Origin of the sequence: Mycobacterium paragordonae (genome assembly GCF_003614435.1) — a bacterium.
Classification (GTDB): Bacteria; Actinomycetota; Actinomycetes; order Mycobacteriales; family Mycobacteriaceae; genus Mycobacterium; species Mycobacterium paragordonae.
The window spans coordinates 804,452-916,649 of the sequence record NZ_CP025546.1 but is presented as its reverse complement, the minus strand read 5'-3'; the positions used below and the strand labels follow the sequence as shown (position 1 = coordinate 916,649).

The following is a 112,198-nucleotide window of genomic DNA, read 5'->3' as shown; positions in this document are numbered from 1 at the left end:
ATGACGGTGCTGTCCATCTGCGCCGGCCTCACTTCGATCAAGTTCGCGCTCGACCACAAGCCGATCCCCGCGATGGCACTGATCGCGGTGGCCGCCATCCTCGACGCCCTGGACGGCCGGGTGGCCCGCATCCTGGACGCGCAGTCCCGGATGGGCGCCGAAATCGACTCGCTGGCCGACTCGGTGAACTTCGGCGTGACTCCGGCGCTGGTGGTGTACGTGACGCTGCTGTCCAAGTGGCCGGTCGGCTGGGCCGTCGTGTTGCTGTACGCGGTGTGCGTCGTCCTGCGACTGGCCCGCTACAACGCCCAACAGGACGACGGGACGCTGCCGCCCTATGCCAAGGAGTACTTCGTCGGCATGCCGGCGCCGGCGGGTGCCGTGTCGATGATCGGGACCATCGGTCTCAAACTGCAGTTCGGTGAGGGCTGGTGGACCTCGGTCTGGGCCCTGAGCCTCTGGATCACCGGCACATCGCTGCTGATGGTCAGCGCCATTCCGATGAAGAAATTCCACACCCTGGCCGTGCCGCCGAACTGGGCCGCCCCGCTGCTGGCGGTGCTGGCGATCGCCGCGGCGGCCGCGGTGCTGGAGCCCTTCATCCTGATCTGGGTCATCATCATCTCCTACGTCTGCCACATCCCGTTCGCGGTGCGCAGCAAGCGCTGGCTGGCCAAGCACCCCGAGGCGTGGGAAGACGACAACAAGCAACGACGCGCCGCCCGGCGCGCGACCCGACGGGCCCAGCCGCACCGACGGTCGATGGCGCGGCTCGGGTTGCGCAAGCCGGGCAGGTGACGTGGCCCGGACCAATCAGCTCGCCCTCACCGCCCGGCTGAACACCTCTGCCGTCGATTCGCGCCGCGGCGTGGTACGGCTGCATCCGAGCACCATCGTCGCGCTGGGCATCCGGGAGTGGGATGCCGTGTCGCTCACCGGATCCCGCACCACCGCGGCGGTGGCGGGCATGGCCACCGGTGACATCCCGATCGGCATCGTGCTGCTCGACGACGTCACGCTGTCCAACGCGGGACTGCGGGAAGGCACCGAGGTGATCGTCAGCGCGGTCACCGTCTACGGGGCCCGCACGGTGACGCTGAGCGGTTCGACGCTGGCCACCCAGTCGCTGTCGCCGGCCACCCTGCGCCAGGCGCTGCTCGGCAAGGTGATGACGGTCGGGGACGCGGTATCGCTGCTGCCGCGCGATCTGGGACCGGGCACGTCGACGTCCGCCGCCACCCGCGCGCTGACGGCCTCGGTCGGGATCAGCTGGACCTCCGAGCTGTTGGCGGTCACCGGCGTGGACCCCCAGGGACCGGTCAGCGTCCAGCCGAACACCCTGGTCAGCTGGGGCACCGCGGTGCCCGACTCGTCGCGCGTCATTCCCGCCGTCGACGTCTCGACACCGGAGATGCAGGTCGAAGAACTAAAGGGGGCGCAGCCCCAGGCGGCCAAGCTCACCGAGTGGCTCAAGCTTGCCCTCGACGAACCGCATCTGCTGAAGACGTTGGGCGCCGGCACCAACCTCGGTGTCCTGGTGTCCGGGCCGGCCGGTGTCGGGAAGGTGACCCTGGTGCGGGCGGTGTGCGCCGGACGCAGGCTGGTGCAGCTGGACGGTCCGGCGGTCGGCGCGCTGGCCGCCGAAGACCGGCTGCGCGCGGTGTCGACGTCGGTCACCAAGGTCAGTGACGGCGGTGGGGTGCTGCTGATCACCGACGTCGATGCCCTGCTACCGGAAACACCCGAACCCGTGGCCGCGCTCATCCTCACCGAGTTGCGCAAGGCCGTGGCCACCGACGGCGTCGCGTTGATCGCCACGTCGGCGCGGCCGGACCAGATCGATGCCCGGCTACGCTCGCCTGAGTTGTGCGACCGCGAGCTCGGGGTGCCGCTGCCCGATGCCGGAACCCGCAAAGCGCTGTTGGAGGCGCTGCTGAAGAAGGTGCCCACCACCGACCTGGACCTCGACGCAATCGCCGCCAGAACACCGGGTTTCGTCGTCGCCGACCTGGCGGCGCTGATGCGCGAGGCCGCGTTGCGCGCGGCATCGCGGGCCAGCACCGACGGCCAGCCACCCAAGCTCAACCAGGACGACCTGATCGGCGCGCTGTCGGTGATCAGGCCGCTGTCGCGGTCGGCCAGCGAAGAGGTCGCCGTCGGCAGCGTCACCCTGGCCGACGTCGGCGACATGGTCGAGGCCAAGCAGGCGCTGACCGAGGCGGTGCTGTGGCCGCTGCAGCACCCGGACACTTTCTCCCGTCTCGGGGTGGACCCGCCGCGCGGGGTACTGCTCTACGGCCCGCCGGGCTGCGGCAAGACCTTTGTGGTCCGCGCGCTGGCCAGTACCGGGCAGTTGAGCGTGCACGCCGTCAAAGGCTCCGAACTGATGGACAAGTGGGTCGGGTCCTCGGAGAAGGCTGTGCGTGAATTATTTAGGCGCGCAAGGGATTCGGCTCCATCGCTGGTGTTCCTCGACGAGGTGGACGCGCTGGCTCCCCGACGCGGACAGAGCTTCGACTCGGGTGTGACCGACCGGGTGGTGGCCGCGCTGCTGACCGAACTCGACGGCATCGACCCGCTCCGGGACGTCGTCGTGCTCGGCGCCACCAACCGACCGGATCTGATCGACCCGGCCCTGCTGCGCCCCGGCCGGCTGGAACGGCTGGTGTTCGTCGAACCGCCCGACGCCGATGCCCGTCGCGAAATCCTGCGCACCGCAGGCAAATCCATCCCACTCAGCTCCGACGTCGACCTGGACGCGGTGGCCGCCGGTCTGGACGGGTACAGCGCGGCAGACTGCGTGGCGCTGCTGCGCGAGGCCGCACTGACGGCGATGCGACGCTCCATCGACGCCGCCGACGTGACTGCGGCGGACCTGGCCGCCGCCCGGGAAAAAGTGCGTCCGTCCCTGGACCCGCTGCAGATCGAGTCGCTGCGCCAATTCGCCAAGGCCTGAACGGCGTTTGCCCCGGACCCGCCGTAGAGCGCCGGGGCTTCGCTTTCGGGATTTTCTGCCATATATTTAGCCGTTCGATTCGCCCCAATGATGGGAGCCGCTGATGTCGACGTTTCTGATCGCTGCGCCGGAAGCTTTGGCCGCCGCATCGGCCGATGTAAGCGGAATCGGAGAGGCGATCAGGAGGGCGACGGCGTCGTGGGCGCCGGCCACCACGACGGTTGCGGCCGCCGCCGCTGACGAAGTCTCCGCGGCGATCGCGCGACTGTTCGGCAACTACGCACAGGGCTTTGTGGCGCTGGACGCGCAGGTGGCGGCCTTCGAGCAGCAACTGGCGCAGACATTGAGCGCGAGCGCTGGTGCGTATGCCGGCGCGGAGGCCGTGAACCTGTCGGCATTGCAGAACGTCGATCTGCATGCGCTGGGCGAGCAGCTTCTGGGTCCGATCAATGGGCCGGTATTGGCGTTGACGGGGCGCCCGCTGATCGGCAACGGCGCCAACGGCGCGCCGGGCACTGGCGCGGCCGGCGCCGCCGGGGGCTGGTTGCTCGGCAATGGTGGGGCCGGCGGTTCGGGCGCGGCGAGTTCTACCGGTGGAACCGGTGGGGCGGCCGGTTTGATCGGCCTCGGGGGTGCCGGCGGGGCCGGTGGCACCGGGGGCGGCACCGGCGGGGCCGGTGGGCCCGGCGGTTGGCTGCTGGGCAGCGGCGGGGCCGGTGGCACCGGCGGGTTCGTGTTGAACGGGGTCGGCGGCACCGGGGGTGCCGGCGGGGCCGGTGGCTTGTTCGGCGCCGGCGGCGCCGGCGGAACAGGCGGGTTGGCGTCGACCGGCACCGGCGGAGTCGGCGGCGCTGGCGGGACCGGTGGTCTGCTCGGTGGGCTGGTCGGCGCCGGCGGCGGAGTCGGTGGCGTGGGCGGTGCGGGAACCGTGGGCGGCGCGGGCGGGACCGGCGGCGTCGGTGGTCTGTTGGCCGGGGCGGGCGGGGCCGGTGGCACCGGCGGATTGGGTTTGGCCGGCGCCGGCGGTGCCGGCGGTAGCGGCGGGGCCGCGGGCCCCTTGTTCGGTAACGGCGGCGTCGGCGGGACCGGCGGCACCAGCTTGCTCGGCGACGGTGGGGCCGGCGGGGCGGGCGGGCACGCCGGCTGGCTGGGCTCGGCCGGTGCCGGCGGGGCCGGCGGCAACACCTTCGGCGGCGGCGACGGTGGCCACGGCGGGGCCGGTGGGGACGCGGGTCTGTTCGGGTTCGGCGGGACCGGCGGCGTCGGCGGGTTCGCGGTCGGCGGGGCCGGCGGGGCCGGCGGCAACGGCGGCGCCGGGGCGCTGCTGGTGGGCAGCGGCGGGGCCGGCGGGGCCGGCGCCCAGGGCTCTCCTCTGGCTGCCGGCGGAGCCGGCGGGGCCGGCGGCAAGGCCGCATTGCTGGGGTTGGGCGGAACCGGTGGGGTCGGCGGACTCGGCGCCCCGGCGGGTGCCAACGGCGTGACCGGCGCCAATGGGGTGTTGCTGCCGGCAGCGGCGCTGAACGTGATCAACGCGCCCAGCGTGTTGCTGACCGGGCGCCCGCTGATCGGTAACGGCGCTCCGGGCGCGGCCGGCAGTGGCGCCGCGGGCGGTCCGGGCGGGTGGCTGCTCGGCGACGGCGGGGCCGGTGGGTCCGGTGCCAACGGCATACCTGGTGGGCCTGGCGGGGCCGCGGGATTGTTGGGCAGCGGCGGCACTGGGGGTGCCGGCGGGTTCGGCGCGGCCGGTGTCGGGCGCGCCGGCGGCCAGGGCGGCAACGGCGGTCTGTTCTTCGGCAACGGCGGCGGCGGCGGCGCCGGCGGGGTCGGTGCGCCCGCAGGGGTCAACGCCAACGGCGGCGGCGGCGGGGCCGGCGGAACCGGCGGGATCTTCGGCGCGGGTGGGGGCGGCGGCACCGGCGGCATGGCCGGTGCGACCACCGCTGGTCTGCGCGGCGGAGGCGGCGGCGCCGGCGGCGCCAGTGGAGCCCTGAGCGGACTGGTCGGCGCCGTCGGCGGGGGCGGCGGGGTCGGCGGAGCCGGGGATATCGGCGGTGTCGGCGGCCTCGGCGGGGCATCCGGCATCAGCGGTTCGATATTCGGCGGCGGAGCCGGCACCATCGGCGGCTCGCTGATCGGTGCCGGGGGCGTCGGCGGTGACGGCGGTGTGGGCCTCACCGGCGCCGGTGGGGTCGGCGGACAAGGCGGGACGGGCGGCCAGTTCGCCGGCACCGGCGGCTCCGGCGGCGCCGGCGGATCCAGCCAGACCGGCGCCGGCGGCGTCGGCGGCACCGGCGGCCTGGCCGGCGCGTTGGGTTCCGGCGGCGCGGGTGGCGTCGGCGGGTCCGCCGGCGGGTCCGGCGGTGCGGGCGGGCTCGGCGGCGCTGCGGGCCTGATCGGAGGCGGCGGGGCCGGGGGAACCGGCGGATACGCCGCCGCAGGCCCGGGTGGGGCCGGCGGCCACGGCGGGGTCGGCGGTTCATTCCTGGGCAACGGTGGCTCCGGCGGCTCCGGTGCAGAAGCCGCCGCCGGCAAAGCCGGCGGCCACGGCGGTATCGGCGGCAGCTCGGTGCTGATCGGCAACGGCGGCAACGGCGGCAACGGCGGCTACTCCACCTCGGTCAACCTGCTCGGCTTGCCCGGCACCGTCGGCACCGGCGGCTGGCTGGCCGGACACAACGGCATCCCAGGCCTGCCCATGAGCCCCAACCTGCTGGTCAACGGCAGCTTCGAGTTCGCCAGCCCCTCCACGACGGGCTTCAGCTCGGTGACCATCCCGGGCTGGACGGTCACCGGTACCCCGACCATCGTCCCCTACGGCACGCCGCTCACGTATCCCTCGCCGACCTCGACTCCGTTCCCGACGGTGCCGAACTTCCTCGGCTTGGGCTTCCCCGGCAACCCTGCCCCAGGCGCGGGAAACAACTTCGCCGGCGGCGGTCCAGTGGCCACGTCGTCGATCAGCCAGACCGTCAATCTGGCCGCCGCAACCGCCAACATCAACACCGGCACCGTCCCTTACACGCTGAGCGGACTACTTGGCGGCTACCTACTCGACCCGTCCTCGACCGCTGTCCAGGTCACCTTCCTCAACGCCAGTGGCGCCACTCTGGGTACCGGCTCGATCGGGCCGGTGTCGACGATCGACCGCCTGGGAATGACGGGATTCCAAGCCCGCGACATCTCCGGCACCATCCCCGTCGGCACCACCTCCGCGGTCGTCACGGCAACCTTTACCGACCGCAACCCGATCCTGGGCAATTACAACGGCTCCTTCGCCGACAACCTGTCGTTCACCGTCGGCGACCCCACCCTGACCGCGCCGGCACTCACTGTCCCGGCGTCAAATGTGAAACAGCTCGACCACGTCTTCTTGATCTATATGGAGAACAAGGGCGCGGCCGACATCCTGGGCAGCGTGAACGCCCCGTACCTCAACAGCCTGATCAATACCTACGGCTACGCGAACAACTACTACGCGCTGGGCCACCCAAGCGACCCGAACTACTTCCGGATTATGGGCGGATCGGACTTCGGCCTGATCTACAACCCCGCCTCGCCCTCCATCAATGCGCCGAACCTCATGCAGGCCATGGACACCGCCGGCATCAGCTGGGTGGGCTATGCGCAGGGAATGCCGTATCCGGGTGCCATCGTGTCCTCCGGGGATTACGCCGTCGACGCTCTACCCTTCGCCCAGTTCACCTCCGTCTACAACAACACCCCCACCTACCTGCAGACGCATCTGCAACCCCTCACCCAGCTGAGCATCGACCTGCAGACCACCGGGACCACTCCGAGATTCTCCTGGATCGCCGCCGATGGCTCCTACAACATGGAAGGTCCGGTCGATTTCCCGGGCGGTGCGGCGAATTGGTTGGCCAGCCAGCTCACCAACCACCAGTACAACGTCGCCGCCGGAGACCAGTTCCTGCAGCAGACCATCTCGACGATCCAGAACTCGCCGTCATGGAACACCGCGGGCCAGAAAGACGCGATCATCATCACGTTCGACGAGGACTACAACAACCTGTCTCTGGGCATCGGCAACCAAGGCAACCTGATCAACACCATCGTCATCCCGAACGATGGCGCGGTGACGTTCGGCGGCATGCAGGCCGGTCACTTTGTGACCAACACCCGCTACGACCACTACAGCCTGATGTCGACACTCGAGTACGCCTTGAGTCCCACCGCGGGAACTCCGCTGACCACGCTGACCTTCAACGACAAGTACGCCATCCCCATGAACGACTTCTGGAAGCCGTGACGGCCAGGCCCGCCAGGTCACTCCGACAACTGAAACTCCACCACCGCGGCAACCGAGTCCACCGCATCGAGCAACGCGGCCAACCGATCCGCGGCGGACGGCGCCGACAGCACGGCGTAACGGTCGGCCGGCCCCATCGGGACCCGAGATGCCAACGCGTACAACAGCTTTGACAGGTCGGCGCCTTCTTCGTAGTCGAACACCAGGTCGCGACTGGGCAGTTCGGCGTCCTGCACCTCGGCGATCCGCTCGAACAGCGCCCAGACCCGGTCCTCGGCGTCGAGGAACGCAGCGGCAGTCACCGGCGGTCCCGGCTCGTCGGGCCACACCTGCACCCGGGCCCGCGGGTAGGGGTCGTCGGGCAGCCACTGCAGCACCTTGATGCGATCGCCCATCCGGCACTGCAACACGTACCGCCCCCCGCCGGCGTCCACGTAGTCTTCGATCGTCGCCAGGGTCCCGACGTCAGAGCGCGCGTCACCGCCGCCGACCTCGCGGCCACGGGAGATGAGCACCACGCCGAAGCGGGGGTCGGGGCTGTCCAGGCAATCCCGCACGAGCGCGGTGTAGCGCGGTTCGAAGATGCGCAGCGGCAGATCCTCATCCGGCAGCAGCGCCGATTCGAGTGGAAACATCGCCACGTCAATTGATTCCATCCGCCTCGTCCCCTTTCTCCCCATAACTATGCAGCAGCGCCCGCACGGCAGCCGAGACATCGGCCTCCAGCCAGCCCGGTAACGGATCGTCGTGGGCGTGGCGCCGCACGACGGCGTACGGCAGATCCGTAACGGCGCGGTACACGGCGTCGAGTGCCCGCGGTTCGGCGGTGCCGTAGAGCTGCAGCGTCAACTCGCGCATCCGCTGCGTCAGCGGCGCGTTCATCGCGGCCAGCGTCTCCGTGAAGTCGGTGTCGGATTGGCTGTCGACCAGGTCCGCAGGCCGAATGGTCAGCAACAGCCGGGCGTCGTCGGGAAGCTCGCGGGCAAAGCCGACGGCCGCGACGGCCATTGCCGCGGCATGGGCGACCGGGGTACTGCCGGTGGCCGCCAGCGCGCGCTGCTGGAACCGGTCCAAGGCGCGCAGCCAGGCGGCGATCACCACGCCGTCCCGGTTCCCGAAGCGGTGATACAGCGTGCCGGCCGGGGCGCCGCTGGCCTTGGCTATCGCCGCGACGCTGGCCGCCCGCGGGCCGGCCGTGAGCACCAGCGCCCGGGTTGCATCCAGAATCACATCGGTTTCATGCTTCCGCGGAGGTGCCACGATCTAGTATGGTCCTTCTATATGGAACGATTACCCTATATCGATGGGCATGCTATCGCGATCCACGCCACACCGGAGCAAGTCTGGGCGGCACTGCTGGCCAAGACGTGTCGCGACCCCGCCGACCCGAGTACGGTTCCGCTGGGCTTCACCCTCGAGGAAGCCACGCCGCCGCGCCGACTGGCACTCAAGGGCCGTCACCCATTCGCGGCCTACCGCCTGGTCTACGAGCTGGATCCCGACGGCGACGGGGTTCGGTTGCGCGCCTTGACATTCGCGGCATTTCCCGGGTTGCACGGAAAGCTGTATCGGGCGCTGGTCATCGGCAGTGGAGGACACCGAATCGTGGTGCGCCACCTGCTTCGGCGCGTCGCCGCCCGCGCCGACGGCAGTCGAGTGTGCGTCTAGCGTTTCGACGGTGCAGCCACAGCGGGATACTCGCCCTGGGTTCAAGGAATCTCGACGGTGTGAGCACACTCGAACCCGCGCGCCTCAGATATCCAGCTCGGCCACCAGCGCGTCGACGACCGAGCGCAGGTCGCCGTCGTGCTCCTCGGCCACCCGCCGCTGCCGTTGGTAGGACCCGCCCCGGCGCGGGATGTCCGCCACCGCCGCCAGTTCGTCAGAACACTTGAGCGACTTGGCAATCGGCTCCAAGCGGTTCAGCACGTCGTCGAGGTCCTCGGTGACCAGCCGCTCGTTGCTGTCGGCATCCAGGATGATCACGGCGTCCAGCCCATAGCGGGCCGCGCGCCACTTGTTCTCCTGCACGTGCCACGGCGGCATGGTCGGCAGCGGCTGGTCGGCCTCCAGCCGGCGGTCCAGGTCGACGATCAGACAGTGCGTCAACGCGACCAGCGCACCCAGCTCCCGCAGATTGGACACCCCGTCGCAGATCCGCACCTCGAGCGTGCCCAGATGGGGGGAAGGCCTTACGTCCCAACGGACTTCGTCGACGTGGTCGATGATGCCGGTCTTCTTCTGGTCGTAGACGAAGCCCTCGAACTCCGACCACTTCTGGAACTGGAACGGCAGCCCGGCGGTGGGCAGCTGCTGAAACATCATCGACCGGTTGCTCGCATACCCGGTGTCCTCGCCGCCCCACCACGGCGACGACGCCGACAGCGCCAGCAGGTGCGGGTACTGGTTGAGCAGCGACGACATGATGGGCATGACCTTGTTGGCCGACGAGATCCCGACATGCACATGCACGCCCCAGATCAGCATCTGCCGGCCCCACCACTGGGTGCGCTTGATCAGTTCGGCGTACCGCGGCGCGTCGGTGAGCTTCTGGTTGGACCACTGCGCAAAGGGATGGGTGCCGGCGCAGAACAACTCCATGCCGCGGTCGCGCACGATCCGGCGGGCGGGGCCCAGGGTGTCGCGCAGGTCGGCCATCGCCTCGGCGGCGTTCTCGCAGATGCCGCTGACGACTTCGACGGTGTTGCGCAGCAATTCCTTGTGCACACGCGGGTTTTCGCCGATTTCGGCGATCACCGCGGTGGCCTCGTTGCTCAGGTCGCGGGTCTCGGCATCGACGAGGGCGAACTCCCACTCCACGCCGACGGTTGGTCGCGGCGAACGAGCGAAGTCGATGTGGCTACGCGCCCGGCTGGACGGCAGGCTGCCCGGACCCTTACCCAGATCCAATGACACCGCACGCCACCCGCTTGCCGGCGTCACCGGTTGTCATCGTCGTCTCGTCGGGACCCGGTGTCCCGTCGTTCTGCTTGTAGCGGTCCGCCGGAATGTTGGCGAAGTTGTCCGCGCCCGCGTGGATGATGATCGCGGTCTTGGCGCCCGAGGTCAGGTCGTCCATCGTGAAGGCGTCCGTGGTGGTCACCAGCGTCCCAGAGCCGTCCTTGCGCACCTGCAACGGCGGCAGGTCGCCGCTGGCGTGGCCGCTGGCGCCGGGCAGCATGAGATGCCCTCCGGCGGACAGGAAGTCGCCGGGCGCGCCGCCATTGGGCGCGACGGAGTTGGGCTCACACTTGCCCACCTTGTGCAGGTGCATGCCGTGGAAACCGGGCGAGAGCGCGCCGGTGCCGGTCGTCGCGACCGTCACGGTGGCGTAGCCGTTGGCGAACTCGAACTTCGCGGTGGCGATCTCTTTGCCGTCGGGACCCTTGATGACGGTCATCAGCATCTGCGCCGCCGCCCCCGCCTGCGGACTCGGCGTCGCCTCCTGGTGACCCGAGGTCGACGGCGCCGGAGATCCCGTCCACACCGACGGGGTGGTGCCCGGAGTCGACGTGGCGTGCTGGGGCGACGAGCATGCGCTCACCAGAGCGACAAACGTTACGGCTGCGACTTTCAGACCGGCAGGCTTAGGCATAGCCGAGAGCCTAGCGTGACGACGATGCGGGTTGAAACAACCCGCTGAGGAGTCGCGCAATTCGGGCCCCAGCGTGACGACGATGCGGAAACAGCGTCAACCCATGACCAAAACGATGACGCCGGGCGGTTGGTCGGAAAGTGCTGAGATCCGCTTTTCCACCGGCGCTCCCAGCTTCTTGCCCACCGCGTCCGCGGTGGCCTTTTCGCCCTCTTCGCCGTAATAGACGGTGGTGGCGGTGACGTCGGCTACCGACAGGTTGGTCACCTCGGTCACCTTGAATCCGGCCGCTTTGAGCTCGTCGGCGGTGGTCTTGGCGATGCCTTCCTTCGACGATATGTTGTACACCCGCACCTCGGCCTCGTTCGCCGCGGCCGGCTTGGCGCTGGTCGACGAGGACGGCGTCGCGGGGGCCGAGACCGTGGTCACCGGCGACGCATCGTCGTCGGACTTGCCCGAGGAGTCCAGGGCCTGCCAGCCGAGCAGCAGGAATATGACGCCCAGGAACAACAGCACCATCACCATGGCCCGCAGGGGAAGCCCGGAAGAGTCGGGTACGCGCTCGTTCATCGAGCCCACTGTAGCCCGGGGGCGCCTCAGGTCACCTCGAAGCCGAGCCGGCGTGCGGCGCGGGCCTTCTGACGGCTGGCACGCAGCCGCCGCAGGCGCTTCACCAGCATCGGATCGGCCGCCAACGCCTCCGGCCGGTCGACGAGCGCATTGAGCACTTGGTAATAACGCGTCGCCGACATCGAAAACAGCTCCTTGATCGCGTCTTCCTTCACCCCGGCAAATTTCCACCACTGACGTTCGAAGGCCAGGATGTCGTGTTCGCGACGGGTCAGCCCATCGGCGATCTCAGCGTTGTCCCCCGATCGATTTGCCCGCGCCATGGCGCTGTCCATATCGCTTCCCCTGGACCCTTCCGGCGAAAACTCGATTGACTCGAATGACCTGACCTAGATCGGGGGCATTCTCCGGCGATTATTGAAACACGCCGCCATCTGCTGAGCCGGAAACCGGACCCGCGAGTCGGCCGAGTTGCTGTGGAATACGCCGCGTCCGCGCCCGGCAGGATGCCTGGCAGACGGCTTGCCGCCCCGGCCCCCCGTCGGTTTGATCACACTTGCCGCCCGCCCGCGCAGGGCCGTGCACAAACTCGTCGGCCGCCACGCCCCACCCAATCGCCCGCCTCTCCCCCGCAAGCGGGGAGGTGCCCCACCTCGGCCCGTTACGGGCCGCACCGTCGGTGGGCCCTAAGCTAGCCGACCATGGCCGTCGTACCCATCCGCATCGTGGGCGATCCCGTCCTGCACACTCCGACGACGCCGATCCCGGTCGGCGCCGACGGATCGCTCCCGGCCGACCTGCCCGCGCTGATCAAGGACATGTACGACACGATGGACGCCGCCCACGGCGTCGGCCTGGCCGCCAACCAGATCGGCTTCGGGTTGCGGGTCTTCGTCTACGACTGCTCCGACGACCGCGGACTGACCAACCGCCGCCGCGGAGTCGTCGTCAACCCCGTGCTGGAGACCTCCGAGATCCCCGAGACCATGCCGTCGGCCGGACACGACGACGACGAAGGATGCCTGTCGGTTCCGGGCGAGTCCTTCCCCACCGGACGTGCCGACTGGGCGCGGGTCACCGGACTGGACGGCGAGGGGAAGCCGGTCTCCATCGAGGGCACCGGCCTGTTCGCCCGCATGCTGCAGCACGAGACCGGGCACCTGGACGGATTCCTCTACGTCGACTGTCTGATCGGCCGGCACGCCCGGGCCGCGAAGCGGGCCATCAAATCGCACGGCTGGGGCGTTCCCGGACTGTCCTGGTTGCCGGGCGAGGGACCCGACCCGTTCGGTCACTGATGATCTCGTGGCCGGCCCTCGGCACGCGGGTGACGCTGCGCTACCGCCGGCCCCCCGGGTCAGTCCCGCCGCTGACGGACGCGGTGGGCCACCTGCTGGCCATCGACCCGACGGTGCGGGTGCAGACGAAGTCCGGAGTGGTGGTCGAGGTGGCGCCGGCGGATGTGACGGCGCTGCGCATCCTGACCCACGCACCGGTGCGCACCGCCGACATCCGCAGGCTCGAATACGCGGCCGCCGCGGACTCACCAGGCACCGAACAACTTTGGCTGGACGGCTGGCTGCTCCGCGCCCACGGGCCCACCTTGGCAGCTAATTCAGCTGTGCCCCTTGATATTTCGGCCAACGCCGCGCGCATCCCGACGATTTTCGATTGGTACACCGAGCGCGGCCTCAAACCGCGACTGGCGATCCCGGACCGCCTGCTGTCGCCGCCGGCCGACCTGGAATGCGAGCTCGTCGAACAGCTGCTGGTGCGCGAAACAGCCGCAGCGGAACCGGAATACGTGGTCCTCCCGGACACCGCCTCGACCACTGCGGCGGAGCAGCAGGGCTTCCGGCTGCACCATCGCCGCCGCTACCTCTACCGCCCCTGACTCTCGCCACCGATAGGAGACCACCCATGCCCGAGCTGTTGCGGCTGGCCACCTGGAATGTCAACTCGATCCGCACCCGGCTGGATCGGGTCGTGGACTGGCTCGACCGCGCCGAGGTCGACGTGCTGGCCATGCAGGAGACCAAGTGCTCGGACACCCAATTCCCCGCGCTGCCACTGATCGAGCGCGGCTACGAGGTGGCACATGTCGGGTTCAATCAGTGGAACGGCGTGGCGATCGCGTCCCGCGTCGGCCTGGAGGACGTGCAGGTCGGATTCGAGGGTCAGCCCACCTGGAGCGGCAAGCCCGATGTGGCCGCCGCGTCCGAAGCCCGTGCCGTGGGCGCGACGTGCGGCGGCGTGCGGGTGTGGAGCCTGTACGTGCCCAACGGCCGCTCGCTCGACGACCCGCACTACAGCTACAAGCTGGATTGGCTGGCAGCGCTTCGTAATACGGCCGAAGGCTGGTTGCGCGCCGATCCTTCCGCACCCATCGCGCTGGTCGGGGACTGGAACATCGCGCCCACCGACGAGGACGTCTGGAGCACCGAGTTCTACCAGGGCTGCACGCACGTCTCCGAACCGGAGCGACAGGCTTTCAACGCGATCGTCGACGCCCAATTCAGAGACGTGGTAAGGCCTTTCACACCGGGACCGGGGGTGTACACGTACTGGGACTACACCCAGTTGCGCTTCCCGAAGAGGCAGGGAATGCGGATCGACTTCATCCTGGGCTCGCCGGCGCTGGCTGCCCGGGTGGTGGACGCGCAGATCGTCCGGGAGGAGCGCAAAGGCAAAGCGCCCAGCGACCACGCACCGGTCCTGGTGGACCTGCGTAGCACCTGAGAATCTCTGGTCATGTCGGCGGTAGGGGGGTATACAAACAGGAGAAACCGAGGCCAGGGAGGCATCATGGGTGTCGTCGATCAAGCGGTGCGGGGCGTGGGACGAACGGTGAGTCGTGCCGCGACGGCGACGACGTCCGCCGCGGGCGCCGTCGGAGGCGCGGCCGTCAACGGCATCGTCGGCGGTGTCAAGGGCGCCGCAGAGGGGATCCAGCAGGGGCTCAGCACCGGCAGCAAGTCGACACCGGCCGCGGCCCTGGCCATCGGCGCGATCGGCGCGGCGGGTTTGGTGGAGTGGCCGATCCTGTTGGCCGTCGGCGGGGGCGCGCTGTTGCTGCGCAGGCTGAGCCATTCACCCGAGCCGCCGGCGCAGGCCGTGCAGCCGGCCAAGGCCAAACTCGCGCCGGTACCCGACGAGCCGCCGGCCAAGAAAGCTCCCGCGAAGACGGCGGCCAAGAAAACTACGGGCCGCCGGGCCGGCACCGGCGACCTGCGCAGCACGAACTGACGAGGCGTCGATTCAGAAAATCAACCAGTTGCTCGGCGGTACTCCACCGCAGCGGACCGGGTGGCGACCGACCGCCGATGGCACCGCTCGGTGGTCACAACCTCCAGCACGCCAACACGCCACAGCAGCGCATAAAGTTCGGTTAGAGGCCCCCTCAGCAACACGGCGAACGACGCCGCTAACGGGTCGGTCGGGTGTTCTGTCGTCGTCATATCTCCGACGGTGACCGCATCAACCGGCAGGACGGCAAATCCGACGTTACCGAAAGGCAAATGATGGCGGAAAAGAAAGAACGCCGGCACACCCCCCAGCGGGAGGCCGTGGACCGGATACGTGCAGGACACACCTTCGCGGTGAACCTGCCGATCGTGGGGAAGGTGACCGTTCCCCCACCCGAGCAGCTGGCCTATTTCGGCGGGCTGATCGCCCTGACCGCCTTCGAACTCATCGACTGGCCGGTAGCCCTGGTGATCGGCACCGGACATCTACTGGCCAGCAATCACCACAACCAGATCCTGGAAGAGATCGGCGAGGCCCTGGAAGAAGCCGATTAACCTGCGCTGTTGAAGCTCAGCGTCACCCGGGTCCCGCCGGACGTGCGAACGGTCTCGACCTGGTCCGCCAGGCCGCTGATCAGGGTCAGCCCGCGGCCCCGCCGGCGACTGCGCCGGCTGGCCGATGAATCGCCCACCCACCGACCGGAGTCACTGACGCTGATCGACACCGCGTCGCGCCGTAGAAAAGCCTCGATCGACACCGTCTTGCGGGCCTCGCAGCCGCTCCCGTGCTCGATGGCGTTGGTGACGGCTTCGCTCACCGCCAGCAGGATTTCCTCTTCTCTAACTACGTCGTTGGCGACCAGCCACTCCCGCAGTCGGGTGCGTGCGGCGGGGACGTGCGCGGAGGTGGCCGGCACCACCATGGCGAAACTGCGGCTCCCCGCGTGGCGGGGACGCGCAGCGAGTACCACCACGTCGTCGCGGTAGCCGCCCGGCGGCGTCATCCGGTGCAGCACCTCGGCACACACGGATTCGACGGGCAGGCCGGCGCATTCGGCGGCCACGGCCCTGAGCCGGTCGAATCCGTTGTCGAGCGTCTCGCCGGCCCGTTCGATCAGTCCGTCGGTGTACAGCAGGACCAGGCTGCCCGGCGGCAGATCAGCCGTCGCGGTCACCGACGCGTCCGGGGATGCGTTGGTCGCCACCGGCGGCCGGCGACCCTCTTCCAGGTAGACCGGATCCTGTTCCGGTGACACCAGCAGCGGATACGGATGCCCGGCACAGAGATAGCTGATGCGTGCCGGTTCCGTGCTGGTGTCGATGGCGGCGTAGGCGACGGTCGCGCACCGGGCGCCGGCCACCGTCAGCGCATACCGGTCCAGGGCGCCCAGCACGCTGGCCGGATCATGCGCGGTCAGCGCCGACACGGTGACCGCGGCGCGCAACCTGCTCATCACGATCGCCGCCGGCAGACCGTGGCCCACCACGTCGCCCACCGATACGCCTATCCGGTCGGGGTGATCGAGTCCGGTGGCCGAGAACCAGTCCCCGCCCACCCTGATCGCATCACCCGCCGGCTGGTAGACGGCCGCGACCACCGCGGCGGTCGACCCGCGATCGAGGTCCAGCAGGTGTTCCTGGAAGTCAACGGCGATGCGGTGCTCCCGCGCGGCCAACCGGATTCGGTCCAGAGCCGACGCGGTGATGTCGGCGGTCCGGGCGAACAACTCGAGTTCGGAGTCGGTGAAGCGGCGCGTGTGCGGCCACAGCAGCGTCAGGACGCCGACGACGCGGCCGCTGCCGGCGCGCAGCGGGTGTGCCACGCAGGCCCGGACGCTGCTTGCGGTGTCGTTCACGGCGTGGCTGTACCGCTCGGGCAGGTCCAAGGTATCGGGGATGACCATCCCCTGACCGCTCGCGATGACGTCGACGCCCACCAGCGGGCTGTCCAGCCTGGCGACGTGGTAGCGGTCGCGCAATTCGGCCGGCAAGGTCCCGGCGAATTCGAACTGGACGTGATCCTCACCGTCGACGACGACGCCGATCGCCGCGGCGGGGGCATCGCCGCTGGCGAACGGGGAACGCAGTACCGCATCGAGGAGACCGGCGATCGAGTCCGCCGCCTGGACGGCCGCGTCCAGCTGCAGCAGGCCCGCGGATTGCTCAGCACGCTGCCGCGCTGCCGGGCCTGCTGAATCGGCGAGACCGGTGACGGCGGCCGTGACCGCACTGACCGCTCCGTCACTGCCCAGCACCGGGTTCACCGCGAAGGTGAAGTTCCGCGGAGCCGACTCCCGCACGACCGGCAGCATCAGCCCGTGCGACCAGGTCGCGACCCCGGTCGACATGACCCCGGTGAGCAGTGGGCCGATCTGATCCCAGTCCTCCCACCACAGCTCCCGGGCCGTCCGGCCGAGAGCGCCCGGGTTCTTCTCCTCCAGCAGGGACAGGTAAGCGTCGTTGTGCCAGACGAACAGCTCCGGTGCCCGCAGAAATACGATCGTGGGAGACCGCGACGTGAGGGTGTTGGCTACCGTCGTCCGGATCTCGGCCGCCCAGTCCCGCGGCGGGCCGAGCGGATGAGCCGCCCAGTCGAAGTCGGCGAACTTCCGGCCCATCTCGCCACCGAGCTTGACCGCAGTCGTGAGGTCAGCCGGTAGCGGAGGGAAGTTCATCGTTGCAACGCGTCAGACACTGTCGGATAGATCTCGAAGATCCGGTCGAGCTCGGTCACCCTGATCGGCTGCAGCACCTGCGGGTGGTCGGCCACCAGACGCACTACCGTCCCGGCGGACCCCCCTGCCTCGTGGCAGTCGAGCACCGCGTTCAACCCGGCGCTGCCGAAGAAGTTCACCGCCTGCAGGTCAACGACCACCAGACGCCTCGGGTGGGTGGTGGCGACGTCGAGTGCGGCGGCCAACTGATCGCTCAGATAGTCCGCGGTGCTGGAGTCGACGTCGCCCTTGACGAGCACGATTACCGCCTCCTCGCCCGACTCACACGCGACCTCCAGCAAATCCATTACGTACCCGCCTAAATGTGTCAAATTTCGGCCGGTGGCTAGGGTGCGGATGCCCGAATCCGCTACCTTTCCCGTCCCAGATATGTGGAGCTTAACCCCAGCTCAGCGTCCTGATTCCGCAGGGATGCGCTCGTGCACCGTCAGCAACAGGTGATCGAACTGGCTCTGAGCGACGGTGGACGGGTGATCCAGCGAGCTGACCTCGTCCAGTAGCTGCTTTGCCAGACCGCGCAGTTTGGTGTTCGTCTCCTGCGACCGCCACTGCAGCACGCGGAACGCCTGCTCGGAGCTCACCCGGTACACGTACATCAACACACCCTTGGCCTGCTCGATCGCGGCCCGGTTCTCGAACAGGTCCGGCAGGGCGTCATCGAGCACCTCCTGGCGCGCCTCGTCGAAGCTGTTGGTGAGGTCGATGTAGTGGCCGGCGGTGCCCAGCACGGCGCCGTTCTCGTCCAGCATGCGGTCGGCCACCACGATCGCGTCGTGCTCGGTGCCCGCGGTGTCGATGAACCGGTGCCGACTCGAGAACGGCTCCCCCGACTGCAACGCATAGTCCAGCAGATCCTGGACGTGGGCGCGGTCTTCCGGATGCTTGTGCGACATCAGCAGCTTTGTCGTGGGTTCCACGGAACCGGGCTCGTAACCGTGCATCCGGGCCACCTCGTCCGACCATTCCCAGCGCTGTCCGACGAACCAGAATCGGAAGCTGCCGACGTTCAGGTAGGGCCGGGCTCCGGCCGGCAGCACAGGACTGGCCGACTGCTCACGACCATCGTTCTGCACGCACCCATCCTCCCATCACGCTCCGGCGAGGGCCACTTCGCCTTCTGACTTTTCTCTTCTCGCGGCGGCCTGACCAGCGCGTTCAACGATTATGCAGGAAGTGCGCAACACCTGTTGGAGACAGTCTCTTCATGTCGTATGTGATCGCAGCCCCCGACCTGGTGGCGGCGGCGGCAACGGACCTGGCGAACGTTGCCGCCGCCGTCAGCAGTGCCAACACCGCAGCTTCGGCCGGGACCAGGACCGTCCTGGCCGCCGGAGCCGACGAGATATCGGTGGCCATCGCCGCCCTGTTCGACACCCATGCGCAGGCCTACCAGGCGGTCAGCATTCAGGCCGCCGCGTTCCACGCCCAGTTCGTGCAGGCCCTCAATGCCGGTGCCGGCGCCTACGCGAGCGCGGAATCCGCCAACGTCGGCCAGGTCGTGCTTGATGCGATCAATGCTCCCAGCCGGATGCTGGTGGGCCGGCCGCTGATCGGCGACGGCGCCAGCGCGACGACCCCGGGCGGCAGCGGCGAAGCGGGCGGCATCCTGTTCGGCAACGGCGGCAACGGTGCGGCGGGTGCGCCCGGCGAGAGCGGCGGCAACGGGGGCGCTGCCGGATTGATCGGCAACGGGGGCGCGGGCGGGGCCGGCGGGGTCGGGACCACGGGTACGGCGACCAGCCCGGCTGGGTTCGGCGGCACCGGTGGCAGCGGCGGTGCGGGCGGCATGTTGTTCGGGCAAGGTGGCGTCGGCGGGACCGGCGGGGTCGGCGGCGCCGGGTCGGCCGGCGTCGGCGGTGGCGGCGGCTTCGGCGGCTCCGGCGGGCCCGGCGGGCCCGGCGGCCTGCTGTACGGCAACGGTGGCGCCGGCGGCGCCGGCGGAGCGGGCGGGGATGGCGGCGCGACACAACTGGCCGGAGTGGGCGGGGGCGGCGGCCACGGGGGTTCGGCCCAGATCTTCGGCAGCGGCGGCGCCGGCGGCGCCGGCGGAACCGGTGGCGGCGGGCCCACCACCGGCGGCACCGGCGGAACCGGCGGCGAAGCCGGCCGCGGTGGATGGCTCCTCGGCGACGGCGGGGCCGGTGGGGCAGGCGGAGACGGCGGAGCCGGAACCGCGGGCGGGGGCGGCACCGGCGGGCAGGGCGGCAACGGCGGGTTGAGTGGACAGATCGGTAACGGCGGGGCGGGCGGCGCCGGCGGCAACGGCACGAGCGCCACACTCGGCGCGCGCAATGGCGGGTCCGGCGGCACCGGGGGCTTCGGCGGCGACTCCTCACTGCTGGGCAACGGCGGCCTAGGCGGCGCCGGCGGGTTCGCCGGGGACGGCGGCTCGATAGGCGTCGGCGGCACCGGCGGTGGTGGCGGCAATGGCGGGCACAGTGCACTGTTGGGCAGCGGCGGCGCCGGCGGAATCGGCAGGCCGGGTCGCAGGGGCCTGTTCGGCGGCGTCGGTGGCAACGGCGGCGACGGCGGCGACTCCGTCGGCCTGATCGGGGACGGCGGCAACGGCGGCGCGGCCGGCGCCGGGGGTGTGAGCTTCAGCCCGGTCGGTAACGACGGTCCCGACGGCACTGGCGGCAACGGCGGCATCAAAGGGGTACTTTTCGGCACCCCCGGCGCGCACGGCTGAGTTCTGGCGGCCGGCCAAAACCGTTCGGCATGTCCGGCGCGACAGGCCCACCCGGCTGAGCCCCTGCCCATCCGCTCCGCGCTGCGCTAGCGTGGGAGGAGCCCGGCGAGCTGGGCGAGCCCAATAAATCACGCGGGAGCGCAACCCTCATGCGCTGAGAGGACGGCTGGGGCCGTCGACCGTACGAACCTGACCGGGTAATGCCGGCGTAGGGAGATAGCGATGACCGTGACTGTCAAACCATCAGCACCGTCCGTGACCACCGGCCCGATTGCGGGAAGCAGCAAGGTCTACCGCGAGCTGGACGGCATGCGCGTCCCGTTCCGGCGCGTGCACCTGTCCACCGGTGACCATTTCGACCTGTACGACACGTCCGGGCCCTACACCGACTCGGACGCCGTCATCGACCTGGCCGCCGGCCTGCCGCCGCGCCCCGGCGTGGTCCGGGACCGCGGCACCCAGCTGCAGCGCGCGCGGGCCGGAGAGATCACCGCGGAGATGGCGTTCATCGCCGCCCGCGAAGGCATGCCCGCCGAACTGGTGCGCGACGAGGTCGCGCTGGGCCGTGCGATCATCCCGGCCAACCACAACCACCCCGAGATCGAGCCGATGATCATCGGCAAGGCGTTCGCGGTCAAAGTCAACGCCAACATCGGCAACTCGGCCGTCACGTCCTCGATCGCCGAGGAGGTCGACAAGATGGTGTGGGCCACCCGATGGGGCGCCGACACCATCATGGACCTGTCCACCGGCAAGAACATTCACGAGACCCGCGAGTGGATCCTGCGCAACTCCCCCGTGCCGGTCGGCACCGTGCCCATCTACCAGGCGCTGGAGAAGGTCAACGGTGACCCCACCGAGCTGACCTGGGAGTTGTACCGGGACACCGTGATCGAGCAGTGCGAGCAGGGCGTGGACTACATGACCGTGCACGCCGGCGTGCTGCTGCGCTATGTCCCGCTGACCGCCAAGCGGGTCACCGGCATCGTGTCCCGCGGCGGCTCCATCATGGCCGCCTGGTGCCTGGCGCATCACCGAGAGTCGTTCCTGTACACCAACTTCGAGGAACTCTGCGACATCCTGGCTCAGTACGACGTCACCTTCTCCCTGGGCGACGGGCTGCGGCCGGGCTCGATCGCCGACGCCAATGACGCCGCGCAGTTCGCCGAGCTGCGCACCCTGGGCGAGCTGACCAAGATCGCGAAAGCCCATGGCGTACAGGTGATGATCGAGGGACCCGGGCACGTTCCGATGCACAAGATCGTCGAGAACGTGCGGCTGGAGGAGGAACTCTGCGAGGAGGCCCCCTTCTACACCCTCGGACCGCTGGCCACCGACATCGCGCCGGCCTACGACCACATCACCTCGGCGATCGGCGCGGCCATCATCGCCCAGGCGGGCACCGCGATGCTGTGCTACGTCACCCCCAAGGAGCACCTCGGCCTGCCGGACCGCAAGGACGTCAAGGACGGCGTGATCGCCTACAAGATCGCCGCCCACGCGGGCGACCTCGCCAAGGGTCACCCGCACGCACAGGACCGCGACAATGCGTTGTCGCAGGCGCGTTTCGAGTTCCGCTGGAACGACCAGTTCGCGCTGTCGCTGGACCCCGACACGGCGCGGGCGTACCACGACGAGACGCTGCCCGCCGAGCCGGCCAAGACCGCACACTTCTGCTCGATGTGCGGACCGAAGTTCTGCTCGATGCGCATCACCCAGGATGTGCGGGACTTCGCCGCCAAGCACGGGCTGGAGACCGAGGAGGACGTCGAGGCGATGCTGGCCAGTGGCATGGCCGAGAAGTCGCGGGAGTTCGCCGAGCACGGCAACCGGGTGTATCTCCCTCTCACCCAGTGAGTTTCCTCCCCCTGGCCCAGCCGGGATCAACGCCGCTGCGGGTGCTGACCATCGCCGGATCGGACTCCGGCGGCGGCGCCGGCATCCAGGCCGACATGCGCACCATCGCGCTGCTCGGCGTGCATGCCTGCGTCGCCGTCACCGCGGTCACGGTGCAGAACACGCTGGGCGTCAAGAGCTTTCACGAAGTGCCCGACGACGTGGTGGCCGGGCAGATCGAAGCGGTGGTCACCGACATCGGCGTCCAGGCCGCCAAGACCGGGATGCTGGCGTCGTCGTCCATCATCGAGGCGGTGGCACGCACGTGGCGTGAACTCGACCTGACCGTGCCCCTGGTGGTCGACCCGGTGTGCGCGTCCATGCACGGCGACCCGCTGCTGGCCGCCTCAGCACTGGATTCACTTCGCAGCCAACTGTTTCCGATCGCCACCCTGGTGACACCCAACCTGGACGAAGTGAAGCTGCTGGTCGATATCGACGTCGTCGACCCGGAGTCCCAACGCGCCGCTGCCGAAGCGCTGCACGGTCTGGGTCCGCGCTGGGCGCTGGTCAAGGGCGGACACCTGCGCTCGTCGCAGCGCAGCAGCGACCTGCTCTATGACGGCGAGGAATTCTACGAGTTCGACGCCGAGCGACTGCCCACCGGCAACGACCATGGCGGCGGCGACACACTGGCGGCGGCGACGGCGTGCGCGCTGGCGCACGGATATCAGATGCCCGACGCGGTCGCATTCGGAAAGCGATGGGTCACCGAATGTCTGCGCGCCGCATATCCACTGGGCGGCGGGCACGGCCCGGTGTCCCCGTTGTTCCGGCTCGGCTCATGAATCTCGGCTCATGAATCTCGACGACATCGCCGGCATCGCCCACGAACCCGCCGACACACCGCAGGGCGTGGCGGTACTGACCCACGGCGCCGGAGGAAATCGCGATTCCCCTCTGCTGCAACGGATTTGCGACGAGTGGGCGCGCCAGGGCTGGCTCGCGGTGCGCTACAACCTGCCCTACCGGCGACGGCGCCCTAAGGGTCCGCCGTCCAACTCCGCCATCGCCGACCAGGCGGGCGTCGTCGAGGCGATCGAACTGTGCCGCACCCTGGCCGACGGACCACTGATCGTCGGCGGGCATTCCTACGGCGGCCGGCAGACCTCGATGGTGGTGGCCGCCCTGGAGGTGCCCGTGGACGAGTTGACGCTGTTCTCCTACCCGGTCCATCCGCCGGGCAAGCCGGAGCGCCGCCGCACCGAACATCTGCCCCGCATCAGCGTGCCGACGGTCTTCACCCACGGCACCTCCGACCCGTTCGGGACCATCGTCGAATTGCGGGAGGCCGCGGCGCTGATTCCCGCGCGAACCGAGATCGTCGAAATCACCGGCGCGCGGCACGATCTGGGATCGAAGACCCTCGACGTGCCCGCCCTGGCGGTCGATGCGGCGCTTCGCCTGTTTCGGTCTCCGGGCCAAACAGCGTGACATCCATCAGCTTTCGCACGCACGCCTGCAGGTAGGCCGACTCCCCCATCCGGCCCAAGTCGACCACCAGGGCCATCGCTGCGTGCACCAGGAACCGAGCCGGGACAGGCGTGAGCGACGGCCGCGCCGCGGTCAGCAGCCGAACCCAGGAATCAATGGTCGACAGCTGCACGTTGTGCAGCAGCATCTGGTCGGCGGGCGTCAGGTTGGTCCGCTCGGTGTAGTAGACGGCGCCGAGTTCGGGGTTGGCGAACGACGTTGCCACATAGGCCTCGATCAGCAGCGCCAGCGCCTGCCGCGGTTCGGTCAGGGCCCCGACCACCGGCGACAGTTGCCCGGAGACCCGGTCGGCGGCCCGGCGCAAACCGGTCGCCAGGATCTCGCACTTGCCGGAGAAGTAGCGATAGATCCCCGACACCGGCACCCCGGCGGCCTTCGCGATCTGAGCCATGCTCGTCTCGGCGTAGCCACGTTCTTTGAACAACATCATCGAGGCGTGCAGCAGCGCCTCGTAGACGCCGGCGTCCTCGGTGAACAGTCGCCACGATGCCGGCCGCGGGAAGACATCTTCCGGCTGTGGGAGTTCCGCGGCGAGAATCCCGGACGCCGCCGCACCGAACAGCGCCCGGATCTGATCGGCCGGCAGCCGCCCGGAATGGTCGACGATGCTGCCGATCACGCTCAACACGCCCGCCGACAGCAGCCACCGCTGTTCGGACCGCAGTCCCGGCCGAATCTCGTTCAGCGGCTTCTGAATTCGGCGATTGATCAACTTCAGCTGGTCAGCCAGCTCGGCCTGGTCCCCGGCCCGCAGATAACGCGCCTGCCAGCGATACAGGCCGCCGGAGGCACGGTTTTCCAGGGCCGCGTCAATGAGCCCGGCAATGATCCCGTCCCGGACCTGTCCGGGGTCGGTACCGACGTCTTCGAGATCCGTGGCTTCGACGAGCTGGCGGCTCAGCGTCAGCACCGCGTCACGGAACAGGTCGTACTTGCCCGCGTAGTGCCGATACAGCGCGGGAGCCGACACCCCGACCTTGGCCGCGATGGTTTCCATGCTCACTGCGTGATAACCCTGCGCGCTGAAAGCCTCGGCCGAGGCGCGGGCGATCTGCGCCTTGCGGTCTTTGGGGCGCCTTCGAGGCGGTGGCGGCACCACCGGTAGGGCGCTCGGACCGGACGCGCTGGACACTGCCCCACTGTAGCCGGAATAACACCGCCCCGAACCCGCGAAAGCTACCGAGGAGGGGGAATCTCCATTAACATATGTAGCCATTGAGGGGTGGTCCGATGGTTGGTACAGCTGCTGGCCATCGGGCTTACAAATAACGATCCAGCCATCGTGGCGAACCCCTCATTAACATGCTGGGGGGAAAATGTGAGCCACCGTCAGCTGTTCATCGGAGCGGCGGGCCTGATACTCGGAGTCATCGGGTTGGCGGCGCTGTGGTTTCCGGTTTATCTCGACCAGTTCGACCACTACGGCATGCAGATCAGTTGCGGCGACGGCCTCGGCTTCCACCTGGCTATGGCCCACGCTGACAGCGCCGCGGCACAGTGCGGCACCGCCATGCTGGTCCGGCGGGTTTGGGCGATCCCGACCGTTGCGATCGGCGGCGTGATGGTCACCTGGTTCGTGATGAAGTGGGCCCAGACTGAGCGGGAGCCCGCCTGACCCGCGTGATCAGCCGGGGTAGCGGGAGTAGCACCCGTCCATCTCGCCGCCCACCCCGGATCGGAATGCCGCGATCCGGGTGAACCCGGCCGGGACGCTGATGCCGTCGGCGTCACTGGCGACCATGTGGTTGGTGAGTAGTCCCGCGACAGCTTCGTCGAGGTCACCGGCCGTCAGCACCAGGGAGTTGCCGGACGGCAATTCGATGTTCTCGGCCATCTTGCGGTGTGCGACGCCGGTGAGGCACGCGGTGCGCAACGCGGTCCACGGGCTCTGCATCGCCAGCCCCCGCTCGTGCTGCACCGCCAGCGCGTACCGCGACATCACGATCGACAGCGCGGTGTCGTCGCCCTGCGGCAGGCTGTGTTCCTTCTCGCCGGCGACCTTGCCCATGGTCGCCAGTGCGGGCAGGTCGACGTTGATCGTGTTGGTGGCCGGGCAGTAGGACGCGGGCGGGCTGGGCTTGGCATCCGAGCAGCCGCCGGCCTTCAGGACCAGCGTGGGCGGGCTCTTCGGCGAGAAGATCTTGCCCATCAACTCCATCAGCGTCTTCAGAGTGTCTTCGGTGATCTGCACTTCGCCCGTCTCCGGGTCCCCGCCGGTGTCGACCCGCAGCGCGGTCGGCAGATCGCCACGACGCTGCTCCACCTCTGCCTTGTTGATCCCCGCGCACGCGGAGGTGCCGGTGATGAAACCCATCTGGAAAGCGCTGACCCGGTCCAGAGCCGAGCCGTGCTCGTCGTCGTTCTGGGAGTCCGCGTCCATCACCGGGTCGCGCGTCGTGATGATCCCTGCCAGCACGTGGTCAAGCCCGTCGGCGGTGCTGATGTCGAAGCGCGGCGACTTACCGGAGGCCACGTGGTACATGTAAACCCCGGCGAAGCAGTCGGCCTGCTGCTCGCGGACGATGGTCGGGTCTTTTCTGGTGACCAGCTTGGCCATGGTCTGCAGCGCGTGACCGAATTCGTGCGCCAGCACGCCGTTTACCGACATGTCGCCGAAGTACTTCTGCGCGACCGCCATGAATACGCCACGGTCCCAGGCGATCATGTTGCACCGTGAGGTGAAGAAGGCGTTGACCAGATCGTAGGTCTCGTTGTGGCAGACGATCGGACTGTTCGGGTCGTTGGAGTCATACGACACCAGCTTGTCGACGGGTTTGAAGGACCCCTGCAAGGGTGCGGTGTAGTTGTTCTTCCAGAATTCCTCGATGTCGTTGACCGACAGCAGCGACAACTTGTCGATGGGCCCGTTGTTGGTGTTGAGCACGGTGCCGGTCGGTGCCGGCCCATTCGGTTTCGCGCCGCTGGGCCCGTCGGTGGCCGGCAGCCCGCCCACCCGGAACGGATCGTTGAGAACCGACACCGCGCGTCCGGTGACCATGGTGGTACAGCCCGCCACCACGAGCACCGCAGCCAGACAAGCCGTCACGGCGCGTGACGACGCGACCACCCTGCGCGAGCGCAACTTCATCTGATCAACCCCGTCCACCGCCTGCACCGAAGGAACATCATTCTAAGGGGGCCGCAACCCAATACTCAGCACTTAGTGCTGCGGGACCCTCAGGCCGCGGCACCGTGCGAAAACGCCTGCTGCCCAAAAAGGATCAGGCCGGCGTCCGCGTGTGAGCTGCCCATCTCGGCGGCCGCGCCGATCATCACGAGAATCAGGTACAGCACCATGAAGGCGATCCCGATCCCGCCGATGATGATGCCGGCCAGCGCCAGGCCCCGGCCCCCTTGACCGTTCTGCTTGATCTGATTCAGCGCGATGATGCCGAACACCACGCCGAGGATCGGCCCGATGCCGCAGATCCAGCCCACCAGCGCCGACACCAGAGAGGCGATGGCCATCGGGTTGGTGCTGCTCCACGGCGGTGGCGGATACCCGTAGCCCGGAGCCGGCGGCGGATACCCGTAGCCGGGCGGCGGCTGGGAAGGCTGGTAACCGTATCCACCCGCGGGCGGTGGGTAGTCACCCGGCGGCGGCGGGTAGCCCGGCGGTTGATCCGTCACAGGGAACCTCCTATGGGAAACGACGATCTCGTCGGCGGTGAGCCGGCCCTAGCTCGCAGCACACTTTACTCAGGAAACCCGCGTCCGATGGCGTTTGTCGTGCGGTGTGACCCCGTTGACGCCGCCGATCGAATCCGCATAGGTGCCGACCGCAAAGGCCACCCCGGACCCCATCACCGCCAGCGCGTCGCGATTGATCTCGTCGACGGTGTCGCGGGGACCCTGATAATTCGGGTCGAAGGCGGCGCCGGGTTGCCCACCCCAGAGTCGCGCCTGCACAGTCGTTTTCGTCTGTGAGGCACCGGTGTTCATGCCACCCACCGGCACACCGGCGACCAGGAACGGGTGGTAGTCGGTCCTGGTGTTCACCGGCATGTCGGCCGGGCGTTTGCCGGCCAGGTTCAGGTAGCCGGCCAGGGTGCGCTCGATCCCGGCCGACCCCTCCGGAATGTCCGATGCCGCCACACCGGGCCCGGCCGGGCCGGACTGATCTCCGTCGTCGGTGAAGAAGCCGGGGTTGGGGGATCCGAGCATGTCGAAGTTGAGGTAGAGAGCGATGTCGTTGAGCGCGTTGTTGTCCAGGCTGAACACGTAATCCATGGACCCGTTGAGCCCGTTCTCCGCAGCACCCCAGAAGGCGAACCGCACCGCGTTGGCCACCGGCGGCAGCGGGCCCAGCTGCAGAGCGGTCTCCAGCACCGCCGCCACCCCGGAACCGGCATTGTTGATGCCCGGACTTTCAGCCGGGCTGTCCAGATGGGTGCCGACCATCACCACCTCATTGGCCGACCCGGTCTTGGTCTGCGCCAGCACATTTCGCGACACCACCCGCACGTTCTCGGCGTCCAGTACCAGCCGCACCGAAGCGGTGGACCCCTTCAGCGCGGCCGCTCCATTGGCCCCCACCACCGCGACCGGCACCGTCAGCTGGTTGTAGTAGCCCGGGTTGAACAGCGTCGGGGGCGCCCCCTGACCGCTGGGCTGGCTGATCACGATCACCGCCGCGGCGCCCCTGCCCACCGCGGCGTTCTGTTTGTCGACCACCGAGCAGCGGCTGTCGTCGACCACGGCGATCGCCCCCTTGGGCAGCGCGGCCGCATAGTCCCCCGCACCGCAGCCGGCGGCTTGGGTCGGCCGCACCACCTGACCGGTCAAGCCACCCGGCGGCGTCCGCACCAGAAGCGAAGCCTGGTCCACCGGGAAGCTGCGGCCGCCGACCGTCAGGGTGGGCTTGCCCTCGGACACGTTCCGCATCCGCTCGAACTGCGGTGTCGAAACGTCGAACCCCTTGCCGCGCAGGGCTTTCACCACGTAGTCGACACTGGCGTCATAACCCGGGGTGCCGGTCGTCCGGTTGCCCTTGTTGGCGTTGGCGATCTCCTGCAGCGCGCGCAGGTGGACGAACATGCCGTCCGCGGTCACCTTCGCGGCCAGCGAACGGCCCGGGTCGGGTGCGGCGGCCGGTTGCCGGGCCGGCGGGTGGGTCGTCGCGCAGGCCGCGATCAGCAGCGTCAGCAGGAGGACGGCGAGCGGCCGCGTCATGGCTTGGCGAGCACGTGCCGGACGCGGTCCTCCATCACCGGAACACCGTTGTGCCCGCCGAGATCCTGGGCGTAGAGCGCTACCGCGTAGGCGACACCGCCGCCCTGGATGCCCAGCGACGTCCGGTCGATGTGCTCGAGATTGTCGCCCTTCTGGTGGTAGTTGGGGTCGAACGGCTCGTCTGCCTTGCCGCCCCACAGCTTGGCCTGGTCCTGGGACATCTTGACCTCGGCGCCGGAGAACAGCCCGCCCGACGGGATACCCGCCAGCGTGAATCCGTCGTAGTCGGAGCGACCATCGAAAGAGGTGTCCTGGGCCGTCTTTCCGGCCTGCTTCAGGTAGGCGACCAGGGTCCGCTCGATGCCGGCCGACCCCTCGGGCACCACCGGCTGGCCACGCGCGTCCATCGGCAGCGACTGGTCGCCGTCGTAGGTGAAGTAACCGGGATTCGGCGATGCCAGCATGTCGAAGTTCAGGTACAGCGCGATGTTCTTCAGGCCCTCGGCGTCCAGCGACTCGACGTAGTTGCGGGAACCGATCAGGCCGAGTTCCTCGGCGCCCCAGAAGGCGAACCGCACCGCGTTGCGTACCTGCGGCGAATTACCCAGCTGCACAGCGGTTTCCAGGATCGCTGCCACCCCGGAGCCGTTGTCGTTGATGCCCGGGCCCTCCGGCACGCTGTCCAGATGGGCACCGGCCATCACCACGTCGGTCGGCGATCCGGTCTTGGTCTGCGCGATGACGTTACGGGCCTTGAAACTCTGGGTGTTCGCGGCCAGTTTGATGGTCGCCGGACCCGACTTGGAGCGCAGCTGGAAGCCAACGGATTTGGTGATACTGACCACCGGAATCTTCACTTCGGTGTTTGCTCCGAGCGTGCCGCCCATCGATTGCTCGTCCACGTTGTCGACGACGATCAGCGCCGCCGCACCGCGCTGGGCGGCCGCGTCCTCCTTCTGCGCGAATTGGCAACCGCCGCGGTCGACGACCACCACCGCGCCCTGCGCCGGCAGCTTGTCGTAGTCGGCCGGCGCACACCCGGGGCTGTCTCCGGTGGGCGCGAACAGCAGCGGCCCCGTCACGCCGCCTTCGGGTGTGCCGAGGCTGTATTCCAGCGCACGCGCGTCTGCGGTCAGGCCGCCGGCCTCGACCGAACCCTTTTCCGAGTGGAAGACCCGGGCCGAGAACTCGGGTGTCTGAACGTCAAAACCGCTTTTGCGCAACGTCTCGACGACGTAGTCGACGCTGGCTTCATAGCCCGGAGTGCCGACCGCGCGAGTGCCGTTGTTGGCGTTGGCGATGTCCTGCAGCTTGGTCAGGTGCGACATCATCGCGTCGGTGGTGACCTTGTTGCGGATCGTGTTCGCGAACTCGCCCGCCGCTTGGCCGCTGCCGCTGGACCCGGTCTGGTTGGACCCGCGCCCGCAGCCCACCCCCAGGAAAGCGACGATCGCGATAACGGCCAGCACCGCCGGAATCATCTTCGATTTGTGCACCATTGCGCCCACGTTAGACCAGATGCGAGAGCGGCACTTTCAGACGTACAGCATCAGACGTACAGCCCGCTGAATGGGGCAAAGGGCAGATTTCGCACCACGAACCAGACCACCACCAGCGACAGAGTCACCATGGCGGCCCAGCGGTTGTGCTGCCAACCCCGGATCCGCCGACCGGTCACCCGGCCGTACGTCCAGGCCAGGTAGGCCCAGACCAGGAGCCCGACAGCGACCAGACCGAGCGCGTTAAATCTGGCGGCGGCCAACAGATCACCGTGCATCAGGCTGTACAGCATCCGCATGCTGCCGCAGCCGGGACAATCGATGCCCAGTAACGCTTTGGTGGGGCAGGTCGGCAACGGGCCGTTCGGGGTCGTCGGGTCACCCAGCCAAATGCCGGCGCATGCCACAGCCGAGGCTGCGGCCACGAACACTGGGGCGCTCAATCGCGCACCCAGCTTCGCGGACACCGACCCTTGGCGGGTCACCATCGGATCAGCCCAGGCTCAGTGCGTCGACCATCATCATGGCCGCCGAGCTGGTGTCGGTGTTCATCGCGCCCAGCGCGATGATGACGCCGTAGATGATCGCCCCGACCACGCCGGCGATCACGGAGTACTTCACGAACTTCTTGGCGCTGTCCGCCGCCGCTTGTGCCTCGGCGTACTGACCCTGCGCCCACAAACCACTGACCTGCGTGGACTTGACGATCGCCACGATCCCCAGAGGAAGACAGCAGAACAGCGTCGCCAGGATCGACCAGACCAGGTAATTGTCGGGCTGCTGACCTGCCGGCGGCTGCTGCGGCGGGTAACCGGGAGGGGGTGGTTGTGTCATGGATTCTCCAGTCGAAAGAGTTAGCTGGCGTGAAGCGAGGCTTACCATACCGGAGAGCAGTCTCGACGGCATCACCAATCTGAAATTGCTTGTTGGACACCTCCACCGCTTTCGTGGCGGTCTTGGCGTCCGCACCCGGCCGGCGCCCCGGCCAGGCACCAGATCCATTGACACCGAATGGATTTCGGTGCGTTCCAGTGCCGCGATCGATGCCCAGACAGACAATTGCCGACGGAATGTGTTGGACCGCTCCGGCGTAGCTCTACGATGCCAATTGCCATGTAAGCCCTGTTCTACGGCGAGTTTGAGAAATACACTCACCGATATCAACGCAGCCGCATATGTCGGTCGGCCGACTTTTAAGGAGCCAGGAGTTGTTTCACCTCAACACGGTGCTGCGAGCCGCGACGGCGGCGGCGCTCACGGGTGGCCTCATGAGTGGCTTTGCCTGCCTGGGCACCGCTACGGCGAACGCCGACCCGAATGACACGCTGGCGGCTTCGCTGTCGAAGGGCTATTCGTTGAGCAACTGCACACCCAAAGAGCCTCCGGCGGGGGTGGCGGCCGCGATCAACTGCGGACAGAACGCCGACGCCGCCGGCCCTGTCAAAGCGACGTACCTGCTCTACAACAACACCGGCGACCTCAACGGCGGATTTACCGCCAGTATCAAGGATGAGAGCCTCACCGCATGCGGTGACAGCGGCCAGTCACCGACCACGTGGCACACCGGCAGTGCCGGCGCCACCGCGGGACAGGTCGCCTGCGGTACCTACCAGGGCGCCGCGGAGGTCATCTGGACCACTGAGGCCAAGAATGTGCTGAGCTACATCCGCGGATCCACCACCGACGTCCAGGCGCTCTACCAGTGGTGGCGCACCAACGGCTGATATTTCGTTCGGCCGCAGGGACTTTGTGCCTGCGGAGCACTTCCCACAACAACCAAGGAGATGAAATGACCTACCTGAAGAACGCGCTGCGGGGCATCACGACCGCTGCGCTCGTCGGGGGCTTCGCCTGCACGGGCGTCGCCACCGCATCCGCGGACCCCACCGACGCGTTCGCCGGCTCGCTGTCGAAGGGTTACTCCTCGAGCAACTGCGGCTCACAGGCGGTTTCGGAGGTACAGTCCGCATTCCCGTCGGTGCAGGCCGTGCTCGCCTGTGGCCAGAACGCCGACAGCAGCGGACCCGCCTCGGCGAAGTACTTCCAGTTCCCCAACAGCGCGGACCTGGCCAGTGCGTTCACCAAACTCATTGGCAGCGACCAGCTTACAAACTGTGGGGACGCCAAGTCGCCGACCGTCTGGCACCAGGGCAGCTCCACCGACTCGGCCGGACAGGTGGCCTGCGGGACCGATGACGGCAAGGCCGAGGTCATCTGGACCGTCGACGCCAAGAACGTGCTGGCTTTCGTCCGGGCATCGGGTGGCGACACCTCCTCGCTCTACCAGTGGTGGCGCACCAACGGCTGAGCTGAATTACAACCGGCTCACAATCAGGTCAGCGACCGCCCGCATCCCCGCTTCGTTGGGATGCAACGGAGCCGGACGACCAGGTAGCGGCACAACGACTTTCACCGTCCAGGGGTGCCGCGACCACGCATGATGATCGCGGCTGGCCGCCGCGGCGGACACGACTTCACAGTCGGTCGCCGCGGCGGCCTTCGCCGTTAGTTGCTCGAGCGTGATAGCCACGTGCCGGCCCAGGTCCGCGTGCTCGCCGGACAGCGGCGGCGCCTTCTGACCCGACGGCGGCAGCAGCGTCAGGTAGTCGACGAACAGCACCCGGGCCTGCGGCGCACGCCGGCGGATGGACCTGCCCACCTCGCACAGCGAATCGAACACCCGGCTCAGTGCCAGCTCGCGCGCCTCGCGGTCCAGCAGTTCGGCGATGCGGCCACCGACCAGCGGCAGCCGTCGGGTGATGGACGGCAACGAGGCCGCCATCAGCAGCGGGACATAGCCGACGTCGTTGCCGCCGATGGTGACCGTCACCAGCGTCTCCGACCCGTTCAGTGCCGTGAGTTGCGGCGGTGCGCCGTTCTGCCGTTCGGCCAGCACATGTGCGGTGGTGGCCCCGGAGTAGGTGACGTCGACCAAATCCAGGCCGGCGCGCTCGGCGACCAGATGCGGGTAGTTGCGGGCCGACCGGCCCGACCGCCACGGCGCGCCCTCGGCGCGCGGGCTGATCCCCGGGCCGGACGCCATCGAACTGCCCAGTGCGACATACCGTTTCATTTATCCGGGCTCGATGCCTGAGCCCAGAAGCGCTTCGGGATCCGGCCGGCGCGGCGCGCCAGGAACCCGGCGGTGACCCCGGCGGCCATCGCCGCGGCCATGGCCGCCGGGTCGGCGGCGCGGGTCACCGCGGTGGCCAACAGCACGGCGTCGCAACCCAACTCCATCGCCAGTGCGGCGTCGCTGGCGGTTCCGATGCCCGCATCAAGCACGACGGGAACACCCGCGCGCGCGACGATCATCTCGATGTTGTGCGGATTGGTGATGCCGAGTCCGGTCCCGATCGGTGAACCCAGCGGCATCACCGCCGCGCAACCGGTGTCCTCCAGCCGTCGGGCCAGCGCCGGGTCGTCATTGGTGTACGGCAGCACCACGAAGCCATCGTCTACCAATTGCTCTGCGGCCCTGACCAACTCGACCGCGTCGGGCAGTAGCGTGCGCTCGTCGGCGATCACCTCGAGCTTGACCCAGTTGGTGTCCAGCGCCTCACGCGCAAGCTGGGCGGTCAGCACGGCCTCGGCGGCGCCGCGGCAGCCGGCGGTGTTGGGCAGCGGTGTGATGCCGAGCCGGTTGAGTAGATCGAGCAGCCCCGTGCCGCCTTCAGCGTCGACCCGGCGAATGGCCACCGTGGTCAGTTCGGTTCCGGAAGCGACCAGCGCCTCCTCCAATACCGAAAGGCTCGTCGCACCGCCGGTGCCCATGATCAGCCGGGATGAGAAGCTGCGATCCGCGATCGTCAGCTTATGGTCAGCCACCTTGCACCGCCGTCACCACCTCGAGTCGCGCACCGTCGAAAAGCCTGGTGGCCCAATCGGACCGGGGCAGCACCGCGTCGCCCATCGCGACCGCCACGCCGCGGTCGGGGAAGCCCAGCGAGGCCAGCAGCGCGCCCACCGTGGTGCGTTCGTCGACCTCGAGCCGTTGCTCGTTGACCACCACGATCATCACTGGACTCCCACCGGAACGAGTTCGCAGACAACCCTTTCGGCGGTCCACGGCGCCAGCAGAAAACCCGACCGGCCGTGGCCGGCGGCCACCACGGTCCGCTCGTCGAGTCGTCGCACAATGGGCAGGTTATCGGGCGTCATCGGGCGCAGGCCAGCCGCGCATTCGGCGAATTCGTACTCCCCGAGCGCCGGCATCACCGCGCAGGCGTCCTCGAGCAGGTCACGGATGCCCGACACCACCGGCGCGGTGTCCCTGCCGTGTTCGTACTGGGTCGCACCCACCACCACGCCGTCCGCCCGCGGCACCAGATACACCTGGCGTCCGTGCACGCGGGCCCGAACCACCCTGCGCAGCAACGGCATACAGCCCTTGCGCCAGCGCAGCCGCAGTACCTCGCCCTTCACCGGCCGCACCGGCAGGCCGGGCCACAACGTCGGCGCGTCGATCCCGTTGGCGATCACCACCGTGTCGCCGTCGGCGGCGCTGCGCTCGGCCACCGGCGCCGCCCAGCGCACGCCGAGCCGCTCGCAGTCCCGGGCCAGCGCGTCCACGACGCCGCGGTTGTCCACCGCCAACTCGGTGGGCGCCCGAAAACCGTGCCGAATGCCCTGTGCCAGCAGCGGTTCGACGTCGCGCGCACTCGACTCCCAGACCACCGGGTGGCCCTGCCGGGACAGCCAGTCCGCGACGGTGCGCAGGTCGGCGACATCGGCCCGGTCGACGGCGACCACCAGGGACTCGCGCGCGGTGACCACCGCCGGATCCAGTCCGTCCAGGAACCCCTCGTGCCACAACCGCAGCGACTCCAGACCCAGCCGCAGCAGTCGTTCCTCACCAGGCCAGCCTTCGCTGTGCGGGGCGAGCATGCCGCCGGCGACCCAGGAGGCGCCGCGTTCCTGAGTGCGGTGCACCGTCACCGCCAACCCGGCCTGCGCCGCGCGGCGCGCCACCGACAGCCCGATGACGCCGCCGCCGATCACGGCGACCGAACCTGACATCCTGTGCTCCCTTCGCCGGCATGACCCGGATCAGGTGTGACGGTAAGGACAGGTCCAGGTAGCTGGCAGTGCCCACTCTCAGCCCCGCTGGTGCCCGGGACTCCCGTGTGTTCTTCAGGCTCCACGCTAGCGCGCTAACGTCGCGGTGTGCAGGACCCCCGTACCCGGCTGAGCGAATCCCGTCTGTACCTGTGCACCGACGCGCGCCGCGAGCGCGGCGACCTGGCCGAGTTCGCCGACGCCGCGCTGGCCGGCGGGGTCGACATCATCCAGCTGCGCGACAAGGGTTCCCCCGGTGAGCGGCAGTTCGGCCCGCTGGAGGCGCTCGACGAGCTGGCGGCCTGCGAGATCCTGGCCGATGCGGCCCGCCGGCACGGTGCGCTGTTCGCGGTCAACGACCGCGCCGACGTCGCCCGCGCGGCCGGAGCCGACGTGCTGCACCTCGGCCAGCGCGACCTGCCCCTGGACATCGCCCGAGACATCGTCGGACCCGGCACCCTGATCGGCCGGTCCAGCCACGACGCCGGCGAGGCAGCGGCGGCGGCCGCTTCCGCTGTCGACTATTTCTGCGTGGGGCCGTGTTGGCCCACGCCCACCAAACCGGGCCGTCCGGCACCGGGTCTGGACCTGGTCCGCACCGCCGCCACCCTGGACACCGAGATGCCCTGGTTCGCCATCGGCGGTATCGACCTGCAACGGCTGCCTGACGTGCTTGCGGCCGGCGCTCGCCGCGTCGTCGTGGTGCGGGCCATCACCGCCGCCGCCGATCCGCGGGCAGCGGCCGAACAGCTGAAGAGGGCACTGACCACCCCCCGAGTGTGAATCGCACGACGCACCAGCGGCGTGTCGTGTCGCCAGGGGCACTCTCGACGCGGTGGAGCGAGCGGCTCAGCGCGCCGGAGGCAGAGTTGCCAGCACACTGCGAAGTCGGTCCCAGCTGGCGGCGAAGCCCGGATGCAGCGGCAGCCCGGCCACCTCGTCCTCGCCGACCCAGCGCAACTCGGCGCTCTCCCGGTTGGGCACGGTCTGCAGCAGCTCACCGGCGTCGGCGACCACGGTCGTGTAGCTCCACAGCGTCCCGCCCATGCCCGGGACTTCCGCCGTCACCACCGCCGCCCGCACCGTCAGCCACTCGGCGACCAGACCCGCCTCCTCCTGGGCCTCGCGCACCGCGGTCTCCTCCGGAGTCTCGTGACTGTCGCGGGCGCCACCCGGCAGGCCCCAGGTACCACCCTGATGGCTCCACACCGCCCGGTGCTGCAACAGGACCGCGGGGGTCCCGTCCGGTCGCGGAGCACGCAGCAACAGGCCGGCCGCGCCGTACCTCCCCCAGTAATGGGCGCCGCGCTCGGAGATCACCCACCCGTCACCGTCGCCCTGCACGGATTCAGGATATGCACGCAACCCCGGTTAGGTAATTGGTCACGCCTCCCCCCATCCGCAGCGAGATGCTCTTAGAATTCGCTTATACGGGTTCGTAATATGGCCGAGATGAGGTCCGAGCAGACGTGACGGTTGAGCTGGCGCACCCGTCGACCGAGCCGATGGGGTCGCGCTCGCCCGCAGAACCGGCTCATCCCCGCTGGTGGTTCATCTCGACCACGCCGGGGCGCATCCTGACCATCGGTATCGTGCTGGCGGCCCTGGGTGTGTCGAGTGCGTTCGCCACCTCGACCACCATCAACCACCGCCAGCAGGTGCTGACCACCGTCCTCGACCACACCGAGCCGCTGTCGTTCGCCGCCGGACGGCTCTACACCACGCTGTCGGTGGCCGACGCCGCCGCCGCGACCGCGTTCATCGCCCAGACCGAGCCGCGCGCCGTCCGGCTGCGCTACGAGCAGGCCATCACCGACGCCGCGGTGGCAGTGACCCGGGCATCCAGCGGGCTGACGGACGAACCCCTGGTACAGCTGCTGGGCAGGATCAACGCCGAACTGGCGGTCTATACCGGGCTGGTCGAGATCGCCCGCACCAACAACCGGGCGGGCAACCCGGTCGGCTCGTCGTACCTGTCCGAGGCCTCCGGACTGATGCAGTCGCGGATCCTGCCGGATGCCCAGCAGCTGTACCAGGCGACATCGGCGCGGGTGGACAGCGAGACCACGGCCTCCACGCAGATCCCGGCTCCGGTGATCCTGGTCGTGACCACCACCGTCGCATTCGGTGCGTTCGCCCACCGCTGGCTGGCCCGGCGCACGCGGCGACGGGTCAATCCGGGTCTGGTGGTCGGCGGGCTCGGTATTCTCATCATGGTGGTCTGGGTGGGCACGGCTCTGACAATCTCGACGACGGCCAGCCGCAGCGCCAAGGACACCGCGGCCGAGTCGTTGCGGACCGTCACCAACCTGGCCATCACCGCCCAGCAGGCCCGCGCCGACGAGACCTTGTCGCTGATCCGGCGTGGCGACGAAGAGGTCCGCAAGCAGGCCTTCTACCAGCGCATCGACGCCATGCACCACCAACTCGACGCGTACATGACGCGCCGCGACGCCGTCGACAAGCCCGACCTGCAGGGCGCGGACCAGCTGCTGGTGCGCTGGCAGCAGGCCAACGACCGGATCAACGCCTACATCTCGGTCGGAAACTACCGGGCCGCCACCCAGGTCGCGCTCGGCAAAGGCGAAGACGACTCCACCCCCGCCTTCGACAAGCTCGATGAGGCCCTGACCAAGGCGATGGCGCAGAGCCGCAACCACCTGCGCAACGACGTCCTGAACGCCAAGCGCGGCCTGGCCGGGGCGCAGGTCGGCGCGGTGGTGCTCAGCCTGGGTGCGGCCATCGCCGTCGCGCTGGGCCTGTGGCCCCGGCTGAAGGAGTACCGGTGATCGCGCGGCGGATCGCGGCGCTGCTAGCCGCCTCGATCCTGCTGGCCGGCTGCGGACATCCCGAGACACTGAAGGTGGAGGTGACGCCGACGCTGCCGCTGCCGACGCCCGTCGGCATGCAGGAACTGCCGATGGAAGCCGCGCTGCCGCCGGACAACACCAGCCAGGACTGCAATCCGACCGCCAGCCTGCGCCCGTTCCCCAATAAGGCCGACGCCGACGCCGCGGTGGCCAACATCCGCACCCGGGGCCGGCTGATCGTCGGCCTGGACATCGGCAGCAACCTGTTCAGCTTCCGCGACCCGATCACCGGCGAGATCACCGGCTTCGACGTCGATATCGCCGGCGAGGTGGCGCGCGACATCTTCGGCGGACCCTCGCACGTCGAGTACCGCATCCTGTCGGCCGATGAACGCATCACCGCGCTGCAGCGCTCGCAGGTCGACGTGGTCGTCAAGACCATGACGATCACCTGCGAGCGACGCAAGCTGGTCAACTTCTCCACCGTGTACCTGGATGCGAACCAGCGCATCCTGGCCCCGCGGGACTCGCCGATCGCCAAGGTGTCCGATCTGTCCGGCAAGCGGGTCTGCGTGGCCCGGGGCACCACCTCGTTGCGCCGCATCCGCGAGATCACGCCGCCGGCGGTGATCGTGTCGGTGGTGAACTGGGCCGACTGCCTGGTGGCGATGCAGCAGCGCCAGATCGACGCCGTCAGCACCGACGACTCGATCCTGGCCGGGCTGGTGGAGGAGGACCCCTACCTGCACATCGTCGGCCCGAACATGGCCACCCAGCCCTACGGCATCGGCATCAACCTGGACAACACCGGACTGGTCCGCTTCGTCAACGGCACCCTGGAGCGGATTCGCACCGACGGCACCTGGAACACGCTGTACCGCAAGTGGTTGACGGTGCTGGGTCCGGCTCCACTGCCACCGCAGCCGAGGTACGTGGACTGATGGGCAAGCCGACGCACGAGGAGCAGGAAGACCAGGTCGACGGGGACCCCGGCACCCAGGCGGCGGCCCAGCCGGAGGAAGCCCAGACGGGTGCGACCGCGACGACCGGCCGGCCGCAGGCCACCCAGGCCCTGTTCCGGCCGGATTTCGACGACGACGATGACGACGACTTCCAGATCTCGCTGGGCAGCCTCGACACCCAGCCGCAGGACCGGATGTCGGTCGCGACCCGGGCGCTGCCGCCGGTCCGTCAGCTCGGCGGCGGCCTGGTGGAGATCCCGCGCACCCCCGACATCGATCCGCTCAAGGCGTTGATGAAGAACCCGGTGGTCCCGGAATCGAAGCGGTTCTGCTGGAACTGCGGACGGCCGGTCGGACGGACGGCCCTGAGCAAGAGCACGGACAAGGGCACCGAAGGATCCAAGGAGGGCTGGTGCCCCTATTGCGGCAGCCCCTATTCTTTTCTGCCGCAACTGAATCCGGGCGACACCATCGCAGGCCAGTACGAGGTCAAGGGTTGCATCGCGCACGGCGGCCTGGGCTGGGTCTACCTGGCGCTGGACCACAACGTCAACGACCGCCCGGTGGTGCTCAAGGGCCTGGTGCATTCCGGTGATGCCGAAGCCCAGGCGATCGCGATGGCCGAACGCCAGTTCCTGGCCGAAGTGGTGCACCCGTCGATCGTGCAGATCTTCAACTTCGTCGAACACAGCGACAAGCACGGCGATCCGGTCGGCTACATCGTCATGGAGTACATCGGCGGGCAGTCGCTCAAGCGGGGCCGCGGCGAGAACCTGCCGGTCGCCGAGGCCATCGCCTACATCCTGGAAATCCTTCCCGCACTGAGCTATCTGCACTCCATCGGCCTGGTCTACAACGACCTCAAGCCGGAGAACATCATGCTCACCGAGGAGCAGCTCAAGCTGATCGACCTCGGTGCGGTGTCGCGGATCAACTCCTTCGGATACCTCTACGGAACCCCCGGCTACCAGGCCCCTGAGATCGTGCGCACCGGGCCGACCATCGCCACCGACATCTACACCGTGGGCCGCACCCTGGCGGCGCTGACCATGAGCCTGCGCACCCGCAACGGCCGCTACGTCGACGGCCTGCCCGACGATGACCCGGTGCTGGCCCAGTACGAGTCGTTCGCGCGCCTGTTGCGCCGCGCCATCGACCCCGACCCGCGGCGACGCTTCACCAGCGCCGAGGAGATGTCCGGGCAGTTAATGGGCGTGCTGCGCGAGGTGGTGGCCCAGGACACCGGGGTGCCGCGCCCCGGGTTGTCGACGATCTTCAGCCCCAGCCGGTCGACGTTCGGGGTGGACCTGTTGGTCGCGCACACCGACGTGTACTTGGACGGTCAGGTGCATTCGGAGAAGCTGACGGCCAAGGAGATCGTCACCGCGCTGTCGGTGCCGCTGGTGGACCCCACGGATGTCGCCGCTCCGGTGCTGCAGGCGACGGTGCTCTCGCAGCCGGTGCAGACGCTGGACTCGTTGCGCGCGGCGCGGCACGGCTCGCTGGACGCCGAGGGGCTGGACCTCAGCGAGTCGGTGGAGTTGCCGCTCATGGAGGTGCGGGCCCTGCTGGATCTGGGGGACGTCAGCAAGGCTTCCCGCAAACTCGAGGATCTCGCCGAACGGGTCGGCTGGCAGTGGCGGCTGGTCTGGTACCGCGGGGTGGCCGGGCTGCTCACCGGCGACTACGAGTCGGCGATCAAGCATTTCACCGAGGTGCTCGACACCTTCCCCGGCGAGCTGGCGCCCAAGCTCGCACTGGCCGCCACCTACGAACTGGCCGGCGAGCCGGACGAGCACAAGTACTACCAGACGGTGTGGGGTACCAACGACGGCGTGATCTCGGCCGCGTTCGGATTGGCCAGGGCACGTTCGGCTTTGGGCGATCGTCGGGGCGCGGTGCAGACATTGGACGAAGTACCCCCCACCTCAAGGCATTTCACCACCGCGCGACTGACCAGCGCGGTGACCCTGCTGTCCGGAAGGTCGCAGAGCGAGATCACCGAGGAGCAGATCCGCGACGCCGCCCGGCGGGTGGAAGCCCTGCCGCCCACCGAACCCCGGGTGTTGCAAATCCGCGCGCTGGTGCTCGGCGGCGCGATGGACTGGCTGCAGGACAACGGAGCGAACAATCAAGCCAGCACCAACCACATCCTGGGGTTCCCGTTCACCGACCACGGGCTGCGGCTGGGCGTGGAGGCGTCGCTGCGCAGTCTCGCGCGGGTGGCCCCCACGCAGCGACACCGGTACACCCTGGTCGACATGGCCAACCAGGTGCGGCCAACCAGCACATTCTGACCGGTAGCCCACGGGCACAACGCTATTGAGAAAAAATTCGGTTCCGGATCTTGCATTCGCGCGGCCTCGATGGTAAATCAAATGTATGCCTCACGGCATACATTTACTTCGGCTGTAACACCACATTGAGAGTTGGAGGTGGCGACGATGCTGATGCGAACCGATCCGTTCCGTGACTTCGACCGCTTCACCCGGCCGATGTCGGGGACGGCGTCCCGTCCGTCGGTGATGCCGATGGACGCGTGGCGAGACGGCACATCATTTGTCGTGGAATTCGATCTGCCCGGCATCGATGCGGACTCGTTGGACCTGGACATCGAGCGCAACGTGGTCACGGTGCGTGCGGAGCGCCCCGAAATCGATCCCGGCCGGGAGATGCTGGCCAGCGAACGCCCCCGTGGGGTGTTCAGCCGCCAGTTGGTGCTGGGCGACAATCTCGACACCGAGAAGATCGAGGCGTCCTACGACACGGGAGTGCTGACGCTGCGAATCCCGGTGGCCGAGAAGGCGAAACCGCGCAAGATCACGATCGGGCGGAGCAACGGACACCAGGTCATCAACGCCTGATCGGCCGCGAGATGACCAGCCTGTTGACTCCCGCTGAGCTGGACCTGGACGCCCTGGATGCTGACGTCGCCGAGTTGTTCGCCGAGGTGGACGCCATCCTGTGCGCGGCGGTTGCCGCCGCCCGCAGGCCGCCCGCGCGCCCGGTGACGACCTACGCCCCACTCAGGGCCTGGAGCGGACCGGCACACCCGGTGCGGGCCGTCCAGCGCAGCCCTCCGGCTTCCCCGCACACATGGTCACTACTGAGCAGTGAAAGGCAGGTGATGACATCACAAATGACCTAGCCGAGCGGCCCGCACCCCGGCCAAACGAGTGAGCGTGCTCTTCCCTCAAGCACACCAAAGCCTATTCAGGCACTGAAGGCCGGGCCGGGCGCCGGCCGCGCTTTACCGCTTTCCCTGTCCATCGAGTGTGCGGCTACCGTCGAGATCCGCCAGGATTTCGACGGTAGCCGCACTGTCAAAGCAGCAGGTGCACAGTCAAACTCGCGAACGTGCCGCTGCCGCCTCCAGAGCGGCACGGACCCGCCGCACAATTGCGGCGGGATGGTTCTCCGCGACCACCCGGACGACGATCCAGCCCATCCACTTACCTCGATCCAGAGCCACACTCAGCGAAAACATAGGTTTGCGCGCGACAGTGGTTCACTATGGCCGGGCAGTCCCCACGGTGGATCATGACGGCCCGCGTCCTGCGCCGGTGCGGGTTCGGGGCCACGGGCGCCGAGGTCGACGCGGTGGTGGGCCAGAACTGGCCGACCTACGTCGACGCCGCCCTGGCCGCCGATCCCGACGCCGACCGGGGGGCGCTCGCCACCCCGATGCCATCACTCCCGCCCCCACAGCCGCCCGCCAGAGGCGCCACGAAGGCGGCGCGCGCCCAGTATCGGCGTCAGCTCTCCGAACAGAACGACGAACTGACCCGATGGTGGCTGAGCCGCATGCTCGCCGTCGAGCTGCCGCTGCACGAGAAGCTGACGTTGTTGTGGCACAACCACTTCGCCACTTCCGCGCAGAAGGTGCGGATCGCGGCGTACATGGCGGCGCAGAACCAGAAGCTGCGCACCTTGAAGCTGGGCGACTTCCGGACTCTGGCGTACACGATGCTCACCGACGCCGCGATGCTGCGCTGGCTGGACGGACAGCTCAACACCGCCAAAGCTCCCAATGAGAACCTGGCCCGCGAATTCATGGAGCTGTTCACCCTCGGCCACAACAACGGGTACACCGAGGACGACGTGCGCGCCGGCGCCCGCGCCCTGACCGGATGGACGATCGGCGATGGCCAGCCGGTGTTGGTGGCCCGCCGCCGCGACCCCGGACTCAAAACCCTGTTCGGCGTCACGCGGGACTTCGATGCCGCCGGGTTCTGCGACGCGGTCCTGGCCCGGCCCGGTTCGGCCGCGCACGTCGCCGGGCACCTGTGGCAGCAGTTGGTGTCCGACGAACCGCCGTCCGGGCCGGCACTCGAGCGCATCGTCGCCGCGTACGGCCCCCGGCGTGACCTCAAGGCGCTGACCCGGGCCGTCCTCACCGACGACGAGTTCACCGGCGGCCGTGCGACCGTCGTCAACACTCCCGTCGAGTGGCTGGTCGGCGTGATCCGTGCGCTCCGGCCTGCCGAGCAGCACGACAAGCTGGTCGAGACCACCCTCAAGGTGCTGGGCCAGCGCCCGTTCTTCCCCACCGACGTCAACGGCTGGCCGCGCGGCCAGGTCTGGTTGTCCACCGCGTCGGCCACCACGAGGCTGCGCACCGCCGCCAAGTTCGCCCGGTCAGCGGACTTGTCGACGATCGACAGCACCGCGCCTGGCCAGCGGATCGACGCGGTCGGATACCTGATCGGCGTGGGCGCGTGGACAGACCGCACGGTCGAAGCCCTGCAACCCCTGGTGCGCCAGCCCGAGCGCCTGGTGACCGCCGCCGTCAACACACCGGAGTACCTGACCTCATGAACCGCCGCAAGTTCCTGATCGCCGGCGCCGGGGTGGGTGCGGCCGGCCTCTTGTCCGGCGCGTTGGCGGTCGACTGGGACGACCTGCTGCGGGCCGCGCAGGACCGTCCGCTGGCCGCGGGCGACGGGGTGCTGGTGATCGTCACCCTGTACGGCGGCAACGACGGCATCAACACGCTGATTCCCTACGCGGACAACGCTTATCACGACGCCCGCCCGGAACTGGCCTACGCTCCCGAAGACGTCCTGCACCTCGACGATCAGCTCGGCCTGAACCCCGCGATGCGCGGCCTGGCGCAATTGTGGAACGAGCGGCGTCTCGCCATCGTGCGCGGCGCTGGCTATCCCAAACCCGACCACAGCCACTTCCGGTCCATGGACATCTGGCAGACCGCGTCGCCGGACGCCCCCGTTGCCACCGGTTGGATCGGCCGGTGGCTCGACGCTACCGGTGACGACCCGCTGCGCGCGGTCAACGTCGGCAGTGTGCTGCCGCTGCTCGCGGTCGGCGAAAAGCAAACAGCGGCAGCGCTTTCGACATCTGGTGACGGTGGCAAGTCCGACAGGTTCGACGCGACCATGCAGGCGCTCTCGGCCGACGATCCCGGCGACACCCCTGCCATGGCTGCGGTCGCCAAGTCCTACCGCGCCGCTCGCACCACCAACGCGAGATTTGAATCCGTCCAAGGGGCGGAGTCGCAGAACGCACTGGCGGCCCGGCTCAGTCTGGTGGCCGCCGCCATCAAGGCCCGGGTTCCGACTCGGGTCTACCTGGCGCACCTCGGCGGCTTCGACACCCACGCCAACGAACGCGGCACCCAGCAGCGACTGCTGCAGAGCTTCGACGAAGCCGTCACCGGGTTCCTGCAGCAGGTGGCCGGCGCCAACGTCGTGGTGCTGGCCTACTCGGAGTTCGGTCGCCGCGTTGCGGCGAATGCGTCCCAGGGCACCGACCACGGCACCGCCGGACCGGTGTTCGTCGCGGGCGCGCCGGTCAAGGGCGGGTTCTACGGCGACGAGCCGAGCCTGACCGACCTCGACCACGGAGACCTCAAGTACACCACTGACTTTCGCGACGTCTACCACGAGCTGCTGGTCGGGACGCTGCGCACCGACCCCACCCCGTCGGTCGGTGCCGGCCGCACCAACCTGGGATTTCTATAGCAGGCTGACGCAGTCGCGGGCGATGGCCAGTTCCTCGTTCGTCGGCACCACCAGCACGGCGACGGACGAGCGGTCGCTCGAGATCCGGCGGGCGCCGGAGCCCGTCGCGGCATTGCGTTCCTCGTCGAGCTCGATCCCGAGCTCGCCCAGTCCTGCCAACGCATCTCGGCGCACGGCCGCGTCGTGCTCGCCGATTCCGGCTGTGAAACTGATCACGTCGGTGTGTCCCAGCACCGCCAGGTACGCGCCGATGTATTTGCGCAGCCGGTGGATGAACACGTCGTACGCCAATTTCGCTGCGGTGTCACCGGATTCGATCATCGCGCGCAACCGGCGGAAATCGCGCTCGCCCGCCAGGCCCAGCACCCCGGACCGCTTGTTCAGCATTGACTCGATCTCGTCGACATCCATGTTCGCGGTCCGCCACAGGTAGCTGAAGACACCCGCGTCGATGTCACCGCTGCGGGTGCCCATCACCAGACCTTCCAACGGTGTCAGGCCCATAGACGTCTCGACCGGACGCCCGCCTGCGACCGCGGACGCCGACGCCCCGTTACCCAGATGCAGCACGATCTGATTCAGCTCGCCGGCCGGCCGGCCCAGGAATGTCGCCGCCTGGCCGCTGACGTACTCGTGTGAGGTGCCGTGGAATCCGTACCGGCGGATCTGCCATTTCTCGGCGAGTTCCCGGTCGATGGCGTAGGTGGCGGCGGCCGCCGGCAGGTGGTGGAAGAACGCCGTATCGAACACCGCGATGTGCGGCACTCCGGGCAGCAGCTTGCGCGCCACCTCGATGCCCTGCACAGCGGGCGGGTTGTGCAGCGGGGCCAGCGGCGCGAGCTTCTCGAGTTCGCGGACCACCGCGTCGTCCAGCAGCGTGGGACGGTGAAAGTGGTTGCCGCCGTGGACCACCCGGTGCCCCACCGCGGCCAGTCCGCAGCGCTGCAGGTCGATGCCGTCGTCGTTCAGCATCTCGAACGCGCGACGGAGCGCCGCGTCGTGGTCAGCGATGGGCGACGACGGCTCCCCGATCTGTTCGACCGTGCCACCCGCCCGTGACGCTCCGGAATCCGGATCGACGAGCTGGAATTTCAGCGACGACGATCCGGAGTTGATCACCAGCACCAGACGATCACTCATCGCAGCCCTGCGCCTGAATCGCGGTTATGGCAACGGTATTCACGATGTCTTCGACCAGCGCGCCCCTAGACAGGTCGTTGACCGGTTTGCGCAGACCCTGCAGCACCGGCCCGATCGCGATGGCGCCCGCGGACCGCTGCACCGCCTTATAGGTGTTGTTGCCGGTGTTGAGGTCGGGGAAGATCAGCACGGTGGCGCGGCCGGCCACCGGGGAGTCGCGCATCTTGGTCGCCGCGACCGACGGGTCGACCGCGGCGTCGTACTGGATCGGCCCCTCGACCAGCAGTTGTGGATCCCGGGAACGCACCAGTTCGGTTGCCTTCCTGACCTTTTCGACATCGGCACCCGAACCGGAGTCCCCCGTCGAGTAGGACAGCATGGCCACCCGCGGCTCGATACCGAACTGAGCGGCCGTGCGCGCCGAAGAGATCGCGATGTCGGCAAGCTGTTCGGTAGTCGGGTTGGGGATGATCGCGCAGTCACCGTAGGCCAGCACCCGGTCCGGCAGACACATCAGGAAGATGCTGGACACCGTGGACACGTCCGGCACCGTGCGGATGATCTCCAGCGCCGGGCGCACGGTGTGCGCGGTGGTGTGCACGGCACCGGACACCATCCCGTCGACCTTGCCGTTGTACACCAGCATGGTGCCGAAATACGTTGCGTCGTTCATGATCTCGCGGGCGTGCTCGAGCGTGACGCCCTTAGCCTTGCGCAGTTCGGCGTATTGCTGCGCAAAGTGTTCGTGCAGTTCGCTGGTGCGCGGGTCGATCACCGTCGCATCGTCCAGGCTCACACCGAGTTCGGCTGCGCGGGAACGCACTTGGGTTTCGTCGCCCAGAATCGTCAAGTCGGCGACGGAGCGCTGCAGCAGACGGCCGGCCGAGCGCAGGATCCGGTCGTCCTCGCCCTCGGGCAACACGATGTGCCGGCGGTCCGCCCGGGCTCGCTCCTGCAGCTGGTGGGTGAACATCTGCGGCGTGGTGACCGTCGGGATCGGGATGGTGAGCTGCTCGAGCAGATCATCGATGTCGACGTGCCGGTCCATCAGTTGCAACGCCGTGTCGATCTTGCGTTGCGAGGAAGCGGTGACGCGGCCGCGGGCCGTGGCCGCCGCGCTGGCCGTGTCGTAGGTGCCCAGCGTGGTGGCGATGATCGGCAACCGCAGCCGCAGCCCGGCAACCAGGGCGGCGATCGACGGGTGCAGGTCGAAGCCGCCGTTGAGCACCAGACACGACAACGACGGAAACCCTTCTGCCGCATGGGCACTGGCAACCGCGAGTACCACGTCTGAGCGGTCGCCCGGGGTGATCACGGCCATGCCGTCGCGCAGCCGCTCGAGGCAGTGGTCGGCGGTCATGCCGGCGACCATCACGCCCATCACCTCGCGCTGGGCCAGTTGTTCGTCACCGCGAATCGGTGTCCCGTTGACCGCGGTGGTCAGTTCGGCCACCGTCGGCGCGGCCAGCAGTGGCTCCTCGGGCAGCACGTAGGCGCGCGGGGTGAACTTGCGCAGCGCATCCGCGACGGCAGGCATCTCGGCTGGTTCACACCGGTTGGCGACGACAGCCGCGGTATGTGCCCGCTGCGCGGACAGCTCGGCCAGACACACCTCCACGACACTGGCGACCTCGTCGGGCGTGCGGTCCTTGCCGCGAACCGTGAGCAGGACCGGTGCGCCCAGGTTCACCGCGATCCGCGCGTTCACCGAAAGCTCGGCCGGACTGGTCACGTCGGTGTAGTCGCTGCCGACGATCACCACCGCGTCGCAGTGCTCGGCCACCGCGTGGTACGCGTCGACGATCCCGGCTATCGCGGCGTCGCCGTCGTCGTGCAGTTGTTGGTACGTCACCCCGACGCACTGTTCATACGTCAGGCCCGCGGTGGACTGCTCGAGCAGCAATTCCAGGATGTAGTCGCGGCCCTTCTCATGACGCGTAATCGGCCGGAAGACACCGACTTTCGCGGCCGTGGCCGCCAGCCGGTGCATCAGCCCCAGCGCGATCGTCGACTTGCCGGTCTCCGATTCGGGCGCCGCGATGTAGATGCTGGAGGCGGGCACGGCTGGCGTGTCAGCCAAGTCTGCGGAGTCGCGGCGCCAAGTCCTTCTCGAACAACTCCAGGAACCGTCGCTGGTCGTGCCCGGGTGCGTGGAACACCAGGTGGTTGAGGCCCCAGGTCACGTACTGGCCGACCTTTTCCACGGCTTCGTCGGGGTCGGACGCGACGATCCAGCGCTTGGCGATCTGCTCGATCGGCAGGGCGTCGGCGGCCTTCTCCATCTCGATCGGGTCGTCGATGCTGTGCTTCTGCTCGGCGCTCAGCGACAGCGGTGCCCAGAACCGGGTGTTCTCCAGCGCCAGGTCCGGGTCGGTGTCGTAGGAGATCTTGATCTCGATCATCTTGTCGATGTCATCGATGTTGCGCTCGTTGATGGCGGCGCCTTCTTTGACGGCCGGGATCAGCTTCTCGGTATACAGCTCCTCGCCCTTGCCGGAGGTGCAGATGAAGCCGTCACCGGCGCGGCCGGCGTACTTGGCCACCGCGGGACCGCCGGCGGCGATGTAGACCGGCACACCGCCCTCGGGGACGTCGTAGATCGAGGCGCCCTTGGTGCGGTAGTACTCGCCGTCGAAGTCGACGCGGTCACCGCGCCACAGTTCGCGCATCAGCCGCACCGACTCGCGCAGCCGGGCGAAGCGTTCTTTGAAGTCCGGCCAGTCGCCTTCGTATCCGGTGGCGATCTCGTTCAGTGCCTCGCCGGTGCCGACGCCCAGGAAGATTCGGCCCGGGTACAGGCAGGACATGGTGGCGAAGGCCTGGGCGATGACGGCGGGGTTGTACCGGAAGGTCGGGGTGAGCACTGAGGTACCCAATTGCAACCGTTCGGTGCGCTCCCCCACGGCGGTCATCCAGGCCAGCGAGAACGGGGCGTGCCCGCCCTTGTGCCGCCAGGGCTGGAAGTGGTCGCTCACGGTGGCGCTGTCCATGCCGTGTCCTTCGGCGAGGACGGCCAGTTCGACGAGTTCACGCGGTGCGAATTGTTCAGCGGACGCTTTGTATCCAAGCTTCAGTTCAGCCACTAGTCTTTTCTACTCCTAGCGGCTCCCGGCCTCACGGTCGCGACCCGCTTCGCCCGGCTTCGCCGCGCTTGCGATCGCTCCTAGACTTTCCCGCATGTCCGGCCAGACGCAACTTATTCAGATCACCGACACGGTTCACCTCGCCCAGGGCCCCGCGGTCAATTGGACCCTGGTCACCGACGACACCGGCGTCATGCTGATCGATGCCGGCTATCCCGGCGACCGCGAAGAGGTGCTGGGCTCGCTGCGCAAACTGGGATACGGCCCCGGCGACGTGCGCGCGATCCTGCTCACCCATGCCCATATCGACCATCTGGGCACCGCGATCTGGTTCGCCGCCGAGCACGGCACGCCGGTGTACTGCCACGCCGACGAGGTGGGCCACGCCAAGCGTGAATATCTGGAACAAGTGGCGATTCACGATCTGGCACTGCGCCTCTGGCGCCCGCGCTGGGCGGTGTGGACCGTGCACGTGGTGCGCAGCGGCGGCCTGATCCGCGATGGGATCCCGACCGCCCGGCCGCTGACCCCGGACGTCGCTGCCGGGCTGCCCGGCCGGCCGCAGCCGGTGTTCAGCCCCGGCCACACCAACGGCCACTGCTCGTATCTGGTCGACGGGGTCCTGGCCAGTGGCGACGCGCTGATCACCGGCCATCCGCTGATCCGCCATGACGGGCCCCAGCTGTTGCCAGCCATTTTCAGCTACAGCCAGCAGGACTGCATCCGGACCCTGTCGGTCCTGGCTGAGGTGGAAACCGAGATCCTCGCCCCCGGGCACGGCCCGCTGTGGCGCGGCCCGATCCGCGAAGCCACCGACGCGGCTCTGCGCAAGGCGGGGGCTTTGTGACGGTCATGTCGCGGTGATCAGGTACGTGCCGCGCTCAGGAGGCTAAGCCGAGGTTCTCCCGCAACGTCTCACCCGGGTACTCGGACCGAAAAGCACCACGCTCCTGCAGCAGCGGGACCACCCGGTCGACGAACTCGTCGAGACCGTGCGGTGTCAGGTGCGGCACCAGGATGAACCCGTCACACGCGTCGGCCTGCACGTAGCGGTCGATCTCGTCGGCGATGTGAGCGGCGGTGCCGACGAACTGCTCCCGGCTGGTCACCTCGATCACCAAATCGCGGATCGACAGGTTCTCCGCCTGAGCCCGCTCCCGCCAACGCCGTGCCAGCGCAACCGGATCACCATGACGCACCCGCCCCTGCGTGATATCGCTGTCGACGACCGGTTCGATCTCGGGCAGCGGACCGTCCGGGTCGTAGTCGGAAAGCTCAAGCCCCCAAACCTGTTCCAGCATTCCGATGGCGGTGGCGCCGCTGACCTGCTGGCGGCGGACGTGGCGCGCCTTGTCCTCAGCTTCGTCGGGGGTGTCCCCGATGACGAAGGTGGCCGCCGGAAAAACCTTGAGCTGATTGGGATCCCGGCCATAGGACTGCGCCCGGCCCTTGACGTCGGCGTAATAGCGCTGGCCGTCCTCGAGCGAACCGTGCAGGGTGAACAGCGCATCGGCATATCGGGCGCCGAAAGACCGGCCCTCGTCGGAATCGCCCGCCTGCAACAAGATCGGATGGCCCTGTGGGCCGGCCGGCAGCGTCGCAAAGCCCGTCACGTCGAAGTGCGAACCGGTGTACTGGACGCGGCGGATCCCCGCGGGATCAACGTAGACGCCGTCCTTGAGGACCACCGCATCCGGCGCCCAGCTGTCCCAGAATTCCCGCGCCACGGTGACGAACTCCTCGGCGCGCCGGTAGCGGTCGGCATGGGCGAGAAAGCCGCCCCTGCGGAAGTTGGCGCCGGTGAACGCATCCGACGATGTGACGATGTTCCAGCCGGCGCGACCGTCCGAAAGGTGATCGAGCGTCGCGAATTGTCTTGCCACTTCGAAGGGTTCGTTGAAGGTGGTGTTGATGGTGCCGGTCAGGCCGATGCGGTCGGTGGCGCCGGCCAGTGCCGCCAGCACGGTGAAGGTATCCGGCCGGCCCACCACGTCCAGGTCGTGAATGTGGCCACGGTGCTCACGCAGGCGCAATCCTTCGGCCAGGAAGAAGAAGTCGAACAATCCGCGTTCGGCGGTCCGCGCCAGATGAACGAACGACTCGAACTCGATCTGGCTGCCGGCGGTCGGGTCGGTCCACACCGTGGTGTTGTTGACGCCCGGAAAGTGCACCGCGAGATGAACGGGCTTGCGGCTCATGGGGTCAGGCCCCAATTCTGCGCGATCAACTCGTGCGAGCGCAACCGGTCGGAGTGACTGTGGGTGACGGACGTGACGACCAGTTCGTCGGCTCCGCTCACCCGCTGGAGCGCTCGCAATCGTTCCGCGACCTCGTCCGGGTTGCCGACGAATTGTGTTGCGAGCCGGTCCTTCACCAGCTCGTACTGTTCGTCGGTGAGCGGCCCGCACTCGCCCGGCGCCGGATAGGGCATGGCGCCCACGCCGGTCCGGATCGAGTAGACCCAGTGACCGTAGCCGGCGGCCAACCGCTGCGCGGTCTCGGTGTCGTCGGCGACCACGATGTCCGCCGACACCACCACGTACGGCTCCTTGAGGGCAGCGGACGGCACGAACGTGTCGCGGTAGGCCTCGATGGCCTCCAGTGCGGTGGCCGGCGTGATGTGATAGCTGGCGACGAACGGCAATCCCAACGTCCCGGCCACCCGCGCACTCTGGCCTCGGGTGCTGCCAAAGATCCACGGCCGCAAACCACTTCCCTCGCCGGGCACCGCGTGCACGTCGAAACCGCCGGCGTGATAGCTGCCGTCCAGCAGGGCGAGGATGTCGTTTACCTGCTCGGCGAAGTCGGGCGACACGGCCTCCGGTTGCTGCAGGATCTCCATGGTGGCCGCCAGCCGTTCCAGATCGAGCATCCCTCGTAGGTCGAACGGTGTCGGAACCACCACGCCGTCGACCTCGTGCCATACGCGTGGCGGCCGGGGCGGGCGCGGCTTCTTCGGTTTGCCCTCCTCGGAGCGCCGCTGCCCGGACCGGCCGATACCAAGGTCGATGCGCCCGGGGTAGAACGCATCGAGCATGCCGAAGTTCTCAACGACTGCGACCGCCGTCGTGTACCCCAGTTGGACCGCTGCCGCACCGACGCGAATCGTGTTGGTAGCGGCCGCGATCTGACCGATAAGCACGGCTGGCGACGAGCTGGCGACGCCGACGAAGTGATGTTCGGCGATCCAGTAGCGGCGGTAGCCCCAGCGTTCGGCGTGCTGCGCCAGGTCGATGGTGTTGTGCAGCGCGGTGGTCGCGGTGCCGCCGGCACTGATCGGCGCCAGGTCCAGGATCGACAACGGAATCATCGCTGCACCGCCGTGTACCGGTTGACCGCGACCGGCAGGCCGAGTCGCTCGCGCAGCGTTTCGCCGTCGCGGTACTCGGAGCGGAACTCGCCGGCGCGCTGCAACAGTGGCACCACCGCGTCGACGATCACCGGGAGGTCGGTGGCGTGCACCGCGGGACGCAGCCGAACACCGTCGGCGCCCGCGCGTTGCCACGCCAGCAGCAGGTCTGCAAGTTCGTCCGGGCTACCGCCCCAAACCAACGTGTCGGACCGGAAGTCGGTTTCCCCGTGGAACGAAACCACAATGTCAGCAAAGACTTTCAGATGTTCACCGATCCCGCGTACCTCGTTCAGCAGGGTGTCCAGGGACGTATCTGAAGGCGTGACGAAGACGACGTCGGCGGTCTCGGCCGCGAACTCGTACACCGGTGTGGCGTGGGCCAGCACCGCGATCACCGGCTGACCCTGCGGCGGCCGGGGTGTGATCGACGGCCCTTTGACGGAGAAGAACGGTCCGGTGAAATCGATGTAATGCAGCTTGTTCCGGTCGATGTAGCGGCCGGTGGCGACATCACGGATGACCGCGTCGTCCTCCCAGCTGTCCCACAACCTGCGCACCACCTCGACATAGTCGCGGGCTTCGGGAAACAAATCCTCGGGTCGCACGGTCCGCCTGCCGAACAGCGCCGCCTCGTGCGTGGTGACGCTGACCCGAGGCTGCCAGCCGGCCCGGCCGTGCGAGACATAGTCAAGGGTGGCAATGGCTTTGGAGATATGGAACGGCTCGGTGTGGGTGACGGTGGCCACCGGGATCAGGCCGATATGCCGGGTGGCCGGGGCGACGCGAGCGGCAGCCAGCACGGCGTCGCCGCGTCCGGCCAGGCGGTGCGGATCGATGCGCTCGCGGCGTCCGGGCTGCGGCATGAGCGAGTCGTCGATGGTCAGGAAGTCCAGTAGGCCGCGCTCGGCCGTCATCGCGAGCTCGGCCCAGTACTTTCCGCTGAGTACAGAGCGGTTTTCCTGCGCCAGCGCCCAGGCCTGCGTGTGCCAGCCGTAGCCGTCCAGTGCGACCCCGAGATTCATGCGAGCGCCTTCAGGAAAGCGATCGGGAACACCGGCCCCTGTGACGGCAGAGGTTCGGACAGCCGGGTGTATCCGGTCGCTTCGTAAAGCTCTTCGGCCTCAGGCTGACGGTCACCGGTGATGAGGTACACCCTGGTGTAACCGCGGCGGGCGATCTCCGATTCCAAGGCGGCCAGTAGTGACCTGGCATAGCCGCGGCGGCGGTGGTCGTGGTGTGTCCAGACGCGTTTGAGTTCGGCGGTCTCGGCGTCGAACCGGCAGAACGCGCCGCCGGTCACCGGCTGGCCGTCCAGCACGCCGATCAGCATCCCGCCGTCCGGAGGCGCGAACTCACCCGCCGGGCCGTCGACGAGCCACTCGGCGATCCGTTGCGGGTCCGCGTCGTAGCGTTGCGCGTACTCGTCGGCCAGTTCGGTCAGCAGCGGTTGGGCCAGCGGGTCGTCCAGGGCGGCCGGCACGAAGCGCAGCTGCCCCGTCACCGGTCACCCATCATCGCCGTCACGTAGCGGGGCGTGATCGCCAAGTCGTGCCGGCTGACCCGCCGGCGGCCCGCGAGACCGACGGTGGACAGCAACTCGACCAGCGTCCTGTCATTGGTCCGCCAGCCGTGAGCCTCGAGATTCTCAGGGAGCGAACCGAATTCGGCGGAGTAGGTCAACTTGGCCAGATCGATGTCCAGGCCCTCCTGGCGCCAGCCATCGATGAAGGCCCGGCCCTCCTGGAGCTGCGCCTCGGTCCACGGCATGTGGTCGGCGGCAAACCGGCTGCCGGCCGCGCTGGATGCGCTGAGCTGATGCAGCAGCCGATCCTGCGCATCCGGCGGCAGGTAACCGATCAACAGGTTCTCGGCTATCCAGACCGTCGGTTGCGCTGGATCGAATCCGACCCGCCGCAGCGCCGTCAGCCAGTCGTCACGAAGGTCGACTCCCACGGCGCAGCGATGGGTGGTCAGCTTCCCCCCGAGGCCGCGCAGCACCTGCGCCTTGAAATCCATCACCCCCGGCTGGTCGCACTCGTACACCGTGGTTCCAGGCGGCCACCACAATCGGTAGGCCCTGGTGTCCAGCCCACAGCCGAGATTGACCGCTTGGCGGATGCCCGCTCGCGCGGCTCTGGTCAGGTACTCGTCCAGGAACCGGCCGTGCACGGCAAGAATGTTGAGCATCCCGTACATGACGGGGTCACCGCCGCCGTCGGCCGCATACTGCTCGTCCTCGATCACCCGGATGAAGTACTCCACCCCCGCGGCGCGCACCAGAGGCTCGGCGAACGGATCGTTGATCAAACCCTTGTTGGTCCCCACCGCCCTGGCCACCGCACCGAACGTCGCCGTCATGCCGACACCGGTGGCCGGGTCCCAGGTGTCGCCGTCGGTGCGTACCACTGATCGGGCCGTCAGCCGTCCGAACCGTGCCGGCCCGCGCGTGCTGAGAGGGCTGTGATGGCGGCCCGCCAGCCGAGCAGGAATACGGCGGTCACCGTCGAGGCCACCACCACGAACGCCCCCGCCACACTGGCTGAACTGGCTTTACGCAGCAGCATGCCGACCACCACGGTCGATATCCAGACGATCACTCCGGTGGGCGCCACGGCCGTCGGCCGCCGCCATCCGCGGGACAGTAGCCAGCCCAGAGCCGTCCCGCTCAGGAACGGCCAGGCGGTGGTCGCCAACCCGCTGACATTGATGCCTTCGTCGTGGCTGCGCCGCCCGAGGGCACAGAAAACCAGCACGGCCACCACGTCCATCCCGAGCCACGCCAGCCCCCGCCGCGTTGCATGCAGCGAGACTACCGGGCGGGGGCAGGATTGACCCATGAGCACCGACCAGACTGCACCGTCATTCGACCCCTTCGACCCGCTCGGGCTGGACGCGTCGCTGTCCAGCGACGAGATCGCCGTGCGTGACACGGTGCGCGCGTTCTGCGCCGAGCAGGTGCTTCCGCACGTCAGCCAGTGGTTCGAGGACGGCGACCTGCCGGTGGCACGCGAATTGGCCAAGCAGTTCGGCGAACTGGGTCTGCTGGGCATGCATCTGCAGGGCTACGGGTGCGGCGGCGCGTCCGCGGTCCATTACGGCCTGGCCTGTCTGGAGTTGGAGGCCGCCGACTCCGGCATCCGGTCGCTGGTGTCGGTGCAGGGGTCGCTGGCGATGTTCGCGATCTGGAACAACGGCTCGGAAGAACAGAAGCAGCGGTGGTTGCCGGGGATGGCGGCCGGTGAGCTGATCGGATGCTTCGGGTTGACCGAACCCGATGCCGGGTCCGACCCGGCCGCGATGAAGACGCGGGCACGCCGCGACGGGTCGGACTGGGTGCTGAACGGGCGCAAGATGTGGATCACCAACGGGTCGATCGCCGACGTCGCGGTGGTGTGGGCCGCGACCGACGAAGGGGTTCGCGGCTTCATCGTCCCGACCGACACACCGGGGTTCTCCGCCAACACCATTCACCACAAGCTGTCGTTGCGGGCGTCGATAACCAGTGAGTTGGTGCTCGACGACGTCCGGTTGCCAGACGAGGCGTTGTTGCCTGGCGCCACGGGTCTCAAAGGGCCGCTGGCCTGTCTGTCGGAGGCGCGCTACGGCATTGTCTGGGGTTCCATGGGTGCGGCGCGCTCGGCCTGGCAGTCTGCCCTGGAGTACGCGAGTCAGCGCACCCAGTTCGGTCGCCCGATCGCGGCGTTCCAGCTGACCCAGGCCAAGTTGGTGGACATGGCGGTCGAACTGCACAAGGGACAGTTGCTGTCGCTGCATCTGGGCCGCCTCAAGGACAGCGTGGGGCTGCGCCCGGACCAGGTGAGCTTCGGCAAGCTCAACAACACCCGGGAGGCGATCGAGATCTGCCGGACCGCACGAACCATATTGGGCGGCAACGGGATATCGCTGGAGTACCCGGTGATCCGGCACATGGTCAACCTGGAGTCGGTACTGACCTACGAAGGCACCCCGGAAATGCATCAGCTGGTCCTCGGCCAGGCATTCACCGGCATAGCCGCGTTCCGGTGATGCGGCGGCGCCTCGCCGGCGTGGCCGCCCTGGTGTTGCTGGCCGGTTGCGCGGTGCAGCGGGTGGTGCCTCCGGCACCGCCGAGCGTTGCCGCGGCGCAGGCCGACGCGGTGATGCGGATCGTCCGTGACTTCATGGGGCAGGCCCACCTGCGCGCGGCGATCGTGCGGGTGACGGTCGATGGCCGGGAGGTTGTGACGCAGGCCGCCGGCGAGTCGATGACCGGTGTGCCGGCCGGTGCGAACATGCACTTTCGCAATGGCGCGGTGGCCATTTCGTATGTGGCGACGTTGCTGCTGAAGCTGGTCGACGAGAAGAAGGTCAGCCTGGAAGACAAGTTGTCCAAGTGGTTGCCCGACTTCCCGCACGCCGACCGCGTCACACTGGCCCAGCTCGCCCAGATGACTTCGGGCTACCCCGACTACGTCATCGGCAATGATGCGTTCAACAACGCGCTGTACGGTAATCCGTTCCGGCAGTGGACCACTGCGGATATTCTGGCCCAGATCTCTTCGCGGCCACTGCTGTACGAACCGGGGACGAACTGGAATTACTCGCACACCAACTACGTACTGTTGGGGATGGCGCTGGAGAAGGCGACCGGCCACGACATGCCGTCGCTGTTGCAGTCCAAAGTGCTTGCGCCGCTGGGCCTGACGCAGACCGCAAACTCGGATACCCCCGTGATTCCAGACCCGGCCCTGCACGCGTTCAGCTCGGAGCGCCGGGAGTTTCTGAAGATACCCGCTGGGGTGCCGTTCTACGAGGAGTCCACGTTCTGGAACCCGTCCTGGACGATCACCCACGGCGCAATCCAGACCACCAACATCTACGACATGGAAGCCACCGCGGCCGGCATCGGGTCGGGCAGGTTCTTGTCCGCCGAGTCGTACAAGAAGATGGTGTCGACAGACTTGCGCGGCAAGACGCGACCCCAGCCGGGTTGCCCGACGTGCTTCGATCAAAGTGACGAATACACCTATGGTCTCGGGATCGTGATCTCCGGAAAGTGGCTGTTGCAAAACCCGATGTTCTCCGGGGAGGCCGCCGTGGAGGCGTACCTGCCGTCGCAGAAGGTGGCGATAGCCGTCGCGGTGACCTATGCGCCTGAAGCCTTCGATGATCAGGGCAACTACACCAATCAGGCGGACATCCTGTTTCGCAAGATCGGCGCCGAGTTGGCGCCCAATGACGCCCCACCCATGCCACCCGGGAGATAGCCGTGAAAGTCCTTGCACGCCTTGGTGCGATCGTTGTCCTGTCGCTGGCTCTGGCGCCGGCGGCAGCGGCCGACCCCGCCGGTGGGTTGCCGCCGATGACCTCAACCGGCAGCGGACCCGTCATCGGCGGAGGCGGTAGTGCGAGTGCGATCTCGCAGCAGCTGTTCAGCTTCCACGATCCGAACGTGCAGGAGGTCGACGGGTCCGATGCGGCCCAATTCATCACTGCCGCAGCCGCCGTCACCAACCGCGACCTCGCCACCGTCTTCCAGCCTCTGCAGCGGGCACTGGGCTGCCAGACGAACGGGGCCGGCTTCGGGGCGCGCGCCTATCGTCGCGCTGACGGACAGTGGGGCGGCGGCATGCTGGTGATTCCGAAGAGCGGCGTTTCCGACGTCGATGCCCTCACCGCGTGCGCCAAGTCCAGTTGGCGGCGGGCCACGATGGGCACGCCGACATCGATGTGCAACAGCGGATGGAGTTACCCGCCATACAGTTTCACCCACAAGGGTGAGGGCTATTTCGTCCTGCTGGCCGGGACGAACTCGGACTTCTGCAATCCTCCGAATGCGAACTTCCGGAGCAATGCGAGTTCCTGGCCCACCTAGAAGGGTGGGGGTTCGTCGTCGGGTGGGCCGGTGGCGGTGATGCGGGCTTGGTGGTTGGCGCGGCGTTCGGCGGTGACGCGGGCGGCGCGGGCCTGGGTGCGGGTGCGCCGGCGGGTGGGCATCATCGCGGTGCGCTCGGCGCAGTAATCCGCCGGTGGGGTTTGGGCTTCGGGGGCGGGCATCCCACCCACCGCATGGCACAGGCTGGGAAACAGCAACGCGGAGCCGGGGGTGGTGACGTGGGTGTCCCCACCCGGGGAGGTCAGGATCAAGGTGCCGTCGGCGAGTTGTTTCTCGGTCCAGCCCCAAAACGTTTTCATCAAATGATGCGTACGGCAGTAGCACTTGAGGTTGCCCGCATGGGTGGGCCCACCGGAGGCGTAGGGGATGGTGTGGTCGACATCGCAGTGCGTGGCCGGCACATCACAGCCCGGCCAGCGGCAGGTCAGGTCCCGGGCCCGCACGAAATCGGCGAGCGCTGGTGAGGGGTGGTAGTGCGGTTCGGGGGCGGCGTAGCCGGGATGGATCAACGGCACCTGCTTGGCGGACAGGGCCAACTCGGCCAACAGTTCGGGGGTGATCAGGTCCTCGCCACCCAACAGGCACCCCGGCTGGTCGCTGTGGCCATTGAGGGTGGCCTGTTCGGCGACCACATGGATCACCACCGGCGAGGCGGGCTTACGCCCGGCGGCGGTGCAATCGGCGCGGCCGCATTCACAGCCCAGCCGGGTGGCATCGGCGGCCAGCGCCCCCATGGCATCAGCGCGGCGCTGAGCCACCGTGCGCGGATCGTTCGGGCACACCGTGGCCGCCAACGCCGAGATCCGCGCATCGAGGGCTTTGGCATCGGTGCTGCGCAGGCGTCCCTCCACCTGGCACAACCCGTTGAGCTCCTGGCTGATCCACACCTCCCGATCAGCCTGGGCCTCTGTGCGCCGCCGGACGGCATCGGCGTCGGCGTCGGCGACGATCTGGTCGATCTTCTGCGACAACCGCCCCCGGCTCAGCGACGGCCACCGTGTCACCCGCGCGGCGACCCGCTCATCCACCGCCGCCAGCACCTGGGGGTCCTCGATCAGCTCGGTGCGGAACACGATCGTCGCGAACGCCTCCAGGTCAATGTCCCCGGCACAGAACACCGCCGCGACCTGCGGTAGGCGCTCGCGCATCGCCCGGGCATAATGCAGCTTGGTCTCTGCGCGGCCCTGGCTGATCTTCAGCCCCGCGGCGACCTCCCCGGCCACCGCTTTGAACGTGTCGATCGCCCACTGCCCCGTCTCAGAGCCCGCCACCGAGCGGTGGGAGAACAACTGCCCGATCGCCACCAACTCCGCGGCCTGGGCCTGATTGACCACCCGCGCCGCCGCACCGATCCGCGTCATCCAACCGGCCGATTCCTCGGTCTTTTCTAGAAGTGCCCTGCGGTGGGCCACCACCTCCAGGTAGCCGTCATACCCTTCCATCCCGGGTGCGAGTGTGATGTCTCAGGACATCGGTGACAGTTCTGTGTCAGGACATCGGTGCCAGTTGGTGTGTCAGGACTTCGGTGACGTTTTGTCGTCGTTTTTGGGGTGTGGGCCGCGGGGTCGTCCGTTGCCGACGTAAGTCACCCCGGGTGCGGGTCTTGTGTGCTCGATGAGGACTTCGCCGTCCAGGTCGGCGACGATGATCTTGTCGCCGTTGGTGACGACCAGGACCTGGTCAAAGCCGCGTCGTCCATCGACCTTGTACTGGACCCCCGCGAGCATGAATGTTCCGGCGGTGGTCAGTGTCCTGACGCTGGTGCCGGCGGGCAGGTCTTTGGGTGCGGGTGCAGGCCGGTGCCGCTTAAGTGCAGCTTGGACGAAGAAGGGCTGGTCGGGTTTGGGGCGGGGAGCCTGCGCCTTCTCGGTGGCCTCCCAGGCCGCGCGGGGTGTGATGCGGCCAGGCAGCCCTTGGTGGGGGCGCTCGTTGTTGTAGATGTCGTCGAAGGCGTCGATTTGGGTCTGCAACTCGGCCAGCGTGCGCGCGAGAGGCTGCTTGTCCAAGTAGCGGAACAAGGTCTGATGGAAGCGTTCGTTCTTGCCCTGGGTGGTCGGTTTGTAGGGCTTGCCGGTCATCGCCGCCACGCCCAGGCTTGCGAGGTGTTCTACGAGCTGGCCCAGGTATCCACGCCGCGAGGGGTTAAGCGCGAGCCCGTTGTCCGACAGCAGTCGTTGGGGCACTCCGTGGGCGGCGATGGCCTTGTCCACCACTGCGATCGCGTCCGTGGCGGTCTCGCTGAATGCGACGTGGGAAGCGACCGCGTAGCGGGAGTGGTCGTCGATGAGCTGGAAGATTACGCACTTTCGTCCGCCGCTCAGCACGTACTCGGTCGCGTCGAGTTGCCAGCACGCATTCGGCGCCGGATAGACGAACCGCCGCCATGCCGAGCGGGGCTTCTTCTTCGGCTCCAGACGAGCCACGCCAGCCTCACGGAAGATGCGCGCCAGCGATGCCGTGGAAGGCACCGGTTGTAGGCCCATCGCGCGCATCTTTTCGTGCACACTGATCGGCCCGTGATCCAGGCCGGAGGCCTCCAGTGCGGCACGCACGGCCACAGCCTGCTCCTTGATCGCATCGCTCAACTTCGATGGGCTCGACTTAGGTCGTCTCGTCCTGGGTTCAAGTACTGCGGCCGGCCCGTCGGCCCTGGCGCGTTTACGCAACTCGTAGAACGACTTGCGGGAGATGCCGTACTCGGCGCAGAACGTCGAAACCGCCCCGCGGGGCGCGTCATCGGGCCACTGCGAGATAGCAAGCCGGACCAGAGGATCGATCGGTTCATTAACAGCCACCACCCGAACCCTGAGGCAGAAATGTCACCACCAACACAGCCCGAACTGTCACCGATGTCCTGACACAGAACTGTCACCGATGTCCTGGGAGATGACACATCCCGGGTGCGAGGAACGGCAGCCTATCGAACATACTTTCGATTATAGCCGCTACCCCCGACCGCGTTGACTCGTCAGAAATGCGCGCGAAAGGGTGATTCGTTGCCTCATCGAGAATGCGCGCGTGGACGGCGCGCCTGCCTGGTCGGGTCAGCAATGAGTTCGGTAGGCCCGGTTGATGGGGTTGACATTGGCAGAGCGCAGGGCGGTGACCCAATCAGCGGCGACTCGTTATCAGCAGGCCGGTAAGCGCGGTAAGACCCGGATTCTTGACGAGTTGTGCGCCAACACGGGCTGGCATCGCAGCCATGCCCGCAAGGCACTGAAAGCCGCGCTGGCCCCCAGGATCATGTCTGCACGAAGTCCGCGGCCCGTGAAATACGGCGAGGATGTGATTGCTGCGCTGACGATCTGCTGGACGGTGCTGGGCATGCCCGCCGGCAAACGGCTCGCACCCATGCTCACCGAGCTGGTAGCCGTGCTGCGCCACTTCCGGGAGCTGGTCATCAGTGACGAGACGGCGGCACTGCTGGTATCGATGTCGGCGGCCACCATCGATCGCCGCCTGGCCGATGAACGGGCCAGATACAAGATCAAAGGACGCGTGGGCACCAAGCCGGGGTCGCTGATCCGAAGTCAGATCCCGGTGCGCACCTGGGCCCAATGGGATGACGCTGTGCCCGGCTTCGTCGAGATCGACACGGTCTTCCATGACGGCGGCAATCGGGGTGGAGGCCATGCGTTCACGTTGACGGTCACCGATATCGCCACCGGCTGGACCGAAAGCCGCTCGCTACCGGACAGGACGGCCAAACACATCCTGGCCGCCCTCAATCAGATCGCCGCCGCGATGCCGTTCCCGATCCTCGGCGTGGACTGCGATAACGGATCGGAATTCATCAACGACGACCTCTTGGCATGGTGCCAAGACCGGCGAATCACCTTCACCCGGTCACGGCCGGGCAACAAGAACGACGGCTGCCACGTCGAGCAGAAGAACTGGGTGGTGGTCCGCACCGTGGTCGGCTACTACCGCTACGACACAGCGTCAGAACTCTTGCTACTCAACGAGATCTGGCGAATGCAGTCACAGCTGACCAACTACTTCCACCCCCAGCAGAAATTGGTATCCAAAGTCCGCAAAGGCGCCAAGGTATCCAGAAAACACGACACGGCCACCACCCCGTTTCACCGGGCGACCGACCACCCGAGTATGACCGTGGACCGCATCGTGGCGCTCAAGCGGACCTACTCACTGATCAACCCAGCCGCCACCCAACGCCAGATTCAGGCGTTGACCAACCAACTCTTCACCCTGACCACCAGCAAAGCCCCAGCCGGCGTCCCGACTCCACTCACCAAGCGCGCACGTTCACGTGAGGCAACCAACAAACCTTCGCGCGCATCTTGACATGAGGCAACTTGCCGACACGTTGACTCGTCAGAAATGCGCGCGTCCGCCAAGTGGATGGGGTTGACGTCGGCAGGGCGCAAGGCAGTTGCGGTAAGAGTCGGAGTTGTGCGCCAACACCGGGTGGCACCGAAGCAGGGCCGCTCGTTGTGGAGACGGCCGCGGCGACTGGGCCGGCAGCCACGGCCGAAGCCCGTTTCCCCTCAACGGCTCAGGACGACGTCACCGACACCAACACATACGTGCGAACCGGCCCGGGGACCGAAGCCCGACACATGGACAGCAGCGGCTCGGACATCTGCTCGACCATGACTACTTCCACAGGTCCCGGCTCGGCCGCGAGCACCACGTGAATGCCGTCCGGCCGATGCTCAACGCTCAGCGGCGACAGGGCATCAATCCTATTGTCCCCCAATGCGTCACGCGCGAAGTGCTGTGCGGCCTGGACCGCGTGCGGCAGGCTGGTACGTCCGCGCAAGTACCGGTGGTCCAGCCGCCCGTCCAGATACAGGCGCACGAGGCCGGCGGAGTCGGTCGAATCGACCCGTCCGTAACACAGGCCCTCGGGCAGCACCAGCATCGTCGCCGCAAAACGGTCTCCACCCAGATGTGAGCATTCCCAGACTAATTCGGGATACTCCGCCGCGATGTCGGCCGCCGCTGAGCGGCCCCGCACCGCGCAGCACTGATCGTGCTTGCCGTGCGCACACACCGTGACCAGCGGGCCGGCAACCCGCTCACCGTCAGAGCCGTCCAGCGCGATGTCCAGATAGTCGCGGGGTCCGTCGACCTCACCGTGGTACAGCGCCTCCTGACCCTCGTCGCAGTAAGCAATAAACCACCGCCAGCGCGGCGTCTCGGGACGACGCCCGGGACGACGTATCGCGGTGACGCGCATGCGCGCCGCCTCGATGCGGCGACAAATCGCGCGCCCGAGTTCCCGATCGATGATCGCCGGTGAGTCCAGGAACGCCGATTGTCCCCAGCCGCCGGACAATTCGAGCATCGCCCATGCGTGTCCGGCCGATGCGGTGCCGTACAACGGGTCGTTTCGCGTCAGCGATTGGTCACTGCACGGAATTCGCCGCGGCGCGTTCATCCCTGCTCTGGCCCGACCGGCACCACAACTGCCTCGCGCAACAGCCGGCGGATCAGGACCGTCGAGTCGGCGTGGTCGAGGCCGGGCAGGGTGTCGGCATCCGCGACGAGCCCGCGATGAAGCGCTTCGATCGCAGGGGCGCACGACTCGGGGAACGTCATGGTCCGGTCCGGGAGCCGCAGTACGACTCGGCCACCGTCGAGCCGGGGTGCGCCGACGAGCCCGTGGCGCCACCGAACCGATACCTCGCCGGCCCGTTCGGCCGCGTCCAGGCTGGCAAGTACCTGCACCGCAACGGGTCTGGTGCTCGCGGCATGACGGTCGGACAACCGAGCGGCGGCCCCGCCGCCGAGGTCGGCGGCCCGATCGCGAACGGCGTCGACTACCTGAGACATGATCTTGCTCGCTGTCGCTGCCATCTCGTCGCGGTTGGTGGCGTCGATGCCCATCGGCAGCGATTTCCTGAACTCGGCATCCGCGGCGAGCGTGTCGATGACGGCACTAACCACGTCCAGCGACGTCAGCGCGGATACCCCGATGGTCAGGTGGATCGACGTTGCCTCCTGCGAACGGGCGGAGTGCACCCAGCCGCGGGGCAGGTACAGCGCATCGCCGGCCGACAACACGGTATCGATGACCGGCTCGTCAGCGACACGTGCGGCGATGGCCTCCCGGTGCTGCGTCCACGGTTGCGACGGCAACGGATGCTCATGGACGGGCGGGTGCACCGTCCAGTGCTTCTCTCCCGACACCTGCAGGATGAAAACGTCGTGGACGTCGTAGTGGGCGTCGAACCCGCGGCTGCCCGGCGGCGTCACATAGGCGTTGGCCTGCACAGGATGGCCCAGGTCGTCGACCATGGATCGGACGAAGTCGATCATGGGCGGCCACAAGCGATGCAAGCCCTGCAGGACGATCGTCGCGCCGGAAGCGAACTCGGCCAGCACCTTTGCCGAGTCCACCTGGTCGGGCATCTCGGCGCCGAAGCCGGCCGGGCCGGTGTAGCAGTCCCGGGCCAGCACGTCGCCGGCCTTGGCCATCCGGATGAACGGTGTCCGTACACCGCGCCGCCCGATCAACTCGTCGACCGCGGCCGGGGACAGCAGGTCGCTGAAGTCGCGGGGCAGCGCGTCGGCGCGGCTGAGCAGTGGACTGCGGCCCCAATGCTGGGTTGCGAACAACCCAGCATCGGTGGCGATGCAGCGTCTTAACATCTAGCGGCGGTCACGCAGTCCCGTCGGCTCCTCCGTCGTGGCCTTCGGGGTTCGAGCCGCCGTCGGCGGTACCTTCGCCGCCCGAACCCTCACTCGCGGTTCCGTCGGCTCCGCCGTCGTGACCTTCGGGGTTGGAGCCGCCATCGGCCGTTCCTTCGCCTCCGCCACCAGATGTGGTGATGTCGTCATCGTCAAGTGCCATGAAGATTCTCCTTCTTTCTCTGGGGGGATCACGCCACGAGGGTGTTCACCCGCGGGGCGCCGGCTAAACGCTACGACGATGTCTCGATGTCAGGCGACTTTCGGCTGGTTGAGTCGTACGGTATATGCGCTGGAGTGACCAGACTGAAGGAGGACCATGACGCCCCCACCCGCCGAAGCCTCGACTGCCGAAAAGCGCCATCACGTCGTCATCATCGGAAGCGGCTTCGGCGGCCTGAATGCGGCGAAGTCGCTCAGGCGGGCCAACGTCGACATCACCCTCATCTCGAAGACGACCACCCACCTTTTCCAGCCGCTGCTGTACCAGGTGGCGACCGGCATCCTGTCCGAGGGCGACATCGCGCCGACCACCCGGCTGATCCTGCGCAAGCAGAAGAACGTACGGGTGATCCTCGGTGAGGTCAGCGGGATCGACCTCGCATCCCAGACCGTCACGTCGAAGCTGATCAACATGGAGACGGTGACGCACTACGACAGCTTGATCGTGGCCGCCGGCGCCCAGCAGTCCTACTTCGGCAACGACCACTTCGCCACCTTCGCGCCGGGCATGAAGACCATCGACGACGCGCTGGAACTGCGCGGCCGCATTCTCGGCGCATTCGAGGCCGCCGAAGTCGCCACCGACCACGCGGAGCGCGAACGCCGGCTGACCTTCGTCGTCGTCGGCGCCGGACCCACCGGCGTGGAACTGGCCGGCGAGATCGTCCAGCTCGCCGAACGCACCCTGGCCGGCGCGTTCCGCACCATCACGCCCAGCGAGTGCCGGGTGATTCTGCTCGACGCCGCCGGCGCGGTATTGCCGCCGATGGGCGAGAAACTGGGTCTCAAGGCGCAGCACAAGCTGGAGAAGATGGACGTCGAGGTCCAACTGAACGCGATGGTGACCGCCGTCGACTACAAGGGCATCACCGTCAAGGAGAAGGACGGCACCGAACGCCGCATCGAATGCGCCTGCAAGGTGTGGGCCGCCGGGGTGCAAGCCAGCTCGCTGGGCAAGATGATCGCCGATCAGGCCGACGGAACCGAAACCGACCGTGCCGGAAGGGTTGTGGTGGAGCCCGACCTCACCGTCAGGGGTCACCCGAACGTCTTCGTCGTGGGCGATCTGATGGCAGTGCCCGGCGTACCGGGGATGGCCCAAGGCGCGATCCAGGGCGCGAAGTACGCCACCGGCATCATCAAGAACGTCGTCAAGGGCAAGGACGACCCGGCCGCGCGCGAGCCGTTCCAGTATTTCAACAAGGGCAGCATGGCGCTGATCTCCCACTACAGCGCCGTCGCGAAGGTCGGCAAGCTGGAGTTCGCCGGCTTGATCGCCTGGTTGGCGTGGCTGTTCCTGCACCTGTTGTACCTGGTGGGCCATCGCAACCGGATCTCCGCCGCGTTCTCCTGGGGCCTGGCCTTCCTGGGCCGCACCCGCGGCCAGATGGCCATCACCAGTCAGATGATCTACGCCCGCGTGGCGGTCAACTGGGTGAAAGAGTATGCGGAAGAAGGCACGCTGGCCGCTGCCGAACGCGCGGAGGCCGCCGAACAGCGGGCGGCCGGCTAGCTCAGGGCTAGCTCAAGGCCTGGTCGATATCGGCGATCAGATCGTCGGTGCCTTCCAGGCCGACCGAGATCCGGACCACGCCGTCACCGAGCCCGATGGCGGCGCGGCCTTCCGGTCCCATTGCGCGGTGCGTCGTCGTAGCCGGATGTGTGACAAGCGATTTCGTGTCGCCCAGATTATTGCTGATGTCGATCAGACGTAGTTTGTTCAGCACCTCGAAGGCGCGCTGCTTTGAAGCATTCTCGGCGGCGGCCAATTCGAACGTGACAACCGTTCCGCCACCGGACATCTGGCGCTTCGCCAGGTCGTACTGCGGGTGCGACGGCAGGAAGGGGTAACGCACCCAGTTCACCGCGGGGTGGCCTTCCAGGAACTCCGCGATGCGCTGCGCGGACGCGTTGCTGTAATCAACCCGAATGGCAAGCGTCTCAAGCCCTTTGAGCATCACCCAGGAATTGAACGCGCTCATCGCGGGGCCGGTGTGGCGCATCAGCTTCTGCACCGGACCGTCGATGTACTCCTTATCGCCCAGAATGGCGCCACCGAGCACCCGACCCTGACCGTCGATGTGCTTGGTGCCCGAGTACACCACCACGTCGACCCCGAGCGGGAAACCCTGCTGCAGCAGGGGCGTCGCGAAAACGTTGTCCAGCACCACTTTTGCGCCTGCGGCGTGCGCCAGCTCGGTGACCGCCGCAATGTCGACGAGTGACTGCATCGGATTGGACGGCGTCTCGAAGAACACCGCCTGGGTCGGTACCGACAGCGCCTTTTCCCACTGCGCCAGGTCGTCGCCGTCGACGAATACCGTCTCCACCCCCCAGCGCGGCAGGATTTCGTTGCACACCACGAAACAGGATCCGAACAGGCTGCGCGCCGCGACCAGGCGGTCGCCGGCACCCAGCAGCGCGCCCAGGGAAACGAATACCGCGGCCATGCCACTGGCCGTCGCGAACGCCGCCGGGGCGCCCTCGATCAGCCGCAGCCGCTCCTGAAACATGTTGACGGTCGGGTTGCCGTAGCGCGAGTACACGTAGTGCTCCACCTCGCCGGTGAACGACTGCTCGGCGACTTCGGCGGAGGGATAGACGTAGCCGGACGACAGGAACATCGCCTCGGAAGTCTCTTCGAACCCGGAGCGCGTCAGCCCGCCGCGCACCCCGATGGTCGCCTGGCTCACGCCGTCAGGCAGTTCCTTCATCCCGATTACTAGCCTTGTTTCCAGGGAAGTCCGACCGCCCGCCACCCTGTCTCACCGCGGTGACCGCGCGCGTCGAGCTGACCTTCGAAGCCGTCCAGCACGTTGTACGACGGGGTGTACCCGGCCTCGGTCGCGACCTCGGCGGCCCCGATCGAGCGATTGCCGGAGCGACACAGGAACACGACGGGACGTTCGCCCTCGCCGGTGGACGGGACCTTGTCCCGCAGTTCGGCGAGGAAGTTGTTGTTGTGCTGTCCGTTGGATTTGTTCCACTCGACGTAGACCACGTCGCGGCCCAGACCCGACAGGTCGGGAACCCCTACGAAGCGCCACTCGGCGTCGGTGCGCACATCCACCAGCACAGCCTGAGGATTGTCACTGAGCAATTTCCACGCCTCGAGGGGCGTGATGTCTCCTGCGTAACTCACCCGCGTGAGTCTCGCACATTCAGCCGCGCCGCCACGTCCCGGGCGCGGTCGCGAGCAGCCCCCACCTCCGGCGCGGTGGCCAGTGCAACACCCCACTTGTCCGCCCCTGAGGCAGGGCGCTCCGGGCTCGTCGAACCGAACACCCGCAGATCGCTTTCGGGCACCGCAAGCGCGGCGGCGAGCACGTCACCGCTGGGGGCCGCACCAGGGGCGGCGGGCCCGTGATCGACCAGTCGGGCGGCGCCCGGCGACACCATCATGGTGTCCACGGCAACTCCCAGGACAGCCCGCGCTTGCAGCTCGAAAACCGAAAGTCGCTGGCTACGCAGGGTCACCCAGGCGCTGTCCGTGGGACCCGCGGTCACCTCAGCGAAGTACACCTCGTCCCCGTTGATCATCAATCCGACGCTGAAGACGCCACGCCCGCCCAGCGATTTGACGATGCGTGCGGCGATCGACTTCGCCGCGTCCACGGCGGCGGTGGTCAGGTGCTGCGGCTGCCAGGACTCCAGCGCGCCGGAGTCGTCGGCGTGGTGACCGATGGGCGCGCAGAACTCGATGACCGGCCCCAACGGGCCCTCGGTACGCACCACGATCAGCGTGACCAAAAACTCGACGTCCACCACGGTCTCGGCCCAGACCCGACCACCCGCGCCGGCCAATTCCCAGGCACCCGCGACTTCGTCCGCGCCCCGGACGACCGACCGGCCTGACCCGTCGACACCCTTGACCAGCAGCGGATAGCCGGCATGGGCGGCGACCGCCTCGAGTTCGGCAAGCGAGTCGACGAACCAGAACGGCGCGGTCGGCAGACCCAATTCGTCGGCGGCCAGCCGCCGCAGGCCCTCCCGGTCGGCCGTCAACCGCACGGCGCGGGCCCCGGGCACCAGTTCGGTGTCCCCGGCCTCGAGATCGTCGAGCACCGCGACGGCCGCCGGAGCGTCGAAGGCTCCGGGCAACGTGACCACGAAGTCCGGCTGCAGCGCCGCCACCACGGCCTTCAGTTCTTCAGCGTCGGTCAACACAACGGCTTCCGCGGTGATCACCTCGGCGCCAAGCCGCTGCAGTGCCACCGCCAACTCCCGGCCGGACTCGTCGGAACCCAGCAACAGCACCCGCGGCCCGGCATCGACGTCAGGTTCAGGTTCGGGTTGCGCCTCGGGCTCGGGATGGGCCTCGGATTCGGGTCGGGCTTCGGCCGGTTCCTCGACGACCCACGTCGTCGTGCCTTCTTGTCCCTCGGTCAAGCCGTCAGTCACGCACTCAACAATAGGTGCGGCCGCGGAACGCCGCTCCGGGGCTCGTTTGCCGAATTTGTGCGGGACTGCGCGGAGAAGATTAACTGTTTCGGGGGAGAGGAGTGTGCGTGTCAGTCGTGACGACGCAGCCGGAGATAGTGAGGGCTGCCGCCGACAGCCTGGCGAACATCGGCACAACGATGGAGGCGCTGAATGGCGGGACGGCTTCGCCGCCATGTTCAGGAGCGGGGTTCAGCGCGTGGTGAGGATGGAGTTCGGCGCGCTACCTCCTGAAATCAATTCGGCCAGAATGTATTCCGGCCCGGGGTCGGCCCCGTTGATGCGGGCGGCGATGTCATGGGAACGGCTTTCCGAGGAATTGAACGCGACGGCCGAGTCCTATGCCTCGGTGCTCTCCGGCCTCACCAGCCAGGAATGGCTGGGCTCCTCCTCGCTGACGATGGCGGCGGCGGCCTCGCCTTACGTCGCATGGATGCGGGGGACCGCCGCTCAGGCCGAGCATGCGGCGGCACAGGCCCTCAGCGCCGCCGACGCGTACGAGGCGGCATACGCGGCGACGGTGCCACCGTCAACCATCGAGGTAAACCGCAACACCACCATCTCGCTCGCGAGAACCAACATCTTCGGGCAGAACACGCCGGCCATTGCGACCGCCGAAGCGGACTACGGCCAGATGTGGGCGCAGGACATCGTCGCCATGAACGGCTACGCCGGCAACTCGGAAGCCGCCTCCCAGTTCGCGCCGTTCACCCTGCCGCCGGCGACCACCAACGAGGGCGCGGTGGCCGGGGAAGTGGACGCCGCCGCGGCGCTGGCGCAACCGGTAGGCGTTGCCGCAGCTGCGGCGCCGGCAGCACCCGTGATCCCGCTACCGAGCCCGTTCGAAGATCTGGACCTGCTGGTCCTCACCACCGCGGGCCTCGCGGGCGCGAGTCTGATCGTCGCATTGGGGCAATACAGCGAAGAGATTCGCAGCGACCAGATCGAGGAGGAAGAGCTCGAACAGGGCAACGAGTTGGCGGAAGAAGGCCTCGGGAACGAGGCTGATATCGCCACCGCAGCGCCTGCTTTTTCTCCGGAGCCGTTCGCGGCGGCGCCGCTGGGGGCCGAGGCCGCCGCACTTTCCGGTAATTCCGCCAGCCTCAACGGCCTGTCGGTGCCACAGAGCTGGTTCATGGCGCCGGCGGCGCGGCAGGTCGCGGCAATGTTTCCGACCGGCACTCCGATGTACGTGGCCGCGGCCGACGACGGCGGCGGCTATACGGGCATGGCGGCCGCAGGTCTGGCAGGAACCAGCGTGGCGGGCCTGGCGGCGCGGGCCGGATCGTCCCCGTCACCGGCGCAGGCCGCACCGGCCGCCAGCGGGTCCCCCGGCGCCGCGGCCACCAGGCCGGCGGCCAATGCCCCCGCCATCCCCGCCGCGGCGGCCGCGGCGCACTTCCCCGGATTGCCGCAGGGTCTGCCGCCGGGAGTGGTGGCCAACCTGGCGGCGACGCTGGCGGCGATCCCGGGCGCGACGATCATCGTGGTTCCGCCGAACCCCAACCAGAGTTAGGGCTGGCCGGGCAGCAGGCGCACCATCAGGCCGTTGCCCTCGGCCAGAAGGGCCTCCTCGGCCCCGTCCGAAGTCTGGACCAGTTCCGCGGACACGAACGCCTTGCGGCCTTCGATCCGGGTGACCCGCCCGCGGATGGTCAGCGGCGTGTCGATCGGGGTGATCTTGCGGTAGTCGACATGCAGGAAAGCCGTGCGGCTGATCGGACGTCCGGCGGCATGGCTGACCATGCCGAAGGTGTGGTCGAACAACAGCGGCAACACGCCGCCGTGCACCGCCCAGTTGCCGCCGACGTGAAACCGGGTGAAGTGCCCCGTCATCTCGACACCCTCGGGCGCGTAGCGGGTCAGCTTCCAGGGCGGCAGCAGCAGGCTGCCCATGCCCGGCAGGCCTGGGGTGCGGCCGGCCGGCGACTGACCCGCATCCGCCTCGAACGGCTCCAGCAGCTCCATGAGCGCGGCGGCCCGTTCGGCCGCCTCGTCCCAGACGTCGTCACCCGGGTCGGCGGACACCGCCAGGTCCTGCAGCCGGCGCATGGTCGCGACGAACTTGCCGAAGCCGGGTCCCGGGCTGGCCGGGCCGTACTCGGGGAAGCCGCCATGGTGTTCGTACTCGGGATCTTCGTCCCGGGGATCACCCTGTTGCCCGAGCGACGTGTAATGCGTCACGCGCCAGCCGCCAGGATATCCCGGCGCACGATGGTCTGATCCCGCCCCGGACCCACCCCGATGCACGAAACATGGGCTCCGGCAAGCTCTTCCAGCCGCAACACGTAATCACGGGCCTTGGCGGGCAGGTCGTCGAACTCGCGCGCGGCGGAGATGTCCTCCCACCAGCCGGGGAGTTCCTCGTAGACCGGCGTGGCGCGGCACAGGTCGCTCTGGGTCATCGGCATCTCCGGCGTGCGCTTACCGTCGACCTCGTAGCCGACGCAGACCGGCACCGTCTCCAGGCTGGACAGCACGTCGAGCTTGGTCAGGAAGTAGTCGGTGATGCCGTTGACGCGGGTGGCATACCGGGCGATGACGGCGTCGAACCAGCCGCAGCGGCGCCGCCGCCCGGTGGTGACACCGAATTCGCCGCCCGTCTTGGACAGGTACTCACCGTTCTCGTCGAACAGCTCGGTCGGGAACGGGCCGGAACCCACCCGGGTGGTGTACGCCTTGAGGATCCCCAGCACGGTGCCGATCCGGGTCGGGCCGATGCCCGAGCCGACGGCCGCACCGCCCGCCGTCGGGTTCGACGACGTCACGTACGGGTAGGTGCCGTGGTCGACGTCGAGCAGGGTGCCCTGCGAACCCTCCAGCAACACCGTCTCACCGGCGTCGAGGGCGTTGTTGAGCAGCAGCCGGGTGTCGGCGATGCGGTGGCGGAACCCCTCGGCCTGCTGCAGCACCGCCTCGAGGACCTGGTCGGGCTCGAGGGCCTTGCGGTTGTAGATCTTGACCAGGATCTGGTTCTTCAGTTCCAGGGCGGCCTCGATCTTGTGCTGCAGCTGCGCGTGGTCGAGCACGTCGGCGGCCCGGATGCCCATCCGCGCGATCTTGTCCTGGTAGCACGGCCCGATGCCGCGCCCGGTGGTGCCGATCTTCTTGCTGCCCATGTAGCGCTCGGTGACCTTGTCGATGGCCACGTGGTAGGGCATCAACAGATGCGCGTCGGCGGAGATCAGCAGCTTGGAGGTGTCGACACCGCGATCTTCCAGACCCTTGAGCTCGTCGAGCAGCACCCCGGGATCGATCACGACACCGTTGCCGATGACGTTGGTGACGCCGGGCGTCAGCACCCCCGAGGGGATCAGGTGCAGGGCGAAGTTCTCACCGGTAGGCAGCACCACGGTGTGCCCGGCGTTGTTGCCGCCTTGGTAGCGCACCACCCACTGCACGCGTCCACCGAGCAGATCCGTTGCTTTACCTTTGCCCTCGTCACCCCACTGGGCGCCGATGAGGACGATTGCCGGCATGACGTGCTCCCAACTCGTCTGGCAGGTTGGGCCGCTTATTGTGGTCCAGCCGGTGACCTACCCTACCGAGCGGTTCCCGAGGAGTGTCATGAATGCGGGTCAGAACGCGCCGGGTGTCGCGGTGTCGGTGTTCGACGGTGCTGGACTGCCCCGCCCGTTGCGCGGTCTGCCCATGCTCGAGGGTGACGACATCGCCGCCTGCCGGCGGCTGGTCGTGGTGGGTTCCGACGCCGATCTGGCCGCGGTGCTGACCCGGTTGCTGCGCGCCGAACGGCTCGACGTGGAGGTGGCGTACGCGCCGCGCCGGCGCACCCGCGCTACCCGGACCTACCGGCTGCCGGCGGGACGGCGCGCGGCCCGGCGGGCGCTGCGGGGTACCGCAAGCCGGGTGCCGTTGATCCGCGACGAGACCGGAACGGCGCTGGTCGGGCGAGCCGAATGGCTGCCTGCCGATGCCGCCGTCGCGATCCGGGGTGAGGCCGTGGTGGACGACACCGTGCTGTTCGACGGGGACGCGGCAGGAGTGTGGATCGAGCCGACGCCCGCGCTGCCCGGCCTGCGGGCTTCAATCCGCGGCCCGTTGCCGCGGTGGGTCAGCGGGCGCGCCGCCCAGCTGGGTACGACGGGTGCCGCGCTGCGGCGCGACGGGGTACCGGCGCCGCGACCGGTGCGCCGGTCGGCGTTCTACCGCCATGTCGAGGGCTGGCTGCTGGTTCGGTAGTTGCAGTAGTTAGTTTCGATAAGTGCGACCCAGCCCGATCTTCCTTGGTCTGGTCGGAGCGACGGGCGTCGGTGCGGCGCTGGCCTGGGCGGCCGGATCGGTCATACGGCCGATGGCCTACGCCGGGGTGTTCATCTTCGTCATCGCCGGCTGGCTGGTGTCGCTGTGCCTGCACGAGTTCGGGCACGCCTACACCGCGTGGCGGTTCGGCGACCACGACGCGGCGGTGCGCGGCTACCTGAACCTGGATCCGCGACGCTACAGCCATCTGGGGCTGTCGCTGGTGCTGCCGATGGTGTTCATCGCGCTGGGCGGGATCGGCCTGCCCGGCGCGGCGGTGTACCTGCAGACCTCGTTCATGACGCCGGCGCGGCGCACCCTGGTGAGTCTGGCCGGGCCGGCGATGAACCTGGGCCTGGCGGTGGTGCTGCTGACCGCAACCCGGGTTTTCTACGACCCCGCGCACCTGGTGCTGGTCGCGGGGATGGCTTTCCTGGGCTTCCTGCAAGTCACCGCGGTGGTGCTGAACCTGCTGCCGGTCCCGGGCCTGGACGGCTACGACGCGGTGGAGCCGCACCTGAGTCCGCAGACGCAGCGGGCGGTGGCGCCGGCCAAACAGTTCGGGCTGTTCATCCTGCTGGTCGTGCTGCTGGCGCCGGGCCTGAACCGGTGGTTCTTCGAGGTCGTCTACTGGCTTTTCGGGTTGTCCGGGGTGCCGCCGCGGCTGTCGATGGCCGGCGCCGCGCTGACCCGCTTCTGGAGCGCCCTGACCTGAGCTGTCCTCCTCGAAACTGACAGCAGGCACACCTTTTCCGGCGTGTCGTGTGCGTCGGCTCAATGTCGCGGCGGCCACAGCCTTGCCACATATGCGTGTGTGTGCATATATTAGTCAGCCATGGGCGCCGGACACAGTCACACCCCCGCTGAGGCGGACGCGTCGCGCATGATCCCCCGGATGATCGGTGCCGCGGGGATCCTGGCGACCTTCTTCGTCATCGAACTGACCACCGCATTGATGATCAACTCGATCGCGCTGCTCGCCGACGCGGGCCACATGCTTACCGACGTGGTCGCCGTGTTCATGGGTCTGGTCGCCGTCATCCTGGCGAAGCGCGGCAGCTCGTCGCCGGACCGCACCTATGGCTGGCACCGCGCCGAGGTGTTCACCGCGGTGGCCAACGCCGTGCTGCTGGTGGGTGTAGCCGTGTTCATCCTCTTCGAGGCGATCGAGCGACTCGGCAGCAAGCCGTCGGTGCCCGGCGTGCCGATGATCGTGGTGGCGCTGGCCGGCGTCGCCGCCAACTTTCTGGTGGCGATGCTGCTCCGCTCGCACTCCGAGGCGAGCCTGGCAGTCAAGGGCGCCTACATGGAGGTCGTCGCCGACACAGTCGGCAGCATCGGCGTCTTGATCGCCGGCGTGGTGACCGTCACGACGCACTGGCCGTACGCGGACGTGGTGGTGGCAGTGCTGGTCGCGCTGTGGGTGTTGCCCAGGGCGATCGCGCTGGCCCGCGCCGCCCTGCGCATCCTGTCCGAGTCCTCACCGGCGCACATCGACGTCGACGAACTGCGTTCGGCGCTGGGCGATCTGAACGGCGTCACCGATGTGCACGACCTGCACGTCTGGACCCTGTCCCCCGGCAAGGACATGGTCACCGCCCACCTCACCAGCACCGGCGACTCGGCGCAGGTGCTCAGCGAGGCGCGGGCGCTGCTGTCAGCCCGAGGGCTCAACCACGCCACCGTGCAGATCGACTGCCCGGACGGCCACTGCGAGGAGACGTTCTAGAACCCGAACGCCGCGCGCGCCGAGGGATCGCAGTCGTCGAGCAGATCCAGGCAGCGTCCGTATTCGTCGGTCTCCCCGATGGCGTCAGCGGCACGGGCCAGTGCTGCCACGCACCGCAGGAATCCTCGGTTCGGTTCGTGCGCGTAGGGCACCGGGCCGAAGCCCTTCCAGCCGTTGCGGCGCAGCTGGTCCAGACCCCGGTGGTAACCGGTCCGCGCGTAGGCGTAAGCCGTGATCGCCTTGTCCTCGGCCAGCGCTTCTTCAGCGAGAGCAGCCCAGGCCACTGACGCCGACGGATGGGCGGCGGCGACGATCCCCGGCTTCTCGTCCGCGAGCAGCTCGGCTTCAGCCTCGCTGTCGCCGGGTAGCAGAATCGGATCGGGTCCGAGGAGGTCACGGGTGGGCGTCATGGGCCCATTCTGCCAATCCGGCTCAGTTAAGCTGCACGCATGCCCAACGCACCCGAGCCAGACCGCGACGGCACCAAATCCAGCGGCAGACCGGACGCCGAGCACAACCCCGACGCCGAGCCGACCGAGGCTCACGCCCTGCATGCCGGCGACTCGGAGTCCGAGACCCAGGCGATCGTCACCCGCACTCCGGATGAGAGTTCCGAGGCGACCCTCCCGGACGGCCAGCCCGAGCGGCGGTTCACGGCCCCCGGTTTCGACGCGAAAGAAACCCAGGTGATCGCCACGTCTCAGGACGCGGCCACCGAAGCCTTCCACACCCGCCCGGCCGCGGGCACTCCACCGACCCCGCCGGCCCCCCCGCTGCCACCGAAAACTGCTGTCCCCCAAGCGATTCCACCACGTACCGGAGGCAAGCCGGGCGCCAAGCAGCGCAACTGGGGCTGGGTGCTGGCGGTCGTGGTGATCGTCCTGGCGCTGGCGGCCATAGCCATCTTCGGCACCGTCCTGCTCACGCGCAGCAAGCACGCCAAGGCCTCACAAGAGGACCAGGTGAAGCAGACCATCCAGAATTTCGACATCGCGGTTCAGCGCGGCGACCTGACCGCCCTGCGCACCATCACCTGCGGCACCACCCGCGACGGGTACGTCGACTACGACGAAAAAGCCTGGTCAGAGACCTATCAGCGGGTTTCGGCGGCCAAGCAGTATCCGGTGATAGCCAGCATCGACCAGGTCGTCGTCAACGGTCAGCACGCCGAGGCCAACATCACCACGTTCATGGCCTACGACCCGCAGACCCGCTCCACCCGCAGCCTCGACCTGCAGTTCCGCGACGAGCAGTGGAAGATCTGCCAGTCCAGCTGAGGGTCCTTATCCTGCTTCGCGCCGAACGTGTTGTGAGGGCGGCTTTTTCACCATTTTTCCGCCCTGAGCGCACGCTCGGCGACGCAACTCAGCTGGCGAGGGACTTGCCGGCGCAGTGCAGGTCGTTGCAGGCCTCGATGACGCGCTCGGTCATGCCGGCTTCGGCCTTCTTGAGGTAGCTGCGCGGGTCGTAGACCTTCTTGTTGCCCACTTCGCCGTCGACCTTGAGCACACCGTCGTAGTTGGAGAACATGTGCGCGACGATCGGGCGGGTGAACGCGTACTGGGTGTCGGTGTCGACGTTCATCTTCACCACGCCGTAGCGCAGCGCCTCCTCGATCTCGGACTTCGCCGAGCCCGAGCCGCCGTGGAAGACGAAGTCGAAGGGCTTGGCGTCATCGCCCAGGCCCAATTTCGCCGCCGCCACCTTCTGGCCCTGGTCCAGGATGTCGGGACGCAGCTTGACGTTGCCCGGCTTGTAGACGCCGTGCACGTTGCCGAACGTGGCGGCCAGCAGGTAGTGGCCGTGCTCGCCGTGGCCCAGCGCCTCGATCGTCTTCTCGAAGTCCTCCGGGGTGGTGTAGAGCTTGTCGTTGATCTCGTTGGCGACGCCGTCCTCTTCGCCGCCCACCACGCCGATCTCGATCTCCAGGACGATCTTTGCGGCCGCCGCCTGCTTGAGCAGTTCCTGCGCGATCTCCAGGTTCTCGTCGATGGGGACCGCCGAGCCGTCCCACATGTGCGACTGGAATAGCGGGTTCTTGCCGGCCGACACTCGTTCCGAAGAGATCGCCAGCAAGGGGCGGACGTAGGTGTCCAGCTTGTCCTTGGGGCAGTGGTCGGTGTGCAGCGCCACGTTGATCGGGTACTTGGCGGCGATGATGTGGGTGAACTCGGCCAGGGCCACCGCCCCCGTCACCATCTCCTTGATCCCGAGGCCGGAGCCGAATTCCGCGCCGCCGGTCGAGAACTGGATGATCCCGTCACTGCCGGCGTCGGCGAAGCCCTTGATGGCTGCGTTGATGGTCTCCGAGGAGGTGCAGTTGATGGCCGGGAACGCGTACGCGTTCTCCTTGGCACGTCCCAACATCTCGGCATAGATCTCGGGCGTTGCGATAGGCATGGAGGACTCCTTGTACGGAACTTGGTCAGCCCAGTATTGCAACGCCGGTATGTTGAAGCACCATGAGCACCACCGTGACGGCGGCAGGCAGCATCCTCGACCCGATGTTCTGGATCGGCCCCGAGGGTCTGTTCGCCTCCGCGGTACTGCCGACGATCCTGGTCATCGTCTTCGTCGAGACCGGTTTGCTCTTCCCGCTGCTGCCCGGCGAGTCGCTGCTGTTCACCGGAGGACTGCTGGCAGCCAAGGGGACGCTGGACATCTGGATTCTCGCGCCCGCGGTCGCAGTGGTCGCCATCCTCGGTGACCAGACCGGCTACTTCATCGGGCGGCGCATCGGCCCGGCGCTGTTCAAGAAGGAAGACTCCCGGTTCTTCAAGAAGCACTACGTGACCGAGTCGCACGCGTTCTTCGAGAAGTACGGATCGTGGGCGATCATCCTGGCCCGGTTCATGCCGTTCGTGCGCACGTTCACGCCGGTGATCGCCGGTGTCTCCTACATGCGCTATCCGGTCTATCTCGCGTTCGACATCGTCGGCGGCGTCTTGTGGGGCGGCGGTGTCACGGTGGCCGGTTACTTCCTGGGCACCGTGCCGTTCGTCAACCAGAATCTGGAAAAGATCATCCTGGGCATCCTGTTCGTGTCGATGATCCCGGCGTTCATCGCCGCCTGGCGCGGCTACCGGTCCCGCCGCACTGCGCAGCCCGCCGACGAGCCTGCCGAGGAACTGCCGCTATCCGACTGACTTGACCATCGCGACGTTGTGGGCGGCCTCCATCAGCATCCAGCCCGACAGTTGCACCGACAGGTCGCGCTCGGGAATCGACGAACTGTTCACCGCGCCCTCGACGAACTGCGCCTGCTGACCACCGGCGGTGGGTATCTCGGCGTCGCGGTCCCAGAAGGCGCCGAACACGGGTAGGCCGTCCACCGTCTGGCGGTAGTCCCACGCCGACTTCGCCGACGTCAGCACGATGTCGCGGGCGGTCTCGCGGGCGGCCTGGTCCTCGGCGGAGTCACCCGGGAGGTCGGTGGCGACCAGTGCCAGGTAGCGGGCGGTGATGCCGCCGAACAGGCCGCCGTCGCCGCCGCCGGCGCTCTTGAGGACGCCTCGGGTCGCCATGTGTTCCTTGACCGCCGCGACCAGTCGGCGCACGCGGGGCCGGTGCCGGTCGTCATGGGTGCGCTTGGCCAGCTCGACCTCCAGCCCGAGCACCACGCCCTGGCAGTAGGTGTACTGCGCCCGCACCAGCGACCCACCCTTGATGCCATCCAGCACCAGGTGCGTGTCGGGGTCGATCAGGGTTTCGTCGATCCAGTCGGCCATCTGCTGGGCGCGCCGCAGGTGCCCCTCGTAACGGGCCAGGAAGATGCCCGCCGGGCCGTTGCCCGGCGCGTTGAAGAACTGGTCCTGCTTGCGCCAGGGGATGCCGCCGCCGTCCTCGGGCACCCAGGCGTCGACGAACTGCTTGGCCAGTGTGTGCAGCGCGCGGCTGCGCTCGACGCCGACCAGGCGTGCGGCGCGTTCCAGTGCCAACGCCAGCCATGCCATGTCGTCGTAGTAGCTGTTGGTCCAGCGCAGGGTGTTGCGCAGCCGGTGCGAGCGGATCTGCCGGTTGATGCGGGTGCGGCGCTCCGGTTGCGGATCCCGCAACTCGGCGTCGATCAGGCAGTCCAGCAGGTGGGCCTGCCACCAGTAGTGCCAGGTGCCGAACATCCGATCCTTGCGATCCGACGGCCAGGCGACCACACCCAACTGGGTGCCGGGCAATCCCCAGAGCCGCCGCAGGTTGCGTTGCGTGACGGCGGTTTCGGAGGTGGCGGCCCGGTTCGCCCATACCTGATCCATACCTGCCGATCCTGCCCTACGGTTTGCGGTGACGGGAGGGCACCTTGGACGGGCACGCACAGTCGCCGGACTACCTGGAGAAGAGACAGCTGCGGACCGGTACGGCCGGGTGGCTCCTGCTTGCCGGACTAGGCGTCAGTTACGTGGTTTCCGGCGACTATTCGGGCTGGAACTTCGGGCTGGCGCGCGGCGGGTTCGGCGGGCTGGTCATCGCTACCGCGGTCGTCGCCGCCATGTACCTGGCCCTGGTGCTGGGGATGGCCGAGCTGTCCTCGGCTCTGCCGACGGCGGGCGGTGGGTACACGTTCGCGCGGCGCGCACTGGGTCCGTGGGGCGGGTTCGCGACGGGTACCGCCGTGCTGCTCGAGTACTCGATCGCGCCCGCGGCCATCGCCACCTTCATCGGCGCCTATGTGGAGTCGCTGGGACTGTTCGGCATCCGCGACGGCTGGTACGTCTACCTGGCGATCTACGCCCTGTTCATCGGAATCCACCTGGCCGGCGTGGGTGAAGCGCTGAAGGTGATGTTCGCCATCACTGCGGTGGCGATGGCGGGTATCGCGATATTCGCGGTCGCCGCCGTCGGGCGCTTCAGACTGGCGAACCTGACCGAGATCGCCCCGTCGCACGCGGTTGGCGCGTCTGCGTTTCTGCCGCACGGCTACCTCGGCGTGTGGGCGGCGCTGCCGTTCGCGATCTGGTTCTTCCTGGCGATCGAGGGAGTGCCGCTGGCCGCCGAGGAGACCGCGCATCCGGCCCGCAATGTCCCGCGCGGCATCACCGCGGCCTTTGCCGTGCTGCTGGTGACATGCGTGCTGGTGCTGTTGCTGACCACGGGTTCCGGTGGCGCGCAGGCGATGTCGACGTCCGGCAACCCGCTGGTGGCGGCGCTGGGGCCGGCCGGCGCGGCCCGGGCGGTCAATTACATCGGGCTGGCCGGCCTGATCGCCAGCTTCTTCTCGATCATCTACGCGTATTCGCGGCAACTCTTCGCGCTGTCCCGGGCCGGCTACCTGCCCACGGCACTGTCGGTCACCAATGCGCGAAAGGCACCCACCCTGGCGCTCATCGTTCCGGGCGCGATCGGCTTCGCGTTGTCGATGACCGGCAAGGGAGACCTGTTGCTCAACATGGCCGTCTTCGGCGCCACCCTCAGCTACGTGCTGATCATGTTGAGCCACATCGTGTTACGCAGCAGGGCACCCGAACTGGACCGCCCGTATCGAACTCCGGGTGGTCGTGTCACCACCGCCTTCGCCCTGCTGATAGCGGCACTGGCGCTGGTCTCCACATTTCTGGTCGACGCTGTCGCGGCGCTCTGTTGCCTGGCGGTCTTCTGCGGCTTCCTGTTGTACTTCGCGTTTTACAGCCGGCACCGGGTGATCACCAGCGCGCCGGACGAGCGACTGGCCGGGTGAGCATCGCCAGAACCTCTTGCAGCGCAGTCAGCGTGTTTCCCGGCAGGAACGCATCGCAGAACGGCAGCGCCGCGGCCATCGAACCGGTCAGCGGCTGGTAATCCGGTTGTGCGGCACGGGGATTGAGCCATACCAGCCGGTAGGCACGACGGCGCAGCCGGGTCAGCGCGTGTTCGAGCACCTCCGGCGGATCGCTGTCCCAGCCGTCGGAGGCGATGATCACCACGGCGCCGCGCAGGGCGTTGCCGTGTGCGGGCGTCAGGAGCGCAGTGAGGCTGCGACCGATGAACGTGCCGCCGTAGCGGTCGGTCACCCGCGCGTTGGCGCGGTCCAGTGCCGCCTCGGCGGAACGGTGCGACAGCACCGCGGTCAGCCGGGTCAACGACGTCGAGAACGCGAAGACCTCGGGCCGGATCGACGTCTGTCGCATCATCACCGCCCGCATCAGATGCAGGTAGACCGTCGCGAAGGGCTGCATCGACCGGCTCACGTCGCAGACCAGCACCACGCGTCTGGGCCGGCGACGGGGCCGGGTCTTGACGAGATTGATCGTCTCCCAACCGGTCGTGCGCGACGCATTGATGGTCGCCCGTAAGTCGATGCGGTGGCCGTGAGGGCTGGGTTCGGATCGCAGACTGCGTCTTGTCGGCCAGTGCGGCAACGATTCCCGCAGCCAGTCGCCGAGCATCCGCAGATCCTCAGGGTCGAATTGGTCGAACGGCTCGTCGGTCAGGGCGGCTAGCCGGCTGGGCACGAACTCGGGCAACCGGACTCCGGCGTCGCCGTCGGAGTCGCCGGCGGTTCCGGTGGCCCAGGGCAGTGTCTGGGTCGGCGCGCCGGAGCGGCTGCCGCCGCGGTGCACGACCCCGGCCGCCGGAGTGCGTGGACCCGGCAGCGGCAGCGACGGACTGTCGCCCCGGTCGGGCGCGCCGGTGCCGAATACGGACGCGAACACGGCATCGAAGGCGCCCAGATCGTCCATCCGGTTGACCAGACTCAGCCGCGCGGCCCAGTACAGTGACGACCGGTCGCGCGGCGCCAGGTGTTGCAGCGCCTGCACGAAAGTCGTGTGGCCGCTGGCCGATACCAACACTCCCGCACTGCGCAGCCGGGCGACCACGGCGGCGGCGAATGCCGCCAGGTCGACGCCGCGCAGCAGGGCCGGGGTGCTCACTAGCGGGTACGCCGGCGGAGCAGCCAGATCAGGGCCAACACGGCGAGCACTGCGGCTGCCACCGCGCCGTACTTCTTGAGTTGATCTCCGCCGGCAAGTTCGAGCAGATCGATGGGCTCGGGCTCGGCGGACTGACGGGTGCCCGGAACGGGATTGACGGGCCACGCCGGGATGGGCTCTTCACCGTTGGTGGCCGCCGTCGCCGCCGGAGCCTCCGCCGCGCCGTTCGCGGCCAGTTCGGCTTCCAGCGATTCGACGAACTGGCCCAGCAGCTTCTCCGAAACCTGTTGCAGCATCCCGCTGCCGAACTGCGCCAGCTTGCCGACGATCTTGAGGTCGGTGTCGACCGTGACGTTGGTGCGATCGCCCGCCGCCTGCAGTTGGGCGGTCACGGTGGCGGCCGCGTTTCCTGTTCCCCGCGCCTCTTTGCCCTTGGCGTCGAAGACCGCGCGGTGCTGGCCGCGGTCCTGCTCGACGAAGTGCACCTTGCCGGTGAATTCGCTGGTGACCGGCCCCACCTTGACTTTGACCTTGCCCAGATAGTCCTCGCCCTCGTGACCGACCAGTTGCGCGCCCGGCATCAGCGGGATCACCCGCTCCAGATCGCAGAGCACGTCCCAAGCCTCGTCGATGGGCGCGCTGACGGTGAACTGGTTGGCGATCTTCATCGGGTGAGTCCTCTCATGTTCGGCTGTATTCCACCAACGCATCGCGGATCGCAGTGCGGTCGTCGGGTGTCTTGGCCAGCGCACCCAGGCTGATCATCGCGGACTCGTCGACCAGATCGGCGACTCCCAGGGTCACCAGGGCGGCGACCCAGTCGATGGTCTCGGCCACCCCCGGCGGTTTGTCGAGATCGAGTCCACTTGCGAGGCCTACGAATTGGGTGGCATGTTCGATCAGCGGCGCGGTGGCGCCGGGCACGGCACGGCGCACGATCGCGGCGGCCCGGGCCGGTTCGGGGTAGTCGATCCAGTGGTACAGGCACCGCCGTCGCAGTGCGTCGTGCAGGTCGCGGCTGCGGTTGGAGGTGAGCACGACGATCGGCGGCCGCACCGCGACGAACGTGCCCAGTTCCGGGACGGTGACCGCGGCCTCACCCAGAAACTCCAGCAGCAGCGCCTCGAATTCGTCGTCGGCGCGATCGATTTCGTCGATCAGCAGTACCGGCGCAACCGGTCCCCCGTGCCGCACAGCCTGCAGGATCGGCCGGTCGACCAAGTAATTCTCGGTATAGAGCTCACTCTCCGTCACCCCGGCACCGGTGGCCTCGGCCAGCCGGATGGACAGCAGCTGGCGCTGGTAGTTCCAGTCGTAGAGGGCCTCGCCGGCGGTCAGGCCCTCGTAGCACTGCAGCCGGATCAGCTGCGTATTCAACACCCTGGCAAGGGTTTTCGCAGCGGTCGTCTTGCCGACGCCGGGTTCGCCTTCCAGTAGCAGTGGCCGGCCGAGCTGCACGGCGAGATAGATCGCCGACGCGGTGCCGGTGTCCAGCAGGTAGTCCTTGTCGTCGAACAGGCGGGCCACCTCGCCGGGGCTGCTGAATGTCATGGCGCGGTCGCCAGGAGTCGTTGGTAGTCCTCCCAGGTGTCCACGTCGAGCGGGACCGGACGGTCGAGCCGCAGTTCGCCCACCTCGTAGCGGCCCGACTCGATGAGCTTCCAGACGCCCTTGTCGCCGTGCAGGCGCGAGAGCTCACCGAACATGTTGCGGCTGAACCAGAATGGATGCCCGACGCCGTCAGTGTAGCGGCAGACCCTGATGTCGGCGGCACCGGTGCTGATGCGCCGCACGTCCGCCGGGTCGATCCCCGGTTGATCGCCGAGCATCAGCACGACGCCCTTCGATCGGGAGTCCACCACGTCCAACGCCACCCGCAGCGACGCCGAACACCCCGTGCCGAAGTCGGCGACGGTGACGACGTCGATCCCGTCCAGCGAGACCTGGTCGCGCACCAGTTGCGCGGCACCACCCAGGGTGACGATCAACTGATCGAAACCGGCGGCCCGGGCGACGTCCAGTGTCGCCCCGAGCACCGTCGTATCGCGATAGGGCAGAACCTGTTTCGGCCTGCCCAGCCGGCGGGATGCGCCCGCGGCCAGCACCACACCGGTGACGTAGGGCGCCGTCATAGGCCCTGCCGCTCGGTGAACGCGGTGCGACACCCGGAGCAGCAGAACCAGTAGTCGGCGCCGGCGAGTTGCAGGTGTTCGGTGTCCGGTCCGATACTCACGGTCATGCCGCACACCGGGTCGACGGCCGAAATCGGGGCGGCTTCGGATGGCACGGCCCGGGTCAGGCTGCCATCACGCAGCGCCGCGATGAGTTCCGCGGCGATGGCCACGGCGATCTCCGGCGGAGTCTTGGCACCGATCGGCACACCGACCGGGGTGTGGATTCGGGTCCGCTCTTCGTCCGTCAACTCAAGCCCGCTCAGGATCGAGGCGCCGCGCACCTTGCTGGCCACCAGCCCGATGTAGCCGACGCCGTGATCGAGTGCGGCGCGGATGGTTTCGGCCTCCGGACCGCCGTGGCTGGCGATCACCACTGCACTGGTGTCGGCCAGGTCGGTGTCGCGGCGCGCGTCGTAACCGAGCACGCCGCACAGCTGGACCAGCGCGTCGGCGATGGGCGTCTCGCCGTAAATCCGGATCAGCGGCGCCGGCAGTTGCGGCGTCAGGAAGATTTCCAGCGATCCGCCGGACAGGCACGGGTTGACCACCACGCACGCGCCCGGCGCCTCCGGGAAGTGCAGGTCACCGTCGGGCAGCACCCGCAGCAGCACACTCTCGCCGGCCTGCAGCACACCGAGCGCGGCCTTGCGGACCGAGTTCTGCGCGCACTGACCGCCGACGAAACCCTCGATGGTGCCGTCCGCCAACAGGATTGCCTCGTCCCCCGCACGTGCGGAGGTGGGCTGCTCGGCGCGCACCACCGTTGCATGCACGAATGGTGTTCGTGCGTCCCGCAATTGCTGAGCTCGTTCGCTGATTGTCATCGCTGGTATGGCGCCGCTCAGATTGGGGGCCTGGCCCGACCCTGCATGGCCTCCCACACCCGCGACGGCGTCAGCGGCATATCGGCATGGCGAACCCCGTACGGAGCCAACGCATCCACCACCGCGTTGACGACCGCCGGCGGCGAGCCCACGGTCGCCGATTCACCGATGCCCTTGGCACCGATCGGGTGGTGCGGCGACGGGGTCACCGTGAAGCCCGTCTCCAGGTGCGGCACCTCCTGCGCGGTGGGGATCAGGTAGTCCATCAACGAACCGCCCAGGCAGTTGCCGTCCTCGTCGAACGCGATCATCTCCATCAGCGCCATCCCGATGCCGTCCACGATGCCGCCGTGCACCTGCCCCTCGATGATCATCGGGTTGATGCGGGTGCCGCAATCGTCGACGGCCAGGAAGCGCCGCACCTTCACCACCGCGGTGCCCGGATCCACGTCCACCACACAGAAATACGCGCCGTAGGGATACGTCAGGTTCGACGGGTTGTAGCAGATCTGCGCGTCCAGACCGCCCTCGAGGCCCTCGGGCAGATCACCGGCGCCGTGCGCGCGCATCGCGATGTCCTGGATGGTCACCGCCGCGGCCGGATCACCCTTGACGTGGAATGTGCCCTTCTCCCATTCCAGGTCGGCCACCGACACTTCCAGCATGCCGGAGGCGATGATTTTCGCCTTGTCCCGCACCTTGCGCGCCACCAGGGCCGCCGCCGCACCCGACACGGGCGTGGACCGGCTGCCGTAGGTGCCCAACCCGAACGGCGTCTGATCGGTGTCGCCGTGCACCACGTCGATGTCCTCGGGCGGGATGCCCAACTCCTCGGCCACGATCTGGGCGAACGTCGTCTCGTGCCCCTGGCCCTGGGTCTGCACCGAAAGGCGCACCACCGCTTTGCCCGTCGGGTGCACCCGCAACTCACACCCGTCGGCCATGCCCAGACCGAGGATGTCCATGTCCTTGCGCGGCCCGGCCCCTACCGCCTCGGTGAAGAAGGACATGCCGATGCCCATCAACTCGCCGCGCTGCCGCTTCTCGGCCTGCTCCGCTCGGAGCGCGTCGTAGCCGATCATGTCCATGGCCTTGCGCATGGTGGTCTCGTAGTCACCGGAGTCGTAGACCCAGCCGGTCTTACTGGTGTACGGGAACTGGTTCGGCCGCAGGAGGTTTCGCAGGCGCAGCTGCGCGGGATCCATCTTCAGGTCGAAGGCCAGGCAATCCACCAGTCGCTCCACCAGATACACCGCCTCGGTGATGCGGAACGAACAGGCGTAGGCCACTCCGCCGGGCGCCTTGTTGGTGTACACAGCGGTCATGTGGCAGTAGGCGGCTTCGAGGTCGTAGCTGCCGGTGAAGACGCCGAAGAAGCCGGCCGGATATTTGACCGGCGCCGCCGTGCCGTTGAACGCGCCGTGATCGGCCAGCACATTGGTGCGGATGGCCAGGATCTTGCCGTCGTTGGTGGCCGCGATCTCGCCGACCATGATGTAGTCGCGCGCGAACCCGGTCGAGGTCAGGTTCTCGCTACGGTCCTCCATCCACTTCACCGGCTTGCCCAGCACCAGCGAGGCGACGATCGCGCACACATACCCCGGGTAGATCGGCACCTTGTTGCCGAACCCACCACCGATGTCGGGTGAGATCACCTGGATCTTGTGTTCGGGCAGACCCGCCACCAACGCATACAGCGTGCGGTGCGCATGCGGCGCCTGGCTGGTGGTCCACAGCGTCAGCTTCCCGGTCACCGGATCCAGATCCGCTACGGCGCCACAGGTTTCCATCGGCGCCGGGTGCACCCGCGGGTAGACGATCTCCTGTTTGACCACCACGTCGGCCTTGGCGAACGCGGCTTCGGTGGCGGCAGCATCACCGGTCTCCCAGTCGAAGCAGTGGTTGTCGGTCTTGACCTCGAGGTCGGTGCGGATCACCGGAGCCGACGGATCGAGCGCCTTTCGGACGTCGACGACGGGGTCCACGGGGTCGTACTCGACGTCGATCAGTTCCAGCGCATCGCGCGCCGAATACCGGTCCTCGGCGACGACGAACGCCACCTCCTGGCCCTGGAAGCGCACCCGGTCGGTGGCCAGCACCGCCTGCACGTCGTTGGACAGTGTCGGCATCCAGGCCAGGCCCTTGGCCGCCAGGTCGGCGCCGGTGATCACCGCCTTGACCTTCGGATGCGCCTGCGCCGCAGTCACATCGACACTGACAATGTTCGCGTGCGCAAACGGCGACCGCAGGATCGCCAGGTGCAGCATGCCGGGCAGCGCGATGTCGTCCACATAGCGGCCCCGGCCCCGGATGAACCGAGGGTCTTCCTTGCGCAGCATCCGGCCGTAGCCGCAGGGCTTCTGGTCGTTGTCGGCGGTGTCTTCGGGCGAGGGTGGCCGTGACTCGAGAGTGGTCATGATGTCGTCGCCTCAGTCGTGGAGTTCTGTGCGGCCCATTGAATGGACCGCACGATCGTGGTGTAACCGGTACAGCGGCAGATCTGCCCGGAGATGGCTTCCCGAATGGTCTCCTCGTCGGGATCGGGGTTGCGGTCCAGCAGGGCGCGCGCGGTGATCATCATGCCCGGTGTGCAGAAACCACATTGGAGTCCGTGACAACGCATGAACCCTTCCTGCACCGGGTCCAGAGCGCCGTCCGGTCCTGCCAGCCCCTCCACGGTGCGCACGCTGTGGCCGGAGGCCATGACAGCCAGCATGGTGCACGACTTGACCGGCACGCCGTCGACGTCGACCACGCAGGTTCCGCAGTTGCTGGTGTCGCATCCCCAGTGGGTTCCGGTCAGGCGCAACTGATCCCGCAGGAAATGCACCAGCAGCATCCGGGGTTCCACGTCGGCGCTGACCGGTTCGCCATTGACGGTCATGTTCACCTGCATCGTCAGTTCCCCTCTGGTTCGGGCTGATTGCGCACCCGCTGCACCGCGCTGCGCAGGGTCCGGATGGTCAATTCGCCGGCGAGATGCCGTTTGTAGTCGGCGGTACCGCGGACATCGGTTACCGGTTCGCAGGCCTGCCCGGCCAGCCGGCCGGCCTCGGCGAACGTCTCTTCGGTGGCCGGCCGGCCCACCAGCGCCGCCGACAGTTCCGCGAGCGCGTCCCGGTCCGGGTTCACCGCGGTCAGCCCGACCCGGACGGCGGCGATGGTGCCTCCGTCCAAGGTGACGGCCGACCCGGCAGCGGTGACGGCCCAGTCCCCGACCCGCCGCTCCACCTTGGCATATGCGCTGGAGGTATTGTGCCGCAACGGGATACGCGTCTCGATCAGGATCTCGTTGGGGGCCACCGCGGTCTCGTAGGGCCCGAGCAGGAAATCGTCGATCGCGATCTGACGTTCCCCCGAGGGGCCACGGACCAGGCACACCGCGTCCAGCACTTCGCAGACGGTGGACAGATCTTCGGCCGGGTCCGCCTGGCACAGCGAGCCACCGAGAGTGCCGCGGTTGCGTACCACCGGGTCGGCGATCACGCGTTCGGCGTCGCGGAAGATTGGGCACACCGCGGCCAGGGTGTCGGATTCCAGGATCTCCCGGTGGCGGGTCATCGCGCCGATCCGGACCAGCGTCGGGTCGGTGATCACATAGCCCAACTCGGGCGCCAGGTCGTTGATGTCGATGAGGTATTCGGGGTTGGCGATCCGCAGTTTCATCATCGGCAGCAGGCTGTGTCCGCCGGCCACCACGCGCGCCTCCTCCCCCAACCGGTCCAATAGTCCGATGGCGTGATCGACGCTCGTCGCACGCTCGTATTCGAAGGGCCCTGGTACTTGCATGCCGAAAGTGTCTGCCCGCTGCCCAGGGGCGTCAATGTCGAGTTAAGTGATCCGTTAACTCGCCCTCGACCTGCGGGTCCGCGGTGTCGTGATGAATTCGGCCGGCGACCTCGGCCAGCGGCCGCCCACCCCCGCCCCACCGGCGCGCGATGATGTCGGCGGCGATCGAGACCGCGGTCTCCTCCGGGGTGCGGGCGCCCAGGTCAAGCCCGATCGGACTGGACAACCGTGCGAGTTCGGCGTCGGTCAGCCCCACCGCCCGCAAGCGTTCCATCCGGTCGTCGTGTGTCCGGCGCGACCCCATCGCCCCCACGTACCCGACGTCCAGGCGAAGCGCGATCTCGAGGACCGGCACGTCGAACTTCGGATCGTGGGTCAGGACGCAGATCACCGTGCGCCGGTCCAGCGCACCGGCCTGCGCCTGCGCGGCCAGGTATCGGTGCGGCCAGTCGACGACGACCTCGTCGGCGGTCGGAAAGCGGGCCGGGGTGGCGAAGACCCGGCGCGCATCGCACACGGTGACGCGGTAGCCGAGGAACGTGCCCTGCCGGGCCACGGCCGCGGCGAAGTCGATTGCGCCGAAGACCAGCATCCGCGGGCGCGGCGCGAAGCAGGAGACGAAGACCTGCATGCCCTCGCCGCGGCGCTGGCCGTCCGGGCCGTACTCCAGGATCCCGGTGCGGCCCAGCGCGAGCAGGCCGCGGGCGTCGTCGGTGACGGCGGCGTCGGCACGCGCCGAGCCCAGCGAGCCCGCGGTGCCGTCGGGTGCGATCACGATTCGTCGGCCCACCCATCGTGCGTCGGCATGGGCAATGACCGTCGCGACGGCCACCGAGCGGTGCGCGTCGATGTCGTGGGCCACCGCGCCGAGTTCGGGAAACGTTGACTGCGACACGGCCTCGACGAAGATGTCGATGATGCCACCGCAGGTGAGGCCGACCGCGAACGCGTCGTCGTCGCTGATCCCGTAGCGCTCCAGCCGCGGTGCTCCGGTGGCGGCGACCTCGCCGGCCAGTTCATATACCGCCCCCTCGACACACCCTCCCGACACCGATCCGCTGACCGACCCGTCCGGTGCCACCACCATCGCGGCACCCGGCTGTCTCGGGGCCGAACGCATGGTGCGCACCACGGTCGCCAAGCCGGCCGTTTCTCCCGCGCGCCAGATCGACATCAGATCGGCAAGCACGTCACGCATGCTCTCAACGTAGGCTCATCGGCATGACCCCGGCTCAACTTCGGGCCTTTTCGGCGGTGGTCCGGCTGGGCTCGGTGCGCGCCGCGGCCGCCGAACTCGGCATGTCCGACGCCGGAATCTCGATGCATGTCACTGCGTTGCGCAGGGAGCTGGACGACCCGTTGTTCACCCGCACCGGGGCCGGGCTGGCGTTCACCCCGGGCGGATTGCGGCTGGCGAGCCGGGCGGTGGAAATCCTGGGGCTGCAACAACAAACGGCCATCGAGGTCACCGAGGCCGCCCACGGCCGCCGCCTGCTGCGCATCGCCGCGTCCAGCACCTTCGCCGAGCACGCCGCGCCCGGACTGATCGAGCTGTTCTCGTCCCGGGCCGACGACCTCTCGGTGGAATTGAGCGTGCATCCGACGAGTCAGTTCCGCGATCTGATCCGGTCGCGGGCGGTGGACATCGCGATCGGACCGGCCAGCGAGAGTTCGGCCGGTGCCGATCTGTTCGTGCGACCGTTTCTCAAGTATCAGATAATCACCGTAGTCGGGCCGAAAAGCCCTCTGGCCGCTGGTAATCCGACACCTGCGCTGCTGCGCCAGCAGCAGTGGATGCTCGGCCCGTCGGCGGGCAGCGTGGACGGCGAGATAGCAAACATGTTGGGCAGCTTGGCAATTCCCGAGTCCCAGCAACGAATATTCCAGAGCGACGCCGCCGCGCTGGAAGAGGTGCTGCGGGTCGGGGGTGCGACGCTCACCGTCGGGTTCGCGGTGGCCAAAGACCTTGCCGCCGGACGGTTGACGCACGTGACCGGGCCGGGGCTGGACCGGGCCGGCGAGTGGAGCGCGATGACGCTGGCGCCGTCGGCGCGGCAGCCCGCGGTCTCCGAGCTGGTCCGTTTCATCACCACGCCGCGTTGCATCCAGGCGATGATCCGCGGCAGCGGGGTCGGCGTGACGCGGTTCCGGCCGAAGGTACATGTCACGCTGTGGAGTTAGCTATACGCTTTACCCCCATGAGCGTGTACAAGGTGATCGACATCATCGGGACCAGCCCCACGTCATGGGAGCAGGCGGCAACCGAGGCGGTGGAGCGGGCGCGGGAGAGCGTAGATGACATCCGGGTGGCCCGGGTCATCGAGCAGGACCTGTCCGTGGATGCCACTGGCAAGATCACCTACCGCATCAAGCTCGAGGTCTCGTTCAAGATGAGACCGGCCAGGCCGCAGTAGAACAATCTGCCTTACCAGGCGCGGGTCAGGTCGCCGTGCTGCCTGATCCAGGCGTGCATCGCGATGCCCGCTGCCACACCGGCATTGATGCTGCGCGTCGAGCCGAATTGGGCGATCGACACGGTGATGACCGCGCCCGCACGGGTGTCGTCGGTGATGCCGGGACCTTCCTGGCCGAACACCAGCAGGCAGTCCCGGGGCAGCGAGGTCTCCTCCAGCCGCGCCGCTCCGGGGACGTTGTCGACGGCGACCACCGCCAGACCGGCGCCGGCCGCGAACTCCATCAACTCGGCGGTGCTGTCGTGGTGGCACAACCGCTGATAGCGGTCGGTCACCATGGCGCCGCGGCGGTTCCAGCGGCGGCGGCCGACGATGTGCACGGTGTCCACGGCGAAGGCGTTCGCGGTACGCACCACCGAACCGATGTTGGCGTCGTGCCCGAAGTTCTCGATCGCAATGTGCAGCGGGTGCCGCCGGCGGTCGATGTCGGCGATGATCGCGTCCCTGGTCCAGTACCGGTAGGCATCGACGACATTGCGAGTATCGCCGTCGCGCAACAGATCTGGGTCGTAACGCGGGTCGTCGGGCAACTCACCGGGCCAGGGCCCCACGCCGGTGGCCGGGACAGCCCACTCGGTAGGCCCCGGTTCGGGCTCGCTCACTTGGCCGTCCACACCGCGGCGTGGGTGCCTTCGATGGACACCGTCGCGAACAACAGCGCCTGGCTGATCTCGCCCTGCGTACACAGCGATGCGTTGACCTGTACCGAGTCACGCGACGCGTCCGGCAGGATCAGCACCGACGAGCCATAGGCCGCGCAGGCCGGGCTCAGCCCACGGCCCGGCAAGCTCGGGGCGGCGACCAGCATCAAAGGCCCACCGCGGCGGGCGGATTCGTCACGGTACTGCGCCCCGATGGCGCCGGCCTCCAGATTCAGCAGCATGTAGCCGTTGCCGGTGAACGCCGTCGGGTCGCTCAACTGCGCCTTGCTGATCGGCAGGCCGTCGGCCCGCCAACCGGAGGCGTTGGTGGACTTGACCACCAGTCCGGTGTCGTTGACGTTGGTGGGCGGCAGGCCCACCGGGAATGCCGCGGCGTACGCGGCCGAGGTACCGGCGATCCGTTCGTGCGGCGAGTAGGCGTAGACGCCGCGCACCGCGCTGCGTTCCTTCAGCGGGCCCAGGCAGACCGTGCCGGTCAACCGGTCCGGGGGCGCCTTCAAGGGCGAACTGATGTCGGGCACCTTGGTCACCGCGTCGTCGCAGCTACCCAGCGCGTTGGCTTCCATCGGATGCGACAGCGCGCCGTAGAGGCCGAAACGAACGTCTTCTGCCTTGGCGTGCGGCGCTTTCGGATCGGCAGGAGACGCATCGACGTCGACCAGCACATAGTCCTGCGCCCACCGCAGATTCGACACCGACATGTTCCAGCCCAGCACGGCCAGCGATTCGCCGACCCGGGCATTCGGGGCCCCGAAGATCCGGCCGGACTCATTCGAACCCGAGCAACCCGCCAGGGCGCACACGGCCAGCGCGAAGACCAGGCCAACCCGAACGCGCACGCGGCCTAGCCCAGCCCCAGATCGGCGAGGCCCAACACGCTGCGATACGGCACGCCCTCGGCTTCGATCGCCTCGGCGGCGCCGGTGGCGCGGTCCACCACCGTCGCCACACCGATCACCTCTCCGCCGGCGTCACGGACGGCACGCACCGCCGTCAGCGCGGACCCGCCGGTAGTGCTGGTGTCCTCGACCACCAGCACGCGCTGGCCGGACACCTCGGATCCTTCGATAAGTCGTTGCATCCCATGGGTTTTCACTGACTTGCGGACTACGAACGCATCGATCGGGCGACCTGGCGCGTGCATGATGGCGGTTGCCACCGGGTCGGCGCCCAACGTCAGGCCACCGACGAGCGCGTAATCCCAGTCCTGCGTGAGCTCTCGCATCAACCGGCCGATCAGCGCGGAGGCCCGGTGGTGCAGGGTGGCCCGGCGCAGATCGACGTAGTAGTCGGCCTCCTTGCCCGAGGACAGGGTGACCCGCCCGTGCACCACCGACAATCGGCGCACGAGCTCGGCAAGTTCGGCCTTGATGCCGACGCCTGCCTGCGGATCAGGTCCGGCCACGACCACCGCCGAACCGTTTGGTGAACAGCATCGCGAGCCTGCGCGGCATGGCCCGGCCGGTGCTGACCAGGAATTTGTACTGCGCGCCCGGGACGATGACGACCTTGCCGCACGCGACGTCGGCCAGGCTTTCGCGGACGACGTCGTCGACCTCCAGCCACATGAACGACGGGACCTGCGCCATGTCCAAACCGGCGCGACTGTGGAATTCGGTGTGCACGTAGCCCGGGCACACCGCGTGCACGCCAACTCCGGTGCCCTGCAAGCTGTTTGCGAGTCCTTCGCTGAAGGAGATCACCCACGCCTTGGACGCCGAGTAGGTCGATCCGCGGCCGGGCAGCAGGCCGGCGACGCTGGCGATGTTGATGACGGTGCCGGTTCCCGCTTCCATCATGGCCGGCAGGGCGGCGCGGGTCAGCTGCATCACCGCGGCGACGTTGACGTCGAGTTGCCGCTGCAGGTCCGCGGGATCGGTGGCCCAGAACTCGCCGGACATGCCGAAGCCTGCGTTGTTGACGAGCACCCGCACCCCGGCGGCCAGCCGGTCGGCCACTTTGTCGCGGTCGGCGGCGTCCGCCAGGTCCGCGGGAAGAATCTCAATGCTGCCGGCCTCGGATTTCAGCTCGCCGGCCAATTGTTCGAGGCGCTGCGCATCGCGGGCGACCAGGACCAGGTCATAGCCGTCGCGGGCGTAGCGGCGCGCGTATCCGGCACCGATGCCGGACGTGGGCCCAGTGATCAGCGCAACAGGTCGAGGCATGTGCTCTCAGTGCTGGTAGTTGCTGGCCTGTTGGCCATTGCGTCCCGTGCGCGGCTGACGCCGGCCGCCTTCGGGACGGCTCTCCTCGCGGGCGACGGGCTCGGCGGCACGGCGGGCAGGATCGGGGATGACCCCGGCGGCCGGGTCCACCTGCGCACGACGTTGCGGCAACTCCGCCCGGGCTGCCGGGGCCAACGGGCGTCCCGGCGCGGCGTTGCGGCGCCCTTCGGAGGACTCGCCTTCCTCCTGCGGCGTCTCGGCAGGCAACGGCGGCAACACCCGAAGCAGGTCGTTGAACTGGCGCACGGTACGCAGACCTTCGTCCCACTGCGCGCGGGTACTGGCGATCGGCATGGCGACCAGCGTCCAGTTCTGCTCGTTCCACATGATCTCGGCGCAGTCGGGTGCGGTGTGCGCGAACGTGACCATGCGCCGGTCGCATGCCCGGCGGGCGGCATCGAGGTTGGTGGAGTACACCATGCGCGGGCCGATGGCGCCGAGCAGCCAGATATCGCTCTCGCGCGGCTCCTTCAGCCCCTTGAGCCGCAGGTCCACGACGACGTTCGTGCCCACCTTGCGGTGCAGCGCGATCACCGTGGCGACCTCTTCGAGGTCGAAGATGTAGACGGCCTCACCGCGGATCTGGCCCAGCACCACGTTGTGGGCCGGGACATCGCCGACCGTCGACATCACACCGCGCTTCCAGCGGTGCAAAATGTCGGTCGATTCGCGTTCGTAGTCGAAGCCGTGCGAGCGCGCCCACGACCTGCGGCGTCGGCTGCGTCCGCGCCGCCGATCGATATCGACGTACAACAACACCGCCGCACCGACGAAGCACAGTGCGGAGAGCGTGAACCAGAGCGGGACCATCCCCAACAGAGTATCTGCTCTGTCAGCCGAACAGAGAATCCGACCAGGTCACAACCGAATCACAGGACGCTACACATTTGCCGGTAGAGGCCTATCCTCACTTCGCGTGATTAGAGGCGGGAAAGGGACGGGAAAGGGAGTATTGCGTGTCCGGTCCGAGTGAACTGCGTATCGACGTCCCGGTCGAACTCAGCGAAGTCAAGGTCGTGTTCAGCGTGGCGTCACTGACGTTCGAGGGTGACATGCCGGCCGTGCTGTTCCACGCCGGCATCGTCGGCACCGATGCCGCGGCCTGGAAGGTGCAGCCGGACGTGGTGGTGGTGTTCCACACCAACGCCGGCCACGTCACCCTGGACGACCAGACCTACAACACGAATCGGCATGTCGCCACGGGAAATCCGTACAAGGCGGTGATCGAGGGACTGATCGCCAGGGGCGCGCAGATCGAACTGTGTGGTGCAACGGCCCGCGCCATGGGCTGGGGCAACGCCGATCTGATTCCCGGCATCAAGGTCAACCGCAATGCGATGGCGCGGCTCACCCAGCTGGTGCAACAGGGGTTTGTGAAGATCTCGGAAGCATGATGTATCAGGGTTACCGGCTGATCCGGGTCGCGAGCGCGGACGGAATCTGCCGGGCCACCATCGACAACCCGCCGATCAACCTGCTCGACGTCGAGTTGATGCACGAGATCATCCGGCTCACCCGGGAGGTGGCGGCCGACGACGAGGTGCGGGTGCTGGTGGTCGATTCGGCCGATCCGGAGTTCTTCATCGCCCACGCGGATGTCGGCATGATCCTCGACCTACCGGTCGACGACACCGGGCTGCACGACGAGCTCAGCCCGTTCCACGCGGCGATGGAGGGCTTCCGGACCGTGCCGAAAGCCACCATCGCCGTCATCGAAGGCATCTGCCGCGGCGGCGGCAGCGAGTGGGCTGCCGCGTTCGACATGCGCTACGCCGCCCTCGGCAGAGCGGTGTTCGGCCAGCCGGAAGTCGCACTCGGGATCATCCCCGGCGGCGGCGGCACCCAGCGCCTGCCCCGGCTGATCGGCCGCGGCCGGGCCCTTGAAGTGATTCTCGGCGGCATGGACGTCGACGCGGCGACCGCCGAAGCCTGGGGTTACGTCGACCGGGCGCTGCCCCCCGATCAGCTGCGGCGGTTCGTCGACAAGCTGGCCCGGCGCATCGCGTCGGCTCCGGTGACGGCCATCGCCGCGGCCAAGCGCGCCGTTGATGCTGCGGGTGCCGCAGGCGGCGATTTCGCTACCGGCCTGCGGGTCGAGGACCAGCTGTTCCGCCAAACCCTGGCTGAGCCGGCGGCGCGCAAACTGCTGCAGACAGTCATCGAGGCCGGCGCCCAGACCCGAGAATTCGAGCTGGGCAACCGGCCCCGAAAGACTGATTAGCCCTCAATCAGCCCAAGATCAGCGAGTCGCCGTCCGGGCTGACGTTGACGGGCACCACGTCGCCGTCGTGCACCTCGCCGGCCAGCAGCAGCTTGGCCAGCTGGTCGCCGATCGCCTGCTGCACCAACCGGCGCAACGGCCGGGCGCCGTACACCGGGTCGAAGCCCCGCTGCGCCAGCCACTGCTTGGCCGGCAGCGACACCTCGAGCTGCAGTCGCCGCTGCGCCAACCGCTTGTCCAGCTGAGCCAGCTGGATGTCCACGATCTGCACCAGTTCACCGGGCTCGAGACCGTGGAAGATGATCACGTCGTCGAGCCGGTTGATGAACTCCGGCTTGAACGCCGACCGCACGGCGGCCAGCACCTGCTCCTCGGTGCCACCCGATCCCAGGTTGGAGGTCAGGATCAGGATGGTGTTGCGGAAGTCCACCGTGCGGCCTTGACCGTCGGTGAGCCGGCCCTCGTCGAGGACCTGCAACAGCACGTCGAACACGTCCGGGTGAGCCTTCTCGATCTCGTCGAACAGGATCACCGTGTACGGGCGACGGCGCACCGCCTCGGTCAGCTGACCACCCTGGTCGTAGCCGATGTAGCCGGGAGGCGCACCGACCAGCCGGGCAACCGAGTGCTTCTCGCCGTACTCGCTCATGTCGATCCGGACCATGGCGCGATCGTCGTCGAACAGAAAGTCCGCCAACGCTTTAGCCAGCTCCGTCTTACCCACACCGGTGGGGCCGAGGAACATGAACGAACCGGTGGGCCGGTTCGGGTCGGCGACACCGGCCCGGGAGCGGCGCACGGCGTCCGAGACGGCCTGCACGGCCTTCTTCTGGCCGACGACGCGCTTGCCCAGCTCGTCCTCCATGCGCAGCAGCTTGGCCGTCTCGCCTTCCAGCAACCGGCCGGCGGGAATGCCCGTCCACGCCGACACCACGTCGGCGATGTCGTCGGGGCCGACCTCCTCCTTGAGCATCACGTTCTCGCGGGCTTCGGCCTGCGGAACCGCGGCGTCGAGTTTCTTCTCGACCTCGGGGATGCGGCCGTACCGCAGCTCGGCGGCCTTGGCCAGGTCACCGTCACGCTCGGCGCGCTCGGACTCCCCGCGCAGCACTTCGAGCTGCTCCTTGAGCTCGCGGACGATGTCGATGGCGTTCTTCTCGTTCTGCCATCTCGTCGTCAGCTCGGCCAGCTCTTCCTTCTTGTCGGCCAGCTCGGCACGCAGCTTCTCCAAGCGTTCCTTGGACGCGGCGTCCTCCTCCTTCTCGAGCGCCATCTCCTCGATCTCCAGCCGGCGCACCAGGCGCTCGACCTCGTCGATCTCGACGGGCCGCGAGTCGATCTCCATCCGCAGCCGGCTGGCGGACTCGTCGACCAGGTCGATGGCCTTGTCCGGCAGGAAGCGGGCGGTGATGTAGCGGTCACTCAGCGTGGCAGCGGCCACCAGGGCGGAGTCGGTGATCCGCACACCGTGGTGCACCTCGTAGCGGTCCTTGAGACCGCGCAGGATCCCGACGGTGTCCTCCACCGAGGGCTCGCCGACGAACACCTGCTGGAAGCGCCGCTCCAGTGCGGCGTCCTTCTCGATGTACTTGCGGTACTCGTCGAGAGTGGTCGCGCCCACCAGGCGCAGTTCACCGCGGGCCAGCATCGGCTTGATCATGTTGCCCGCGTCCATCGCCGATTCGCCGGTCGCGCCGGCGCCGACGATGGTGTGCAGCTCGTCAATAAAGGTGATGATCTGCCCGGCCGAGTTCTTGATGTCGTCGAGCACGGCCTTGAGCCGTTCCTCGAACTCACCGCGGTACTTGGCGCCGGCCACCATGGACCCCAGGTCCAGCGAGATGACCGTCTTGTCGCGCAGGCTTTCCGGCACGTCACCGGCAATGATGCGCTGGGCCAGGCCCTCCACGATCGCGGTCTTGCCGACGCCGGGCTCACCGATGAGCACCGGGTTGTTCTTGGTGCGCCGGGACAGCACCTGCACCACCCGGCGGATCTCGTTGTCGCGTCCGATGACCGGGTCGAGCTTGCCTTCCTTGGCCCGCGCGGTCAGGTCCGTGGAGTACTTCTCCAGCGCCTGGTAGGTGGCTTCCGGGTCGGCACTGGTCACCCGAGCGCTGCCGCGCACCTTGACGAACGCCTCCCGCAGCGCCTGCGGCGACGCGCCGTGGCCGGTCAGCACCTTGGCGACCTCGGAGTCGCCAGTGGCCAACCCGACCATCAGGTGCTCGGTGGAAACGAACTCGTCGTCCATCTCGGTGGCCAGTTGCTGAGCTGCGGTGATGGCTGCCAGCGATTCGCGGGACAGCTGCGGCTGGGAACTGGAGCCGCTGATCTGGGGCAGCTTGTCCAGCAGGCGCTGCGCCTCCGTGCGGATGGTGGCGGGGTCGACCCCGACAGCCTCCAGCAGTGGTGCGGCAATCCCGTCGTTCTGCGTCAGCAGCGCCATCAGCAGATGCGCGGGCCTGATTTCGGGGTTGCCGGCCGCCGAAGCCGCCTGCAGTGCCGACGTCAGGGCCGCCTGCGTCTTAGTTGTCGGGTTAAAAGAGTCCACGACCCCTCCGTTCTCGTGCGTAGGTAAAAATCATCTCGCGTACTGCAACGACGTCAAGGTTGAGTCTGTTCCGCTCAACTCTAACTTTTTTCCCGGATCCGCGCGAGACCCGCCCGAAGCGCACGAGGATCGCACTTTAGAACCCCGTTCCAGGGAGCTTTCGCTCCTATATGAATGTTTGCGAAAACTGCACTCACCGGTTCACGACGTAGGTAGCGTGTGCGTCAATTTCGCTCCGTCGTTTGCCGGAGTCCCTGCCGTCGAGGGGTTTTCGTTATGGCGTTGTTGTTTTCAGCGGACAGCCTCGCGGTCGCCGCGTCGGACCTGAGTGGAATCGGAAATTCGCTGCGCACCGCGCACGGATTGGCGGCGCTGCCCACCACGGCGGTGGCAGCGGCTGGTCTCGACGAGGTTTCCGCGGCGATCGCAGCGATGTTCGGGACGTTCGGCAAGGATTACCTGGCACTGAGTGCCCAGGTGGATCTGTTCCACGACCAGTTCGTACGAACCTTGACCGCTGCTGGTGCGGCCTATGGAAGTGCCGAGTCGGCCAACGTCGCGCCGCTGCGAAGCCTTTTGGACGCAGTCAACGGACCCAGCGAGGCCCTGTTCGGTCGTCCCCTGATCGGCAACGGGGCCAACGCGACGACGGCCGGCGCTGACGGCGGGGCCGGCGGAATTCTGCTGGGCAACGGCGGCAACGGTGCACCGGGCGCCGCCGGGCAGGCCGGGGGTGCCGGCGGGTCGGCCGGTCTGTTGGGTAGCGGCGGCCAAGGAGGGGCCGGCGGAATCGGTGCCGCAGGTGGCGGCGGCGGACGCGGCGGGCTGATTTTCGGAAACGGCGGTGCCGGAGGCGCCGGAGGCTTGGGTGCCGTCGGCGGCACCGGCGGAAACGCCGGATTCTTCTACGGCAATGGCGGCCACGGCGGAGCAGGTGGGACGGGTACCCCGGGCACTGTTTTCGGCGGCGCAGGCGGAACCGGCGGCTTTGGCGCACGGCTTTTCGGTGACGGCGGAGCGGGTGGGGCCGGCGGCGCCGGACCCGCGGGCGGGCCGTTCGGCTCGGGCGCCGGGGGTATCGGCGGCACGGGAGGCCACGGCGGGCCCAGCGGACTGCTGGGAGGTAACGGCGGACACGGCGGCGCGGGTGGCGCAGGTGGGGCGGGAGCAGCAGGGGCCAACGGCTCGGCGGCTCAGCAAGGCGACACCGGTTTTGCCGGTGGAACCGGCGGCAGGGGCGGCGAAGGTGGGACCGGCGCCCTGTTCCTGGGCGTCGCGGGCGACGGCGGCGTCGGCGGAGCCGGCGGCGTCGGCGGAACCGGCGGAACGGGCGGCGCCGGCGCAGCGGCCACCGCAACCTCGGCCGCCGGAGCCGGCAGCGCCGGCGGGAACGGAGGACACGGCGGGGCCGCCGGCGCGGGCGGCGCGGCCGGCGGACCGGGCGGGCACGCGGGTGGGAGAGGTGTCGCCGGCGACGGCGGGACCGGCGGTCAGGGAGGTGACGGCGGGGCCGGCCACAATGGTTCGGCGGCAACCAGCGACGGCGGTACGGGCGGCGCGGGAACCGCCGGCGGACAAGGCGGGCAGGGCGGCCAGGGCGGCGCGGCATTCGCGGGCGGAACCAACGGGCGCGGCGGGCAAGGCGGCACCGGCGGCCTCGGCGGTGACGGTGGCAGCGGCGGTGCCAGCACCACCGGTGTCGGGGGCCAAGGCGGTGCGGGCGGGGCCGGTGGCGCCGTCGGCGTCGGCGGCTCGGCAGGCACTGGCGCCGGGGCCGCGGGGTCCGCGGGCGATTCCGGGACCGGTGGCACCGGGGGTCGCGGTGGGGACGGGGGCTCCAGCGCCGCCGGCCCCAACGCCACTTCGGCCGACGGCAGCGACGCAACCGGCTACGCCGGCGGCGCCGGCGGCCAGGGCGGACAAGGCGGCACAGCCGGAGCGGGCGGCGTCAACGGCAAAGGCGGCACCGGGGGCGCCGGCGGCCAAGGCGGTCAGGGCGGCACCGGCGTCACCGGCATCAACAGCAACGGCGGCACCGGCGGGGCAGGAGGCGCCGGCGGCACCGCCGGCGCAGGCGGCGCGGCAGGCACCGGCGCCGGCGCGGCAGGCACCACCGGCGCCGCAGGCACCGGCGGAACCGGAGGACAAGGCGGCCAGGGCGGCACCGGCGCGAACGCCACCCAGGCCACCCTCGCCGACGGCAGCGACGCCACCGGCTACGCCGGCGGCGCCGGCGGCCAGGGCGGACAAGGCGGCACAGCCGGACCCGGTGGCGTCAACGGCACCGGCGGCACCGGCGGCAGCGGCGGCCAAGGCGGTCACGGCGGCACCGGCATCACCGGTGTCAACAGCAACGGCGGCACCGGCGGAGCAGGTGGCGCCGGAGGCACCGCCGGCGCCGGCGGCGCGGCAGGCAACGGCGCCGGCGCGGCAGGCACCACCGGCGCCGCAGGCACCGGCGGAACCGGAGGACAAGGCGGCCAGGGCGGCAGCGGCGCGGCCGGCGACGCTGTCACGCTCGCAGCGACTGGCGGCGCCGGCTACCTCGGCGGTCAAGGAGGTGCCGGCGGCGCCGGCGGCACCTCAGGTACAGGCGGCACCAATGGCGACGGGGGCCAAGGCGGCACCGGTGGCACCGGTGGCCAAGGTGGTACCGGTGGCCTAGGCGTGCAGGGAACCACGCCGTCCGGCGGCGGTGCAAGCGGGCAGGGTGGGCAGGGCGGCCAGGGTGGCCAAGGCGGACAAGGCGGGCAAGGCGGACAGGCCGGAGCCGGCGCGGGCGCAGCAGGCAACACCGGCACCGGCGGCACCGCAGGCACCGGAGGAAAAGGCGGCACCGGAGGGCAGGGGGCGGCCGCCACCAGCACCGACGGACCCGGCACCGGCGGCACGGGAGGCACCGGCGGGGCCGCCGGCACAACGGGCACCGGCGCCACAACAGGAAACGCCGGTACCGGAGGCCAAGGCGGACAGGGCGGCCAAGGCGGTGACGGAGCGGCCGGCACCAAAGCCATCAGCTTCGGAGACACGGGCGGCACCGGTTCCCAGGGCGGCGACGGCGGCATGGGGGGTACGGGTGGCGCCGCCGGTGCCGGCGGCACAAATGGCGACGGCGGACAAGGCGGCCAGGGCGGCACCGGCGGCGGCGGCGGCACCGGCGGCGACGGCCTGCAAAGCGTCACACCCACCGGCGGCACTGCCGGCCAAGGGGGCCAGGGCGGCCAGGGCGGCACCGGTGGTCAGGGCGGACAAGGCGGACAGGCCGGGGCCGGGGCGGGCGCAGGGGGTAACACCGGCACCGGTGGCACGGCCGGTACCGGCGGCACCGGCGGCACCGGCGGTTTGGGAGCAGCCGCCACCAGCACCAAGGGCCCTGGCATTGGCGGCACGGGTGGCACGGGTGGTGCGGCCGGCACGGCCGGAGCGGGTTCCGCCGTCGGCAACGCAGGAACCGGCGGCACGGGAGGTCAGGGCGGCCAAGGCGGCACCGGCGCTACCGGGAGCACCGGCGCTACGTCAGGAGCGACCGGTGGTATCGGCTCAACCGGAGGCTTCGGCGGCACCGGCGGCACCGGCGGCACAGCAGGCGTCGGCGGGACCAACGGGGACGGCGGAGTCGGCGGCCAGGGTGGCCAAGGCGGCCGAGGCGGCACCGGGGGCGCGGGTGCGCAAGGAGTCACACCTGTCACCGGCGGCAGTAGCGGCCAGGGCGGCCAGGGCGGGCTGGGCGGCAGCGGCGGCCAAGGAGGGGTGGGCGGTCAAGCAGGCGGCGGGGCCGGAGCGGCGGGTAAGACCGGCAACGGCGGCACCGCCGGTACTGGCGGCACCGGAGGCTTTGGCGGCCAAGGTGCAGCAGCCACCAGCGCCGACGGACCCGGCACCGGAGGCACCGGCGGCACCGGCGGCCAGGCAGGCACCCCTGGGACAGGCACCAACGCAGGTGGCTTGGGAGCCGCCGGTACCGGAGGGCAGGGCGGCCAGGGCGGCACCGGCCTCACTGGGAGCACCGGCGCCACACCCGGCGCGACAGGCGGAAATGGCTCTGGCGGCGGGATGGGTGGCCAGGGCGGCAGCGGGGGCACTGGCGCCATCAACGGCGACGGCGGGCTGGGTGGCCAGGGCGGCACCGGCGGCACCGGCGGCACCGGCGGTGGCGGCGCGCAGGGAACCACACCCGCCGGTGGCGGTACTAGTGGCCAGGGTGGCCTCGGCGGTGTCGGCGGACAGGGCGGACAGGGGGGACAAGGCGGTGCGGCCGGCGGCGCCGGCGCCAAAGCGGGCGACGGCGGCACTGCAGGCACCGGCGGAACGGGCGGCACCGGTGGAACAGGCGCGGCGGCCACGTCCAGCGCCGGCGCCGGCGCCGGTGGTACCGGCGGAACGGGCGGCGCCGTCGGCACCGCTGGAACCGGCGGCGGCGCCGGACCGGGCACGGCGGCAGGTGACCCGGGAGCTGCCGGAAAGGCCGGGACCGGTGGCACCGGTGGCGCCGGTGGAGCTGGCGCAACCGGAAACTTCAATGTCATCGGCGGCACCGGCGGAGCGGGCGGCGCCGGCGGGAACGCTACCGGTACCGCCACCGGAGGCACCGGAGGCGCCGGAGGCACCGGCGGCAGCGCTGGCAATGCCCTCGCGCTGGACAATTACACCGCGGCGGCCAACGGCGGCAACGGCGGCAACGGCGGCACGGGCGGTACCGGCTACGTCGGCGGCGCCGGCGGCCGAGGCGGTAACGGTGGTTTCGGTAATCAGAGTCACACTTCCGCTAACGGCGGCAACGGCGGCAATGGAGGCGTGGGCGGTACCGGCGCTGTTGCCGGCGGCGCTGGCGGCGCCGGCGGATCTGGCGGCACGGGCGGCGTGGCAGCGATGCCAGCCTCCGGGCAACAAATCCCACTTGCGGCCAACGGCGGCACCGGTGGAATGGGCGGCACCGGCGGTGTGGCCGCAACTGGCCCCGGTGGCGACGGCGGCGGCGGCGGCTCCGGCGGCCAAGGCGGTGCCTCCGGCCTTGGCGGAAACGGCGGGACGGGTGGCGACGGCGGCGACGGCAACGGCTTCGGCGCCGGCGGTGCCGGGGGTCGCGGCGGCAACGGCGGTGACAACGGCCAGGGCAGCTTCCCACAGAACGCCGGCAACGGCGCCGACGGTGGTAAGGGTGGCGACGGCACCGGCGGCCCCGGCACGAGCGGCCAGCCGGGAACCCCCGCTTCCGGCTTCACCCGCGGCACCGGCGGCGTCGGCGGTAAGGGCGGACCCGCATAGGCCCCAGCAGCAACCCTCGTTCAGGCTCAGCCGAGCACACCGGCCGGGACCCCGGCCTAGAATCGGCGTCCGTGGGCCTCGAGGACCGGGATGCGTTGCAGGTGCTGCGGGATGCCTTCAAACCCGATGGCACCGAGCTCGTCCACCGCTTCTACGACCACTGGTTTGCCCTGGACACCTCGGTGCGGGACCTGTTTCCGCCGGAGATGAGCGGCCAGCGCGCGGCTTTCGGTCAGGCCATGCACTGGCTCTACGGCGAATTGGTCGCCCAGCGGGCCGACGAGCCGGTGGCCTTTTTGGCCCAGCTCGGCCGCGATCACCGCAAATACGGAGTACTGCCGGAGCACTATCAGACACTGCGCCGCGCGTTGCACTCCACGCTGCGCAGCCACCTGGGCAGCGCCTGGACCGACGCGGTCCAGGAGGCCGCTGACCAGTCCCTCAACCTGTTCTCCGGGGTAATGAGCGGCGCGGCCGACTCCGACGACGCGCCCGCCTGGGTGGATGGCACGGTCATCGAACACAACCGGGTGTCGCGCGACCTGGCGGTTGTCCGGTTGCACCTGGACCGCCCGCTGGACTACCACCCCGGGCAGTACGTCAACGTGCAGATTCCGCAATGCCCGCGCCGCTGGCGCTATCTGTCCCCCGCCATCCCCGCCGACCCGGGGGGCGGCATCGAGTTCCACGTCCGTGTCGTGCCCGGCGGCCTGGTGAGCAACGCGATCGTCAACGAAACCCGCCCCGGCGACAGGTGGCGGGTGTCCGGCCCGCACGGCGGCCTGCGGGTCGACCGTGACGGCGGGGACGTGCTGATGGTCGCGGGCAGCACCGGACTGGCTCCGCTGCGGACGCTGATCATGGACCTCAGCCGCTTCGGCGTGAACCCGCGGGTGCATCTGTTCTTCGGTGCGCGCTACCGCTGCGAGCTTTACGACCTGCGCACGCTGTGGCAGGTGGCGTCGCACAATCCGTGGCTGTCGGTCTCGCCGGTCTCGGAATACAACAACGATCCGGCCTGGGCCGCCGACTACCCCGACGTTTCGCCGCCGCGCGGGCTGCACGTGCGCCAGACGGGCCGGCTGCCGGACGTGGTCACCAGGTACGGCGCCTGGGGCGACCGCCAGATACTGATCTGCGGCGGCCCCCAGATGGTCCGCGCGACGAAGGCCGCACTGATCGCCAAAGGCGCCCCGCCCGAACACATTCAGCACGACCCGCTATCGCGTTAGTCCCCGAGGAGGATCCGGTGCACGTCGTCACGCTGCGCGACCCGTCGTCATCGGTGGCGGCTCAATTCGTACCCGATGCCGGAATGATCGGCACCTCGCTGACCGACGCGGGCGCGGAGTTGCTCGGCCAGCGAAGGGGCCTCGAGGCGTACCGCGAGAACGGCAAGACGATGGGCATTCCGGTGCTGTATCCGTGGGCAAACCGGTTGAGGGCCAACACATATGAGGCCGAGGGCGTGTCCGTGACGCTGCGGCCCGGCGAGCATGGGGTGCGAGCCGATCCCGCGGGTTTGCCGATCCATGGCGTCCTGGCCGCATATCCAGGCTGGCGAGTGACGTCCGAGTCGGCCGACGAACTCAGCGCCGAGTTGGACTTCGGCGCCGACGAGAGCCTGCTGGCCAGCTTCCCTTACCCGCATCTGCTCGCCATGACGGTGCGCCTGCAAGAGCGGACGTTGACGGTACGCACCACCGTGACGCCGACCGGGGATCGCGACGTGCCGTTGTGCTTCGGATATCACCCGTACCTACAGCTGCCCGATACCGACCGCGCCGACTGGGTGATCGCGACGCCGCCGCTACGCCATCTGGCTCTGGACGAGCGCGGGCTGCCGACCGGCCAGGCGGTCGAGCAGCCGGCGCGATCGCAGCGACTGGGCTCGGACACGTTCGACGACGCCTATGCCGGGGTCCAAGAGGGAGCGGTCTTCGAGGTCAGCGGCGGCGGCCGGCGCATTCGGGTGTGCTTCGAGCGTGGGTATACAGCGGCGCAGATTTTCGCACCCCCTGGCGAGGACGTGATTTGCTTCGAGCCGATGGCCGCTCCGACGGATGCGCTCAGCCGCGGGGGCTATCGATCCGCGGTCCCGGGCGCGCCGGCCACCGCGGTATTTTCCATCGAGGTCTGAGGCGGGCTCTGCTCACCGGCGGATGTCGATGGCGCCGTTCGCTCGCCCGCTACGCGGGCTCCGCTCACCGGCGCGGGCTCACCGGCGCGAGCGCGGCTGCCAGACGACCAGCGCCGTGCTCTTGGGCACCACGGCGACCTCGCGGCGCTGGTTGGCACGCAACACCGCCAACTCCTCGGCCATTTCCTTGAGCCGGGACTGTAGCGCGTCAACCTGATTGGTGAGCTCGATGATGCGCTTGATGCCGGCGAGGTTGACGCCCTCGTCCTGGGAGAGGCGCTGCACCTCGCGCAGCAGGTTCACATCGTGCTCGGAGTAGCGACGCCCGCCACCGGCGGTGCGTTCCGGGCTGACCAAGCCGAGCCGGTCGTAAGTGCGCAGGGTCTGCGCATGCATGCCGGCCAGCTCGGCTGCCACCGAGATCAGGAAGGTCCGAGACGACTCGTTCTTCTTGGGGCCGGAAGCCATCAGCGGTTACCTGCCCATCCCGCCCTGGGGTCGAAACCGCTGGACCGTTCGGCCGCCGCATAGGCTTCCAGCGCCTCCTGAGCGGGGCCCTCCACGTTCGGCGGGACCGCCACCTTGACGGTGACCAACAGGTCGCCGCTACCGCCGCTGCGCTTGGGCACACCCCGGCCACGCACCCGCAGGATGCGGCCGTCCGCGGTGCCCTTGGGCACCCGGACACCCACCTTGCCGTCCAGCGTAGGCACCGAAAGCGTTGAGCCCAAAGCCAATTCGGTGAAGCTGACCGGCACGGTGACGGTGAGGTCGTCACCGTCGCGACCGAACACCTTGTCCGGGCGCACGTGAACGGTCACGTACAGGTCACCCGACGGGGCGCCGCGCAACCCGGCCTCGCCCTGGCCGGCCAGCCTGATCCGCTGACCGTCCTCGACTCCCGGCGGGATCCGCACGTTGATCGTCCGGGTGCGGGTGGTGGCGCCGTTGCCGCCGCACTCCTCGCAGGGATGCTCGATGATCGAGCCGCTGCCCCGGCATTCGGTACACGGCTCGGAGAATCCGAACGCGCCCTGATTGCGGCTGATCACGCCGGAGCCGTTGCAGTTGGGACACACCTTCGGGCTGGTGCCCGGCCGCGCGCCGCTGCCATGGCAATTGGTGCACGGCGCCGGGCTGGTCAGCCGCAGTGGCATCGCAACGCCCTTGGCGGCCTCGACGAAATCCAGTTCCGTCTCGGTCTCCAGGTCGTTGCCGCGGCGCGGCCGGCTGGGCCGGGTGGTGCCACCCCGCCCGAACAAGCCGCCGAACAAGTCGCCGATGTTGGCGCCGCCGGACCGGCCGGCGGCGTCGAACAAGTCGTTCAGGTTGAACTCGGCGCCATCACCACCTCCGCCGAAGCCGCCGAAGTTGCCCGCATCGAACCGACGGCCACCAAAGCCGCCGCCGGCGAACAGCCGGCGGGTTTCGTCGTACTCTTTGCGTTTCGCTTCGTCAGACAAGACGCTGTACGCCTCAGAGACGGCCTTGAACCGTTCGGCTCCTGCGGGGTTCTTGTCCGGGTGCAGATCGGACGCCAGCTTGCGGTATGCGGTCTTGATCTGCTTGGCGTCGGCATCGGAGGGGACGCCAAGCTCCTTGTAGAAGTCTTTTTCGACCCATTCACGCTGAGCCATACCGCGTCACCTCCTTACCTTTTTCGTTGTTCTGTTGATTCTGTGCCCTGAAAGCGGAATTAGTCACCGGAGCGGTCGGTGTTATCGCCCGTGTCGCCCGGCCCGGTTTCCTTCGCACCGGCCGCGTTCTCGTCGGCCGGCCCGTCGGGAACGGTTTCGACGACCGCCACCAGCGCGTTGCGCAGCACATGCTCGCCGAGCTGGTAGCCCTGTCGCATCACGGTTCCGATCACCGGCTTGGCGTCTTGGCCGCCGTTGCCCTCGTGTTGCACGGCTTCGTGCAGCACCGGGTCGAAGTCTTCGCCTTCTTCACCGAATGCCTTGAGCCCCAAGCCGTTCAACACGTTCATCAGCTTGTCGGCCACGGCCTTGAGCGGACCGGACTCCAAATCGCCGTGCTTGCGCGCCCGCTCGATGTCATCCACCGCATGCAGCAGTTCACCGACCACTGCGGCCCTGGCCCGGTCGGCCGCGGCCTGCTGGTCGCGCATCGCCCGCTTGCGATAGTTGGCGAAATCCGCCTGTACCCGTTGCAGGTCCGCGGTCAGCTCCGCCACCTTGTTCGACGAAGGGTCCGGCGCACCGGCGGGCCGAGCGGGCTCTCCCGGCGCCGAAGCGCCGGGAGAGTCGTGCCGTACTTCACCAGTCTCGGGATCGATCCGCCGTTTGTCGGTGACCGTCACCGGCTCCTGTGGAAAGTCGTCCGTCACTTGGACTCCCGGTCGTCGTCGACCACCTCCGCGTCCACGACGTCATCCGAGCCGCCCTGGTCGAACCCGCCACCGGGCTGACCGCCACCGGCGGCCGCACCCTCGGCTTGAGCAGCCTCGTAGATCGCCTGCCCGAGGGCCTGGGACTCCTGGCCCAGCTTCTCCATCGCGGACTTGATCGCGCTGATGTCGTCGCCGCCCAAGGCCGACTTGGCTTCGGCCACCGCGGCGTCCACCTTGTTCAGGGTGTCCTCGGGGACCTTCGATCCGCCCTCGGCCTCGCGCTGCTCCTTGATGAACTTCTCCGTCTGGTAGACCAGCGTCTCGGCCTGGTTGCGAACGTCGGCCTCCTCGCGACGCTTGCGGTCCTCGTCCGCGTGCGCCTCGGCCTCCTTGATCATCCGGTCGATCTCTTCCTTGGAGATGCCAGAGCCCTCCTGGATGCGGATCGTGTTCTCCTTGCCGGTGCCCTTGTCCTTGGCCGTGACGTGCACGATGCCGTTGGCGTCAATGTCGAAGGTGACCTCGATCTGGGGCACACCGCGCGGAGCCGGGGCGATACCGGTCAGCTCGAAGCTGCCGAGCAGCTTGTTGGCCGACGCCATCTCACGCTCACCCTGGAACACCTGAATCTGCACCGACGGCTGGTTGTCGTCGGCCGTGGTGAAGGTCTCCGAACGCTTGGTCGGAATGGTGGTGTTGCGCTCGATGAGCTTGGTCATCACGCCACCCTTGGTCTCGATACCCAGGCTCAGCGGCGTAACATCAAGCAGCAGAACGTCTTTCACCTCGCCCTTGAGGACACCCGCCTGCAGCGCGGCACCTACGGCCACCACCTCGTCGGGGTTGACGCCCTTGTTGGGCTCCTTGCCACCGGTCATCTCCTTGACCAACTCGGTGACCGCGGGCATCCGGGTGGATCCGCCGACGAGCACGACGTGGTCGATGTCGCCCACGGAGATGCCGGCGTCCTTGATCACCGACTGGAACGGCTGACGGGTGCGGTCCAGCAGGTCTTGGGTGATCTTCTGGAACTCCGCGCGCGTGAGCTGCTCGTCAAGGAACAGCGGGTTCTTGTCCGCGTCGACGGTGATGTACGGCAGGTTGATCGACGTGCTGCCCGACGAGGACAACTCGATCTTGGCCTTCTCAGCCGCTTCCCGCAGTCGCTGCATCGCCATCTTGTCCTTGGTCAGGTCGATGCCGCTGGTCCCCTTGAACTTGTCGACCAGCCACTGCACAACGCGCTCGTCCCAGTCGTCGCCACCGAGGTGGTTGTCGCCGCTGGTGGCACGCACCTCGACCACGCCCTCGCCGATCTCGAGCAGCGAGACGTCGAAGGTGCCGCCGCCGAGGTCGAAGACCAGGATGGTCTGTTCCTTCTCGCCCTTGTCCAACCCGTAGGCCAGCGCGGCCGCGGTCGGCTCGTTGACGATGCGCAGCACGTTCAGGCCGGCGATCTGGCCGGCGTCCTTGGTGGCCTGCCGCTGGGCGTCGTTGAAGTAGGCGGGCACGGTGATGACCGCGTCCGCGATGTCCTCGCCCAGGTACGCCTCGGCGTCCCGCTTCAGCTTCTGCAGCACCCGGGCGCTGATCTCTGGGGCGGAGTATTTCTTGTCATCGATGTCCACGGACCAGTCCGTGCCCATGTGCCGCTTGACCGAGCGAATGGTGCGGTCAACGTTGGTGACCGCCTGGTTCTTAGCGGGCTGGCCAACCAGCACTTCGCCGTTGCGCGCGAACGCCACGACGGAAGGAGTCGTCCTCGAGCCCTCGGAGTTAGCGACGACGACGGGGTCGCCACCCTCCAGAACCGAGACGACGGAGTTGGTGGTCCCGAGGTCGATGCCGACCGCACGAGCCATAGTGATTCCTCCTGAATGTGTAGAGCTTCTGTGTTGCACTATGCTGAGTGAACCCCGCTCAAGACTGCTCTGGTGGACACTCTTCTGTCAACCCAGACTTGAGCCTGATTCACTCAACTTGTCGATCATGCTAACGGCATGGCCCCAGACTTTGTTCCCGGGGGGTCCGCCAGGCCCGTGCATACCCACGCAGGTCCACCTGATGCGTCGTCTATGAAAGCGGCCAGAATCGGCATTTCGCACTGTGACCTGATTGTTATGCTCGGCGAAGAATCAGCTTTGGGGGAAGCGATCAACCATGTCCGCGCAAAGCCGCATGCTCGCCTACAGTTCACTGCTCGCGATGAATGCCGGGTGGGTGAACGCCGTGGCCATCCTGATCATGGCCGTCCCAGTGGGGAATCTGACCGGGATCACCACCCAGATAGGCATGGACCGGGCGCACCCGTGGCGCTACGAAAGCCACGTGCTGCTGGCCATTCTGGCGGGCTTTCTCATCGGAGCGGCCCTGGCCGGAGCGCTGCTCGTTTCCAAGCGCGTCCCGATCGGCACCCGTCACGCCGCGGTGCTCGCTATCCAGGCGACCTTGCTGCTGCTTGCCGCGGCAGGCATCGAAGAATCCGACATCAAATCGTTGATCCTGGGCACCGGCATCGAGGAGACCGCGGTGCAGGCGCTGCTGGCCGCCTCCGCGCTGGGTCTGCAGAACGGCCTCACTTCGAGCTTCCGCGGGATGGCGGTCCGCACCACGCACTTCACCGGCACCGTGACCGATCTCGGGCTGATGCTCGGGCGCAGCCGCCAAGAGGGCATCGACAAGTGGAAGGCCGCAATCCTGTCCGCCACTCTGTTGCTGTTCCTCACCGGCGCGGTAGCCGGGCTGATGGCCGGCGCCCGCATCGGCGGCCACGCCCTGATCGTTCCCGCCACCATTTGCCTGGTGCTGGCCGCGGTGTACATGGCCCGCAACCGCGCCCGCCGTCTTGAGCAGGCGGCCGACGAGGCAGTCGCCGTTTAGGCGTCTGCGCGCGACTCCTCCGGAGTCCACGGCAACGGCGGCCGGGGTTGGCCGGGAAACAGGAAGTCGACGAACGCCGCCACCGTGGGTTGCGGCTCGTGGTTCGCCAGT

108 protein-coding genes, 3 pseudogenes and 1 riboswitch (2 of these 112 cut by a window edge) are annotated in these 112,198 nt (G+C 68.5%); of the genes and pseudogenes, 46 read left to right on the top strand and 65 right to left on the bottom strand.

Features of this window, described 5'->3' with window-relative positions; all coding sequences use genetic code 11:
• From pssA to C0J29_RS34955, 4 genes and pseudogenes are all read left to right on the top strand, one after another.
• Positions 1-798, top strand: the 3' portion of a protein-coding gene (gene pssA, locus C0J29_RS04170) for a CDP-diacylglycerol--serine O-phosphatidyltransferase (protein ID WP_065044959.1). 57 nt of this gene lie to the left of the window's left edge; the window shows 798 of its 855 coding nt (coding positions 58-855); its start codon lies off the left edge, out of view; it ends in the stop codon at positions 796-798.
• Between the two features lies 1 nt (position 799).
• Positions 800-2,956 (top strand): AAA family ATPase, encoded by a 2,157-nt coding sequence (locus C0J29_RS04165; protein WP_120791609.1) that lies wholly within the window; start codon positions 800-802, stop codon positions 2,954-2,956.
• Between the two features lie 103 nt (positions 2,957-3,059).
• A pseudogene (locus tag C0J29_RS34960) lies at positions 3,060-5,378 on the top strand (PE domain-containing protein); the annotation flags it as partial.
• A 273-nt stretch (positions 5,379-5,651) separates the two neighbouring features.
• Positions 5,652-7,223, top strand: a complete 1,572-nt coding sequence (locus C0J29_RS34955; protein ID WP_163761788.1) for an alkaline phosphatase family protein — start codon at positions 5,652-5,654, stop codon at positions 7,221-7,223.
• A 17-nt stretch (positions 7,224-7,240) separates the two neighbouring features.
• On the opposite strand, the gene C0J29_RS04155 is transcribed toward C0J29_RS34955, so the two are convergent.
• Positions 7,241-7,879 (bottom strand): LON peptidase substrate-binding domain-containing protein, encoded by a 639-nt coding sequence (locus tag C0J29_RS04155; RefSeq protein WP_120791607.1) that lies wholly within the window; start codon positions 7,877-7,879, stop codon positions 7,241-7,243.
• Complete coding sequence (locus tag C0J29_RS04150) at positions 7,866-8,483, bottom strand: TetR family transcriptional regulator (RefSeq protein WP_120791606.1); 618 nt, start codon at positions 8,481-8,483, stop codon at positions 7,866-7,868. Before C0J29_RS04150 ends, C0J29_RS04155 begins: the two co-directional genes overlap by 14 nt.
• Positions 8,484-8,504: 21 nt before the next feature.
• Between C0J29_RS04150 and C0J29_RS04145 the strand changes: the two genes are divergently transcribed.
• A complete protein-coding gene (locus C0J29_RS04145; protein ID WP_120791605.1) occupies positions 8,505-8,891 on the top strand; it encodes an SRPBCC family protein in 387 nt (128 codons plus the stop codon).
• Between the two features lie 84 nt (positions 8,892-8,975).
• Here C0J29_RS04145 and C0J29_RS04140 read toward each other — a convergent pair whose 3' ends face one another.
• The 4 genes from C0J29_RS04140 to C0J29_RS04125 form a co-directional block, all read right to left on the bottom strand.
• On the bottom strand, positions 8,976-10,106 hold the full coding sequence (locus tag C0J29_RS04140) for a glutamate--cysteine ligase (RefSeq protein WP_065042736.1): 1,131 nt from the start codon (positions 10,104-10,106) through the stop codon (positions 8,976-8,978).
• Between the two features lie 13 nt (positions 10,107-10,119).
• Entirely contained in the window at positions 10,120-10,818 is a 699-nt protein-coding gene (gene sodC / locus C0J29_RS04135; protein WP_065042727.1) for a superoxide dismutase[Cu-Zn], read from the bottom strand.
• 96 nt (positions 10,819-10,914) lie between these two features.
• On the bottom strand, positions 10,915-11,388 hold the full coding sequence (locus tag C0J29_RS04130) for a LytR C-terminal domain-containing protein (RefSeq protein WP_065042737.1): 474 nt from the start codon (positions 11,386-11,388) through the stop codon (positions 10,915-10,917).
• 26 nt (positions 11,389-11,414) lie between these two features.
• Positions 11,415-11,723, bottom strand: a complete 309-nt coding sequence (locus C0J29_RS04125; RefSeq protein WP_065042728.1) for a nucleoid-associated protein NapA — start codon at positions 11,721-11,723, stop codon at positions 11,415-11,417.
• 366 nt (positions 11,724-12,089) lie between these two features.
• On the opposite strand from C0J29_RS04125, the gene C0J29_RS04120 reads away from it, so the two are divergent.
• The 4 genes and pseudogenes from C0J29_RS04120 (at position 12,090) to C0J29_RS04105 (ending at position 14,634) form a co-directional block, all read left to right on the top strand.
• On the top strand, positions 12,090-12,686 hold the full coding sequence (locus C0J29_RS04120; RefSeq protein WP_120791604.1) for a peptide deformylase: 597 nt from the start codon (positions 12,090-12,092) through the stop codon (positions 12,684-12,686).
• A pseudogene (locus C0J29_RS04115) lies at positions 12,686-13,261 on the top strand (GNAT family N-acetyltransferase, cg3035/Rv0428c family); the annotation flags it as partial. The gene C0J29_RS04120 and the pseudogene C0J29_RS04115, both read left to right, overlap by 1 nt.
• Positions 13,262-13,320: 59 nt before the next feature.
• Positions 13,321-14,127: an exodeoxyribonuclease III gene (locus tag C0J29_RS04110; RefSeq protein ID WP_174814886.1), complete on the top strand. Its 807-nt coding sequence runs from the start codon at positions 13,321-13,323 to the stop codon at positions 14,125-14,127.
• A 66-nt stretch (positions 14,128-14,193) separates the two neighbouring features.
• The gene (locus C0J29_RS04105; RefSeq protein WP_065163431.1) at positions 14,194-14,634 is read left to right on the top strand and encodes a hypothetical protein; all 441 of its coding nucleotides are present in this window, start codon (positions 14,194-14,196) and stop codon (positions 14,632-14,634) included.
• A 20-nt stretch (positions 14,635-14,654) separates the two neighbouring features.
• Here C0J29_RS04105 and C0J29_RS33565 read toward each other — a convergent pair whose 3' ends face one another.
• Positions 14,655-14,846: an Rv1535 domain-containing protein gene (locus C0J29_RS33565; protein WP_120791602.1), complete on the bottom strand. Its 192-nt coding sequence runs from the start codon at positions 14,844-14,846 to the stop codon at positions 14,655-14,657.
• A gap of 60 nt (positions 14,847-14,906) precedes the next feature.
• Here C0J29_RS33565 and C0J29_RS04095 point away from each other — a divergent pair, with 60 nt between their 5' ends.
• The gene (locus C0J29_RS04095) at positions 14,907-15,188 is read left to right on the top strand and encodes a hypothetical protein (RefSeq protein ID WP_065042738.1); all 282 of its coding nucleotides are present in this window, start codon (positions 14,907-14,909) and stop codon (positions 15,186-15,188) included.
• Here C0J29_RS04095 and C0J29_RS04090 read toward each other — a convergent pair.
• From C0J29_RS04090 to C0J29_RS04080, 3 genes are all read right to left on the bottom strand, one after another.
• Positions 15,185-17,308, bottom strand: a complete 2,124-nt coding sequence (locus C0J29_RS04090; protein ID WP_120791601.1) for an ATP-binding SpoIIE family protein phosphatase — start codon at positions 17,306-17,308, stop codon at positions 15,185-15,187. The two genes, C0J29_RS04095 and C0J29_RS04090, sit on opposite strands and share 4 nt — an antisense overlap.
• On the bottom strand, positions 17,305-17,655 hold the full coding sequence (locus tag C0J29_RS04085; RefSeq protein ID WP_065163429.1) for an STAS domain-containing protein: 351 nt from the start codon (positions 17,653-17,655) through the stop codon (positions 17,305-17,307). Before C0J29_RS04085 ends, C0J29_RS04090 begins: the two co-directional genes overlap by 4 nt.
• Positions 17,656-17,757: 102 nt before the next feature.
• A complete protein-coding gene (locus C0J29_RS04080; RefSeq protein ID WP_370530934.1) occupies positions 17,758-18,405 on the bottom strand; it encodes a PAS and ANTAR domain-containing protein in 648 nt (215 codons plus the stop codon).
• Between the two features lie 167 nt (positions 18,406-18,572).
• Here C0J29_RS04080 and C0J29_RS04075 point away from each other — a divergent pair, with 167 nt between their 5' ends.
• From C0J29_RS04075 to C0J29_RS04060, 4 genes are all read left to right on the top strand, one after another.
• Entirely contained in the window at positions 18,573-20,057 is a 1,485-nt protein-coding gene (locus tag C0J29_RS04075) for a PE family protein (protein ID WP_120791600.1), read from the top strand.
• A 122-nt stretch (positions 20,058-20,179) separates the two neighbouring features.
• Positions 20,180-20,289: riboswitch (TPP riboswitch) on the top strand.
• Complete coding sequence (gene thiC / locus C0J29_RS04070) at positions 20,280-21,914, top strand: phosphomethylpyrimidine synthase ThiC (RefSeq protein ID WP_065042958.1); 1,635 nt, start codon at positions 20,280-20,282, stop codon at positions 21,912-21,914. It overlaps the preceding riboswitch by 10 nt.
• Positions 21,911-22,741 carry a bifunctional hydroxymethylpyrimidine kinase/phosphomethylpyrimidine kinase gene (gene thiD, locus C0J29_RS04065; protein WP_120791599.1) on the top strand — a complete coding sequence of 277 codons (831 nt, stop codon included), beginning with the start codon at positions 21,911-21,913 and terminating at the stop codon, positions 22,739-22,741. The genes thiC and thiD overlap by 4 nt, the downstream gene beginning before the upstream one ends.
• A gap of 10 nt (positions 22,742-22,751) precedes the next feature.
• On the top strand, positions 22,752-23,387 hold the full coding sequence (locus tag C0J29_RS04060; RefSeq protein WP_120791598.1) for an alpha/beta hydrolase family protein: 636 nt from the start codon (positions 22,752-22,754) through the stop codon (positions 23,385-23,387).
• Here the strand turns inward: C0J29_RS04060 and C0J29_RS04055 are convergent.
• Positions 23,284-24,579 carry a TetR/AcrR family transcriptional regulator gene (locus C0J29_RS04055; protein WP_240743586.1) on the bottom strand — a complete coding sequence of 432 codons (1,296 nt, stop codon included), beginning with the start codon at positions 24,577-24,579 and terminating at the stop codon, positions 23,284-23,286. The two genes, C0J29_RS04060 and C0J29_RS04055, sit on opposite strands and share 104 nt — an antisense overlap.
• A 186-nt stretch (positions 24,580-24,765) precedes the next feature.
• Between C0J29_RS04055 and C0J29_RS04050 the strand changes: the two genes are divergently transcribed.
• Positions 24,766-25,062, top strand: coding sequence for a hypothetical protein (locus tag C0J29_RS04050; protein WP_120791596.1), 297 nt, complete (start codon positions 24,766-24,768; stop codon positions 25,060-25,062).
• Between the two features lie 9 nt (positions 25,063-25,071).
• Here C0J29_RS04050 and C0J29_RS04045 read toward each other — a convergent pair whose 3' ends face one another.
• The 6 genes from C0J29_RS04045 to C0J29_RS04020 all read right to left on the bottom strand — a co-directional run bounded on the left by C0J29_RS04045 (position 25,072) and on the right by C0J29_RS04020 (position 30,952).
• Complete coding sequence (locus tag C0J29_RS04045) at positions 25,072-26,535, bottom strand: neutral zinc metallopeptidase (RefSeq protein ID WP_065042964.1); 1,464 nt, start codon at positions 26,533-26,535, stop codon at positions 25,072-25,074.
• Between the two features lie 89 nt (positions 26,536-26,624).
• Positions 26,625-27,077, bottom strand: a complete 453-nt coding sequence (locus C0J29_RS04040; RefSeq protein ID WP_120791595.1) for a DUF4190 domain-containing protein — start codon at positions 27,075-27,077, stop codon at positions 26,625-26,627.
• A gap of 69 nt (positions 27,078-27,146) precedes the next feature.
• Complete coding sequence (locus tag C0J29_RS04035) at positions 27,147-28,619, bottom strand: M28 family peptidase (protein ID WP_065163423.1); 1,473 nt, start codon at positions 28,617-28,619, stop codon at positions 27,147-27,149.
• Positions 28,616-30,118: a M28 family metallopeptidase gene (locus C0J29_RS04030; protein WP_065042951.1), complete on the bottom strand. Its 1,503-nt coding sequence runs from the start codon at positions 30,116-30,118 to the stop codon at positions 28,616-28,618. The genes C0J29_RS04035 and C0J29_RS04030 overlap by 4 nt, the downstream gene beginning before the upstream one ends.
• A 50-nt stretch (positions 30,119-30,168) precedes the next feature.
• Positions 30,169-30,606, bottom strand: coding sequence for a DUF2752 domain-containing protein (locus C0J29_RS04025; RefSeq protein ID WP_065042950.1), 438 nt, complete (start codon positions 30,604-30,606; stop codon positions 30,169-30,171).
• A gap of 4 nt (positions 30,607-30,610) precedes the next feature.
• On the bottom strand, positions 30,611-30,952 hold the full coding sequence (locus C0J29_RS04020; RefSeq protein ID WP_065042949.1) for a CD225/dispanin family protein: 342 nt from the start codon (positions 30,950-30,952) through the stop codon (positions 30,611-30,613).
• Positions 30,953-31,326: 374 nt separating this feature from the next.
• Here C0J29_RS04020 and C0J29_RS04015 point away from each other — a divergent pair, with 374 nt between their 5' ends.
• Entirely contained in the window at positions 31,327-31,842 is a 516-nt protein-coding gene (locus C0J29_RS04015) for a serine/threonine protein kinase (RefSeq protein WP_065163421.1), read from the top strand.
• 65 nt (positions 31,843-31,907) lie between these two features.
• A complete protein-coding gene (locus C0J29_RS04010) occupies positions 31,908-32,426 on the top strand; it encodes a hypothetical protein (protein ID WP_065042947.1) in 519 nt (172 codons plus the stop codon).
• Between the two features lie 6 nt (positions 32,427-32,432).
• Here the strand turns inward: C0J29_RS04010 and C0J29_RS04005 are convergent, their stop codons facing one another.
• The 4 genes from C0J29_RS04005 to thiO are packed head-to-tail and all read right to left on the bottom strand — an operon-like array spanning position 32,433 to position 35,137.
• Complete coding sequence (locus tag C0J29_RS04005; RefSeq protein WP_120791594.1) at positions 32,433-33,191, bottom strand: SGNH/GDSL hydrolase family protein; 759 nt, start codon at positions 33,189-33,191, stop codon at positions 32,433-32,435.
• Positions 33,188-33,946, bottom strand: a complete 759-nt coding sequence (gene thiG / locus C0J29_RS04000) for a thiazole synthase (RefSeq protein WP_065042945.1) — start codon at positions 33,944-33,946, stop codon at positions 33,188-33,190. Before thiG ends, C0J29_RS04005 begins: the two co-directional genes overlap by 4 nt.
• Entirely contained in the window at positions 33,939-34,136 is a 198-nt protein-coding gene (thiS, locus tag C0J29_RS03995) for a sulfur carrier protein ThiS (protein WP_120791593.1), read from the bottom strand. The genes thiG and thiS overlap by 8 nt, the downstream gene beginning before the upstream one ends.
• Positions 34,136-35,137, bottom strand: coding sequence for a glycine oxidase ThiO (gene thiO / locus C0J29_RS03990; RefSeq protein ID WP_065042963.1), 1,002 nt, complete (start codon positions 35,135-35,137; stop codon positions 34,136-34,138). Before thiO ends, thiS begins: the two co-directional genes overlap by 1 nt.
• A gap of 147 nt (positions 35,138-35,284) precedes the next feature.
• Between thiO and thiE the strand changes: the two genes are divergently transcribed.
• A complete protein-coding gene (gene thiE, locus C0J29_RS03985; protein ID WP_120791592.1) occupies positions 35,285-35,959 on the top strand; it encodes a thiamine phosphate synthase in 675 nt (224 codons plus the stop codon).
• A gap of 66 nt (positions 35,960-36,025) precedes the next feature.
• Here the strand turns inward: thiE and C0J29_RS03980 are convergent, their stop codons facing one another.
• Positions 36,026-36,520 (bottom strand): NUDIX hydrolase, encoded by a 495-nt coding sequence (locus C0J29_RS03980; RefSeq protein WP_065163417.1) that lies wholly within the window; start codon positions 36,518-36,520, stop codon positions 36,026-36,028.
• 125 nt (positions 36,521-36,645) lie between these two features.
• Between C0J29_RS03980 and glnX the strand changes: the two genes are divergently transcribed.
• The 5 genes from glnX (at position 36,646) to C0J29_RS03955 (ending at position 42,096) form a co-directional block, all read left to right on the top strand.
• The gene (gene glnX / locus C0J29_RS03975; RefSeq protein ID WP_065042941.1) at positions 36,646-37,965 is read left to right on the top strand and encodes a protein kinase G-activating protein GlnX; all 1,320 of its coding nucleotides are present in this window, start codon (positions 36,646-36,648) and stop codon (positions 37,963-37,965) included.
• On the top strand, positions 37,962-38,927 hold the full coding sequence (locus C0J29_RS03970) for a glutamate ABC transporter substrate-binding protein (RefSeq protein ID WP_174814816.1): 966 nt from the start codon (positions 37,962-37,964) through the stop codon (positions 38,925-38,927). The genes glnX and C0J29_RS03970 overlap by 4 nt, the downstream gene beginning before the upstream one ends.
• The gene (locus C0J29_RS03965; protein WP_120791591.1) at positions 38,927-41,245 is read left to right on the top strand and encodes a serine/threonine-protein kinase PknG; all 2,319 of its coding nucleotides are present in this window, start codon (positions 38,927-38,929) and stop codon (positions 41,243-41,245) included. The genes C0J29_RS03970 and C0J29_RS03965 overlap by 1 nt, the downstream gene beginning before the upstream one ends.
• A gap of 147 nt (positions 41,246-41,392) precedes the next feature.
• Positions 41,393-41,812, top strand: a complete 420-nt coding sequence (locus C0J29_RS03960) for an Hsp20/alpha crystallin family protein (protein WP_065042962.1) — start codon at positions 41,393-41,395, stop codon at positions 41,810-41,812.
• 11 nt (positions 41,813-41,823) lie between these two features.
• Positions 41,824-42,096 (top strand): hypothetical protein, encoded by a 273-nt coding sequence (locus C0J29_RS03955; RefSeq protein ID WP_120791590.1) that lies wholly within the window; start codon positions 41,824-41,826, stop codon positions 42,094-42,096.
• Positions 42,097-42,291: 195 nt separating this feature from the next.
• Here C0J29_RS03955 and C0J29_RS34330 read toward each other — a convergent pair whose 3' ends face one another.
• Positions 42,292-42,420 carry a hypothetical protein gene (locus C0J29_RS34330; RefSeq protein ID WP_269456402.1) on the bottom strand — a complete coding sequence of 43 codons (129 nt, stop codon included), beginning with the start codon at positions 42,418-42,420 and terminating at the stop codon, positions 42,292-42,294.
• A gap of 41 nt (positions 42,421-42,461) precedes the next feature.
• On the opposite strand from C0J29_RS34330, the gene C0J29_RS03950 reads away from it, so the two are divergent.
• The gene (locus tag C0J29_RS03950) at positions 42,462-43,766 is read left to right on the top strand and encodes a DUF1800 domain-containing protein (protein WP_120791589.1); all 1,305 of its coding nucleotides are present in this window, start codon (positions 42,462-42,464) and stop codon (positions 43,764-43,766) included.
• On the top strand, positions 43,763-44,929 hold the full coding sequence (locus C0J29_RS03945; protein ID WP_120791588.1) for a DUF1501 domain-containing protein: 1,167 nt from the start codon (positions 43,763-43,765) through the stop codon (positions 44,927-44,929). Before C0J29_RS03950 ends, C0J29_RS03945 begins: the two co-directional genes overlap by 4 nt.
• Here C0J29_RS03945 and C0J29_RS03940 read toward each other — a convergent pair.
• From C0J29_RS03940 to fgd, 3 genes are read right to left on the bottom strand one after another with little or no spacing between them, the layout of a single operon-like run.
• The gene (locus C0J29_RS03940; protein ID WP_120791587.1) at positions 44,924-46,069 is read right to left on the bottom strand and encodes an acetate kinase; all 1,146 of its coding nucleotides are present in this window, start codon (positions 46,067-46,069) and stop codon (positions 44,924-44,926) included. The genes C0J29_RS03945 and C0J29_RS03940 overlap by 6 nt on opposite strands.
• A complete protein-coding gene (pta, locus tag C0J29_RS03935; protein ID WP_120794536.1) occupies positions 46,062-48,131 on the bottom strand; it encodes a phosphate acetyltransferase in 2,070 nt (689 codons plus the stop codon). Before pta ends, C0J29_RS03940 begins: the two co-directional genes overlap by 8 nt.
• Before the next feature lie 10 nt (positions 48,132-48,141).
• The gene (gene fgd, locus C0J29_RS03930) at positions 48,142-49,152 is read right to left on the bottom strand and encodes a glucose-6-phosphate dehydrogenase (coenzyme-F420) (protein WP_065042934.1); all 1,011 of its coding nucleotides are present in this window, start codon (positions 49,150-49,152) and stop codon (positions 48,142-48,144) included.
• Between the two features lie 94 nt (positions 49,153-49,246).
• Between fgd and C0J29_RS03925 the strand changes: the two genes are divergently transcribed.
• The gene (locus C0J29_RS03925) at positions 49,247-49,999 is read left to right on the top strand and encodes an MBL fold metallo-hydrolase (protein ID WP_120791586.1); all 753 of its coding nucleotides are present in this window, start codon (positions 49,247-49,249) and stop codon (positions 49,997-49,999) included.
• 34 nt (positions 50,000-50,033) lie between these two features.
• Here the strand turns inward: C0J29_RS03925 and C0J29_RS03920 are convergent, their stop codons facing one another.
• Genes C0J29_RS03920 through C0J29_RS03895 form a run of 6 tightly spaced genes read right to left on the bottom strand, consistent with a single transcriptional unit; the run spans position 50,034 to position 55,272 of the window.
• Complete coding sequence (locus C0J29_RS03920; RefSeq protein WP_120791585.1) at positions 50,034-51,350, bottom strand: NtaA/DmoA family FMN-dependent monooxygenase; 1,317 nt, start codon at positions 51,348-51,350, stop codon at positions 50,034-50,036.
• The gene (locus C0J29_RS03915) at positions 51,347-52,462 is read right to left on the bottom strand and encodes an LLM class flavin-dependent oxidoreductase (RefSeq protein WP_120791584.1); all 1,116 of its coding nucleotides are present in this window, start codon (positions 52,460-52,462) and stop codon (positions 51,347-51,349) included. The genes C0J29_RS03920 and C0J29_RS03915 overlap by 4 nt, the downstream gene beginning before the upstream one ends.
• Positions 52,459-53,526, bottom strand: coding sequence for an LLM class flavin-dependent oxidoreductase (locus tag C0J29_RS03910; RefSeq protein ID WP_120791583.1), 1,068 nt, complete (start codon positions 53,524-53,526; stop codon positions 52,459-52,461). Before C0J29_RS03910 ends, C0J29_RS03915 begins: the two co-directional genes overlap by 4 nt.
• A complete protein-coding gene (locus C0J29_RS03905) occupies positions 53,523-54,005 on the bottom strand; it encodes a GNAT family N-acetyltransferase (RefSeq protein WP_065163406.1) in 483 nt (160 codons plus the stop codon). The genes C0J29_RS03910 and C0J29_RS03905 overlap by 4 nt, the downstream gene beginning before the upstream one ends.
• Positions 54,002-54,862, bottom strand: a complete 861-nt coding sequence (locus C0J29_RS03900; RefSeq protein ID WP_065163438.1) for an SAM-dependent methyltransferase — start codon at positions 54,860-54,862, stop codon at positions 54,002-54,004. Before C0J29_RS03900 ends, C0J29_RS03905 begins: the two co-directional genes overlap by 4 nt.
• 59 nt (positions 54,863-54,921) lie before the next feature.
• Positions 54,922-55,272: a DUF3054 domain-containing protein gene (locus tag C0J29_RS03895; protein WP_162951386.1), complete on the bottom strand. Its 351-nt coding sequence runs from the start codon at positions 55,270-55,272 to the stop codon at positions 54,922-54,924.
• Between the two features lie 67 nt (positions 55,273-55,339).
• Between C0J29_RS03895 and C0J29_RS03890 the strand changes: the two genes are divergently transcribed.
• The 3 genes from C0J29_RS03890 to C0J29_RS03880 are packed head-to-tail and all read left to right on the top strand — an operon-like array spanning position 55,340 to position 58,358.
• Positions 55,340-56,530 carry an acyl-CoA dehydrogenase gene (locus C0J29_RS03890; RefSeq protein ID WP_065163405.1) on the top strand — a complete coding sequence of 397 codons (1,191 nt, stop codon included), beginning with the start codon at positions 55,340-55,342 and terminating at the stop codon, positions 56,528-56,530.
• Complete coding sequence (locus C0J29_RS03885) at positions 56,530-57,750, top strand: serine hydrolase domain-containing protein (RefSeq protein WP_120791581.1); 1,221 nt, start codon at positions 56,530-56,532, stop codon at positions 57,748-57,750. The genes C0J29_RS03890 and C0J29_RS03885 overlap by 1 nt, the downstream gene beginning before the upstream one ends.
• Positions 57,751-57,752: 2 nt before the next feature.
• Positions 57,753-58,358 (top strand): hypothetical protein, encoded by a 606-nt coding sequence (locus C0J29_RS03880; protein ID WP_120791580.1) that lies wholly within the window; start codon positions 57,753-57,755, stop codon positions 58,356-58,358.
• On the opposite strand, the gene C0J29_RS03875 is transcribed toward C0J29_RS03880, so the two are convergent.
• The gene (locus tag C0J29_RS03875; protein ID WP_120791579.1) at positions 58,355-59,821 is read right to left on the bottom strand and encodes an HNH endonuclease signature motif containing protein; all 1,467 of its coding nucleotides are present in this window, start codon (positions 59,819-59,821) and stop codon (positions 58,355-58,357) included. The genes C0J29_RS03880 and C0J29_RS03875 overlap by 4 nt on opposite strands.
• Before the next feature lie 72 nt (positions 59,822-59,893).
• Positions 59,894-61,177 (bottom strand): DDE-type integrase/transposase/recombinase, encoded by a 1,284-nt coding sequence (locus tag C0J29_RS03870; protein ID WP_120791578.1) that lies wholly within the window; start codon positions 61,175-61,177, stop codon positions 59,894-59,896.
• A 274-nt stretch (positions 61,178-61,451) separates the two neighbouring features.
• On the opposite strand from C0J29_RS03870, the gene C0J29_RS03860 reads away from it, so the two are divergent.
• A complete protein-coding gene (locus C0J29_RS03860; RefSeq protein WP_120791577.1) occupies positions 61,452-62,684 on the top strand; it encodes a DDE-type integrase/transposase/recombinase in 1,233 nt (410 codons plus the stop codon).
• Positions 62,685-62,895: 211 nt separating this feature from the next.
• Here the strand turns inward: C0J29_RS03860 and C0J29_RS03855 are convergent, their stop codons facing one another.
• The 3 genes from C0J29_RS03855 to C0J29_RS03845 are packed head-to-tail and all read right to left on the bottom strand — an operon-like array spanning position 62,896 to position 65,199.
• Entirely contained in the window at positions 62,896-63,783 is an 888-nt protein-coding gene (locus C0J29_RS03855) for a sucrase ferredoxin (protein ID WP_120791576.1), read from the bottom strand.
• A complete protein-coding gene (locus tag C0J29_RS03850) occupies positions 63,780-64,997 on the bottom strand; it encodes a cupin domain-containing protein (protein WP_120791575.1) in 1,218 nt (405 codons plus the stop codon). The genes C0J29_RS03855 and C0J29_RS03850 overlap by 4 nt, the downstream gene beginning before the upstream one ends.
• 10 nt (positions 64,998-65,007) lie before the next feature.
• A complete protein-coding gene (locus C0J29_RS03845; RefSeq protein WP_065045132.1) occupies positions 65,008-65,199 on the bottom strand; it encodes a hypothetical protein in 192 nt (63 codons plus the stop codon).
• 156 nt (positions 65,200-65,355) lie between these two features.
• Between C0J29_RS03845 and C0J29_RS03840 the strand changes: the two genes are divergently transcribed.
• Complete coding sequence (locus C0J29_RS03840) at positions 65,356-66,771, top strand: NAD(P)/FAD-dependent oxidoreductase (protein WP_120791574.1); 1,416 nt, start codon at positions 65,356-65,358, stop codon at positions 66,769-66,771.
• Positions 66,772-66,778: 7 nt separating this feature from the next.
• On the opposite strand, the gene C0J29_RS03835 is transcribed toward C0J29_RS03840, so the two are convergent.
• Genes C0J29_RS03835 through purT form a run of 3 tightly spaced genes read right to left on the bottom strand, consistent with a single transcriptional unit; the run spans position 66,779 to position 69,659 of the window.
• Entirely contained in the window at positions 66,779-67,972 is a 1,194-nt protein-coding gene (locus C0J29_RS03835) for an O-succinylhomoserine sulfhydrylase (RefSeq protein WP_120791573.1), read from the bottom strand.
• A gap of 8 nt (positions 67,973-67,980) precedes the next feature.
• The gene (locus C0J29_RS03830) at positions 67,981-68,400 is read right to left on the bottom strand and encodes a rhodanese-like domain-containing protein (RefSeq protein WP_065045135.1); all 420 of its coding nucleotides are present in this window, start codon (positions 68,398-68,400) and stop codon (positions 67,981-67,983) included.
• Entirely contained in the window at positions 68,397-69,659 is a 1,263-nt protein-coding gene (purT, locus tag C0J29_RS03825) for a formate-dependent phosphoribosylglycinamide formyltransferase (protein WP_170314543.1), read from the bottom strand. The genes C0J29_RS03830 and purT overlap by 4 nt, the downstream gene beginning before the upstream one ends.
• 247 nt (positions 69,660-69,906) lie before the next feature.
• Here purT and C0J29_RS03820 point away from each other — a divergent pair, with 247 nt between their 5' ends.
• Complete coding sequence (locus C0J29_RS03820) at positions 69,907-71,214, top strand: PPE family protein (protein WP_120794535.1); 1,308 nt, start codon at positions 69,907-69,909, stop codon at positions 71,212-71,214.
• Here the strand turns inward: C0J29_RS03820 and C0J29_RS03815 are convergent.
• The gene (locus C0J29_RS03815; RefSeq protein WP_065164113.1) at positions 71,211-71,882 is read right to left on the bottom strand and encodes a PaaI family thioesterase; all 672 of its coding nucleotides are present in this window, start codon (positions 71,880-71,882) and stop codon (positions 71,211-71,213) included. The two genes, C0J29_RS03820 and C0J29_RS03815, sit on opposite strands and share 4 nt — an antisense overlap.
• Positions 71,879-73,177 (bottom strand): adenylosuccinate synthase, encoded by a 1,299-nt coding sequence (locus C0J29_RS03810; protein WP_065045138.1) that lies wholly within the window; start codon positions 73,175-73,177, stop codon positions 71,879-71,881. The genes C0J29_RS03815 and C0J29_RS03810 overlap by 4 nt, the downstream gene beginning before the upstream one ends.
• Before the next feature lie 88 nt (positions 73,178-73,265).
• Between C0J29_RS03810 and C0J29_RS03805 the strand changes: the two genes are divergently transcribed.
• The 3 genes from C0J29_RS03805 (at position 73,266) to C0J29_RS03795 (ending at position 75,687) form a co-directional block, all read left to right on the top strand.
• Positions 73,266-73,898, top strand: coding sequence for a peptidase M50 (locus C0J29_RS03805; RefSeq protein WP_120791571.1), 633 nt, complete (start codon positions 73,266-73,268; stop codon positions 73,896-73,898).
• Positions 73,899-73,920: 22 nt separating this feature from the next.
• Positions 73,921-74,673 (top strand): site-2 protease family protein, encoded by a 753-nt coding sequence (locus C0J29_RS03800; protein ID WP_065045140.1) that lies wholly within the window; start codon positions 73,921-73,923, stop codon positions 74,671-74,673.
• A 120-nt stretch (positions 74,674-74,793) separates the two neighbouring features.
• Positions 74,794-75,687, top strand: a complete 894-nt coding sequence (locus C0J29_RS03795; protein WP_065045141.1) for a cation diffusion facilitator family transporter — start codon at positions 74,794-74,796, stop codon at positions 75,685-75,687.
• Here the strand turns inward: C0J29_RS03795 and C0J29_RS03790 are convergent.
• Positions 75,684-76,097 (bottom strand): DUF3151 domain-containing protein, encoded by a 414-nt coding sequence (locus tag C0J29_RS03790; RefSeq protein WP_065045142.1) that lies wholly within the window; start codon positions 76,095-76,097, stop codon positions 75,684-75,686. The two genes, C0J29_RS03795 and C0J29_RS03790, sit on opposite strands and share 4 nt — an antisense overlap.
• Before the next feature lie 39 nt (positions 76,098-76,136).
• On the opposite strand from C0J29_RS03790, the gene C0J29_RS03785 reads away from it, so the two are divergent.
• Positions 76,137-76,964 carry an Rv0361 family membrane protein gene (locus C0J29_RS03785; RefSeq protein ID WP_065045143.1) on the top strand — a complete coding sequence of 276 codons (828 nt, stop codon included), beginning with the start codon at positions 76,137-76,139 and terminating at the stop codon, positions 76,962-76,964.
• Positions 76,965-77,052: 88 nt separating this feature from the next.
• Here C0J29_RS03785 and fbaA read toward each other — a convergent pair whose 3' ends face one another.
• Complete coding sequence (gene fbaA, locus C0J29_RS03780; protein WP_065044020.1) at positions 77,053-78,087, bottom strand: class II fructose-bisphosphate aldolase; 1,035 nt, start codon at positions 78,085-78,087, stop codon at positions 77,053-77,055.
• A gap of 62 nt (positions 78,088-78,149) precedes the next feature.
• Between fbaA and C0J29_RS03775 the strand changes: the two genes are divergently transcribed.
• The gene (locus C0J29_RS03775; RefSeq protein WP_065044021.1) at positions 78,150-78,833 is read left to right on the top strand and encodes a DedA family protein; all 684 of its coding nucleotides are present in this window, start codon (positions 78,150-78,152) and stop codon (positions 78,831-78,833) included.
• On the opposite strand, the gene C0J29_RS03770 is transcribed toward C0J29_RS03775, so the two are convergent.
• Positions 78,822-79,937, bottom strand: coding sequence for a glycoside hydrolase family 76 protein (locus C0J29_RS03770; protein ID WP_120791570.1), 1,116 nt, complete (start codon positions 79,935-79,937; stop codon positions 78,822-78,824). The genes C0J29_RS03775 and C0J29_RS03770 overlap by 12 nt on opposite strands.
• A gap of 44 nt (positions 79,938-79,981) precedes the next feature.
• On the opposite strand from C0J29_RS03770, the gene eat reads away from it, so the two are divergent.
• Positions 79,982-81,355, top strand: coding sequence for an ethanolamine permease (eat, locus tag C0J29_RS03765; RefSeq protein ID WP_120791569.1), 1,374 nt, complete (start codon positions 79,982-79,984; stop codon positions 81,353-81,355).
• Here the strand turns inward: eat and C0J29_RS03760 are convergent.
• From C0J29_RS03760 to C0J29_RS03720, 9 genes and pseudogenes are all read right to left on the bottom strand, one after another.
• Entirely contained in the window at positions 81,321-82,529 is a 1,209-nt protein-coding gene (locus tag C0J29_RS03760) for a vWA domain-containing protein (protein WP_120791568.1), read from the bottom strand. The genes eat and C0J29_RS03760 overlap by 35 nt on opposite strands.
• Positions 82,529-83,197, bottom strand: a complete 669-nt coding sequence (locus C0J29_RS03755; protein ID WP_120791567.1) for an SRPBCC family protein — start codon at positions 83,195-83,197, stop codon at positions 82,529-82,531. The genes C0J29_RS03760 and C0J29_RS03755 overlap by 1 nt, the downstream gene beginning before the upstream one ends.
• Positions 83,198-83,210: 13 nt before the next feature.
• Positions 83,211-84,080 carry an AAA family ATPase gene (locus C0J29_RS03750; protein WP_120791566.1) on the bottom strand — a complete coding sequence of 290 codons (870 nt, stop codon included), beginning with the start codon at positions 84,078-84,080 and terminating at the stop codon, positions 83,211-83,213.
• On the bottom strand, positions 84,077-84,661 hold the full coding sequence (locus C0J29_RS03745; RefSeq protein WP_120791565.1) for a nucleotidyltransferase family protein: 585 nt from the start codon (positions 84,659-84,661) through the stop codon (positions 84,077-84,079). The genes C0J29_RS03750 and C0J29_RS03745 overlap by 4 nt, the downstream gene beginning before the upstream one ends.
• Before the next feature lie 170 nt (positions 84,662-84,831).
• Positions 84,832-85,527 (bottom strand): annotated as a pseudogene (locus tag C0J29_RS03740) (XdhC family protein); the annotation flags it as partial.
• Positions 85,528-85,544: 17 nt separating this feature from the next.
• Entirely contained in the window at positions 85,545-87,944 is a 2,400-nt protein-coding gene (locus C0J29_RS03735) for an aerobic carbon-monoxide dehydrogenase large subunit (RefSeq protein WP_120791563.1), read from the bottom strand.
• Positions 87,941-88,423 (bottom strand): (2Fe-2S)-binding protein, encoded by a 483-nt coding sequence (locus tag C0J29_RS03730; protein WP_065044029.1) that lies wholly within the window; start codon positions 88,421-88,423, stop codon positions 87,941-87,943. Before C0J29_RS03730 ends, C0J29_RS03735 begins: the two co-directional genes overlap by 4 nt.
• 2 nt (positions 88,424-88,425) lie before the next feature.
• Positions 88,426-89,316: an FAD binding domain-containing protein gene (locus C0J29_RS03725; RefSeq protein WP_120791562.1), complete on the bottom strand. Its 891-nt coding sequence runs from the start codon at positions 89,314-89,316 to the stop codon at positions 88,426-88,428.
• A 31-nt stretch (positions 89,317-89,347) separates the two neighbouring features.
• Positions 89,348-90,514: an XdhC family protein gene (locus C0J29_RS03720; protein WP_170314541.1), complete on the bottom strand. Its 1,167-nt coding sequence runs from the start codon at positions 90,512-90,514 to the stop codon at positions 89,348-89,350.
• A gap of 23 nt (positions 90,515-90,537) precedes the next feature.
• Between C0J29_RS03720 and C0J29_RS03715 the strand changes: the two genes are divergently transcribed.
• A complete protein-coding gene (locus C0J29_RS03715; protein ID WP_120791561.1) occupies positions 90,538-91,497 on the top strand; it encodes a LysR family transcriptional regulator in 960 nt (319 codons plus the stop codon).
• 17 nt (positions 91,498-91,514) lie between these two features.
• Positions 91,515-91,730: a dodecin family protein gene (locus C0J29_RS03710; RefSeq protein ID WP_065044033.1), complete on the top strand. Its 216-nt coding sequence runs from the start codon at positions 91,515-91,517 to the stop codon at positions 91,728-91,730.
• Between the two features lie 11 nt (positions 91,731-91,741).
• Here the strand turns inward: C0J29_RS03710 and C0J29_RS03705 are convergent, their stop codons facing one another.
• The 5 genes from C0J29_RS03705 to ttfA are packed head-to-tail and all read right to left on the bottom strand — an operon-like array spanning position 91,742 to position 95,487.
• Complete coding sequence (locus tag C0J29_RS03705) at positions 91,742-92,392, bottom strand: TrmH family RNA methyltransferase (protein WP_371872354.1); 651 nt, start codon at positions 92,390-92,392, stop codon at positions 91,742-91,744.
• Positions 92,389-93,291, bottom strand: coding sequence for a hypothetical protein (locus C0J29_RS03700; protein ID WP_174814815.1), 903 nt, complete (start codon positions 93,289-93,291; stop codon positions 92,389-92,391). Before C0J29_RS03700 ends, C0J29_RS03705 begins: the two co-directional genes overlap by 4 nt.
• A gap of 5 nt (positions 93,292-93,296) precedes the next feature.
• A complete protein-coding gene (gene pyrE / locus C0J29_RS03695; protein WP_120794532.1) occupies positions 93,297-93,824 on the bottom strand; it encodes an orotate phosphoribosyltransferase in 528 nt (175 codons plus the stop codon).
• Positions 93,825-93,843: 19 nt separating this feature from the next.
• Positions 93,844-94,617 carry an SDR family NAD(P)-dependent oxidoreductase gene (locus tag C0J29_RS03690; protein WP_120791560.1) on the bottom strand — a complete coding sequence of 258 codons (774 nt, stop codon included), beginning with the start codon at positions 94,615-94,617 and terminating at the stop codon, positions 93,844-93,846.
• Positions 94,618-94,623: 6 nt separating this feature from the next.
• Positions 94,624-95,487 carry a trehalose monomycolate transport factor TtfA gene (gene ttfA / locus C0J29_RS03685; RefSeq protein WP_065164934.1) on the bottom strand — a complete coding sequence of 288 codons (864 nt, stop codon included), beginning with the start codon at positions 95,485-95,487 and terminating at the stop codon, positions 94,624-94,626.
• A gap of 146 nt (positions 95,488-95,633) precedes the next feature.
• On the opposite strand from ttfA, the gene C0J29_RS03680 reads away from it, so the two are divergent.
• Positions 95,634-96,071, top strand: a complete 438-nt coding sequence (locus C0J29_RS03680) for a DsrE family protein (RefSeq protein WP_197748183.1) — start codon at positions 95,634-95,636, stop codon at positions 96,069-96,071.
• Complete coding sequence (locus C0J29_RS03675) at positions 96,068-96,898, top strand: enoyl-CoA hydratase/isomerase family protein (protein ID WP_277950707.1); 831 nt, start codon at positions 96,068-96,070, stop codon at positions 96,896-96,898. Before C0J29_RS03680 ends, C0J29_RS03675 begins: the two co-directional genes overlap by 4 nt.
• A 7-nt stretch (positions 96,899-96,905) precedes the next feature.
• Here the strand turns inward: C0J29_RS03675 and clpB are convergent, their stop codons facing one another.
• A complete protein-coding gene (gene clpB, locus C0J29_RS03670) occupies positions 96,906-99,452 on the bottom strand; it encodes an ATP-dependent chaperone ClpB (protein WP_065044040.1) in 2,547 nt (848 codons plus the stop codon).
• 276 nt (positions 99,453-99,728) lie between these two features.
• Here clpB and C0J29_RS34325 point away from each other — a divergent pair, with 276 nt between their 5' ends.
• The 3 genes from C0J29_RS34325 (at position 99,729) to C0J29_RS03655 (ending at position 106,857) form a co-directional block, all read left to right on the top strand.
• Positions 99,729-104,717 carry a PE family protein gene (locus tag C0J29_RS34325; RefSeq protein ID WP_120791558.1) on the top strand — a complete coding sequence of 1,663 codons (4,989 nt, stop codon included), beginning with the start codon at positions 99,729-99,731 and terminating at the stop codon, positions 104,715-104,717.
• A 71-nt stretch (positions 104,718-104,788) separates the two neighbouring features.
• Positions 104,789-105,949, top strand: a complete 1,161-nt coding sequence (locus C0J29_RS03660) for an FAD-binding oxidoreductase (RefSeq protein ID WP_065044042.1) — start codon at positions 104,789-104,791, stop codon at positions 105,947-105,949.
• A 17-nt stretch (positions 105,950-105,966) separates the two neighbouring features.
• Positions 105,967-106,857, top strand: coding sequence for an aldose 1-epimerase (locus C0J29_RS03655; RefSeq protein WP_120791557.1), 891 nt, complete (start codon positions 105,967-105,969; stop codon positions 106,855-106,857).
• A gap of 78 nt (positions 106,858-106,935) precedes the next feature.
• On the opposite strand, the gene C0J29_RS03650 is transcribed toward C0J29_RS03655, so the two are convergent.
• Genes C0J29_RS03650 through dnaK form a run of 4 tightly spaced genes read right to left on the bottom strand, consistent with a single transcriptional unit; the run spans position 106,936 to position 111,069 of the window.
• Positions 106,936-107,325, bottom strand: coding sequence for a heat shock protein transcriptional repressor HspR (locus tag C0J29_RS03650; protein WP_120791556.1), 390 nt, complete (start codon positions 107,323-107,325; stop codon positions 106,936-106,938).
• Positions 107,325-108,494 (bottom strand): molecular chaperone DnaJ, encoded by a 1,170-nt coding sequence (gene dnaJ, locus C0J29_RS03645; protein WP_065044045.1) that lies wholly within the window; start codon positions 108,492-108,494, stop codon positions 107,325-107,327. The genes C0J29_RS03650 and dnaJ overlap by 1 nt, the downstream gene beginning before the upstream one ends.
• Positions 108,495-108,553: 59 nt before the next feature.
• Positions 108,554-109,204, bottom strand: coding sequence for a nucleotide exchange factor GrpE (gene grpE / locus C0J29_RS03640; protein ID WP_120791555.1), 651 nt, complete (start codon positions 109,202-109,204; stop codon positions 108,554-108,556).
• Entirely contained in the window at positions 109,201-111,069 is a 1,869-nt protein-coding gene (dnaK, locus tag C0J29_RS03635; RefSeq protein ID WP_120791554.1) for a molecular chaperone DnaK, read from the bottom strand. Before dnaK ends, grpE begins: the two co-directional genes overlap by 4 nt.
• A gap of 298 nt (positions 111,070-111,367) precedes the next feature.
• Here dnaK and C0J29_RS03630 point away from each other — a divergent pair, with 298 nt between their 5' ends.
• A complete protein-coding gene (locus C0J29_RS03630) occupies positions 111,368-112,087 on the top strand; it encodes a YoaK family protein (protein WP_242460349.1) in 720 nt (239 codons plus the stop codon).
• Here the strand turns inward: C0J29_RS03630 and ngg are convergent.
• Positions 112,084-112,198, bottom strand: the 3' end of a protein-coding gene (ngg, locus tag C0J29_RS03625) for an N-acetylglutaminylglutamine synthetase (protein ID WP_065044049.1). 1,670 nt of this gene lie beyond the right edge of the window; the window shows 115 of its 1,785 coding nt (coding positions 1,671-1,785); the start codon falls outside the window, past its right edge; its stop codon occupies positions 112,084-112,086. The two genes, C0J29_RS03630 and ngg, sit on opposite strands and share 4 nt — an antisense overlap.

Bases quoted from the DNA above. Each gene is read 5' to 3' on its own strand.
- C0J29_RS34955 (WP_163761788.1), top strand. From the start codon at position 5,652: ATGAGCCCCAACCTGCTGGTCAACGGCAGCTTCGAGTTCGCCAGCCCC.
- C0J29_RS04155 (WP_120791607.1), bottom strand. From the start codon at position 7,879: ATGGAATCAATTGACGTGGCGATGTTTCCACTCGAATCGGCGCTGCTG.
- C0J29_RS04145 (WP_120791605.1), top strand. From the start codon at position 8,505: ATGGAACGATTACCCTATATCGATGGGCATGCTATCGCGATCCACGCC.
- sodC (WP_065042727.1), bottom strand. From the start codon at position 10,818: ATGCCTAAGCCTGCCGGTCTGAAAGTCGCAGCCGTAACGTTTGTCGCT.
- C0J29_RS04130 (WP_065042737.1), bottom strand. From the start codon at position 11,388: ATGAACGAGCGCGTACCCGACTCTTCCGGGCTTCCCCTGCGGGCCATG.
- C0J29_RS04125 (WP_065042728.1), bottom strand. From the start codon at position 11,723: ATGGACAGCGCCATGGCGCGGGCAAATCGATCGGGGGACAACGCTGAG.
- C0J29_RS04120 (WP_120791604.1), top strand. From the start codon at position 12,090: ATGGCCGTCGTACCCATCCGCATCGTGGGCGATCCCGTCCTGCACACT.
- C0J29_RS04105 (WP_065163431.1), top strand. From the start codon at position 14,194: ATGGGTGTCGTCGATCAAGCGGTGCGGGGCGTGGGACGAACGGTGAGT.
- C0J29_RS33565 (WP_120791602.1), bottom strand. From the start codon at position 14,846: ATGACGACGACAGAACACCCGACCGACCCGTTAGCGGCGTCGTTCGCC.
- C0J29_RS04095 (WP_065042738.1), top strand. From the start codon at position 14,907: ATGATGGCGGAAAAGAAAGAACGCCGGCACACCCCCCAGCGGGAGGCC.
- C0J29_RS04090 (WP_120791601.1), bottom strand. From the start codon at position 17,308: ATGAACTTCCCTCCGCTACCGGCTGACCTCACGACTGCGGTCAAGCTC.
- C0J29_RS04085 (WP_065163429.1), bottom strand. From the start codon at position 17,655: ATGGATTTGCTGGAGGTCGCGTGTGAGTCGGGCGAGGAGGCGGTAATC.
- C0J29_RS04075 (WP_120791600.1), top strand. From the start codon at position 18,573: ATGTCGTATGTGATCGCAGCCCCCGACCTGGTGGCGGCGGCGGCAACG.
- thiC (WP_065042958.1), top strand. From the start codon at position 20,280: ATGACCGTGACTGTCAAACCATCAGCACCGTCCGTGACCACCGGCCCG.
- C0J29_RS04060 (WP_120791598.1), top strand. From the start codon at position 22,752: ATGAATCTCGACGACATCGCCGGCATCGCCCACGAACCCGCCGACACA.
- C0J29_RS04045 (WP_065042964.1), bottom strand. From the start codon at position 26,535: ATGAAGTTGCGCTCGCGCAGGGTGGTCGCGTCGTCACGCGCCGTGACG.
- C0J29_RS04035 (WP_065163423.1), bottom strand. From the start codon at position 28,619: ATGACGCGGCCGCTCGCCGTCCTCCTGCTGACGCTGCTGATCGCGGCC.
- C0J29_RS04030 (WP_065042951.1), bottom strand. From the start codon at position 30,118: ATGGTGCACAAATCGAAGATGATTCCGGCGGTGCTGGCCGTTATCGCG.
- C0J29_RS04025 (WP_065042950.1), bottom strand. From the start codon at position 30,606: ATGGTGACCCGCCAAGGGTCGGTGTCCGCGAAGCTGGGTGCGCGATTG.
- C0J29_RS04020 (WP_065042949.1), bottom strand. From the start codon at position 30,952: ATGACACAACCACCCCCTCCCGGTTACCCGCCGCAGCAGCCGCCGGCA.
- C0J29_RS04010 (WP_065042947.1), top strand. From the start codon at position 31,908: ATGACCTACCTGAAGAACGCGCTGCGGGGCATCACGACCGCTGCGCTC.
- C0J29_RS04005 (WP_120791594.1), bottom strand. From the start codon at position 33,191: ATGAAACGGTATGTCGCACTGGGCAGTTCGATGGCGTCCGGCCCGGGG.
- thiS (WP_120791593.1), bottom strand. From the start codon at position 34,136: ATGATCGTGGTGGTCAACGAGCAACGGCTCGAGGTCGACGAACGCACC.
- thiO (WP_065042963.1), bottom strand. From the start codon at position 35,137: ATGTCAGGTTCGGTCGCCGTGATCGGCGGCGGCGTCATCGGGCTGTCG.
- C0J29_RS03965 (WP_120791591.1), top strand. From the start codon at position 38,927: ATGGGCAAGCCGACGCACGAGGAGCAGGAAGACCAGGTCGACGGGGAC.
- C0J29_RS03960 (WP_065042962.1), top strand. From the start codon at position 41,393: ATGCTGATGCGAACCGATCCGTTCCGTGACTTCGACCGCTTCACCCGG.
- C0J29_RS03955 (WP_120791590.1), top strand. From the start codon at position 41,824: ATGACCAGCCTGTTGACTCCCGCTGAGCTGGACCTGGACGCCCTGGAT.
- C0J29_RS03950 (WP_120791589.1), top strand. From the start codon at position 42,462: ATGGCCGGGCAGTCCCCACGGTGGATCATGACGGCCCGCGTCCTGCGC.
- C0J29_RS03945 (WP_120791588.1), top strand. From the start codon at position 43,763: ATGAACCGCCGCAAGTTCCTGATCGCCGGCGCCGGGGTGGGTGCGGCC.
- C0J29_RS03940 (WP_120791587.1), bottom strand. From the start codon at position 46,069: ATGAGTGATCGTCTGGTGCTGGTGATCAACTCCGGATCGTCGTCGCTG.
- C0J29_RS03925 (WP_120791586.1), top strand. From the start codon at position 49,247: ATGTCCGGCCAGACGCAACTTATTCAGATCACCGACACGGTTCACCTC.
- C0J29_RS03920 (WP_120791585.1), bottom strand. From the start codon at position 51,350: ATGAGCCGCAAGCCCGTTCATCTCGCGGTGCACTTTCCGGGCGTCAAC.
- C0J29_RS03915 (WP_120791584.1), bottom strand. From the start codon at position 52,462: ATGATTCCGTTGTCGATCCTGGACCTGGCGCCGATCAGTGCCGGCGGC.
- C0J29_RS03910 (WP_120791583.1), bottom strand. From the start codon at position 53,526: ATGAATCTCGGGGTCGCACTGGACGGCTACGGCTGGCACACGCAGGCC.
- C0J29_RS03900 (WP_065163438.1), bottom strand. From the start codon at position 54,862: ATGACGGCGACGTTCGGTGCGGTGGCCAGGGCGGTGGGGACCAACAAG.
- C0J29_RS03895 (WP_162951386.1), bottom strand. From the start codon at position 55,272: ATGGACGTGGTGGCCGTGCTGGTTTTCTGTGCCCTCGGGCGGCGCAGC.
- C0J29_RS03890 (WP_065163405.1), top strand. From the start codon at position 55,340: ATGAGCACCGACCAGACTGCACCGTCATTCGACCCCTTCGACCCGCTC.
- C0J29_RS03885 (WP_120791581.1), top strand. From the start codon at position 56,530: ATGCGGCGGCGCCTCGCCGGCGTGGCCGCCCTGGTGTTGCTGGCCGGT.
- C0J29_RS03875 (WP_120791579.1), bottom strand. From the start codon at position 59,821: ATGGAAGGGTATGACGGCTACCTGGAGGTGGTGGCCCACCGCAGGGCA.
- C0J29_RS03860 (WP_120791577.1), top strand. From the start codon at position 61,452: ATGGGGTTGACATTGGCAGAGCGCAGGGCGGTGACCCAATCAGCGGCG.
- C0J29_RS03855 (WP_120791576.1), bottom strand. From the start codon at position 63,783: ATGAACGCGCCGCGGCGAATTCCGTGCAGTGACCAATCGCTGACGCGA.
- C0J29_RS03850 (WP_120791575.1), bottom strand. From the start codon at position 64,997: ATGTTAAGACGCTGCATCGCCACCGATGCTGGGTTGTTCGCAACCCAG.
- C0J29_RS03845 (WP_065045132.1), bottom strand. From the start codon at position 65,199: ATGGCACTTGACGATGACGACATCACCACATCTGGTGGCGGAGGCGAA.
- C0J29_RS03840 (WP_120791574.1), top strand. From the start codon at position 65,356: ATGACGCCCCCACCCGCCGAAGCCTCGACTGCCGAAAAGCGCCATCAC.
- C0J29_RS03835 (WP_120791573.1), bottom strand. From the start codon at position 67,972: ATGAAGGAACTGCCTGACGGCGTGAGCCAGGCGACCATCGGGGTGCGC.
- C0J29_RS03820 (WP_120794535.1), top strand. From the start codon at position 69,907: ATGGAGTTCGGCGCGCTACCTCCTGAAATCAATTCGGCCAGAATGTAT.
- C0J29_RS03810 (WP_065045138.1), bottom strand. From the start codon at position 73,177: ATGCCGGCAATCGTCCTCATCGGCGCCCAGTGGGGTGACGAGGGCAAA.
- C0J29_RS03805 (WP_120791571.1), top strand. From the start codon at position 73,266: ATGAATGCGGGTCAGAACGCGCCGGGTGTCGCGGTGTCGGTGTTCGAC.
- C0J29_RS03795 (WP_065045141.1), top strand. From the start codon at position 74,794: ATGGGCGCCGGACACAGTCACACCCCCGCTGAGGCGGACGCGTCGCGC.
- C0J29_RS03790 (WP_065045142.1), bottom strand. From the start codon at position 76,097: ATGACGCCCACCCGTGACCTCCTCGGACCCGATCCGATTCTGCTACCC.
- C0J29_RS03785 (WP_065045143.1), top strand. From the start codon at position 76,137: ATGCCCAACGCACCCGAGCCAGACCGCGACGGCACCAAATCCAGCGGC.
- fbaA (WP_065044020.1), bottom strand. From the start codon at position 78,087: ATGCCTATCGCAACGCCCGAGATCTATGCCGAGATGTTGGGACGTGCC.
- C0J29_RS03775 (WP_065044021.1), top strand. From the start codon at position 78,150: ATGAGCACCACCGTGACGGCGGCAGGCAGCATCCTCGACCCGATGTTC.
- C0J29_RS03770 (WP_120791570.1), bottom strand. From the start codon at position 79,937: ATGGATCAGGTATGGGCGAACCGGGCCGCCACCTCCGAAACCGCCGTC.
- C0J29_RS03755 (WP_120791567.1), bottom strand. From the start codon at position 83,197: ATGAAGATCGCCAACCAGTTCACCGTCAGCGCGCCCATCGACGAGGCT.
- C0J29_RS03750 (WP_120791566.1), bottom strand. From the start codon at position 84,080: ATGACATTCAGCAGCCCCGGCGAGGTGGCCCGCCTGTTCGACGACAAG.
- C0J29_RS03745 (WP_120791565.1), bottom strand. From the start codon at position 84,661: ATGACGGCGCCCTACGTCACCGGTGTGGTGCTGGCCGCGGGCGCATCC.
- C0J29_RS03735 (WP_120791563.1), bottom strand. From the start codon at position 87,944: ATGACCACTCTCGAGTCACGGCCACCCTCGCCCGAAGACACCGCCGAC.
- C0J29_RS03730 (WP_065044029.1), bottom strand. From the start codon at position 88,423: ATGCAGGTGAACATGACCGTCAATGGCGAACCGGTCAGCGCCGACGTG.
- C0J29_RS03725 (WP_120791562.1), bottom strand. From the start codon at position 89,316: ATGCAAGTACCAGGGCCCTTCGAATACGAGCGTGCGACGAGCGTCGAT.
- C0J29_RS03720 (WP_170314541.1), bottom strand. From the start codon at position 90,514: ATGCGTGACGTGCTTGCCGATCTGATGTCGATCTGGCGCGCGGGAGAA.
- C0J29_RS03715 (WP_120791561.1), top strand. From the start codon at position 90,538: ATGACCCCGGCTCAACTTCGGGCCTTTTCGGCGGTGGTCCGGCTGGGC.
- C0J29_RS03710 (WP_065044033.1), top strand. From the start codon at position 91,515: ATGAGCGTGTACAAGGTGATCGACATCATCGGGACCAGCCCCACGTCA.
- C0J29_RS03690 (WP_120791560.1), bottom strand. From the start codon at position 94,617: ATGCCTCGACCTGTTGCGCTGATCACTGGGCCCACGTCCGGCATCGGT.
- ttfA (WP_065164934.1), bottom strand. From the start codon at position 95,487: ATGGTCCCGCTCTGGTTCACGCTCTCCGCACTGTGCTTCGTCGGTGCG.
- C0J29_RS03675 (WP_277950707.1), top strand. From the start codon at position 96,068: ATGATGTATCAGGGTTACCGGCTGATCCGGGTCGCGAGCGCGGACGGA.
- C0J29_RS34325 (WP_120791558.1), top strand. From the start codon at position 99,729: ATGGCGTTGTTGTTTTCAGCGGACAGCCTCGCGGTCGCCGCGTCGGAC.
- C0J29_RS03650 (WP_120791556.1), bottom strand. From the start codon at position 107,325: ATGGCTTCCGGCCCCAAGAAGAACGAGTCGTCTCGGACCTTCCTGATC.
- dnaJ (WP_065044045.1), bottom strand. From the start codon at position 108,494: ATGGCTCAGCGTGAATGGGTCGAAAAAGACTTCTACAAGGAGCTTGGC.
- dnaK (WP_120791554.1), bottom strand. From the start codon at position 111,069: ATGGCTCGTGCGGTCGGCATCGACCTCGGGACCACCAACTCCGTCGTC.
- C0J29_RS03630 (WP_242460349.1), top strand. From the start codon at position 111,368: ATGTCCGCGCAAAGCCGCATGCTCGCCTACAGTTCACTGCTCGCGATG.